The 115,343-nt window shown below is 73.0% G+C and carries 90 protein-coding genes (1 of these 90 running past the window's edge); 45 read left to right on the top strand and 45 right to left on the bottom strand.

The window, feature by feature from the left end; all coding sequences use genetic code 11:
- The 3 genes from ACF08B_RS35475 to ACF08B_RS35465 all read left to right on the top strand — a co-directional run.
- Positions 1-968, top strand: partial view of a ParA family protein gene (locus tag ACF08B_RS35475; protein WP_392321157.1) — the 3' portion only. The gene continues 298 nt to the left of window position 1, outside the view; the window shows 968 of its 1,266 coding nt (coding positions 299-1,266); the start codon falls outside the window, past its left edge; it ends in the stop codon at positions 966-968.
- Positions 965-2,272 (top strand): ParB/RepB/Spo0J family partition protein, encoded by a 1,308-nt coding sequence (locus ACF08B_RS35470; RefSeq protein WP_392321156.1) that lies wholly within the window; start codon positions 965-967, stop codon positions 2,270-2,272. The genes ACF08B_RS35475 and ACF08B_RS35470 overlap by 4 nt, the downstream gene beginning before the upstream one ends.
- 856 nt (positions 2,273-3,128) lie before the next feature.
- Positions 3,129-3,965 carry a DUF6008 family protein gene (locus ACF08B_RS35465; protein WP_392321155.1) on the top strand — a complete coding sequence of 279 codons (837 nt, stop codon included), beginning with the start codon at positions 3,129-3,131 and terminating at the stop codon, positions 3,963-3,965.
- A 2,030-nt stretch (positions 3,966-5,995) separates the two neighbouring features.
- On the opposite strand, the gene ACF08B_RS35460 is transcribed toward ACF08B_RS35465, so the two are convergent.
- A complete protein-coding gene (locus ACF08B_RS35460; RefSeq protein WP_392321154.1) occupies positions 5,996-6,952 on the bottom strand; it encodes a ScbA/BarX family gamma-butyrolactone biosynthesis protein in 957 nt (318 codons plus the stop codon).
- Between the two features lie 109 nt (positions 6,953-7,061).
- Between ACF08B_RS35460 and ACF08B_RS35455 the strand changes: the two genes are divergently transcribed.
- Both ACF08B_RS35455 and ACF08B_RS35450 read left to right on the top strand, forming a co-directional pair.
- Positions 7,062-7,688, top strand: a complete 627-nt coding sequence (locus ACF08B_RS35455; protein WP_392321153.1) for a ScbR family autoregulator-binding transcription factor — start codon at positions 7,062-7,064, stop codon at positions 7,686-7,688.
- Positions 7,685-8,662, top strand: a complete 978-nt coding sequence (locus ACF08B_RS35450) for an NAD-dependent epimerase/dehydratase family protein (protein WP_392321152.1) — start codon at positions 7,685-7,687, stop codon at positions 8,660-8,662. Before ACF08B_RS35455 ends, ACF08B_RS35450 begins: the two co-directional genes overlap by 4 nt.
- On the opposite strand, the gene ACF08B_RS35445 is transcribed toward ACF08B_RS35450, so the two are convergent.
- Positions 8,630-9,313 carry a TetR family transcriptional regulator gene (locus ACF08B_RS35445; protein WP_392321151.1) on the bottom strand — a complete coding sequence of 228 codons (684 nt, stop codon included), beginning with the start codon at positions 9,311-9,313 and terminating at the stop codon, positions 8,630-8,632. The genes ACF08B_RS35450 and ACF08B_RS35445 overlap by 33 nt on opposite strands.
- 412 nt (positions 9,314-9,725) lie before the next feature.
- Here ACF08B_RS35445 and ACF08B_RS35440 point away from each other — a divergent pair, with 412 nt between their 5' ends.
- From ACF08B_RS35440 to ACF08B_RS35395, 10 genes are all read left to right on the top strand, one after another.
- A complete protein-coding gene (locus ACF08B_RS35440; protein ID WP_392321150.1) occupies positions 9,726-10,913 on the top strand; it encodes an IS701 family transposase in 1,188 nt (395 codons plus the stop codon).
- Positions 10,914-10,988: 75 nt separating this feature from the next.
- On the top strand, positions 10,989-11,432 hold the full coding sequence (locus ACF08B_RS35435; protein WP_392321149.1) for a winged helix-turn-helix transcriptional regulator: 444 nt from the start codon (positions 10,989-10,991) through the stop codon (positions 11,430-11,432).
- 104 nt (positions 11,433-11,536) lie between these two features.
- Positions 11,537-12,514 (top strand): DUF1702 family protein, encoded by a 978-nt coding sequence (locus tag ACF08B_RS35430; protein WP_392321148.1) that lies wholly within the window; start codon positions 11,537-11,539, stop codon positions 12,512-12,514.
- Positions 12,515-12,603: 89 nt separating this feature from the next.
- Positions 12,604-13,593 carry a DUF1702 family protein gene (locus ACF08B_RS35425; RefSeq protein WP_392321147.1) on the top strand — a complete coding sequence of 330 codons (990 nt, stop codon included), beginning with the start codon at positions 12,604-12,606 and terminating at the stop codon, positions 13,591-13,593.
- Positions 13,594-13,649: 56 nt separating this feature from the next.
- Positions 13,650-15,500 (top strand): CRTAC1 family protein, encoded by a 1,851-nt coding sequence (locus ACF08B_RS35420; protein WP_392321146.1) that lies wholly within the window; start codon positions 13,650-13,652, stop codon positions 15,498-15,500.
- Positions 15,501-15,502: 2 nt separating this feature from the next.
- Positions 15,503-16,636, top strand: a complete 1,134-nt coding sequence (locus tag ACF08B_RS35415) for an enediyne biosynthesis protein (protein WP_392321145.1) — start codon at positions 15,503-15,505, stop codon at positions 16,634-16,636.
- Positions 16,633-22,524: an SDR family NAD(P)-dependent oxidoreductase gene (locus tag ACF08B_RS35410; protein ID WP_392321144.1), complete on the top strand. Its 5,892-nt coding sequence runs from the start codon at positions 16,633-16,635 to the stop codon at positions 22,522-22,524. Before ACF08B_RS35415 ends, ACF08B_RS35410 begins: the two co-directional genes overlap by 4 nt.
- A 3-nt stretch (positions 22,525-22,527) precedes the next feature.
- The gene (locus tag ACF08B_RS35405; RefSeq protein ID WP_392321143.1) at positions 22,528-22,986 is read left to right on the top strand and encodes an acyl-CoA thioesterase; all 459 of its coding nucleotides are present in this window, start codon (positions 22,528-22,530) and stop codon (positions 22,984-22,986) included.
- Entirely contained in the window at positions 22,983-23,528 is a 546-nt protein-coding gene (locus ACF08B_RS35400) for a flavin reductase family protein (RefSeq protein WP_392321142.1), read from the top strand. The genes ACF08B_RS35405 and ACF08B_RS35400 overlap by 4 nt, the downstream gene beginning before the upstream one ends.
- Positions 23,525-24,874 (top strand): cytochrome P450, encoded by a 1,350-nt coding sequence (locus ACF08B_RS35395; protein ID WP_392321141.1) that lies wholly within the window; start codon positions 23,525-23,527, stop codon positions 24,872-24,874. Before ACF08B_RS35400 ends, ACF08B_RS35395 begins: the two co-directional genes overlap by 4 nt.
- An 89-nt stretch (positions 24,875-24,963) precedes the next feature.
- On the opposite strand, the gene ACF08B_RS35390 is transcribed toward ACF08B_RS35395, so the two are convergent.
- Both ACF08B_RS35390 and ACF08B_RS35385 read right to left on the bottom strand, forming a co-directional pair.
- Positions 24,964-25,731 (bottom strand): helix-turn-helix domain-containing protein, encoded by a 768-nt coding sequence (locus ACF08B_RS35390; RefSeq protein WP_392321140.1) that lies wholly within the window; start codon positions 25,729-25,731, stop codon positions 24,964-24,966.
- A 38-nt stretch (positions 25,732-25,769) separates the two neighbouring features.
- The gene (locus tag ACF08B_RS35385) at positions 25,770-26,639 is read right to left on the bottom strand and encodes a transcriptional regulator (protein WP_392321139.1); all 870 of its coding nucleotides are present in this window, start codon (positions 26,637-26,639) and stop codon (positions 25,770-25,772) included.
- Positions 26,640-27,095: 456 nt separating this feature from the next.
- Here ACF08B_RS35385 and ACF08B_RS35380 point away from each other — a divergent pair, with 456 nt between their 5' ends.
- The 7 genes from ACF08B_RS35380 (at position 27,096) to ACF08B_RS35350 (ending at position 33,778) form a co-directional block, all read left to right on the top strand.
- Positions 27,096-27,692 carry a DUF5987 family protein gene (locus ACF08B_RS35380; RefSeq protein WP_392321138.1) on the top strand — a complete coding sequence of 199 codons (597 nt, stop codon included), beginning with the start codon at positions 27,096-27,098 and terminating at the stop codon, positions 27,690-27,692.
- A complete protein-coding gene (locus tag ACF08B_RS35375; protein ID WP_392321137.1) occupies positions 27,689-29,356 on the top strand; it encodes an FAD-dependent oxidoreductase in 1,668 nt (555 codons plus the stop codon). The genes ACF08B_RS35380 and ACF08B_RS35375 overlap by 4 nt, the downstream gene beginning before the upstream one ends.
- Before the next feature lie 91 nt (positions 29,357-29,447).
- Positions 29,448-30,254, top strand: a complete 807-nt coding sequence (locus ACF08B_RS35370; RefSeq protein ID WP_392321136.1) for a TIGR03084 family metal-binding protein — start codon at positions 29,448-29,450, stop codon at positions 30,252-30,254.
- A gap of 101 nt (positions 30,255-30,355) precedes the next feature.
- Complete coding sequence (locus tag ACF08B_RS35365; protein ID WP_392321135.1) at positions 30,356-31,255, top strand: prephenate dehydrogenase; 900 nt, start codon at positions 30,356-30,358, stop codon at positions 31,253-31,255.
- A 52-nt stretch (positions 31,256-31,307) separates the two neighbouring features.
- The gene (locus tag ACF08B_RS35360; RefSeq protein ID WP_392321134.1) at positions 31,308-31,568 is read left to right on the top strand and encodes an acyl carrier protein; all 261 of its coding nucleotides are present in this window, start codon (positions 31,308-31,310) and stop codon (positions 31,566-31,568) included.
- Positions 31,565-32,419 carry a phytanoyl-CoA dioxygenase family protein gene (locus ACF08B_RS35355; protein ID WP_392321133.1) on the top strand — a complete coding sequence of 285 codons (855 nt, stop codon included), beginning with the start codon at positions 31,565-31,567 and terminating at the stop codon, positions 32,417-32,419. The genes ACF08B_RS35360 and ACF08B_RS35355 overlap by 4 nt, the downstream gene beginning before the upstream one ends.
- Positions 32,420-32,530: 111 nt before the next feature.
- Positions 32,531-33,778 (top strand): cytochrome P450, encoded by a 1,248-nt coding sequence (locus ACF08B_RS35350; protein ID WP_392321132.1) that lies wholly within the window; start codon positions 32,531-32,533, stop codon positions 33,776-33,778.
- Between the two features lie 98 nt (positions 33,779-33,876).
- Here the strand turns inward: ACF08B_RS35350 and ACF08B_RS35345 are convergent, their stop codons facing one another.
- On the bottom strand, positions 33,877-34,305 hold the full coding sequence (locus tag ACF08B_RS35345; RefSeq protein WP_392321131.1) for an SgcJ/EcaC family oxidoreductase: 429 nt from the start codon (positions 34,303-34,305) through the stop codon (positions 33,877-33,879).
- A gap of 62 nt (positions 34,306-34,367) precedes the next feature.
- The gene (locus ACF08B_RS35340; RefSeq protein WP_392321130.1) at positions 34,368-35,558 is read right to left on the bottom strand and encodes an acyl-CoA dehydrogenase family protein; all 1,191 of its coding nucleotides are present in this window, start codon (positions 35,556-35,558) and stop codon (positions 34,368-34,370) included.
- A 232-nt stretch (positions 35,559-35,790) separates the two neighbouring features.
- Here ACF08B_RS35340 and ACF08B_RS35335 point away from each other — a divergent pair, with 232 nt between their 5' ends.
- The gene (locus tag ACF08B_RS35335; RefSeq protein ID WP_392321129.1) at positions 35,791-37,377 is read left to right on the top strand and encodes a 4-hydroxyphenylacetate 3-hydroxylase family protein; all 1,587 of its coding nucleotides are present in this window, start codon (positions 35,791-35,793) and stop codon (positions 37,375-37,377) included.
- A gap of 69 nt (positions 37,378-37,446) precedes the next feature.
- Here ACF08B_RS35335 and ACF08B_RS35330 read toward each other — a convergent pair whose 3' ends face one another.
- The 5 genes from ACF08B_RS35330 to ACF08B_RS35310 form a co-directional block, all read right to left on the bottom strand.
- Positions 37,447-38,784, bottom strand: coding sequence for a condensation domain-containing protein (locus ACF08B_RS35330; protein ID WP_392321128.1), 1,338 nt, complete (start codon positions 38,782-38,784; stop codon positions 37,447-37,449).
- A 92-nt stretch (positions 38,785-38,876) separates the two neighbouring features.
- The gene (gene cmdF / locus ACF08B_RS35325; protein ID WP_392321167.1) at positions 38,877-40,496 is read right to left on the bottom strand and encodes a tyrosine 2,3-aminomutase; all 1,620 of its coding nucleotides are present in this window, start codon (positions 40,494-40,496) and stop codon (positions 38,877-38,879) included.
- A 78-nt stretch (positions 40,497-40,574) separates the two neighbouring features.
- Positions 40,575-43,151 carry an AMP-binding protein gene (locus tag ACF08B_RS35320; RefSeq protein ID WP_392321127.1) on the bottom strand — a complete coding sequence of 859 codons (2,577 nt, stop codon included), beginning with the start codon at positions 43,149-43,151 and terminating at the stop codon, positions 40,575-40,577.
- Between the two features lie 27 nt (positions 43,152-43,178).
- A complete protein-coding gene (locus ACF08B_RS35315) occupies positions 43,179-44,630 on the bottom strand; it encodes an FAD-dependent oxidoreductase (RefSeq protein ID WP_392321126.1) in 1,452 nt (483 codons plus the stop codon).
- A 134-nt stretch (positions 44,631-44,764) separates the two neighbouring features.
- Positions 44,765-46,003 (bottom strand): acyl-CoA dehydrogenase family protein, encoded by a 1,239-nt coding sequence (locus ACF08B_RS35310; protein ID WP_392321125.1) that lies wholly within the window; start codon positions 46,001-46,003, stop codon positions 44,765-44,767.
- A 292-nt stretch (positions 46,004-46,295) separates the two neighbouring features.
- Between ACF08B_RS35310 and ACF08B_RS35305 the strand changes: the two genes are divergently transcribed.
- Together ACF08B_RS35305 and ACF08B_RS35300 are read left to right on the top strand one after the other, a co-directional pair.
- The gene (locus ACF08B_RS35305) at positions 46,296-48,524 is read left to right on the top strand and encodes a molybdopterin-dependent oxidoreductase (RefSeq protein ID WP_392321124.1); all 2,229 of its coding nucleotides are present in this window, start codon (positions 46,296-46,298) and stop codon (positions 48,522-48,524) included.
- A 75-nt stretch (positions 48,525-48,599) separates the two neighbouring features.
- Positions 48,600-49,946: an extracellular solute-binding protein gene (locus ACF08B_RS35300; RefSeq protein ID WP_392321123.1), complete on the top strand. Its 1,347-nt coding sequence runs from the start codon at positions 48,600-48,602 to the stop codon at positions 49,944-49,946.
- 57 nt (positions 49,947-50,003) lie between these two features.
- On the opposite strand, the gene ACF08B_RS35295 is transcribed toward ACF08B_RS35300, so the two are convergent.
- From ACF08B_RS35295 to asnB (ACF08B_RS35280), 4 genes are read right to left on the bottom strand one after another with little or no spacing between them, the layout of a single operon-like run.
- Positions 50,004-50,759, bottom strand: coding sequence for an aspartate/glutamate racemase family protein (locus ACF08B_RS35295; RefSeq protein ID WP_392321122.1), 756 nt, complete (start codon positions 50,757-50,759; stop codon positions 50,004-50,006).
- Positions 50,756-52,873, bottom strand: a complete 2,118-nt coding sequence (locus ACF08B_RS35290) for a condensation domain-containing protein (protein WP_392321121.1) — start codon at positions 52,871-52,873, stop codon at positions 50,756-50,758. Before ACF08B_RS35290 ends, ACF08B_RS35295 begins: the two co-directional genes overlap by 4 nt.
- A 9-nt stretch (positions 52,874-52,882) precedes the next feature.
- Positions 52,883-54,721, bottom strand: a complete 1,839-nt coding sequence (locus tag ACF08B_RS35285) for an amino acid adenylation domain-containing protein (protein WP_392321120.1) — start codon at positions 54,719-54,721, stop codon at positions 52,883-52,885.
- A 52-nt stretch (positions 54,722-54,773) separates the two neighbouring features.
- The gene (asnB, locus tag ACF08B_RS35280) at positions 54,774-56,633 is read right to left on the bottom strand and encodes an asparagine synthase (glutamine-hydrolyzing) (RefSeq protein ID WP_392321119.1); all 1,860 of its coding nucleotides are present in this window, start codon (positions 56,631-56,633) and stop codon (positions 54,774-54,776) included.
- Between the two features lie 374 nt (positions 56,634-57,007).
- Between asnB (ACF08B_RS35280) and ACF08B_RS35275 the strand changes: the two genes are divergently transcribed.
- Positions 57,008-58,453 carry an FAD-binding protein gene (locus ACF08B_RS35275; RefSeq protein ID WP_392321166.1) on the top strand — a complete coding sequence of 482 codons (1,446 nt, stop codon included), beginning with the start codon at positions 57,008-57,010 and terminating at the stop codon, positions 58,451-58,453.
- Between the two features lie 74 nt (positions 58,454-58,527).
- On the opposite strand, the gene ACF08B_RS35270 is transcribed toward ACF08B_RS35275, so the two are convergent.
- Positions 58,528-59,400 carry an LLM class F420-dependent oxidoreductase gene (locus tag ACF08B_RS35270; RefSeq protein ID WP_392321118.1) on the bottom strand — a complete coding sequence of 291 codons (873 nt, stop codon included), beginning with the start codon at positions 59,398-59,400 and terminating at the stop codon, positions 58,528-58,530.
- Between the two features lie 204 nt (positions 59,401-59,604).
- Between ACF08B_RS35270 and ACF08B_RS35265 the strand changes: the two genes are divergently transcribed.
- Positions 59,605-61,296, top strand: a complete 1,692-nt coding sequence (locus ACF08B_RS35265) for an AMP-binding protein (protein ID WP_392321117.1) — start codon at positions 59,605-59,607, stop codon at positions 61,294-61,296.
- Positions 61,297-61,351: 55 nt separating this feature from the next.
- On the opposite strand, the gene ACF08B_RS35260 is transcribed toward ACF08B_RS35265, so the two are convergent.
- Positions 61,352-62,515 (bottom strand): acyl-CoA dehydrogenase family protein, encoded by a 1,164-nt coding sequence (locus ACF08B_RS35260; protein ID WP_392321116.1) that lies wholly within the window; start codon positions 62,513-62,515, stop codon positions 61,352-61,354.
- 64 nt (positions 62,516-62,579) lie between these two features.
- Positions 62,580-63,332, bottom strand: a complete 753-nt coding sequence (locus ACF08B_RS35255) for an SDR family NAD(P)-dependent oxidoreductase (protein WP_392321115.1) — start codon at positions 63,330-63,332, stop codon at positions 62,580-62,582.
- A gap of 239 nt (positions 63,333-63,571) precedes the next feature.
- Between ACF08B_RS35255 and ACF08B_RS35250 the strand changes: the two genes are divergently transcribed.
- From ACF08B_RS35250 to ACF08B_RS35225, 6 genes are all read left to right on the top strand, one after another.
- A complete protein-coding gene (locus ACF08B_RS35250) occupies positions 63,572-63,913 on the top strand; it encodes a YciI family protein (RefSeq protein ID WP_392321114.1) in 342 nt (113 codons plus the stop codon).
- Positions 63,910-64,392: an SRPBCC domain-containing protein gene (locus ACF08B_RS35245; protein WP_392321113.1), complete on the top strand. Its 483-nt coding sequence runs from the start codon at positions 63,910-63,912 to the stop codon at positions 64,390-64,392. The genes ACF08B_RS35250 and ACF08B_RS35245 overlap by 4 nt, the downstream gene beginning before the upstream one ends.
- A 115-nt stretch (positions 64,393-64,507) precedes the next feature.
- Positions 64,508-65,821, top strand: coding sequence for an acyltransferase family protein (locus ACF08B_RS35240; protein WP_392321112.1), 1,314 nt, complete (start codon positions 64,508-64,510; stop codon positions 65,819-65,821).
- Positions 65,818-66,603 (top strand): thioesterase II family protein, encoded by a 786-nt coding sequence (locus ACF08B_RS35235; RefSeq protein ID WP_392321111.1) that lies wholly within the window; start codon positions 65,818-65,820, stop codon positions 66,601-66,603. Before ACF08B_RS35240 ends, ACF08B_RS35235 begins: the two co-directional genes overlap by 4 nt.
- Complete coding sequence (locus ACF08B_RS35230; protein ID WP_392321110.1) at positions 66,600-68,162, top strand: methyltransferase domain-containing protein; 1,563 nt, start codon at positions 66,600-66,602, stop codon at positions 68,160-68,162. Before ACF08B_RS35235 ends, ACF08B_RS35230 begins: the two co-directional genes overlap by 4 nt.
- Before the next feature lie 141 nt (positions 68,163-68,303).
- Entirely contained in the window at positions 68,304-69,686 is a 1,383-nt protein-coding gene (locus ACF08B_RS35225; RefSeq protein WP_392321109.1) for an FAD-binding oxidoreductase, read from the top strand.
- Positions 69,687-69,750: 64 nt separating this feature from the next.
- Here the strand turns inward: ACF08B_RS35225 and ACF08B_RS35220 are convergent, their stop codons facing one another.
- Positions 69,751-70,479 carry a DUF2306 domain-containing protein gene (locus tag ACF08B_RS35220; protein ID WP_392321108.1) on the bottom strand — a complete coding sequence of 243 codons (729 nt, stop codon included), beginning with the start codon at positions 70,477-70,479 and terminating at the stop codon, positions 69,751-69,753.
- Between the two features lie 45 nt (positions 70,480-70,524).
- A complete protein-coding gene (locus ACF08B_RS35215; RefSeq protein WP_392321107.1) occupies positions 70,525-71,595 on the bottom strand; it encodes a DUF2855 family protein in 1,071 nt (356 codons plus the stop codon).
- Positions 71,596-71,827: 232 nt separating this feature from the next.
- Between ACF08B_RS35215 and ACF08B_RS35210 the strand changes: the two genes are divergently transcribed.
- Positions 71,828-73,021, top strand: coding sequence for an acyltransferase family protein (locus ACF08B_RS35210; RefSeq protein ID WP_392321106.1), 1,194 nt, complete (start codon positions 71,828-71,830; stop codon positions 73,019-73,021).
- Positions 73,022-73,091: 70 nt separating this feature from the next.
- Here ACF08B_RS35210 and ACF08B_RS35205 read toward each other — a convergent pair whose 3' ends face one another.
- The 4 genes from ACF08B_RS35205 to ACF08B_RS35190 all read right to left on the bottom strand — a co-directional run bounded on the left by ACF08B_RS35205 (position 73,092) and on the right by ACF08B_RS35190 (position 78,875).
- A complete protein-coding gene (locus tag ACF08B_RS35205) occupies positions 73,092-74,672 on the bottom strand; it encodes an MFS transporter (protein WP_392321165.1) in 1,581 nt (526 codons plus the stop codon).
- A 132-nt stretch (positions 74,673-74,804) separates the two neighbouring features.
- On the bottom strand, positions 74,805-76,373 hold the full coding sequence (locus tag ACF08B_RS35200; RefSeq protein WP_392321164.1) for an MFS transporter: 1,569 nt from the start codon (positions 76,371-76,373) through the stop codon (positions 74,805-74,807).
- 112 nt (positions 76,374-76,485) lie between these two features.
- Entirely contained in the window at positions 76,486-77,880 is a 1,395-nt protein-coding gene (locus ACF08B_RS35195) for an FAD-binding oxidoreductase (RefSeq protein ID WP_392321105.1), read from the bottom strand.
- Between the two features lie 164 nt (positions 77,881-78,044).
- Entirely contained in the window at positions 78,045-78,875 is an 831-nt protein-coding gene (locus tag ACF08B_RS35190; RefSeq protein WP_392321104.1) for a class I SAM-dependent methyltransferase, read from the bottom strand.
- Between the two features lie 248 nt (positions 78,876-79,123).
- Here ACF08B_RS35190 and ACF08B_RS35185 point away from each other — a divergent pair, with 248 nt between their 5' ends.
- Entirely contained in the window at positions 79,124-80,614 is a 1,491-nt protein-coding gene (locus ACF08B_RS35185; RefSeq protein ID WP_392321103.1) for a multicopper oxidase family protein, read from the top strand.
- A gap of 89 nt (positions 80,615-80,703) precedes the next feature.
- Positions 80,704-81,723 carry an alkylhydroperoxidase gene (locus tag ACF08B_RS35180; protein WP_392321102.1) on the top strand — a complete coding sequence of 340 codons (1,020 nt, stop codon included), beginning with the start codon at positions 80,704-80,706 and terminating at the stop codon, positions 81,721-81,723.
- Positions 81,724-81,792: 69 nt separating this feature from the next.
- On the opposite strand, the gene ACF08B_RS35175 is transcribed toward ACF08B_RS35180, so the two are convergent.
- The 8 genes from ACF08B_RS35175 to ACF08B_RS35140 all read right to left on the bottom strand — a co-directional run bounded on the left by ACF08B_RS35175 (position 81,793) and on the right by ACF08B_RS35140 (position 91,601).
- Complete coding sequence (locus ACF08B_RS35175) at positions 81,793-83,025, bottom strand: ATP-grasp domain-containing protein (RefSeq protein WP_392321101.1); 1,233 nt, start codon at positions 83,023-83,025, stop codon at positions 81,793-81,795.
- Positions 83,022-83,984 carry a PLP-dependent cysteine synthase family protein gene (locus tag ACF08B_RS35170; protein WP_392321100.1) on the bottom strand — a complete coding sequence of 321 codons (963 nt, stop codon included), beginning with the start codon at positions 83,982-83,984 and terminating at the stop codon, positions 83,022-83,024. The genes ACF08B_RS35175 and ACF08B_RS35170 overlap by 4 nt, the downstream gene beginning before the upstream one ends.
- Before the next feature lie 41 nt (positions 83,985-84,025).
- Positions 84,026-84,760 (bottom strand): serine O-acetyltransferase EpsC, encoded by a 735-nt coding sequence (epsC, locus tag ACF08B_RS35165; RefSeq protein ID WP_392321099.1) that lies wholly within the window; start codon positions 84,758-84,760, stop codon positions 84,026-84,028.
- Between the two features lie 31 nt (positions 84,761-84,791).
- Positions 84,792-86,060: an ATP-grasp domain-containing protein gene (locus tag ACF08B_RS35160; RefSeq protein ID WP_392321098.1), complete on the bottom strand. Its 1,269-nt coding sequence runs from the start codon at positions 86,058-86,060 to the stop codon at positions 84,792-84,794.
- Entirely contained in the window at positions 86,057-87,310 is a 1,254-nt protein-coding gene (locus ACF08B_RS35155; RefSeq protein WP_392321097.1) for an ATP-grasp domain-containing protein, read from the bottom strand. Before ACF08B_RS35155 ends, ACF08B_RS35160 begins: the two co-directional genes overlap by 4 nt.
- A gap of 244 nt (positions 87,311-87,554) precedes the next feature.
- The gene (locus ACF08B_RS35150) at positions 87,555-88,475 is read right to left on the bottom strand and encodes a GNAT family N-acetyltransferase (protein WP_392321096.1); all 921 of its coding nucleotides are present in this window, start codon (positions 88,473-88,475) and stop codon (positions 87,555-87,557) included.
- Positions 88,423-89,526, bottom strand: a complete 1,104-nt coding sequence (locus ACF08B_RS35145; protein WP_392321163.1) for a UDP-glucuronic acid decarboxylase family protein — start codon at positions 89,524-89,526, stop codon at positions 88,423-88,425. The genes ACF08B_RS35150 and ACF08B_RS35145 overlap by 53 nt, the downstream gene beginning before the upstream one ends.
- Positions 89,527-89,594: 68 nt before the next feature.
- The gene (locus ACF08B_RS35140; RefSeq protein WP_392321095.1) at positions 89,595-91,601 is read right to left on the bottom strand and encodes an HAD-IIIC family phosphatase; all 2,007 of its coding nucleotides are present in this window, start codon (positions 91,599-91,601) and stop codon (positions 89,595-89,597) included.
- Between the two features lie 374 nt (positions 91,602-91,975).
- Between ACF08B_RS35140 and ACF08B_RS35135 the strand changes: the two genes are divergently transcribed.
- From ACF08B_RS35135 to ACF08B_RS35110, 6 genes are read left to right on the top strand one after another with little or no spacing between them, the layout of a single operon-like run.
- The gene (locus ACF08B_RS35135) at positions 91,976-93,247 is read left to right on the top strand and encodes an aldehyde dehydrogenase family protein (RefSeq protein WP_392321094.1); all 1,272 of its coding nucleotides are present in this window, start codon (positions 91,976-91,978) and stop codon (positions 93,245-93,247) included.
- On the top strand, positions 93,244-94,020 hold the full coding sequence (locus ACF08B_RS35130; RefSeq protein WP_392321093.1) for a hypothetical protein: 777 nt from the start codon (positions 93,244-93,246) through the stop codon (positions 94,018-94,020). The genes ACF08B_RS35135 and ACF08B_RS35130 overlap by 4 nt, the downstream gene beginning before the upstream one ends.
- Positions 94,017-95,720: a thiamine pyrophosphate-binding protein gene (locus ACF08B_RS35125; protein ID WP_392321092.1), complete on the top strand. Its 1,704-nt coding sequence runs from the start codon at positions 94,017-94,019 to the stop codon at positions 95,718-95,720. The genes ACF08B_RS35130 and ACF08B_RS35125 overlap by 4 nt, the downstream gene beginning before the upstream one ends.
- Positions 95,717-97,090 (top strand): class I adenylate-forming enzyme family protein, encoded by a 1,374-nt coding sequence (locus ACF08B_RS35120; RefSeq protein ID WP_392321091.1) that lies wholly within the window; start codon positions 95,717-95,719, stop codon positions 97,088-97,090. Before ACF08B_RS35125 ends, ACF08B_RS35120 begins: the two co-directional genes overlap by 4 nt.
- A complete protein-coding gene (locus ACF08B_RS35115; protein WP_392321090.1) occupies positions 97,087-98,256 on the top strand; it encodes a beta-ketoacyl synthase N-terminal-like domain-containing protein in 1,170 nt (389 codons plus the stop codon). Before ACF08B_RS35120 ends, ACF08B_RS35115 begins: the two co-directional genes overlap by 4 nt.
- The gene (locus ACF08B_RS35110) at positions 98,253-99,035 is read left to right on the top strand and encodes a glycosyltransferase family 2 protein (protein WP_392321089.1); all 783 of its coding nucleotides are present in this window, start codon (positions 98,253-98,255) and stop codon (positions 99,033-99,035) included. The genes ACF08B_RS35115 and ACF08B_RS35110 overlap by 4 nt, the downstream gene beginning before the upstream one ends.
- A 10-nt stretch (positions 99,036-99,045) precedes the next feature.
- Here the strand turns inward: ACF08B_RS35110 and ACF08B_RS35105 are convergent, their stop codons facing one another.
- The 13 genes from ACF08B_RS35105 to ACF08B_RS35045 all read right to left on the bottom strand — a co-directional run bounded on the left by ACF08B_RS35105 (position 99,046) and on the right by ACF08B_RS35045 (position 113,175).
- Positions 99,046-100,071, bottom strand: coding sequence for a hypothetical protein (locus ACF08B_RS35105; RefSeq protein WP_392321088.1), 1,026 nt, complete (start codon positions 100,069-100,071; stop codon positions 99,046-99,048).
- On the bottom strand, positions 100,068-101,477 hold the full coding sequence (locus tag ACF08B_RS35100) for an MFS transporter (RefSeq protein WP_392321087.1): 1,410 nt from the start codon (positions 101,475-101,477) through the stop codon (positions 100,068-100,070). The genes ACF08B_RS35105 and ACF08B_RS35100 overlap by 4 nt, the downstream gene beginning before the upstream one ends.
- A gap of 5 nt (positions 101,478-101,482) precedes the next feature.
- The gene (locus tag ACF08B_RS35095; RefSeq protein ID WP_392321086.1) at positions 101,483-102,460 is read right to left on the bottom strand and encodes a ribonucleotide-diphosphate reductase subunit beta; all 978 of its coding nucleotides are present in this window, start codon (positions 102,458-102,460) and stop codon (positions 101,483-101,485) included.
- 132 nt (positions 102,461-102,592) lie between these two features.
- Complete coding sequence (locus ACF08B_RS35090) at positions 102,593-102,778, bottom strand: hypothetical protein (protein ID WP_073901700.1); 186 nt, start codon at positions 102,776-102,778, stop codon at positions 102,593-102,595.
- A gap of 118 nt (positions 102,779-102,896) precedes the next feature.
- Positions 102,897-103,232: a hypothetical protein gene (locus tag ACF08B_RS35085; protein ID WP_392321085.1), complete on the bottom strand. Its 336-nt coding sequence runs from the start codon at positions 103,230-103,232 to the stop codon at positions 102,897-102,899.
- Positions 103,233-103,296: 64 nt separating this feature from the next.
- Positions 103,297-105,120, bottom strand: coding sequence for an NAD(P)H-dependent oxidoreductase (locus tag ACF08B_RS35080; RefSeq protein ID WP_392321084.1), 1,824 nt, complete (start codon positions 105,118-105,120; stop codon positions 103,297-103,299).
- A gap of 1 nt (position 105,121) precedes the next feature.
- Entirely contained in the window at positions 105,122-106,534 is a 1,413-nt protein-coding gene (locus ACF08B_RS35075; RefSeq protein WP_392321083.1) for a dihydroorotase family protein, read from the bottom strand.
- On the bottom strand, positions 106,522-107,622 hold the full coding sequence (locus ACF08B_RS35070) for an acyl-CoA dehydrogenase family protein (protein ID WP_392321162.1): 1,101 nt from the start codon (positions 107,620-107,622) through the stop codon (positions 106,522-106,524). Before ACF08B_RS35070 ends, ACF08B_RS35075 begins: the two co-directional genes overlap by 13 nt.
- Positions 107,619-108,680, bottom strand: a complete 1,062-nt coding sequence (locus ACF08B_RS35065) for a PrpF domain-containing protein (RefSeq protein ID WP_392321082.1) — start codon at positions 108,678-108,680, stop codon at positions 107,619-107,621. The genes ACF08B_RS35070 and ACF08B_RS35065 overlap by 4 nt, the downstream gene beginning before the upstream one ends.
- A complete protein-coding gene (asnB, locus tag ACF08B_RS35060; protein WP_392321081.1) occupies positions 108,677-110,524 on the bottom strand; it encodes an asparagine synthase (glutamine-hydrolyzing) in 1,848 nt (615 codons plus the stop codon). Before asnB (ACF08B_RS35060) ends, ACF08B_RS35065 begins: the two co-directional genes overlap by 4 nt.
- A gap of 33 nt (positions 110,525-110,557) precedes the next feature.
- Complete coding sequence (locus ACF08B_RS35055; RefSeq protein WP_392321080.1) at positions 110,558-111,499, bottom strand: PLP-dependent cysteine synthase family protein; 942 nt, start codon at positions 111,497-111,499, stop codon at positions 110,558-110,560.
- A gap of 21 nt (positions 111,500-111,520) precedes the next feature.
- A complete protein-coding gene (locus ACF08B_RS35050; protein WP_392321079.1) occupies positions 111,521-112,312 on the bottom strand; it encodes an HpcH/HpaI aldolase/citrate lyase family protein in 792 nt (263 codons plus the stop codon).
- 2 nt (positions 112,313-112,314) lie between these two features.
- Positions 112,315-113,175, bottom strand: coding sequence for a TauD/TfdA dioxygenase family protein (locus ACF08B_RS35045; protein WP_392321078.1), 861 nt, complete (start codon positions 113,173-113,175; stop codon positions 112,315-112,317).
- A gap of 306 nt (positions 113,176-113,481) precedes the next feature.
- On the opposite strand from ACF08B_RS35045, the gene ACF08B_RS35040 reads away from it, so the two are divergent.
- From ACF08B_RS35040 to ACF08B_RS35030, 3 genes are all read left to right on the top strand, one after another.
- Positions 113,482-113,688 carry a 4-oxalocrotonate tautomerase family protein gene (locus ACF08B_RS35040; RefSeq protein ID WP_392321077.1) on the top strand — a complete coding sequence of 69 codons (207 nt, stop codon included), beginning with the start codon at positions 113,482-113,484 and terminating at the stop codon, positions 113,686-113,688.
- Entirely contained in the window at positions 113,685-114,947 is a 1,263-nt protein-coding gene (locus tag ACF08B_RS35035; RefSeq protein WP_392321076.1) for an MFS transporter, read from the top strand. The genes ACF08B_RS35040 and ACF08B_RS35035 overlap by 4 nt, the downstream gene beginning before the upstream one ends.
- A gap of 89 nt (positions 114,948-115,036) precedes the next feature.
- Positions 115,037-115,343: S-adenosylmethionine synthetase N-terminal domain-containing protein (locus ACF08B_RS35030; RefSeq protein WP_392321075.1), on the top strand; the 307-nt coding region annotated here is incomplete at its 3' end.

Genomic DNA, 115,343 nt, shown 5'->3' with positions numbered 1-115,343 from the left:
TCGACTCCAACCCCGCGCCGGATGTCGAGCGTCCCGAGGTCACCCGCCGCATCATCGTCTGCAACCAGAAGGGCGGCGTCGGAAAGACCGCGATCACCGCCGGTCTCGGCGAGGCGCTCTCCGAGGACGCCAACAGCCTGCACTCGGTGCGGGTGGCCAAGGCTCTCGCGCAGGCCCTGCGGGCGAGCGACGCCGACGCCGGTGACGAACCTGCCGCCGCCGACCCGCTGGACATCGAGAACCTGCCGGGCCTCGGGCTGCGCGTGCTGCTCGTCGACTTCGATCCGCAGTGCCACCTCACCAACCAGCTCGGCGGGGCTCCCCTGCCCATGAACGGGGACAGCCTCACCAACCACATGGCCGGTGACCCCAAGGGCGACCTCCGCGACCTGATCGTCTCCATCGACGAGGAGACCTTCGGAGGCCGGCTCCACCTCCTTCCGGCCTGCAACGACGCCTTCCTGCTCGACGTCCGGCTGTCCGCCGTACGCGCCAGGGAAGCGGCACTGGAGCGCGCCCTCTCGCCGCTGGAAGCCGACTACGACGTGATCCTCGTCGACTGCCCGCCGAGCCTCGGCCTGAGCATGGACGCCGCCGCGTACTACGGCCGACGCCGCGACGGAGAGAAGCCGGGACAGTCCGGGGCACTCATCGTCGTCCAGGCCGAGGACAGTTCCGCCGACGCCTACGAGCTGCTCACCACACAGATCGACGACCTGCGCGGTGACCTCCAGATCGACATCGACTACCTCGGCATCGTCGTCAACCTCTACGACTCCCGCCGCGGCTTCATCGCCACCTCCTCCCTCCAAGGGTGGATCGACATAAAGGATCCCCGGGTCGTCGGGCTGATCGGCGACCTCAAGGAACAGAAGGAAGCCGTCCGGATGAAGCGGCCCCTGCTGTCCTACGCCCCCAAGTCCCAGCAGGCGATCGGCATGCGCGCACTGGCCCGGGAGATCGCATGAGCAAGGCCGACCAGCTCGGCGCCGGCCGTTTCGGCGGGGGAGTGCGGCCGGTCAGCGCGCGCCGTCAGGCCGTCGCGGCCGTCACCGGCGTGCCCACCGACGGCGTCGCCCCGCCCGGCGAACTCCCGCCGCACCGCATCAGCCTGAACCCGGACAATCCCCGGTCGAGCCTCGGTGACCTCACCGACCTGGCGGGCAGCCTGAAGACCCACGGCCAGAAGCAGGCCATCACGGTGATGAACCGTGACGCCTACATCAAGGTCAACCCCGAGCGCGAAGCCGACCTCGAAGCCGACACCACCTATGTCGTCATCGACGGCAGCAGCCGGCTCGCCGCCGCCCGTGAGGCGCAGCTCCCCGCCATCAAGGTGATGGTCAGCGACGATCAGGGCAGCAACTCCGAGGAGCTGCTCGAATCCGCGCTGGTCGCCAACATCCACCGGCAGGACCTGAACGAGCTGGACGAGGCCCGTGCTCTGGAGCGGCTGCTGACCATCCACGGCAGTCAGACGGCTCTGGCCAAGCGGCTCCACCGGTCCCAGGGTTGGGTGTCGCAGCGGCTCGCCCTGCTCAAGCTCACGCCGGAACTCCAGAGCCGGATCGGGGTGGAGCCCATCGACCTGCTGCGTGCGGTCGCCGGCAAGCCGGTCACCGAGCAGGAGGCGGCACTCCAACACCTGAAGGACGAGCGGGCCCGCAAGGAGGAGGACCGGCGTGAGCCTCCGCGGGCGCAGCCGACGCCGAGCGAGGAGGCCGTCGATTATTACGGCGTAATAGGGGAGGGAGCGTCGAGCGGCTCGGCTTCGGGCGGCCACGGCGCCGCCACCAAGGGGACAGACCCGGGGGTTCCGGAGCGCGAGGGCTATTACGGCGTAATAGAGGAGAGCTCCTCGGCCAGGTCGCCCGCAGGCGACCAGTCGGCCGTCCCGGCGGTGGCGCCAGGGGAGGACGCGGAGGGCGAGGGCTATTACGGCGTAATAGGAGACGGTGCGGCCGACGAGACCGAGCCCTCCGTGCCGACCACGGCAGAGCAGACGCCGAAGCAGGCCGTGCCGGAGCCGCGGACGGACTCGTCCACGGGGAGCTCCGCCGACGAGGCCGCGGCTTCCGGTGACCGCGCGCGTAAGGTGCCGTACGGCGAACCCGGATCGCTCGCCATGCTCCTGGACACGAAGATCGAGTCCGACGAGGTCTTCTTCAGCCTCCTGGAGTTCCTGAACACCAAGGCGCTCGACCGGGATCCCGCACGGCTCGAAGAGCTCGCGCGCTCCGCCGTCGAGCAGGCCGCTGCTCGGGTCGGCTGAACCGAGGACACCGTTCAGAAGGGGCCGGCACTGCTGCCGGCCCCTTCCGGGTTCCCGGGAACTATTACGGCGTAATAGCTGCCCGCCCCGGTGCGGGGACGGTGCGGGTGTGCGGGCGGATCGAGTCGGGGCCCGAGGGCTATTACGGCGTAATAGGGGGTGAGGACTGCGGCAAGCAGGAGCCCCGGTGGACTGGTCGGCGGAGAGGGGGGCGCGGGCGGTGGGGGTCGGGGCTATTACGGCGTAATAGCCGACGGCGCTTCGCTTGGGGGCGGGGGCATCCCCTCGCCATGCTGCGCCGGAGCGCCGACCCGACGCACCGCCGTTTTCGTTGCCCCAGGACAGATGAGCACCCCCGCGTGGGGACGGTGCGGGCATGCGGGCCGCTTGAGTCGGGGGCCCGCGGGCTATTACGGCGTAATAGAGGGGGGGCGACGAGGGCCCGACGAGCGGGAGGCACTCGGTGGGTCCGTCGGTGGGTGCGGAGGGTGGCCGTGCGGAGGGCGGTGGGGGCGGGGGCTATTACGGCGTAATAGCCGGCTGCGCTTCGCGTGGGGGTGGGACAGGTGCCTGGGGGACTGCGCTGGAGTCCGAGGGGGCTTCTCAGCGGGAGCGGGCGGGGGACGGCTGCGCGGGCGCTATTACGGCGTAATAGCCGACGGAGCTGGTCGGACGTCCGGCTTCGGGGCGAGGCCGTGGGTAACGAGTGCCGCTGACGTACCGCCAGAAGGATGCGTGTACGAAGCACTTGAAATTGCGCACCGGTGAAGTAGCCGCACACTTGCCCGAGTTCCTAAGATCACGCAGAGCGTCCTGCAGGTCGCTGCTCGGAGTCGGAGCCAGAGGGGGCATTTTCATGGACCACGCGCACGGAGGACACGGCATGAGCGGGATGGGAGGCATGGGAAGTACCGTTTCTTCCATGGACACCCTGGGTGCCGTCCTCTTCATCGGGTGGGCCGTCGCGATGTGGGCCGCGGTTGTCGTGCTCGCCCTCGGGAACCGGGGCCAGGTCCGGCCGTGGCTGTACAAGACAGCGGTAGGCCTCATCGGGCTCGGTGTGATCGGGCAGATAGGTCACTTCCAGGAGCACGTGGCTCAGGTCGGCTACTGGGTGGCGCACCCGTACTCCCCGGCCTGGATGACTCCCTGGGCGAACGGTCTGTCGCGCGGCATGGGGCAGGTCGACTCGAGCAAGCCCATGCTCGGCATGGAGATCCTCCACCTGACGGGCAACTTCATCTTCCTGGCGGGCCTCGTCGGCATCGCGCAGATCACCCGCCGGGCCGCCGGAGAGCTCAAGTCCCGCAAGTGGGCCAAGATGGGCGTGTGGATGCAGACCATCCACGGCATTGAGCACGTGGTGCTGACCCTCTCCGTCGCGCTCGGCGCCAGCCGTGCCATCGGGCTGTCCACCTGGTTCGGGCTGATCGAACCGGGCCCGGCCCTCGTGACGTACCGGGTGTGGTGGCACTTCGTCGCCAACCTGATCGGCACGGCCATCCTCGCCATCGCGGTCTACCACCTGTGGAAGGAACGGCGCGCGGTCAAGGCCGGATACGGGGCCCCCGTGGCCGAGGTGTCCGAAGCGGGCGTGACGGCGGTCGTCGTCGACTCGGCGGACGCCGACCAGGCGGACGCCGGATCCGAGGAGAGCCCCGTGGCCGAGCCCACCCTGGCCGGGCGTTCCTGAGAGTCCTCGGTCGAGCCGGCCGCCGACGGTACGGCACCGGGTCTTCCATCCGATGGGACACGGCAACGCCAGCACAGACCGTGCGGGGAGGGGCGCCCGCAGGTGCCGTTCCTTCCCGGACAGCGGCCGCCGTCCACCGGTGTGCGGGGGACGCGGCCGGTGTCGGGGACGGCGTCGGGGCGGCAGCCACGGCAGAGCCCGGAGTGCCCCGGGCGGTGCGGGCGTTCGCAGCTCGGGCAGCAGGTCTTCGTGCGATGCGCGGGGGGTGGTGCGGGGGCGGCCACGGTGCGAGGGGTGCTCGGTGTGCCGTTCCCCTCGGCCGTTTCCCGGTGGGGGAGCGGTACGCCGTCCCGGCGGGCGGCCGCCCGCTGCGCGACGACCTCCTGGCAGACGCGGCAGCGTGCGCCGGTGGACCAGAGCACGCCCGTTTCGCAGTCCGGATGCGCACAGCCCCAGCGGGGCAGCGCGACGCCCAGCAGCCAGCGGCCCCCGTCGCGGATGTCGGCGACCACGGTCTGTGCTAGTCGTTGCGTGAGTCTGTCCCGCAGCCGCTCCACGGGTGTGCCGTCGCTGAGTTGGCGCGCGATCTCCTGGCCGATCCGGCGCTGCACGTAGGTGTTCTCCTTGGTGAGCAGGAAGCGGACCGGCTCCAGTACGGCGTGGAGCCTGTCGCTGAACGTCAGTCGGGGTCCGGAGTAGGGCTTTCCGGGGGTGGGGGAGAGGGCGGGTTCGTCATCCGCGCGCAGCGCGAACCCACCCCCTGCCCGGCCGGGGCCAGGTTTTTCGCGCGCGGTGTCGACGGCCTTGTCCACCGGTACCTCGCCTACGGCGGGTGAGACAGGCACAGCGTCGTTCTCGGGTCGGTCAGTCTTCAGGTCTTCCTTGTACGCGAGCGAACGGTCATCAACTTCGGGACCCGATCGGTCATCAAGTACGGGACACGCACAGGCGGGTTGGGCGTTGACGACGAACTCGTGGCGCCCCTGGAGACCGGCTCGCCGCAGTACGTCGATCCAGCCCGAGGCGGCCAGTTCGTCGATGATGCGGCCTGTCGCGTCGATGCTGATGGCCTCGCCGGCGCGGGGGCCGGAATGGTGGCGCAGGAAGCCGGCGAGGACGCCCTCGGTCAGGGGGATCCTCTGCACGACGGCATGGGCGATGAGCGCGTAGGCGCGCAGCAGCCGGGGGCGCAGGTGTTCGCTCGCGGTCACGGGCAGCCAGACGAACCGCTCGGTGGGCTCCAGGGGGCGGACCCGGCGGCGTGCGGTGGTGCCGCGGCCGCCCGGCAGGGAACGGCGTGTGTTCAACGGGAGTTCGACGACGCCGTCGAGCGCGGGGGTACGCAGTTGTGCCAGGCCGCGTTGAACGGTCGACGCCGAAAGACCCAGATACGCGGCGAGGGTGGCGACCCCTGCGGTGCAGCCCTCTTGCCGTAGGCCGAGCGCCTTGACCTTGATGTAGACACTGAGTGCCGCGTCGGAGTAGTGGGGCGATTCGACGAGCCGCATGGGCACCTTCACCCGTCCGCGAGGCAGGGCAGGTGTCCCGCAGCGGTGGGATTCAGCCGGAGATTGGCTGGATGTCGGCAGGTAGTAGCTGGCATCACAGCGGCCTCCCGCCACATAAACGTGGTGAGGGGGCTGGTGCATTACGAAACTCTGGTTCATCATGGAGAGGTCTCTGGCTAGATGGAGAGTTCTCTGGCTAGATGGAGAGTTCTCTAAGGAGAGGTCTCTGGCTTGGAGATGTCTCTGTGTAGGAGGCATGCGGAAGCCGTCGTTCGGCGGCTGACTGGTTTTGGCAGAACCAGTCATCCGTTTCTCGGGCTGGCACCCGGAAACGGGCCTTCGCCCGTCGAGTTGGCTCTCGACGGGCGGGGTGAAGAGACCGCGGACCCCAGTGCTGGCGCACTGGGGATCGGTCGGCGAAGTCCCCCTGGCAGGGCACTACTCGTGCGCGTTCTACATCATCCCCCCCGGCACACCGTCGTGTTTTGCTGCGGTGTGGTGTGGTGTGGTGTCCCTCGTTTCTCAGAGCGTAGCGGCGTCCGCGAGTTCCGCCGTCGCGTTGAAGGCGAAGGAACCTTTCTGCCTGGCATTGACACGCAGAGTGCGTCGTTCACCGGATGAAGAGGACGTCGTGGCTATCTGCTCCGCCTCGATCCAGCAGGGTTCGTCGAACTCGACGTAGCGGTTGAACGAGACGTCGAGCGACACGGGCAGGGCCGCCCCCGCCTGCGCGGGATCCATGGCGTGGCCTGCCTGCCGGACGGCCTCCAGCAGGAGCATGCCCGGCACGTGGTCGACCGGGTGGTCGAACAGCACGGGATGGCTGGTGTCGACGCGCAGTTGCCAGCGAGCGTTCTCCTCGGTCGGCGACAGGACGATGTCCTGCCGGCGCAGGCGGCCCACGGAAGCCCGCGAGACCGGCTCGATCGGCTCCGGGACGGCCGCGAAGATCTCCTCGAGGTTCCGGCCCGCCCGCAGGCGCTGATAGACCGCGGGGGAGTGACTGTTGAACCGGATGCTGGCCATGGCCAGCAGGGAGCCGGCGCGGACGGCCTCCAGGTGCATGACCATGGTGCGCGGCATCTTGCCCTGGTACTTGATGTCCGTGCAGGTCACGTGGAGTTCGATCTCCGCGGGCCGGGGTTCGATGCGCAACGCCTGCGGATTGATGGCGTACTGCAGGCGCGACCAGCTGATCTGGTGCCCGAAGGGCATGTGGTAGCCGACGTGCATGAGCAGCAGACCCGTCTGCCGCACCGTCTCGCTCAGCAGCAGCGGGTCGTACAGGCCGTGCTCGGAGCTGTAGAAGCTGTGGCTGCGCGGCCACTGCGCGGTAACCGTGAAGCTGTCGGGCCCCCCCTTGCTCCAGCCGGTCAGGAACACCTCTGACAGGGCTGCGCGGTGCACGTACTCCCTCGCGACGGTCGTCGTCAGCGCGGGCTCTCTTACCGCCTTGGGCCGTTCCGTGGTGATGAGCATGCCTCTCCCCCTGGCGCTCGGACGCGGTGGCCCCTCCTCTACCGATCGAGGGGGCCGACCTGTAAAATAAGGGTGTTCGTTTTTTTTGTCGAGAGAGTCGAGACCAGCAATGGCCGAGCCGAAGCAGGAGAGGGCAGTTCGGACGCGCGATGCGATCCTGACTGCGGCCGCCGAGATCTTCGACGAGTACGGGTACAGCGGCGCGAGTATCAGCAAGATCATGAATCGCGCCAACGTCACCCAGGGTGGGATGTACTTCCACTTCAAGTCCAAGCGGGAGCTGGCGCAAGCCGTTCTGACGCACCAGCAGGACTTCGTCGCACGTCCGGCCGCGGGGTTCGGCCTTCAGGGACTCGTCGACCTCACGTTCTTCACCGCGCACCAGCTGATGGGCAACGTGCTGTTCCGGGCGAGCGTCCGACTCGCCGTCGAGCAGGGCGAGTTCGGGCCGCGCGACGACACGGCCTACCAGGAGTGGGTCGAGCAGCTGTACGTCCACCTGTGCGCCGCGCGTGAGCATGGCGAGCTGCTTCCCGAGGTCGACGAACGGGAGTTCGCCAACGTGCTGGTGGGCGCGTACACCGGAACGCAGGTCTTCTCCAACATCGCCAGCGCCTACGCGGACCTTCCCGAACGCCTGGTGTCGATGTGGCGGTACTTCCTTCCGGCCATCGCCACCGCGCAGGGCCGGGCCCGGGTGAAGCTGCCCGCGGGCGTCGCGAGACACGCGGCGTGAGACGCACGCGTGTGGTGCTGACCGGCGCCACCGGCTTCATCGGGTCGGCGACCTTACGACGACTGGCCCGGTTGCGGGACGAGACCGGCGCGGCGGCGCCCGTGTTCGTCAGCGTGGTGGGCAGACGACTGCCCGCCAGGGCCGCGGCGTTGGCCGACGACTGGACGCCGGCCGATCTCGAAGAGCCCGGCAGTCTGCGGGGCGTCTGTGAGGGTGCGGACGTGCTGCTGCACCTCGCGGCCTCGCAGAGCTCCGACGAAGCGCACGGCACGGCGGTGAACGTCCACGGGACCGCCGCGCTGATGCGCGAGGCCCACCGGTCCGGGGTGCGGCGGATCGTCCATCTGTCGACGGCGGCCGTCTACGGGCCGGGCCCGCACCGCGGCATAGGCGTGGACGAAGTCGCCCCCGCGCCCCTGTCCGTTCCCAGCCGTACGCGGCTGGCCGGTGAGAAGCACGCCCTGGCGGCCGGGGCCTGCGTCCTGCGACCCGGCCTCGTGCTGGGGCACGGGGACCTGTGGGTCGTTCCCGCCCTCGCCCGACTCGTCACCGCCGTGCCGGCCCTGTGGGACGGTGGGCGCGCCCGCGTCTCCATGGTCGCCGTGGAGGACCTCTCGCGCCTCATCACGCACATCGCGACGGCGTCCCCCCTGCCCGGCCCCGGTGTCTGGCACGCCAGCCATCCCGACCCGGTGACCACCGGCGACCTCCTGGCGGTGCTGTCACGGCATATCGGCCTGCCGGCGGTCTCGGCCGAACTGGCCTGGGACGAGTGCCGCGCTCGCCTGCGGGCATCGGCATGCGGGCTGAGCGAGCGTCAGTTCGCCCTGGTGGCACGCGACCACTGGTACGACAGCCGGGAGATCTGGCGCCGTACGGACTGCGACCCCGGGCCCGGCCCGCTGGCCCGGGTGCCGGAGTCCGCATCCTGGTACCGAGCCCTACTGGCGCTCGCCCCCGGGCACGGCCGCTGACGGCTCGAGGACGACCGGGTTCGTGGCAGCGGCAGGGAAGGGGCCGCCGGGTGCGTTCGGCCCCGCGTCGACCGCCACTCCCGCGATGGCCACGTGCCACAGCCGCTTGAGCTGCGCGACCGCGCTCTCGAACGCCACGTCCGAGCCCATACGGCTGCGCAGATAGGCCTCCGCACCGCTGGTCAGGTACTCGACCAGTGTCGTGACGTCCGCGGGCAGGGCAGCCGCACGAAGCTGACCGGTTTCATGTGCCTCGTCCAGCAGTTTGCGCACCGTCGGCAGCCAGACCTCCGACCACGGGACGGCGTCCGGACGCTCCCGGCTCAGGCGGATGGCGGCACGGACGGACGGCTCCCGCTCCATCAGCTGGGCCAGTATCAGCGTCAGATCGACCACCACGCGCAGCGCCGACCGGGGTTCGGCGAGGACACCCTCCAGCGCCGCACGGGTCACCGAGCGCCCCGACTGCTGGACCGCGTCGGCCAGATCGTTCTTGGACGAGAAGTGGAAGGTGACGGCGCCTATGGACACGCCGACCGCCTTACTGATGCGCGACAGTGACGTGCCTTCGTAGCCGGCGCGGTCGAACTCCGACGCCGCCGCTCTGACCAGGGCCTCGCGCGTACGCATGGCCCTTTCCTGCTTCACCATGCCGTCTCCTGAAGAGGGCTGCCGGCCGCCGGTGTACGCAGGGGTGCCGCCCCCGGGCAGCGCACCGCCGTGCTGTCTGTGGCCGAGTCGAGGAGTGCCTCAGAGGACCACTTTTGCGCCAGCTTTACGTAGGCGGCAACCCGGAGTTGCCCAAGATGCGTGAGTCGGCCACCGTCCTCGCAGCAAGGGCAAGTGTGCAGGTCAGAGCCTCCATACCGGGCAAGTGCGGGGCGCTGTCCTGGTGCTGGCGCGACCACCGTGTCGCAAGGCCCGGCGAGGGCCGACTTGGCGAAGTGCATCCGGCAACTCTCCTTAGTCGCGAAAAAAAGAGGGCGTTCGCTATTATTTTAGCGTGGCCAGCAGTCGCCGGCCGATGTCAGGAAGGGAACTTGCCATGGTCACGCACGCTTTGATGAACTCACAGGCCTCGCTCCCGGCCTTCGCCGAGAGCGTCTTCGAGTGCCTGCCGCGCAGCGACCAGCGGCGCTGGGCGCAGGCCTACGTGCAGGGCCTGCTCGTCACCCCGGGCAAGAAGACGGTCCGACGTCTGGCCGAGGCCGTCGCCGCCTCGCCCGCCGCCTCGCAGTCACTGCACCAGTTCGTCAGCGCCAGCCCCTGGGACCCGATGCCGGTCCGGGCGGAACTCACCCGGTGGGTCGAGCAGCGCGTCACTCCGCGCGCCTGCGTGATCAGCGCGGCGATGCTGCGCAAGCGCGGCGAGCACTCCTGCGGTGTCCACCGCCGCTTCCTCGCCTCCACCGGCCGCTCGGTGACCTGCCAGGTGGGCGTCGGCATGTTCCTTTCCTCCTACGAGCAGGCCGTGCCGGTCGACTGGCGCCTGCTGCTTCCCGGTTCGTGGGTGAAGGACCACGAGCGCCGCGTGCGGACCAAGATCCCCGCCGAGGTGGGCCCCCGCTCCGTCGAGCAGCACGCCCTCGACCTCGTCGACACCCTCGCCGGCAACAGCCGTACCGCGCCCCTGCCGGTCGTCGCCGACCTGGAGGCCGCCGGCGGGACCCACGCGACCTCCCTGATCCACGGACTCACGCTGCGCGGACGGGACTTCGTCGTCGCCGTCCCGGACCGCCTCCAGGTCGCCCTGGGCCGGCGCCTGCGCATGCAGAGCCCGAACGGCGAGGACGGGCAGGGCCTGGTGCTCGCGGCCCGCAGTCTGTTCGAGTTCGATTCCGGCACCCTCACCCGGATGGAGAGCGTGGCCCCGTGGGACGGGCGCGGCCGGCACACCACCGTCATGTCCGGCTTCGTACGGCTGCCCGGAACGGGACAGGGCGGCGAGCGCGCCGAGCGCACGTACCGGCTCTTCGCCATCCGCCCGGAGGGAGGGCGGCGCCCCCTGCAGCTGTGGCTGACCAGCCTGACCCACGCCCGTATGGAGTCGGTCCTGGCGCTGACGCGGACGCTCGCACAGGCCGAGGGGTCCGTGCGCGCGATGTCCGACAACTTCGGCCTGCTCGACTTCGAGGGGCGTTCCTACCCGGGCTGGCACCACCACATGACGCTGGTGTCCGCCGCGTACGCCTACAGCAGCTTCGACCGGCGCCCGACCGGCGGCGGGGAGCGGCTGCTCGTCGCGGCCTGACGGCTCCGGCGAATCCGTGACAGCTTCGCCAAGTCGAGTACCTTCACACAACTCGCCCCGCTCTAGAGTGAACTCATGCTGAGACACACGTACGAGGGACAGGACTGCAACCTCGCGCGGTCCCTGGAGGTGATCGGCGAGCGCTGGACGTTGCTGATCATCCGATCGGCGCTGCTCGGCACCACGCGCTTCGACGGCTTCCTGTCGCACCTGGACATCGCGCGCAACGTACTGACCACCCGGCTGAGCCGGCTGGTCGACCACGGCATCATGGAGCGGGTGCCCTACCAGGACAAGCCGGTGCGGCACGAGTACCGGCTCACCCCGGTGGGCCGCGACCTGACCCGGGCGGTCGTCGCCCTGATGCAGTGGGGGGACCGCAACCTGCCCCACGAACTCGGACCGCCGCGACGCGCCGACCACCTCGGCTGCGACGGCACCGTCGAGGTCGAACTGCGCTGCACACAGTGCGGCCGCGCCGTCCACGACGAAGAGGTCGACGTCCGCCGGATCCGCTGAACAACGCTGACCAGCGCACGGACGAAGATGCTTGTCCGGCACCGGCTCCTCCACGATGACAGCCCCGCCGCCGGAGAGGGAGCGGCGCGTACGAGGAGGCGTCCGTGCCCGCACTGGGAGCACTGCGCAGGCTGATCATGGCTCCGTCCCTGGAGGACGTCGGCTTCGCACGGCGAGGCTTCGACGTGACACCGACCGCGTCGACCCGCCAGCTGGAAGCCGTTCCGCAGGCAGTGGTCACCGGCTTCGAATGGGGCATCGAAGACCGCGACACCGCCACCACCGAGCGCCGGCTGGCGCTCGTCGACCCGCTCAACCGGGGCTTCGCCTACGAGGGCGCCACCATGGCCTGCGCGATCCGCGACACGATGGGCCCCAAGGGCCACCGCACCGCCGATCTGATGCGCGGCGGCGGCAGGCCGCACATCTTCCTCAACTACATCGGCATCGGCTTCGCCATGGCCAAACTGCCCAGGCCGCTGTGGAAGAAGCTCGTCCCGGACCTGGACGAGCCCGACCTGTACCCGGCGATGAGCTGGCTGTGCGTCGACGGCTACGGGTTCGACCGCGCCTACTTCGACACCCCCACCTGGGTGGACGGACAGCGCCTCGACGCCCCCTACGCCTGGGACGGCGCCCCCTCCTACTGGCAGCGCGCCTTCGACCAGGGTGTCGGCCGCGCGCTGTGGTTCATCCACGGCGGCCACGTGGGCAACGTGTCCGCGGCCGTAGGGGCGTTCGCCGGCGACCGCAGGGCCGACCTGTGGAGCGGCGTCGGCCTCGCCTCGACCTTCGCGGGCGGCACGACGGCGGCCGGCCTGAGCGCACTGCACACGGAGGCGGGCGACCTCGCCGGCCACCTCGCGCAGGGCGCGGTGTTCGCCGCCAAGGCCCGCCACCACGCGGGGTACGTTCCCGAGCACAGCAGCGCCGCGGTGCACGCGTTCACCGGGCGCACCGTCGAGGCCGTCGCGCGGCTCGCCGACGACTGCGCGGCCACCGCCCCCGAGGACGGCACCGGACCGGCCTACGAGGTCTGGCGCCGCAATGTGCGCCGGCAACTGAGCGCCGCCGTTGTTTGAGCACATCTGAAGTAGACGCCCCTCCGAGGCCCCTGACTACATTCGATTCGCTGGGGATTCAAGGGATTCGAGAGGGGCGGTTCACTGCTGTGTCCAGTTTCTTTGGCGCTTTCAGGCGCCGATTGCTCACACCTCCGGTTTCCGAGACGACCATGGAGGTGCGCGGTTTTCATGTGAAGAACGCGGAAGCAAAGCAACGCCTCGAGTGCATCGGCGAGGTGTTCCTCAAGGGGTACGCCTACGCGGTGGAGGCGGGCTCGCCCGCCGAGGCCGAGGAACTGCTGGAGACCGTCCCGCGGGACATGCGCGGCTTCGCCTACGAGGGCGCCGGCATGGGCGCGGCGGTGTACGACTCGCTGCCCGGACACGGCGGCCGGCTCCAGGGGCTGCTGGCCGGCCGGGGCCGCGACCACGACTACATGATCTACGTCGGCATCGGCTGGGCGATGGCCCGCCTGCCCAAGCCGCTGTGGCCCGACATCCGCTCCACCGACCCGCTGCTGCGCTGGCTGGCACTGGACGGCTACGGGTTCCACCAGGCGTACTTCAAGACCGGCGCGTACGTGCGCACCCCGCAGGTGCAGCACCCCTTCCGCTGGCGCGGCGGTCACAACCACTACACGGCCAACGCCATCGACCAGGGCATCGGCCGCGCCCTGTGGTTCGTCGGCGGCACCGACCCCGACGTCGTCACCGGCCTGATCCGCGCCTACCCCGAGCACCGGCACTCCGACCTCTACGCGGGCGCCGGCCTCGCCTGCGCCTACGCCGGCAGCGTCGGCGAGGACGAACTCGCCCGCTTCGTCGAGGGCGCGGGCGAGCACCGCTGGGCGCTCGCCCAGGGGTCCGCGTTCGCCACCGAGGCGCGGATCAAGGCCGGCACGGTCATCGACCACACCCACCTCGCGGCCCGCGTGGTGTGCGGCACGACGGCCGAGGGTGCCGCGCAGGTGTGCCGTGACACCCGGCCCCGTACGCCCGAGGCCGCCGGCCCGTTCCCGGCCTACGAGGCATGGCGCCACGACATCGCCGCGCAACTCGCTTCCTCGTCGCTCGTTTCGAAAGGTGCTGACCAGTGACGGTCGCAAAGAACTGGATTCGCAGAAATTCACCGGGAATAGTCGCCCTGGCCCTGATGGTGGGCACTTTCTACGGTGTCCGGCTGCCTGAGTCCTCGGCCGCCGAGGTCGACAGCCTGGCAAAGAATTACTCGTTCGAGCCGATGTCCATCGCCGAGCCCGCCGGATTCAAGAAGCAGGAGATCCGGCAGGTCAACAAGGCGTACAAGCACATCGCCGCGTGGATCTCCTCGGTCGGTGCGGGTATCGCCGTCAACGACATGGACGGGGACGGGCTGTCCAACGACCTGTGCGTCGTCGACCCGCGCATCGACCAGGCCTTCGTCACCCCGGCACCGACGCGCAAGGACGCCTACGCGCCGTTCGCGCTGAACCCGGCGCCGCTCGGCACCAGCAGGACGATGGCGCCCATGGGCTGTGTGCCCGGCGACTACAACGAGGACGGCAGGATCGACCTCCTCGTCTACTACTGGGGCCGCACCCCGGTCATCTTCGAGAACCAGGCCCGCAAGGGGCAGCCGCTGACGGCGCGCTCCTTCCGGCCGACCGAGCTGCTGCCCGGCAAGTCCGGCGCGAAGTACACCGGCCCGATGTGGAACTCCAACGCCGCCGCCGTCGCCGACTACGACGGTGACGGCCACGCCGACATCTTCATCGGCAACTACTTCCCCGACAGCCCCGTCCTGGACCCGACCAAGGACGGCGACGTCACCATGAACGCCTCGCTGTCGCACGCCACCAACGGCGGCGGGGGCCACTTCTTCCGCTGGACGAAGAACGGCTACGAGAAGGTCGACGACGCCATCCCGCAGGGCATCAACCACGGCTGGACGCTCGGCGCCTCCGCGGCCGACCTGGACGGCGACCACCTGCCGGAGATGTTCCTCGCCCACGACTTCGGAACCTCCGCGCTGCTGTACAACGAATCCAAGCCGGGCACGATCAAGTTCGCCCAGGTCAAGGCCGTGCACAGCGGCAGCGTGCCCAAGTCCAAGGAACTGGGCCGCAGCTCGTTCAAGGGCATGGGCGTCGACTTCGGCGACCTGGACCACGACGGCCTGTACGACATGTTCGTCAGCAACATCACGACGTCGTTCGGTATCCAGGAGTCGAACTTCGCCTTCTTCGACCAGGCCAAGAGCAAGGCCGACCTGCGCAAGAGCTTCCAGAAGGGCGAAGCGCCGTTCAAGGACAAGTCCTCCGGTCTCAACCTCGCCTGGTCCGGCTGGGGCTGGGACGTGAAGATGGGCGACTTCGACAACAACGGCGACCTGGAGATCACCCAGGCCAACGGCTTCGTCAAGGGCAAGACCAACCGCTGGCCGCAGCTCCAGGAACTCGCCACCGCCAACGACGCCCTCGTGGCCAACCCGCAGTGGTGGCCCAACGTCCGCCACGGCGACGACCTGGCCGGCAACCAGCGCATGCGCTTCTACGCCAAGAACCCCGCGACCGGCAAGTACGTCAACCTGTCCGAGGCCCTCGGCATCGGCGAGCCGATGCCCACCCGCGGCCTCGCCACCGCCGACGTCGACGGAGACGGCCGTCTGGACCTGGCGGTGGCCCGCCAGTGGGGCGAGCCGGTCTTCTTCCACAACGTCAGCCGGCACACCGGCGCCTACCTGGGCCTGACGCTCACCCACCCCGACGGCGCCCCCGTCGTGGGCGCGGAGGTCTGCGTCCAGCTGCCCGACGGCACCAAGCGCGTCGACCGCATCGACGGCGGCGGCGGCCACTCCGGCAAGCGCAGCACCGACATCCACATCGGCCTCGGCAAGGGGGTCAAGGGCCCGCTGCCCACCCAGATCACCTGGCGGGACCGCAACGGTGACGTCCACGAGCAGGAAATGACGCTGAAGCCGGGCCGGCACAGCATCGAACTCGGCGACCTGGCCAAGGAGAAGTGACCATGTCCCCCCAGACCAACGCACCACGCCACAACCCGAAGGTCGTCACGGCCCTGCGCCGGTTCGCGATCTCCATCTCCGTACTGAACATCTTCGGATACACGGTGCTGGGCTTCGAGCAGCCCTGGACCTGGCCGCTGATCGCCCTGGCCACCGCCTACTCGCTCGAGATCGTCCTGGAGATCATCGGCGCCCGCGCCGAAGGCCGCACGGCACGCTTCCGCGGCAACGGCCCCCGCGGCGTCATGGAGTTCCTCTACCCGGCCCACATCACCGGTCTCGCGGTGAACATGCTGTCGTACGTCAACGACATCGTGTGGGTCATGATGTTCGGCGTCGTCGTCGCCGTCGGCACCAAGTGGGTGCTGCGCGCCCCGGTCAAGGGCCGCATGCGGCACTTCATGAACCCGTCGAACTTCGGCATCGCCGTCATCCTGGTGCTGTTCCCGTGGGCGTCCATCGCGCCGCCGTACCAGTTCACCGAGTACCTGGACGGCGGCTTCGACTGGCTCGTGCCGGCCATCATCCTCTCGCTCGGCACGATGCTGAACGCCAAGCTCACCGAGCGGATGTGGCTGATCCTCGCCTGGGTCGGCGGCTTCGCCCTGCAGGCGATCGTCCGCGGCCTGCTGTTCGACACCTCCATCCCCGCGGGCCTCGCGATGATGACCGGCGTGGCGTTCGTTCTCTTCACGAACTACATGATCACGGACCCGGGCACGACGCCGTCCTCCAAGTGGGGACAGATGGCCTTCGGCGGCGGTGTCGCCGCCCTGTACGGCGTGGTGACCGCGCTGGGCATCGCCTACGGCCTGTTCTTCGCCACCGCGCTCGCCTGCGCCGTCCGGGGCACCTTCCTGTGGACCGCCGACATCGTGGCGCGCAAGCGGGCCGAGGAGGCCCTCGCCCTCGCCGCCGTCACCCGTTCCGTCGAACAGGCCGACGCCGCCCGCAAGGACGCCGCCGAGGCGGCCGCCGACACCGCCGCCGCGTGCGCCTGCCCGGAAGGCGCCTGCTCCTGCCCCGCCCCGGCGAACGCCGAGGCCGAGACCTGCGCGTGCCCGGAAGGCGCCTGCTCCTGCCCCGCCCCGGCGAACGCCGAGGCCGAGACCCTGAGGACACCGGTGGTCGCATGACCAGAATCGCCATCGTCGGCATGGCCTGCCGCTATCCCGACGCAACCGACCCGAAGGAACTGTGGGACAACGCCGTCGCCGGACGGCGTGCGTTCCGCCGCCTGCCCGACGTCCGGATGAACCTGGACGACTACTGGGACGCGGACCCGACCACCCCCGACGCCTTCTACGCCCGCAACGCCGCGGTCATCGAAGGCTACGAGTTCGACCGGATCGCCCACCGCATCGCCGGTAGCACCTTCCGGTCGACCGACCTGACCCACTGGCTCGCCCTGGACACCGCCGGACGCGCCCTCGCCGACGCCGGGTTCCCGGCCGGTGAGGGCCTGCCCCGCGAACGCACCGGCGTCGTCGTCGGCAACACCCTCACCGGCGAGTTCGCCCGCGCCAACGTCATGCGGCTGCGCTGGCCGTACGTACGGCGGGTGATGGCCGCCGCCCTCCAGGGCGAACAGGACTGGGACGAGGACCGCATCGCGCACTTCCTCGACGACGTCGAGGCGGCCTACAAGGAGCCGTTCCCCGCCATCGACGAGGACACCCTCGCCGGGGGACTCGCCAACACCATCGCCGGCCGGATCTGCAACCACTTCGACCTCAACGGCGGCGGATACACCGTCGACGGCGCCTGCTCCTCCTCGCTGCTCTCGGTCACCACCGCGGGCACCGCGCTGGTCAACGGCGACATCGACGTCGCCGTCGCCGGCGGCGTGGACCTGTCGATCGACCCCTTCGAGATCATCGGCTTCGCCAAGACCGGCGCGCTGGCCAAGGGCGAGATGCGCCTGTACGACCGCGGCTCCAACGGCTTCTGGCCGGGCGAGGGCTGCGGCATGATCGTCCTGATGCGGGAGGAGGACGCCCTCGCCGCCGGCCACCGCATCTACGCGACCATCGCGGGCTGGGGCGTGTCCTCCGACGGCCAGGGCGGCATCACCCGCCCCGAAGTCAGCGGATACCAGCTGGCCCTCTCACGGGCCTACGAGCGCGCGGGCTTCGGCATCGAGACGGTCGGGCTCTTCGAGGGCCACGGCACCGGCACCGCCGTCGGCGACGCCACCGAGCTGACCGCCCTGATGGGCGCGCGCCGCCAGGCCGACCCGGACGCACCGCCCGCCGCCATCACCTCCATCAAGGGCATGATCGGCCACACCAAGGCCGCCGCCGGCGTCGCCGGTCTGATCAAGGCGGCCATGGCCGTCAACCACCAGACCCTGCCGCCGGCCATCGGCACCGTCGACCCGCACGAACTGCTCGCCGACGACAAGGCCAACCTCAAGGCCCTGCGCAAGGCCGAGGCATGGTCCGAGGAGGCACCGCACCGGGCCGGCGTCACCGCCATGGGCTTCGGCGGCATCAACACCCACATCGTCCTCGACGAGCCCACCGGCCGGCGCCGTACGGCCCGCAGCCGGCGCTCCGGCACCCTCGCGCACGCCCCGCAGGACTGCGAACTCCTCGTCCTGGACGGCGACTCCCCGAAGGCGCTGCGCGCCCGGCTCGCCGAGGTCGCCGCATTCGTGAGCCGGGTCTCCTACGGCCAGGTCGCCGACCTCGCCGCCACGCTCCAGCGCGAGCTGCGCGGTCTGCCGCACCGCGCGGCCGTCGTCGTCTCCTCACCCGAGGACGCCGAACGCCGCCTGACCCACCTGGCCGACCTGCTGGAGGCCGGGGAGACGGCGTACACCGCGGCCGACGGCCGCGGCTTCCTCGGCCGGGCCACCGGGCGCGCCCGGATCGGCTTCCTCTTCCCGGGCCAGGGGTCCGGCCACGGCGCCGACGGAGGGGCGCTGTGCCGCCGGTTCCCCGAGGCCGCCGAGGTCTACGCCCGGGCCGCGCTGCCCACCACCGGCGACATGGTCGCCACCGACGTGGCGCAGCCGCGCATCGCCACCGGCTCCGCGGCGGGCCTGCGCGTCCTCGACGCGCTGCGTCTGGAGGCGTCGGTCGCCGTCGGGCACAGCCTGGGCGAACTGTCCGCCCTGCACTGGGCGCAGGCCCTCGACGAGGACACCCTCCTGGAGGCGGCACGGGTACGGGGCCGGGCCATGGCCCGGCACGGCGCCCCCGGCACGATGGCCTCGCTCGGCGCGAGTCCCGAGCGGGCCGGGGAGCTCCTCGCGGGCCTCGACGCCGTCGTCTCCGGGTACAACGGCCCGAAGCAGACGGTGATCGCCGGCTCTCCGGCGGACATCGAGGAGGTGCAGCGCCGCGCCGAACTGGCCGAGGTCACCTGCACCCGCCTCAACGTCTCGCACGCCTTCCACTCGCCGCTCGTCGCCGACTCCGCCGAGACCTTCGGCACCTGGCTGGCCACCACCCACCTGGACGCCCCGGCCGGCCGGATCGTCTCCACCGTCACCGGTGAGGCACTGGCACCCGGCACGGACCTGGCCGCCCTGCTCACCGAGCAGATCACCGGCCCCGTCCGCTTCACCCAGGCGGTGAGCGAGGCCGCCCGCACCGTCGACCTGTTCATCGAGGTCGGGCCCGGACGGGTGCTCACCGGCCTCGCCCAGACCACCACCGGTGTGCCCGCCGTCGCCCTCAACACCGACGACGAGTCGTTGCGCAGCCTGCTGGGCGCCATCGGCGCCGCTTTCGTCGCCGGCGCACCCGTGGCCCTGGAGCGGCTCTTCGAGGACCGGCTCATCCGGCCGCTCCAGGTCGGCCAGGAGTTCTCCTTCTTCGCGAGCCCCTGCGAGCAGGCCCCCCGCGCGGAGGCCGCGGCAACGCGCCGCCCGCGGACGGCCGCCCCGCAGGCGCCGACTCCGCGCCAGGAGCAGACGGCTCAGGCACAGGCTCCCGCGTCCGCCGCGACCGCCGAACCGGCGGCGCCCGCCGCCGAGGAGACGGCAGCGGAGGCCGCCGACGCGCTCGAGGTGCTGCGCGCCCTCGTCGCGGAACGCGCCGAACTCCCCGCCGACCTGGTCGACCCCGACAGCCGGCTGCTGGACGACCTGCACATGAGCTCCATCACCGTGGGCCAGATCGTCAACCAGGCGGCGTCCCGCCTCGGGATCGCCGCCGCGCAGGTGCCGACCAACTTCGCCACCGCCACCCTGGCCGAACTGGCCGAGGCGCTGGACACCCTGGTCAGCACCGGCGGCGCCGTGGAGTCCGGCACCCCCGTCGTCGCGGGCGCGGCTCCCTGGGCCCGGCCCTTCGCCGTCGACCTCGACGAGGTCGCCCGGCCGTACGCCGTGGCCGTCGCCGACGGCGGCAACGGCCGCGGCGACTGGGAACTGTTCGCCACCGACGGCCACCCCTACGCCGAACAGCTGCGCGGGAAGCTGGCGGAGTCCGGCGTCGGCGCCGGCGTCCTCGCCGTGCTGGCCAAGGGCTGCGGGCGGCAGGAGGTGGAGCGGGTGCTGGCCGCCGCGCACAGCGCGCTTGCCGGCGACCGCGCACGGCGCTTCGTCCTCGTCCAGGACGGCCGCGGCGCCGCGGGCCTGGCCAAGACCCTGTACCTGGAGGCACCGCACCTGCGCACCACCATCGTCCACACCCCGGCCTCGCCGGACGTGCTGGAACGGGTCGTGGGCGAGGTCGCGGCGACCACCCGGTTCACCGAGGTCCACTACGACGACGCCGGGGCGCGCCGGGTGCCGACCCTGCGGGCGCTGCCCGTGGCGGCGCAGCGCACCGAGTCCCCGCTGGGCGCCTCCGACGTCCTGCTGGTGACCGGCGGCGGCAAGGGCATCTCCGCCGAGTGCGCGCTGGCCGTGGCCCAGCGCACCGGCGCCAAGCTGGCCGTCCTCGGCCGGTCCGACCCGGCCCAGGACCCCGAACTCGCCGAGAACCTGGAGCGGATGCGTGCCGACGGGGTCCGCGTGCACTACGCGCGCGCCGACGTCACCGCCCCCGAGCAGGTCGCCGCCGCCGTGGCCGAACTGACGGAGGAACTGGGCGCGATCACCGGCCTGCTGCACGGCGCCGGACGCAACGAGCCGAACGCGCTGGGGCGGCTCGCCCCGCAGGACTTCGAGCGGACCTTCGCCCCGAAGGTCGACGGACTGCGCACCGTCCTGGACGCCGTGGGCGCCGCCGGCCTGAAGCTGCTGGTCACCTTCGGCAGCATCATCGGCCGGGCCGGTCTGCGCGGTGAGGGCCACTACGCCACCGCCAACGAGTGGCTGGCCGACCTCACCGAGGAGGTCGCCCGCACCCACCCGGGTCTGCGTGCCCGCTGCGTGGAATGGTCGGTGTGGTCGGGCGTCGGCATGGGCGAGAAGCTCTCCGTCGTCGAGTCCCTGTCCCGCGAGGGCATCACCCCGGTCTCCCCGGACCAGGGCGTGGACATCCTGCTGCGCCTGATCGAGGACCCGGACGCGCCCGTCGTCACGGTCGTCAGCGGCCGTACCGAGGGCATCGACACCGTCCGCCGGGACCTGCCCGCCCTGCCGATGCTGCGCTTCACCGGCAACCCGCTGGTGCGCTACCACGGCGTCGAGCTGGTCACCGAGGTCGAGCTGAACGCCGGCACCGACCCCTACCTGTCCGACCACCTGCTCGACGGCAACCTGCTGCTGCCCGCCGTCATCGGCATGGAGGCCATGACCCAGGTCGCCTCCGCGGTGACCGGCAACGCCGGCGCCCCGGTCATCGAGGGCGCGAAGTTCCTGCGGCCCATCGTCGTGCCGCCGAACGGCAGCACCCGGATCCGGATCGCGGCGACCGTCACCGGCCCCGACGCCGTCGACGTCGCCATCCACGCCGAGGACACCGGCTTCGTGGCCGAGCACTTCCGGGCCCGGCTGCTGTTCGACGCGGCGGCGGCGCCCGACGGGCCGCCGCTGCAGGTGCCCGAGGACACTCCGGTCGTCCCCCTGGACCCGGCCGCCGACCTGTACGGCAGCGTCCTGTTCCAGGGCGCCCGCTTCCAGCGGCTGCACCGTTTCCACCGGGCCGCCGCCCGCCACGTGGACGCCGAAGTCACCGTGCAGCAGCGGCCCGAGGGCTGGTTCGCCGGATTCCTGCCCGGTGAGCTGCTGCTCGCCGACCCGGGCATGCGCGACGCGCTCATGCACGGCAACCAGGTGTGCGTCCCGGACGCCACCCTGCTGCCGTCCGGCGTGGAACGGATCCACGCGCTCGGCTCCGGCGACCACGTGCCCGACCGGCTGCGGTACACGGCCGTCGAACGCAGCCGCGACGGCGACACCTACGTGTACGACATCGCGGTGCGCGACGAGCACGGCACCGTCGTCGAACGCTGGGACGGCCTGACCCTGCACGCCGTGCGCAAGACCGACGGCTCCGGGCCGTGGGTCGCCCCGCTGCTCGGCCCGTACCTGGAGCGCTCCCTGGAGGACGTCGTCGGCAGCCGGATCGCCGTCGCCGTCGAGCCGCACGGGGAGACCCCGGCCGGCTCCGTCGCCCAGCGCCGCAGCTTCACCGCGGACGCGGCGGCCCGCGCCCTGGGCAGCCCCGTCGCGGTCCGGCACCGCCCGGACGGGCGGCCGGAACTGGAACCGGAACGGCACATGTCGATGTCGGCGGCCCACGGCCTGGGGGTCACCCTCAGCGCCGTCTGCGACACCGAGGTGGCTTGCGACATCGAGGCGGTCAGCATGCGCTCGGCCGACGAGTGGCGCGGGCTGCTCGGCGAGCACGCCGCCGTCGCCGAACTGGTCGCCCGGGAGACGGGCGAGGCGCCGGACACCGCGGCCACCCGGGTGTGGGGCGCCGTGGAGTGCCTGCGCAAGGCCGGCATCATGGCCGGCGCCCCGCTGACGGTGCTGCCGCGCCGCAAGGACGCCTGGGTGGTCTTCGCCGCCGGCGACCTGCGGATCGCGACCTTCGTCACCGCGCTGCGCGACGCCCTGGAGCCGGCCGTCTTCGCGTTCCTCACGCACGAGACGCACCTCACCGAAGGGAGGTCCTGAGCCATGGCGGACGACTACTTCGAGTACCGGCACACGGTCGGATTCGAGGAGACCAACCTCGTCGGCAACGTGTACTACGTGAACTACCTGCGCTGGCAGGGCCGGTGCCGCGAGCTGTTCCTTCAGCAGAAGGCGCCGACGGTACTGGCCGAGGTGCAGGACGACCTGAAGCTGTTCACGCTGAAGGTGGACTGCGAGTTCTTCGCGGAGATCACCGCCTTCGACGAGCTGTCCATCCGGATGCGGCTGTCCGAACTGGGCCAGACACAGCTGGAGTTCACCTTCGACTACGTCAAGGTGACCGGCGGCGCCGAGGTGCTGATCGCGCGCGGCCGGCAGCGGATCGCGTGCATGCGCGGCCCGAACACCAACACGGTGCCCTCGCTCATCCCCGAGGACCTCGCCCACGCCCTGGAGCCGTACGCCACCCAGGGCCGGGCGCTGACGGGGCGGGCGGCATGAGCACCCTGGCCGCCGCGCCGCCGCGGGACGCCGTCACCGGCGATCCCGCGCGGCTGCGGCGGGCCCTCGGGTCCTTCGCCACCGGGGTGACCGTGGTGACCGTCGGCGGGGCCACCCCGCGCGGCATGACGGCCAACTCCTTCACCTCGGTCTCGCTGGACCCGGCCCTGGTGCTGTTGTGCGTCGGCAACGACGCCGTCATGAACCGGGTCCTCGCCGAGGCCGGCACCTTCGCGGTGTCGGTCCTCGGCGCGGGCCAGGAGGACGTGGCCCGGCACTTCGCCGACCGCTCCCGGCCGCTCGGCGCCGCACAGTTCGACGCCGTGGACTGGCTGCCCGGCCGGGTCGGCGGCGCCCCGCTGATCGCGGGGGCCGCCGCCCACTTCGAGTGCGCCCGGTGGCGGGCGTACGACGGCGGCGACCACACCATCCACCTGGGCCGGGTGCTCGACCTGGACGAGCTGCCCGGCCGGGAGCCGCTGGTCTTCCACAAGGGCCGCTTCCGGCGGCTCGCCGGGCCGGCGGACGGAGACCGCGCATGAGCGTCCACCCGCCCGGCCCGCCCGTGTGGGCGCTGCCCGGACTGCTGCGCAAACTCGCGGTCGACCGGCTCGGCATGATGCGGGACGCGGCCGGCCTCTCCGACGCCGTCCGCGTCTCCATGGGCCCGAAGAAGCTCTACATCTTCAACCGGCCGGACTACGCCAAGCACGTGCTGGCCGACAACGCCGCCAACTACCACAAGGGCATCGGCCTGGTGGAGTCCCGCAAGGTGCTCGGCGACGGCCTGCTCACCAGCGAGGGCGAGCTGTGGCGCGCCCAGCGCCGCAACGTGCAGCCGGCGTTCAAGCCCGGGCGGATCGCCGCCCAGGCCGGGGCCGTCGCCGAGGAGGCCGCCGGCCTGGTGGAACTGCTGCGCCGGCGCGCCGGGGAGGCCCCCGTCGACATCCTGGGCGAGGTCACCGGGCTCACCCTCGGCGTGCTCGGCCGCACCCTCATGGACACCTCCCTGGACGCGCACGGCGGCATCGAGCACGCCTTCGAGGCCGTCCAGGACCAGGCCATGTTCGACATGGTCACCCAAGGCCTGGTGCCGACCTGGGTGCCGTTCGCCACGCAGCGGCGGTTCCGCCGCGCACGCCGTGAACTCACCCGGATCGTCGACGACCTGGTCGCCGACCGCGACTCCCGCCTCGCCGACGGGGAGGCTGCCGACGACGCGTTCGCCCGGATGATCCTCGCCGCCCGCGAGCGCAAGGACGCGGCACAGGGCCGCCGGCTGCTCCAGGAGGAGCTGGTCACGCTACTGCTGGCCGGCCACGAGACGACGGCGAGCACCCTCGGCTGGACCCTGCTGCTCCTCGCCCGCCACCCGCACGTGCGCGACCTGGTGCGTGAGGAGGCGCGTGCCGTGCTGGCCGGCGGCCGTCTGCCGGACGCCGAGGACCTGCACAAGCTGACGTACACCACGCAGGTCGTGCAGGAGGCCATGCGGCTCTACCCGCCGGTGTGGATCCTGCCTCGCATCGCCCAGGGACCCGACCGGGTCGGCGGGTTCGACGTGCCGGCCAAGGCCGACGTGCTGGTGTGCCCGTACACCCTGCACCGCCATCCGGACCTGTGGGAGGACCCCGAGCGGTTCGACCCGGGCCGCTTCGACCCGGCACGCGTCGCGCACCGGCACCGCTACGCGTACATCCCGTTCGGCGCGGGTCCGCGGTTCTGCGTGGGCAGCAACCTCGGAATGATGGAGGCGGTGTTCGTCACCGCGCTCGTCAGCCGGGACCTGGACCTGGCCGTGGTGCCCGGGCACCAGGGCGTCCCGGAGCCCATGATGTCGCTGCGGATGCGGGGCGGTCTGCCGATGACGGTCCGCTCGGCGGACTGAGGACGCCGGACGCGCGTACGCGAGAGGCCGGCTGCGGTGGCGACACCGCAGCCGGCCTCTCGCGTTTCCGGTCCCCGGGGAGGCGGGGATCAGCCGGCGATGCGCTCCAGCGCGTTGGTGCGCAGGTCGAGCAGAGCCATGAGAACCGGCGGGTCCAGGGCCTCCACCGGACGCAGGGTGATCTCCGCGGGCAGCAGCAGGGTGTCCGCGTGCGCGGTGACCGGGCCGTAGCGGCCGACGGAGACGACGTCGCTGCCGGTGCCCGAGGCCAGGTGCTCGTAGCCGTACGGGACCGAATGGACCAGCACGTACCAGGTGCCGGCCGGGATGTCGCGCAGCTCGAAGGAGCCGGGGCCGTTCAGGACGGCGCACCGCACCGGCTGACCCTGCGGCACCGGGGTGGGGAAGAGACCGAGGAAGCAGTTGCCCGGGGCGCGGTCCTCGGGGAAGGTGACGCGGCCGCGCAGGCTGCTGTGCGTCGTGACGTCCTTCTCGTGGGCGCCGGGAGCGATGTCGGAAGCGAATCCGCCGAGGTCGCGGAACATGCTCGGGGAAACGCCCACGCACGATTTGAAACGCGAACTGAACGTACCGACGCTGCTGTATCCGACCTGGCTGCTGATGTCGGCGACGCTGAATCCCGTGTCGATCAGAAGGCGCTTCGCCTCCTGAAGCCGCAGCGCGGACAGAAATCGGCCGGGAGAGGTTCCGGTCACGTCCCGGAAGGCGCGCGTGAAGTGAAACTTGCTGAACATGGCCGTGCGCGCCATGTCGTCGATCGTCAGGTCCTGGCCGAGATTGGCGTGCATATCCTGGATGACCCTGTGGACGGCACGCTCGATGGCGGTGGAGGTCACCGGTTCTCCCTGTCGTTGTCGACGATGCCCTGATCCGGTCAGTGCCGGGATTCCGAGATGGGCCGTGGTGGGGTGGGGGGCGCCATGTCCGTCAGGCGCCTGCTGCTCAGGTCCTCGGCGAACCTGCGCCAGGTCTGGGAGCAGTGCAGGGCGAGCTCCGCCACGGTGGCCGAGCAGTGCGGCGGGATGGCGTCGAGTTGCTGCCGCCACGAGTCGTCCACGAGGAAGTGGGTGTGCAGCCAGCGCAGGAAGTGCCGCCCCGACTCCGAATGGCGCAGCGAGGGGTCGCCGGCGAGTTTGCGCAGGGTCTCCAGCGAGGTCCGGGTCCGTCCCGTTCCCGTGCCCTGCGGGGCCTGCGACGGCGCGAGGTGCGCCGCTTCGGCCGCTGGGGAGACGGGAGCCGCCGCGGCCGGGCCGGGGCGACGGACGGGTACCGGGTCCTCGCCACGCAGCAGCCGCTGCCGTACGTCGTGGGCGGTGCCCAGGGACAGTCCGGTCTCCTGGACTATCGTCCGCAGCGGCAGGTCGGGCCGGCTGGCCATGAGCTGCGCGGCGTGCAGACGTTCGGCGGTGCGGTCGAGCGGGTGCGGCCGGCCGTCACTGCCTATACGTGTGTTCGACCGTGGTGCGTCCGCGGCTGAACGGCGGCGCACCGCGGCGACCGTCTTCGCGTCCAGGCCGGTGTAGCCGGCCACGGCGCGGTCGGACAGGTCGCCGTGCGAGTGGAGGATGCGCGCTGCCGCCGCCTTGCGGTCATCCACCGACAGCGGCAGTCCGTGCGCGGTGTTGGCGGACACCGAGCGCAGGAAGAGGTCCTGCTCGGGGCCGTCGAAGTAGTGCACCTCGATCGTGTCCTCCCCCCTCAGCGCGGCGGCCGCCACACGGTGCGCGCCGTCGATGACGCGCATCGTCGGGCGATGAACGAGGATCGGCGGCAAGGACGCGTGTGTTTCGGCGAGACGCCGCACATGAGACTCGTCGATACCGCTCGTGCGCGGGGAATCCGCCGGAAGAAGCGCGGCGATGCGTATCCGGTGGGTGAAAGTGCTGGGCAGTTTCAGGCGCTTGCTGTCCGTGCTTTCCAACTCCCCCCCCCAGGGTCGGATACGGGCCAACCATGACGTTCCGCTTCCTGCCGCCGGAAGTGCCTGGGACCGCGGAAGGAGGCACGCACCGAAAAATATAACCGGGCGTTCCTTTTTTTCTTAGGGCGAGCGACGGTGATGCTTCGACTTCGCCTGGTTTCTTCGTGCAACTCAGTGTTCGGTGAACGCCACTTCGGTTGGTTGTTTGAAAAAACCATGCAGATCTAAGTTCTTCTCACGCCACCAGGAAGCCCCACCAACCCACCGGAGGAGGACGAGATGCCCGTAGAGCGAAGGGTCAGAAGGATCCCCGAACGCCGGGTCGACATCGGCGCCGACGCCACCATCACGCTGGAGGCCTACGCGGACACCATCGTCCCGGGCGAGAAGCGCTGGCCGGGTGACCGAGCGGTCGCGGGGGTCAGCACCGGCGGCGGCGCGGTCTCCGCCGGAGCCCTCGACCTGCTCCGCTGGGACGCCACCGGCATCCACGACGGACTGGAGGACCTGGCCGCCCGGGTCAACGCGCACGCCGGCGCCCACGCCGAGAAGGCCGGCCTCACCCTCGACCCGACGGTGCCGCCCTTCGTCTCCCTCGACTACGACGACCGGGTCCGCCTCATCCAGGAACTCACCACGCCGGGCCACCCCGAGAAGGACTTCTGGGTACTGCTCTCCCTCTTCTGCAACATGGCCTTCGACTCCGCCGCCCACCTGCACACGGACGAGGCGCTCGCGGACGGTCACCCCGGCCTGACGGCCATGGGCATCACCCAGCCGGACACCGACGGACTGTGGCGCTTCCAGGACTTCGGCTACGGCCGGCAACTCGCGGACATCCACCCCGACACGACCCCCACCGGGAGCCCAGCATGAACACGGCCATCGAGAAGACCGACGTCCTGGTCATCGGCAGCGGGTTCGGCGGAGCGATCGCCGCCTACCATCTGGCCGCCGGCGGCGCCAAGGTCACCGTGCTGGAGCGCGGGCCCTGGCTGAAGAGCAACGAGTTCGAGCACGACTACAAGCTCGGTTCCTCCTACACGCGCATCTTCGACTTCGTCGTCGGCGACGGCATGAGCGTGCTGGGCGGCAACTGTGTCGGCGGCGGCAGCGTCGTCTACTTCGCGGCCATGCCGAGGGCGCCCCGGTTCGTCTTCGAGCGGCACGGCAGCATCGGCCGCCGGATGTGGCCCGGGAAGATCAACCGCGACACCCTCGACCCCTGGTACGACCGCATCGAGGAGTCCCTGTCGGTCACCAAGCCCGAGTGGTCCGAAGCCTCCTACGCCGGCGGCCTGTGGGCGGCGGCCTGCGACCACGCCGGACGCACCGCCAATCCGCTCGCCGCGGCCATCGACAACTCCAAGTGCGTCAACTGCAACTTCATGATGGCCGGCTGCCGCTTCGAGGCGAAGCAGTCGCTCACCGTCAACTACCTCCCGGCCGCCCTCGCCCACGGCGCGGAGATCCGCCCGCTGCACGAGGTGCAGCACCTGTCACGGACCGCGGAGGGCGACTACCGGGTCCACTACAACATCGTCGACGACGAGGACTACCGCCTGCAGACCGGCTCCGGTGTCATCGAGGCCAAGATCGTCGTGATGGCGGCGGGCGCCGGCGCCACACCGGTCATCCTCCAGCGCAGCGAGGCCCACCTCGGCACGATGCCCCACGCGGTCGGCCGCTACTTCTCCGGCAACGGCGAGCGCCTCAACACGGCCATCCTCGACGAGGACAAGGTCGCGGAGATCCTCGGCCTGTCCCGCGGCGACGGCAACCTGCCCTACGGCGCCAACGCGGTCGGCAAGGGCCCGACGGTGGCCAGCTGGGACAAGCTCGACGGCTCCCTGCCCGAGTACTCCCGCTACTCGCTGGAGCAGCTCTACTTCCCGCCGGGGCTCGGCACGATCCTCGCGCAGGCGCCCGACGCCACGGGACCCACCTGGTTCGGCAAGGAGAAGAAGGAGATCCTCAAGAACTGGAAGTCCTGGCTGACCATCTTCTGCATGACCGAGGACGACAACGAAGGGGTCTTCGGGCCGCCGCCGGCCACCGGCAACTCCCACCGCATCTCCCAGCAGCTCCTCGGCCGCGGCAACCTGTCCTACAAGCCGACCAAGAACACGTGGCACGGCTGGAACCAGGCCGACGCGGACGTCAAGGAGATCCTGGAGAAGGACGGCCTCGCCAAGGTGATGCCCTGGACCAACGACCTGGTCGGCGCCTACACCGTCCACCCGCTGGCCTCCTGCCGCATGGGCGACGACCCGGCCACCTCGGCCCTCGACGACACCAACGAACTGCGCGGGCACTCCGGCATCTTCGTCACCGACGGCTCCGCCGTCCCCGGAGCCCTGACCGTCAACCCGGCCATGACCATCGCCGCCGTCGCCGAGCGAGCCGTGCCGCACATCGTGGCCGCCGCCCGGGCCAGGGGAGTGGCCGTCACCTACGGCGCCCCCGCCCCCACCGGTTACAAGAGCGGCCGCAACGCCGTCCTGCCGCTGCTGCGCAAGAAGCAGCTCGCCGGAGTCTGAGCCACTGCGCACGCCCAGTCAGTTGCTTCAAAGGACTCACCAGGTCAGGTGAGTTGCTTCACACAACCTACTTCCTCAGGAGTGAGTGGACATGAACAACCTCAACGACGTGCTGAAGACCCTCGCCGCCGACATCGAGGAGACCGAGAACCTTCTGCGCGGCCTCGACGAGAGCGACTGGAGCAGGCACACCCCCGCCCCGGGCTGGACCGTCACCGATCAGGTCGCCCACCTGACCTTCATCTTCCGCCTCGCCAAGACGGCGGCGGCCGACCCCGACACCTTCCGCGGCATCGCCGCCAAGGCCGCCGAGAACTTCGACGGAGCCGTCAACGCCGCCCTGCAGCAGTTCAACGGACTTCCGCCCGCCGAGCTGCTCGCCCGGTTCCGCAGCGAGGGCGACGCCTCGGTGGAGGCCCTGGCCGCCGTACCGGCGCAGTCGGTGGTGCCGTGGCTGGTCAACCCGCTGCCGCCGGCCGTCCTCGCCTCCGCCGGGATCATGGAGCTCTTCGGGCACGGCCAGGACATCGCCGACGCGCTCGGGGTGCGCCGCGAGCCCGGCGAAAGCCTCCGCCACCTGGCCCAGTTCGCGGTCCTGACCCGTGACTTCGGCTACCTCGCCCGCGGCCTGACCCCGCCCCAGGAGCCGTTCCGGTTCGAACTGACCACGCCCGCCGGAGAGGTGCTCGAGTTCGGTCCCGAGGACGCCGCCCAGAAGATCACCGGTCCCGTGCACGACTTCTGCCTCCTGGTGACCCGCCGCCGTCACCGCGACGACCTCGCGCTGACCGCCACCGGCGAGGAGGCCGACCGCTGGCTCGACATCGCGCAGGCCTACCGCGGCCCGGCCGGCGAGGGCCGGACCCCCGGCCAGTTCGCCGACCCGTGCTGCGACTGACCCGGCGCCGGTGCCCCCCGCGGCCGGCCCGCACCGCCCCGCCGCACCGGCCCGCCCACCACGGCCGCCCGTCCGCCCGAAGCCCACCAGGAGTGCCCGCCATGACCCGCCCCCACCTCCTCCGCCAGGTCACCGTGATCGGCTGCGGGCTGATCGGCACCTCGATCGCCCTGGACCTCACCCGCGCCGGGATCGCCGTACGGCTCACCGACCGTGATCCCGCGGCGGTGGCGCAGGCCGCCGCCAGGGGGGCGGGCACGCCGCTCACCCTCCTCGACCGGGCCGCCGACCTGGTGGTCGTCGCCGTCCCGCCGTCCGCCGTCGCCGACACGGTCTACGAAGCACAGGCCCGCGGACTGGGCCGGGCCTTCACCGATGTGGCCGGCACCAAGGGCCTCATCGCGGAGGAGGCCGAACTGCGCGGCTGCGACCTGCGCGGCTACGTGCCCGGCCACCCGATGGCCGGACGGGAGACATCCGGCCCGGCCGCCGCCGAGCCGGGGATGTTCGCCGGCCGGCCGTGGATCCTGTGCCCCGGCCCCTGCGTCCCCCCGGAGGCCGAGGCCGCCGTACGCGAACTGGTCCGGCTGTGCGGCGCGGAGCCCCGCACCATGAGCCCCGAGGCCCACGACGAGGCCGTCGCCACCGTCTCCCACACTCCGCAGCTGGTGGCCGCCGCGCTCGCCGCACAGCTCGCGGACACCGCCCCGGAAGTCCTCGCCCTCGCGGGCGGCGGACTGCGCGACACCACCCGGATCGCCGCCTCCGACGCCGGCCTGTGGACCGACATCCTCGGCCACAACGCCGAGGCCGTGGCCGCCCGGGTGGACCGCGTCGCCGCCGATCTCGCCCTGCTCGCGGAGGAGTTGAGGAACGGCGGCAGCACCGGCTCCGTCACCGTCGGCGCGCTGCTGCTGCGGGGGAACCTGGGCCGGGCCGCCCTGACCGGGGCAACCGGCTCCCGCAATCCAGGAGATGCCCCCTCACGCGCCCGGGTGTGATGCTGCGACCGCATCGCCCGGTGGGCGACCCGAGCGAGAGGGAGAGCAGCACATGCGCACGGAAGCGACGACGGCCGCGGAGACGGTCACCGCGATCTGGCACGAGATCCTCGGGAACGTCCCCCAGGACCAGCCCGGGATCACCTTCTTCGAGGCCGGTGGCGAGTCCATCTCCGCCACCCGTCTCGTCGTCCGTGTCGAGGAAGAGCTCGGCGTCGAGATCGAGGTCGGCGACATCTTCGAGGAGGACCCGTCCCTCCCGGCCCTCATCCGTATCGTGACGGACAGGTCCGACGCCCGGACGACGTCATGACCGCTGGTCTTCGACGGGTCGCGCCCGACAGCGGCCTCGACGAGGCCGTGGAGATCCTGGAGCGCGACGGAGCGCTCGTCGTCGAGGACCTCGCCGACGCCGGCACCCTCGGGGAACTGTGGGAGGACCTGGGCCCCGCCCTCGACTCCCGGGCCTACAGCGGCGACTGGTACAACGGCACCCGCACCCGGCGGGTCTCCTCCATCTTCGCCCGCACCCGGCGGCTCACCCCGGTGGTCACCCACCCGCTGTTCCTCGGCGCGGCCCGCCGGATCATGCAGCAGCCGGTGCACGTCTGGATCGGCCGGTCCCGCACCGCGCTGGTGCCCACCGTGCAGATCAGCGGAACCCAGGCCATCCAGATCCACCAGGGCCAGGGCAGGCAGCCCCTGCACCGGGACGACGCACTCCATCTGCGGCGCCACCCGGGTCCCACCAGCCGGGTCCAGCTCATGCTGGCCATGAGCGACTTCACCGCGGACAACGGCGGCACCCTCGTCATACCCGGCAGCCACCACTGGGACGACGAGCGCCCGCCGCTCGCCGAGGACGCCGTCCCCACCGAGATGCGGGCCGGCTCCGGGCTGATCTGGCTCGGCGGGGTCTACCACGGCGGCGGGGCCAACACCACCGGCACCCCGCGCACGGGCCTGACCATCGCGCTCGACCTCGGCAACCTGCGCCAGGAGGAGAACCAGTACCTCGCCGTGCCGAGGGAGGCCGTCCTGGCCTACCCCGAGGAGGTGCGCCGGCTGCTCGGCTACGACCGCTGCCCGCCCGGCCTCGGCTGGCACGAGATGGACGACCCCTACGGCCTGCTGGAGAACGACACCCCGGCACCCGCCGCGTAAACCCACCCGGCAACCGCCGGCCGGTCCGAACCGGCCGGCTTTCCCTTTACGCGGCCGGCACCGGAGCACCGTGCGGCCGCCTCACCACCGAACCTCACCGCGGGAGAACCCATGTCGCAGCGCTGCCCCGTCGCACACACCCTCGACACCACGGGCCGGGACATCCATGCAGAGGCCGCGGGCCTGCGTGCCCAGGGACCGGCCGTACCGGTGGAACTCCCGGGCGGGGTGCGCGCGTGGTCCGTCAACGACCACGCGACCGTGCGCCGCATCCTCAGTGACCCGCGGGTCACCAAGAGCGCCCGCAACCACTGGCCCGACTTCATCGAGGGCCGCATCCGCCCGGACTGGGAGATGATCAGCTGGGTCGCGATGGACAACATGGTCACCGCCTACGGCAAGGACCACATCCGGCTGCGCCGCCTGGTCGGCAAGGCCTTCTCGCCCCGCCGCACGCAGGCCGTCAAGCCGCTCATCGAGCAGCTCACCAACGGGCTGCTCGACGCGCTGGAGGCCGCCGGGCCGGGCGAGGTCGTCGACCTGCGCGAGCGGTTCGCCTATCCGCTGCCGGCCATGCTGGTGGCCGAGCTGATCGGCATGGACGAGGAGGCCCGCACCGCGACGGCCAAGGTCATCGACATGATGGTGGACACCACCGTCACTCCCGAACAGGCCCAGGCGGTGCTGCTCAACTGGCGCGGCGCCATGGAGGAACTGGTCGCCCACAAGCGCGCCCACCCCGGAGAGGACATCACCAGCGACCTGATCGCGGCCCGCGACGAGGACGGCTCCCGGCTCTCCGAGGCCGAGCTGTGCGACACCATCTTCGCCATCCTCGGCGCCGGTTCGGAGACCACGATCAACTTCTTCGACAACGCCATCACCGCCCTCCTCACCCACCCCGAACAGCTCGAGCTCGTCCGCACGGGCCGGGCCTCGTGGGACGACGTGATCGACGAGACGCTGCGCGTGGAGTCGCCGCTGGCCCACCTGCCGCTGCGGTACGCCGTCGAGGACATCGAACTGGACGGGGTGACCATTCCCCAGGGCGATCCCATCCTCGTCAACTACAGCGCCGTCGGCCGCGACCCGGAACTGCACGGCGAGACCGCGGACGACTTCGACATCACCCGCTCCGACAAGGAGCACCTGTCGTTCGGCCACGGCCCGCACTACTGCCTGGGCGCCGGTGTCGCCCGGCTCGTCGCCACCGTCGGTCTGTCCACCCTGTTCGCGCGTTTCCCCGACCTCTCCCTGGCGGTGCCGGCCGGGGAGCTGCGGCCGCTGCCGACGTTCATCATGAACGGCCACCAGGGACTGCCGGTGCGCCTGACCGCTCAGGTCCCCGCCGCCGCCTGACCGCGCCGCCCCGCATCAGAAAGGCGCCCCCCGGCTCGAGGAGCCGGGGGGCGCCGCGGCGCCACGGCAGCGCCGGGGGTGTACGCCGCCGTGACGGATCAGGCGCTGTCGCGCGGGCTGTTCTGGTACGCGGCGAGCAGCCACTCGCCGTCCTGCTTGGCGGCCACCCAGGTGGCGCGCACCGCACGCTCGTCGGCGACCGTGCTCTCGCCCGCGGCCAGGACCCCGCCCTGGGTGACGACGATGGCGACGTCCTCGCAGAGGAAGCGCAGGGCCAGGGGCGTACCGGTGACCTGGGTGCCCTTGTAGGGGCCCTGGAACGCGGCGGACATGAAGGCCTCGATGGCCTCGCGTCCGCTGTGGTAGACACCGGGCAGGATCATCGTGCCGTCGGTCGTGAAGACCTGGGCGAAACCGGCGGCGTCGTGCCGGGCCCAGGCCTCGACGACACGTCCGGGCAGCGCGGCGACGGCGGCCCGGTCCGCGTCCGAGACGGCGGCGGTCACGGCCGATGGTGCTGCGGTCATGCTCATTCCCCTTGGTTCCGGTGTCCGGCGCGAACCGGACACGGCGGCTGTCGGTCGGACGGTCAGACGTAGAGGCTGTTGGGCTCCAGGCCGCACAGGACCCGCCCGTACAGCTCGGCATTGGTGTCGGGGTGCATCAGGGCGTGCAGGCTGACCGCCTGGATGTCCCGCGTGATGCGCTGGATCGTGCCCTCGCTGTAGATCGAGGAGCCGCCGCTGGCCGTGGCGAGGATGTCGACGGCCTCCTTGGCGAGCCGGACCACCGCACCCATGTCGGCGCGGGCACGCACCCGCTCCTCCAGGCTCCACTCGGACCCTTCGGCGTTCTTGGAGTCGACGAGGTCCGCCAGACGGTAGGCGTGGAACTCGGCCTGGTCGATCTTGAGGGTGGCGTCGGCCACCTGGAGGTGGGTCAGCGGGGCCTCGGCCTGGCTCGCGTAGTTCGTGTACGTGATCTTGCGTTCGGGCAGACGCGCCAGGAACGCCTCCCGGGCCGCGCGTGCCATGCCGAGCACCGCGCCGACGGAGGACGCGGAGGCGACCGGCAGCAGCGGGGAACGGTACATGGCGGCACCGGCGTTGGCCTGCGAGGCGCCGCCCCCGCCCTGGACGACGGCGCCCAGCGGAAGCACCCGGTCGGCCGGCACGAAGACGTTGTCGGCGACGGTGGAGACACTGCCGGTGCCCTTGAGGCCCGAGGTGTGCCAGTCGTCGACGATCTGCAGGTCGGAGATGGGCACGAGCGCCATGACCGGCATCGGCTCGCTGCCCTCGGCGATCTGGACGGCGACGATCACCTGCCAGTGGGCGTGCAGCGCGCCGCTGATGAAGCCCCACTTGCCGTTGACGACGATGCCGCCCTCGGCCGGCATGGCCATCGCGCTGGGGCTGAGGGTGCCGCAGACGCGGACGTCGGGGGTGGAGAACACCTCGTCCTGGACGTGGTCCGGGAACAGGCCGGCCATCCAGGTGGGGATCCAGTACACCGACGCCGTCCAGCCGGTGGAGCCGTCGGCGCGGCCGATCTCGGCAGCCACCTCGACGAGCGTGCGCGTGTCGGACTCGAAGCCGCCGAAACGGGCGGGCGTGCGCAGCCGGAACACACCCGCGTCGGCGAGGGCCTGGATGGAATCGTCGTGGACACGACGGTTCTCCTCCGCCCAGGCGGCATTACCGCGAAGCTGCGGTACGAGTTCGGACACCCGACGAACAATTTGTTCCCGCGTAGGAACATCGGTCGCCGCAAGCACCATATCCTCCCAAGACGTCCATCCCCGGAGGCCGGAAATTGGCCGTCCGTGATATGTGACGACGACTTTTCCAGCCGGCCGTGACGGCAGGCATCTTCTGGATTGCGGGACCGCCGCCGGGCGCCCGTCCGGGGCCGGTCCCGCACGCCGAGAGAAGCCCGGACCGCCCGGGAGCTGCAAGCATGAAGCCGCAGCATGTCTCCGAAAGCGCCTCGTGGAAGAGGGAAGAAATCCGATGACCGATCGTCAGGATATCCCCGCCGGTCCGGCCGAGAGCCGGCGTAAAACCCGCCCGCTGACGGGTGACGAATACATCGAGAGCCTGCGGGACGGCCGGGAGATATACCTCTACGGCGAGCGCGTCAAGGACGTCACCACACATCCGGCGTTCAGAAATCCGATTCGGATGACGGCGCGGATGTACGAGGCGCTGCACGACCCGGCCCAGCGCGGAATCCTCACCCGCCCCACGGACACCGGAAGCGACGGCTACACCCACAGCTTCTTCACCACCCCCCGCAGTGTCGACGACCTGGTCGCCGACCAGCGGGCGATCGCCGCGTGGGCGCGCCTGGGCTACGGCTGGATGGGGCGCAGCCCGGACTACAAGGCCTCCTTCCTCGGCACGCTCGGCGCCAACGCCGACTACTACGCCCCGTACGAGGACAACGCCCGCCGCTGGTACGCGGAGTCGCAGGAAAAGGTCCTGTTCTGGAACCACGCGATCGTGCACCCGCCGGTCGACCGCGACCGGGCGCCGGACGAGGTCGAGGACGTCTTCATCCACGTGGAGAAGGAGACCGACGCGGGCCTCGTGGTCAGCGGCGCGAAAGTGGTGGCCACCGGTTCGGCGCTGTCCCACTACAACTTCATCGCCCACTTCGGACTTCCGGTCAAGAAGCGCGAGTTCGCACTGGTCGCCACCATTCCCATGGACGCGCCCGGCATGAAGCTGATCTGCCGCCCGTCCTACACCGCCACTGCGGCCGCCATGGGAAGCCCGTTCGACTATCCGCTCTCCTCCCGCCTGGACGAGAACGACACCATCCTGGTCCTGGACAAGGTCCTGATCCCCTGGGAGAACGTCTTCATCTACGGGCATCTGGGCAAGGTGCAGATGTTCCCCGGCCGGTCCGGCTTCGTCGAGCGTTTCACCTTCCACGGCTGCACCCGCCTGGCCGTGAAGCTGGAGTTCATCGCCGGGCTGCTGATCAAGGCGCTGGAGATCACCGGCACGAAGGACTTCCGGGGCGTGCAGACCCGCGTCGGCGAAGTGCTGGCCTGGCGCAACCTGTTCTGGGGCCTGTCCGACGCCGCGGCGCGCAACCCCGTGGAATGGAAGAACGGCGCGCTGCTGCCCAACGCGCAGTACGGCATGGCGTACCGCTGGTTCATGCAGATCGGCTATCCGCGGATCAAGGAGATCATCCAGCAGGACGTCGCCAGCGGCCTGATCTACGTGAACTCCGGCGCGGAGGACTTCAAGAACCCGGAGGTGCGGCCCTACCTCGACAAGTTCCTGCGGGGCTCGGGCGGCAAGGAAGCCGTGGACCGGGTGAAGGTGATGAAGCTGCTGTGGGACGCGGTCGGCACCGAGTTCGGCGGCCGGCACGAGCTGTACGAGCGCAACTACGCGGGCAACCACGAGAACTCCCGGGTGGAGCTGCTGTTCTCGCAGACGGCCTCCGGACAGGTCGACGGCTACAAGGCCTTCGTGGACGAGTGCCTCGACGAGTACGACCTCGACGGCTGGACCGTGCCCGACCTCGCCTCCTTCGACGACCTGCGCTCCCGGGTCCGGGGGGCCCTGCTCGACGGCTGAGCCCGGCCCGACAGCGCTTCGCCCGCGTCCGCGATCGGCGGACGCGGGCGAAGCGCACTGCCCGCGGGGTCAGGACGAGCCGGCGAGCGGGGCGTCGGGGGCCGTGACCGTCCGGCGCAGGACCTCGACGAACCCGGCGGCGAACTCCCGCATCGTGGCCTCGTGGAACAGGTTGGTGTTGTACCCGAGGTGGCCGAGCATCTCTCCGGACAGCGGGTCGATGTCCAGCTGGAACATCACACCGTCCGGGATGTCGGTGGACAGCTCCTGGGACAGCTGGCGACGGCGGATCTCGGAGATCGTCAGGTCGCCGGCCTCCACTCCCTCCAGGGCCGGGAACTGGAAGACCTGGAAGGCGACGACCGCGAGGTCGTCCGCGGCGAACGCGGCCGCCGAGGCCGGCGCCTCGGCCACCACCTGGCCGAACGGCAGGTAGTTCGCGTAGGCCTTCAGGCAGGTGGCGCGGGTGCGTGCCACCACCTCGCCGAAGGTCGCCGCCCCGGTCAGGTCGGTGCGCAGCGGGACGAAGTTGAAGAACGCGCCGACGGTGTTCTCGAACCGGGCGGGGCCGCGCCCCGCGGCCATCGTCGGCACGGCGACATCATCGGTGCCGACCCGCTCGCGCAGGAACACCTTGTAGGCCGCGAGCAGCACCATGAAGGCGGAGCTGCGGGTCTTCCTGGCCAGTGCCAGCGCCGCCGAGGTCAGCTCCTCGCCGACCACGAAGCGGTGCACGGCGGTCGTCTTCGGCACACCCTCCGACTTGCGGTGATCGCTCGGCACACCGGTGATGGCGCCGCCGGCCAGCTGCTCGCGCCAGTAGGAGCGCGCCTTCACCTCGGCGGTCGGCGCGTAGCGCTCCCGCTCCCAGACGGCGAACTCGCTGAACGGTGTGGGCTCGGGCAGGTCCCCGGCCTCCAGCCCGCGGCGACGGGCGTACAGCACGCCGAGATCGCGGATGATGAGCTGCATGGAGACCTCGTCGGCCGCCGTGTGGTGGACGACCAGGACGAGGACGGCGTCGTCCTCGGAGAACCGGCCAAGCACGGCGCGCAGCAGGGGCAGCTCGGTGCCGTACCGGCCGCCCTCCAGCTCGATGAGGAGTTCCTCGGCGCGGCGGTCGCGCAGCGCCGCGTCCGGTTCGGCCATCTCGCGGACGGTCAGGGAGACGGGCGAAGCCGGGGCGATCTCCTGGCGCTGCTCGCCGGGGGTGCGCACGATGGTGGTGCGCAGCGCCTCGTGGCGGGCGACGACGTCGTTCAGCGCCTCCCGCAGCGCGTCGGTGTCGACCTTCCCGCTCAGCCGCCAGCCGGCGACGATGTTGTAGACGGGCCCGAAGGGGCCTTCCTCGTCCCCTTGGTCGAACATGCACAGGAATTCTTGGTTGAAGGAGAGCGGAATACTCATCGGTTCGTCCCAGTCTCGTGGGGTGGTGGCGGTGCTCCCGGCGGGGTCCTGGGGACGGCACCGCCGGGAGCACCGGGTGGGGAGGGAAGGGCTCAGACCAGCGCGGTGCCGGTCTGCTCGGCGGCCTCCAGGAACTCCCCGCGGGAGAGCGCGGCCGCCACCAGCTCGATGTCGTCGGACATGTACCGGTCGCGGTCGAGGGTGGGCACCAGCGAACGGATCCGGTCGTAGGTGGCGCGGCCGGTGGGGCTGAGCTGTTCGTGGCGGCCGGAGAGGTCGACCGCCTGGGCGGCGGCGAGGAACTCGACGGCGAGGATACGGGTGTTGTTCGACAGCACCCGGCGGGCGTTGCGGGCGGCGATCAGGCCCATGCTGACGACGTCCTGGTTGTCGCCGTTGGAAGGCACGGACTGCGTGGAGGCCGGGCCGATGGTGCGGTTCTCGGCGACCAGCGCGGTGGCCGGGTACTGGGCACCGGCGAAGCCGCTGTTGAGGCCGGGCTCGCCCGCGACGAGGAACTCCGGCAGGCCGTCGCTGAGGTGGCGGTTCAGCAGGCGGTTGGTGCGGCGCTCCGAGAAGACGCCGAGCTGGGTCAGGGCGAGGACCACGAAGTCCATGGCGAAGGCGATCGGCTGACCGTGGAAGTTCGCTCCGTGGAAGACCTCCTTGCCGTCGAAGAACAGCGGGTTGTCGTTGGAGGAGTTCAGCTCGGTCTCCAGCTTGTGCACCGCGTGGTACAGGGTGTCGCGGACGGCGCCGACCACCTGCGGGATGGCCCGCAGGGTGTACGCCTTCTGCAGGTAGACCTCGGTGCGCGACACATCGCCGCCGCCGCGCTGTCCGGCGGCCTGCTCACGCAGTTCGGCGTGGTCGAGGACCAGGCCGCTGCCGCGCAGCAGGGCGCGCATGTTCGCGGCGGTGTCGATCTGGCCCTGGTGCGGGCGGGCGATGTCGTGGCCCTCGGCCTGGAACGGGCTGGTCGATCCGCGCAGTACCTCCAGCACCAGCGCCGTGCCGATCTCGGCCTGACGCACCTGGTCCAGGGCACGGCCCACGACCAGGGAACCGAGGCCGGTCATCGCCGAGGTGCCGTTGATGAGGGCGAGGCCCTCCTTGAAGCGCAGCTGCAGCGGCTCGATGCCCTTCTCGCGCAGCACCTGGCCGGTCGGGACCCGCTTGCCGTCCTCCAGGACGTACCCCTCACCGATCAGCGTGCTCGCGATGTGCGAGAGCGGGGCCAGGTCGCCGCTGGCGCCCAGCGAGCCGATCTCCGGGATGGCGGGGGTGATGCCCAGGTTGAGGTAGAGGGCGAGGCGCTCGAGGAGCTCCGGCCTGACCGCCGAATAGCCCTTGGACAGGGCGTTGAGGCGGGCGGCCACGACGGCACGGGCCTCGTCCTGCGCGAAGACGGGGCCGACGCCGGCACTGTGGCTGCGCACCAGGTTGGTCTGGAGCTCCACCTCCTTGGCCGGGTCGACCAGCATGTAGATCATCTCGCCGTAGCCGGTCGTGACACCGTAGACGGGGGCGCCGTCGTGGATGATCTTCTCGAACTGTGCACGGCTCCTCGCCGCCTTGCCCAGCGCCTCGGGAGCCACGGAGACCGGGGCCAGGTCCTCGGCGACCCGGCGGACCGCCGGGATGTCCAGGTTCTCGCCGTCGAAGCTGACGCTCGGCCTGTCGGAGCCGACCGAGAAATCGGTTTCGAGCATGGTCACGGCATTCACCCCATCAATGGATTGGATATGTGTGTCGGTGGTGGCGGATGCACGGCGGGGCCGTGCGAGGCGCTAGCGGGTGGCCGCCGCGAGATCCGCCAGTGCGCGCCGGTCGACCTTTCCGCCCGGGTTGTGGGGGAGTCGGGGAAGCGTCACGAAGGACACCGCGGGCAGTCCCGGCCCGAACCAGCGGCGCAGCGTCGCGCGCCACACGGCCGGTGTGCCGGCCGGTTCCTCGCGCGGCACCACGTACGCCACCAGCCCGTCGACCAGCCCGTCGGCGCGGGTGCGGGCGACCACGGCGCTGGAGAGCACCGACGGATCGGCGGCGAGCGCCGCCTCCACGTCGGTGAGTTCGAGCCGCGTACCGTGGATCTTGACCCGGGCGTCCGCGCGCCCCCGGAACTCCAGCAGGCCGTCGAAGCGTCGACGCCCCAGGTCCCCGCTGCGGTAGCAGCCGGAGCGGGCGATGTCCGGGCCGGCGGAACCGGCCACGGCGCGGAAGGCGTCGTCGGTGAGCCCGGGGCCGAGGTAGCCGGGGGTGACGAACGGGCCGCACACCACGATGCGGCCGGTGACACCCGCCGGACAGGGACGGTCGTGCGCGTCGAGGACGAGCACCTGGCGTCCTGGGATCGGACGCCCGATCGGGACGGCGCCGTCGCCCGTGCCGGGGCCGGCCTCGTGCCAGGTGGCGAGGACGGTCTCGGTGGCGCCGTAGAGATTCACCACCCGCGCCCCGGGGGCCGCGGCGCGCAGGGCGCCGGCCAGTTCGCCCCGCAGGAGCTCGCCGGCCAGCAGGAAACAGCGCAGTTCCGGCAGCCGGGCCCCGGACGACCGCAGGGCGGCCGCCAGTTCCCGGGCGAAGCCCGGCACGGTCTGGAAGTGAGTGATCCGCTCCGACTCCAGCCACGCGGCCAGCTTCTCCGGGTGCGCGCGGATCCGCTCGGGGACCGTGCAGAGCGTGGCACCGGTGCTCAGCGCCGCGAACGCCTCGACCAGACCGGCGTCGTAACCGGGCTGCGCCCACTGGGCGACCCGGGAGCCGGGGCCGATGCCGAACTCGCCGGTGAACCAGTCGACGAGCTGGGCGAAGGTCCGGTGGGTCTGCGGGATGCCCTTGGGCGTACCGGTCGAGCCGGAGGTGTACGTGACATAGGCCCAGCGGCCGGCCTCGTCCGCGGCACGGGACGTATCCGGCGAGGACGGCGAGGGACCGCCCGCGCCGCCGGGCGCACCCACGGCGGCCGGCCGGCCGGCGAGCAGGCCGGGAAGGGACAGGACGGTTCCGCCCCGCTCGGCGCGGAACCAGGTCGCGAGCGGTGCCGTCGCCTGCTCCTCGGTCACGACGAGACAGCGCGGCCGCAGCCCGGCGAGCACCGCCTTGACGCGCTCGCCGGAGTCGTGCGGGGCGAGACCCACCGCGTGGGCGCCCGCTCCGAGGATGCCGAGCAGGACGGCGGCCTGGCCGGGCCCGTTCGGCAGACGCAGCGCCACCGGGGAGCCCTCGCCGGCCCCGAGGGCGCGCAGCGCGTCCGTGACGCGTGCGGCCCGGTCGGCCAGCTCGCGGTACGTCACCGAGCCGCCGGGCCCGTGCAGGGCCGGCGTGTCCGGGAACGCCCGGGCCACCGCCCGCACCCGTTCGTGCACCGGCGGGCCGGCCGGCCCGCCGCTGTCGGTCAGGTCGGCCGCGCGCACCGCGGCGCGCACCTCCTCCTCGGTCTCCAGCGGGAGGGAGCCCGCCGGGGCCGAGGGGTCGTGCAGCGCGGCGTCGAGCAGGGTGCGCAGCTGAGCGCGCAGCCCGGCGGCGGCCGCGGCGTCGAAGGGGGCAGGCCGGTGTTCCAGCAGGCCGGTGAGCGCGGGGCCGCCGGTGCGCACCGTGAGGACCGGGTCGGCCTCCGCGGGCAGCGCACCGCCCGCACGCAGACGCCGTACCCGCGCCCCGGGCAGCCGGAGCACCGGCTCGTCCGCTCCCTCCACGGCGAACGCGGCGTCCGCACGGCCCTCCTGGTCCTTGGCCGGCTGCGCCGCGGCACGGCGCACCAGCTCGTGGAAGGTCGGGGTGCCGGACAGGTCGACGGTGCGGGTCGTACGGTCACCGTCCGGGGTACGGACGGCGAACACCGGCCGGGCCGTGCCGAGCTGCCGCCCGACCAGGCACGCGAACGCGGCCAGCAGGACGTCGGTGGGCGCGGAGCCCGTGCGGTCGGCGAGCTCCCGCAGGGCGGCGGCGGCCGACGTGCCGAAGTCGAAGGGGGCCGTGGCGGGGTCGTCGGCCGCGCCGGTGGCGGCGCGGTACGCCGCCCCCAGGGCGTCGACGAGCGTGGCCATGCGGTGCCCGCCGGCCGCGAACGCCCGGTTCACGGCCAGCAGCAGCAGGTGTCCGCCGGCCGCGGGCCGGGCGACGGCCAGCAGGGCTGCCGGGCCGCTGCCCGCCGGGAAGACCAGGAACTCCGGGTCCGCCCACAGCCGTTCGGCCGCCTCCCACGGGCCGGCGTCCGCGAGGTCTCCGAGATCCGTGAACCAGCGGGCGCTCCCCTCCGGCACCCGGTACCGGGCGGCGGCCTCGTGCCAGGCAGCGCGCAGCGCCGGCACGTCGAGCTCGCCCGTCACGGCGTACGCCCGGATCACCTGGGCCGTCTCGGTCACACCCACTCCCCTCCTCCTCGCGCGGTCCTACTTCAGGGACATGAGCGTGTCGTCGGGGGACGGGGCGGACGCCGCCGGCGCGGACGGGGCCACGGAGGACCGGCCGGCGGTGGTCTGCCGGCCGCCGAGCTTCTCCGCGACGGTGCCGCGCACCGCGTTCCACAGCACCCGGGCGACGAACGCGGGGCGCATCATGGCCTCGGGCTTGTCGACGAGACCGGCACCGCGCATGTAGGCGGCCGTCACCCCGCCGTCGTGGACGGCGGCGGTCTGCACCAGCTTGAGGAACGCCTGCGCGGCCCTGACCTGCGGCGTGCGCTCGCCCTGGACCCCGGGGAAGGTGAGGTCCACGGTGTTGGTCATCTCCCAGGGCGGGTCGATGACGTCGCGGGCCAGGTCCCGGAAGTACTGCGCCGGGATCGGCGTCGTGCCGGTGTGCAGGTGGTCGCGCAGGGTGAGGGCGCCGAGCGCGGCGGCCGTCATGCCCTGGGCGTAGACCGGGTTGAAGGTGGTGACCGCGTCGCCGGTGACCAGCAGACCCAGCGGGAAGCGGTCCATGTCCTCGTAGTGGCGGCGCAGCGTCGTCGGGAACCGGAAGGCGACCGGCTCGTCCAGCGGGACGGCGTGCTGCAGCGCGTCGTAGATGTCCGGGACCGCCAGCGACTTCACCCAGGCGTACAGGCCCTCCTGGTCGGTGGGCGGGTGGTCGCCGAGCAGGCCGTACGTGGTCAGCTCCACGCGGCCGCCGTCGGTCTTGGTGAAGATCGCGCCGCGGGGCAGCTGGGGAGAGGCGACCGGGTTGATGGACAGGTCGCCGTCGTACGGGTCCTCCAGCAGCTGGTAGTGCTGGGTCACGTAGCCGAGGCCGATCTTCTTGCGCTCCTCGACCACCCGCGGGTAGCCGAGCTCCTCCAGCCAGACGGGAGTGCGCGAGCCGCGGCCGGTCGCGTCGACCACGAGGTCGGCGTCGAGGACCTCCTCGCCGTGGTTCTCGGCCAGGTTCTGGACGCGGACGCCGGTGACACGGCTTCGGTCCGCGGTGGTGACGAGGCCCAGGATGTCGTGCTGCTCGCGGAAGGAGACGTTGGGCAGGTCGCCGGTACGGCGGCGGATGTGCTTCTCCAGCATGGGGCGGCTGGCGGCCACACAGGTCAGGCCGGCCACCTGCTGCTTGAGCCGCCTGCCGTTGAAGTACCAGCGCACATTCCCGGCGAGGTCCCCGGTGGGAACGCCGTCGGCGAAGATCTCCTCGGTGATCCCCGGGTACATCTCCTCCATGGCGAGCTGGCCGCGGGCCAGCAGGCCGTTGATGTGCCGGCTCTGGGGGCAGTGCTTGCGCGGGCCCTCCACCCCGACCAGGACGTCGCGGTCCACGATGAGCACGTCGTCGTAGGCGTCGGCGAGCACTCTGGCGGCGAACAGGCCGGCGATGCTTCCGCCGAGTACCACCGCGCGCGTTCCGGTCTTGTCGCCCGACACGGGTACCTCCTCGAATTTCCCGGTATAGGGGTGAAAATCTGGGTCTGCCAGAAAATCTGCTGATCGTTGGGCAGGGGCCGATCGTCGCGCCCCACCGCGGTGGAGCGCATCTCCTGGCGTGCTGCCCGGCGGGATCAGCAGCCGGTGACGCCGAAACGGGCCCGCGCGAGCTCGCGGTTGGCCACCGTGAACAGGAAGACGGAGATCCCCGCGTGACTCTGCTGCATGGACATGTCGCGCCAGACGCGCTCCATGCGCTCGCCGTCGCGCACCGCGCTGGATCCCGCGGTCGGGAAGAGGTACCGCTCGACCGCGCGCCAGCTCATCCGCACCGCCTCACGGCAGATCGTGGCCACGCGCAGTTCCTGCTCCGGAGTGACGTCACCGCGCCCGGCGATGTCGTCCCACTGCCGGACGGCACCCAGCAGGCACGTCTCGGCGGCGTGCACGAGCCCCGCCGCCTCGCCGTACCAGTACTGGAAGTCGGGGTCCTCGAAGCGGTTCACGACCGGTGGGAACAGCGTCTGCCGCGAGAGCATCAGTTCCTCGTAGGCGTCCAGGGCGCCCTTGGCCATGCCCACGGCCAGAGCGGCGTCCTCGAGGATCATGAAGCTGAGCGGCCCGCCGCCGTACATGGGGTTGCCGTGCAGTGCCCGTCCGGGCGTGCCGTCGGTGACGTCGACCTGGCTCAGGTGGGTGTCCAACGTGAAGTGGTCCGGGACCAGCCCGTCCTCGATCCTGAGGCTGTGCGAGCCGCTGCCGCGGAGCCCGAGCTGGGCGCCCCAGTCGTCGAGCCGGGTGAACGCCTCGCGGGGGGCGACGAACAGCAGCGGGCGCGGATCGCCCTCACCGTCGTCGACCAGCGTGTGCCCGAGGAGGTGCGTGGCGTACGGCGATCCCGAGCAGTAGCGCCAGGTGCCGTTGATCCGCCACCGCCCGTCGGCCGTGCGCTCGGCCGTGCCGGTCGGGGCGACGGTGGCCGGGCACAGGAAGTCGCCTCCGGCGAAGATCTCCGCCTGCGCGCGCTCCTCGAACAGGGTCGCCACCGCGTGCGCGTGGGCGGCTCCCAGGCAGTACATCCAGCCCGTCGACGGGCAGCCCCGGGACAGTGCGACCACCACGCGCATGAAGGTCTCGACGCCGAACTCGTAGCCGCCGTAGCGCCTCGGGACGAGGATCCGGTACAGACCCGCCCGGCGGAACTCCTCATGGGTGTCCTCGGCGTAGTAGCCGCGCCGCTCGGTCTCGGCCTGACGGGCGATCAGGCCCCGGGCGAGCTCTTCGGCCCGGGAGACGACCATGTCCGGCGTCAGCCCGGGCTCGGGCACCGGCACGGCGGCGGTCCGTTCGGGAGCACTCGCGGTGACTGTCATTGCTGCGCGGTTTCCTTCGCCTAGGTTGACGCCGCGCCGCGCGGCAGGACGTTGTGCCCTTCGGCCGCCGCTGCACGACCCTGGCCCACGGCCATTGAGCCCGCAGCGTCGCACCCGCCTGCAGACGCGGGCATCTCCTCGATTGCGGAGCGCCGCGCACCGGGCCCGGCCGAGGACAGCACGCGGGGAGATGCAGGTCGGCGCGGGCCGGTGAGATCGTCGGGCGGCGGCCCGGTCAGGCCCGATCCGCCCCACACGACGGATCCCGCTACCCGACGATCCAGGAGTTCCGTTGAGAACCGCGCACCGCTCCTGCCCCATCTGCGATGCCGTCTGCGGCCTGCGCATCGACCTCCACGACGACGGCCGGGTGGCCGGTGTCCGCGGCGACGCCGACGACCCGTTCTCGCGCGGTTACGTCTGCCCCAAGGGCGCCAGTCTCGGCCGGATCGACGAGGACCCCGACCGGCTGCGCGCACCGCTGATCCGCACCGGGGACCAGTGGCGCACGGCCACCTGGGACGAGGCCTTCCGGGCCGTCGAGGAGGGCCTCACCGGCGTCGTGGAACGCCACGGCCGCCAGGCCGTCGCCGCCTACTTCGGCAATCCCACCTTCCACACCATGGGCGGCATCTTCTACCGCGGCCCGCTCTCGCAGTCCCTGGGCACCACCAACCTCTACAGCGCCGGCACCATCGACCAGATGCCCAAGCACGTCTCGTGCGGGCTGATGTTCGGCAACGCCATGGCGATCTCCGTGCCCGACCTGGACCGTACCGACCACCTGCTGGTCATCGGTGCCAATCCGGCCGAGTCGCACGGCTCGCTGTGCGCGGCTCCCGACTTCCCCGGGCGCCTGAAGGCGATCCGGGCGCGCGGCGGCCGGATCGTCGTCGTCGACCCGCGGCGCACCCGGACCGCGGACCTGGCCGACGAGCACGTCTTCGTCCGGCCGGGCACCGACGCCCTGCTGCTGTTCGCGCTCGTCCACACCCTGCTCGCCGAGGACCTCGCCACCGTCCGGGTCGAGACGGAGGGTCTGGCGGAACTCCGCGCGCACGCCGCTCCGTTCACCCCCGAGGCCGTGGCGGGCCCGACCGGTGTCCCCGCCGCGACCATCGTGCGGCTCGCCCGCGACCTCGCCGCCGCCCCCACCGCCGCCGTGTACACCCGGATGGGCACCAGCACCGCCGACTTCGGCACCCTCACCCAGTACCTGGTGGACGTCCTCAACACCCTCACCGGCAACCTCGACCGGCCCGGCGGGGTCATGTTCACCCGGCCCGCCACCCTCGAAGTGCCCTGGGGGCCGAGGCCGTTCACCTCGGGACGCTGGCACAGCCGGGTGCGCGGGCTGCCCGAGACGCTCGGCGAACTCCCCGTCGCCACGCTCGCCGACGAGATCGAGACACCGGGCGAGGGCCAGGTCAGGGCCCTGGTCTGCGTGGCCGGCAACCTCGCCCTGTCCGCGCCCAACGGGCCCCGGCTGGCGCGCGCCCTCGACGAACTGGACTTCATGGTCTGCGTCGACCCCTACCTGAACGAGACCACCCGGCACGCGAACGTCATCCTGCCGCCGCCGCGCATGCTGCAGATGCCCCACTACGACCTGCTCCTGCTCACCGTCACCGTGCGCAACTACACCCGGTTCTCGCCGCCCGTCCTCCCCCTGGAGCCGGGGCAGCTCTCCGAGGCGGAGATCATGGCCCGGCTCTGCCTCATCGCCGCCGGGCAGGGGGCCGACGCCGACCCCTCCCTCGTGGACGAGATGGTCCTCGGCGAACTGCTCGGCGCCGGAGTGCAGATCCCCGGCTCCCCGTTCGAGGGCATGGAGGTCGCCGACGCGCGCGCACTGCTCGACGGCGACAGCGGCCCCGAACTGATGCTCGACGCGATGCTGCGCCTCGGCCCGTACGGGCTGTCGCTGGCCGACCTGCGCGACCACCCTCACGGGATCGACCTCGGCCCGCTCCAGCCGCGCCTGCCCGAGGTGCTCAGCACCGAATCCGGGCTCGTCCGGCTCGCCCCCGCCGAGCTGGACGGCGAGATCGCCCGGCTGCGGGAACGGCTGGCCGCGCCGGCCCCGGCGATGCTGCTCATCGGCCGGCGGCAACTGCGCTCCAACAACAGCTGGCTGCACAACGTCGCGCCGCTGATGGGCGGCAGCAACCGCTGCACCCTGCACATCCACCCCGACGACGTCACGCGCCTGGGACTCGGCACCCATGCCCGGGTCACCTCGGCCACCGGCGACCTGGTCGTCGCCGTGGAACCCAACGACCGCATCATGCCCGGCGTCGTCAGCCTGCCCCACGGCTGGGGACACGCCGGGTCGGCCCAGCGCACCGCCGCGCGGCACCCCGGCGTCAACGCCAACGCCCTCACCGACGACTCCGTGATCGACGCGCCGTCGGGCAACGCCGTCTTCAACGGCGCCTCCGTCGTGGTGGCGCCCGCCCCGGCCCCGCCCGAGGAGGCGGTCGCCCCGCAAAGGGCACTGCTCCCGGTGGTCACGGCCTGACGCGCCCCGCCGCTCTCCGCCCGGCGCCCACCGCCGTACCCCCTGTTCCGTCCCGCTCTTGCGACTGGAGGACCCATGCACCCCGGAACCCCGGACGACGAGGTCGTCATCGAGGCCTGGCTGTCCGAGTTCCCGTTCCCCGACTTCCTGGAGCCGATCCGGGAGCGCGCCCGGGAGTTCGAGAAGGCCCACCCGGGCCACCGGATCGAGATCCGTGGCTTCTCCTACCAGGAGCTGCCCGAGGCGGTCGCCCGTGCCGCCGCCGAGGGCAGGGCGCCCGCGATCGCCACCTACTACGCGGGAGCCTCCCAGCTGGCCCGTGACGCCCGGGACCGGGACGGCAGGCCACTGTTCGTCTCCGTGGAGAAGGCCGTCGCCGGGCGGACGGAGATCCTCGGCGAGCCGGTCGTCCTGGACGACTTCCTCCCCGGTGTCCGCGAGTACTACACCGTCGACGGCGACTTCGCGACCATGCCGCTGACCCTGTCGACGATGCTCCTCTACGCCAACACCTCGCTCCTCGGGCGGGCCGGCGTCACGGCCGCACCCCGCACGTGGCAGGAGACGACGGCCGCGTGCGAGGCCGTCGCCCGGCTCGACGACGGACCCGGCCACGCCATCGCCTGGCCCGTCGACGGCAAGTTCCTCCAGCACGCCGTCGCCCAGCAGGGGGCGCTGCTCACCGACGCCGGCAACGGACGGCACGGGCGGGCCACCACCCTCGACCTCACCTCGGACGCGGTCAAGGCGTACGTGCGGTGGTGGCGCGACCTGCACCGGGCCGGCCACTACCTGCACACCGGCGTCCTCGAGGACTGGGCCGGCACCTTCCGGTCCTTCGCCGCCGAGGAGGTCGCCCTGCGGTTCAGCTCCTCCTTCGACGCCAACTACATGGTGCGGGCGGCGGCCGAGGCCGGCTTCGACATCGAGGTCGGAGTCCTGCCGCGCAACGGGGCCGTGCCGTGCGCCGGAAACTGGATCGGCGGGGACTCGCTGTGGCTCGCCGACGGTCTGGACGACGCGGCCCGCGACGGCGCGCTGGCCTTCATGCAGTACCTCAACAGCCCCCGTGCCGCGGCCGCCTGGCACCGGGCCAGCGGCTCCGCACCGGCGACGTACGGCTGCATCGCCCTGCTGGAGGAGGAGGGCTGGTTCGACCTGCACCCGCACCACCGGGCCACCGGCGAGCAGCTCGAACTGCGCACCGGGCCGCCCGAGGCGCACGGAGCGGTGCTGGGCGCGTTCCACGCCGTCCAGATCCCGTTCATGGAGGCCATGGAGGACATCCTGGCCCGGGAAGCCGACGTGGACACCCGCCTCGCCGAGGCGGCCGCCGTGGCCCAGGGGCACCTCGACGACTACAACGCGTACGCCCTGGGCACCGGCCCGAAGACTCCGGACTGCCTCACCGTCCGCATCTGACGGCCGGTCAAGGGGGGCGTCCGGCCGGGCCCCCGTATGCCCGGGCGGACCGTCCCGCTACGCCGCCGCCAGCAGCTCCGGCCCGGACGCGGCACCCGGCGCCGGCGCAGCGTACAGGCCGTCCACGCAGGCGACGGCCAGGGCGTCCAGGCTGGAGACCATCGCCTCGGCCGGCAGCGCGGCGGCGGCGTAGGCGAGCGGGAGTTCCGTGCAGGCCGCCACCACCGGAAGCTGCTGCCGGCGCCACAGCGGGCGCAGGGCCGAGGCGAGCAGCTGCCCGGCCTGGCCCGTCCGGCCCGCTTTGACGAGCACGGCCGCACGGTGGATCGACGCCTGCGCCGCGGGCCCCGGCACCAGCAGGCGGTAACCGAGTTCGGCCGCCCGCCGCTGATAGAGGCCGCTGGCCACGGTTCCCGTCGTGGCGGCGAGCCACCCTCCCTCGGGGCTGAGGGCCATGGCCGCCCGCAGCGTCGCGTCGACGATGTGGACCAGGGGGACCGGCAGTTCGGCGCGGATCCGGTCGATGTACACGTGCGCGGTGTTGCACGGCACCGCCAGCAGGTCGGCACCCCAGCGGACCAGGGTCGCCAGCCCCTCGCGCAGCGCGGGCAGCGGTGCGTCGCTGCCCGCCGTCAGCGCCGTGGACCGGTCGGGTACCGACGGGTCCGACAGCATCACGATGCGGGGGTGGTGCTGGTCGTCGGCGGCCGGCACCCGGGCGGCGAGCAGGCGCAGGAACTCCGCCGTCGCCGCCGGGCCCATCCCGCCGAGGACACCGAGCGTCCCGCCGGGGGCCGGCGCCGACGCGGTCATGGTGCCGTGAGCCGGCGGGCCACCCGCTCCGGCACACCGGCGGCCAGCAGCCGGCGGTGCCCGGCCGGCGGACACCACCAGTCCAGATACAGCTCTCCGCGGCGCACCACGCCGTGCACGCTCACGACGTCTGCTCCGGTGCCGGGCAGGACGGTGAAGTCGGCCTCCTCGGCATCGACGACCGTGAAGGGGGCGCCGGCGGGCAGCAGGCCGCCGAGGTCGCCGAAGTGCTCGTAGCGGATCAGCACCGGCGCGTCGGACGCGGGCCCCTGAGCCGGGTTCCGGCGCCCCATGCCGGCGGCTTCGTCCCCGGCGGTGTGGTCGAGGACCTCGACGCCGGGCGCGTCGCCGAGGTCCGCGAGGACCGCTGTCAGCGCCTCGGCCACCCGGGATGTCGGCACGGGCGGACCGCAGGCCACGGAGCGGCGCACCGGCGTCCCCTCGGCCGTCCGGCTCGCGGCGGCCAGCCCGGCGGGGGGCACGGGTGCACCGGCCGCGGCCCCCGTGAGGAAGGCACCCGCCGGTGCCAGCGTCGCCTCGCCACCGCCAGCCCACAGGGCGGACAGATCGCGCAGCAGGACCCGCCAGGAGGCGGTGTCGGCCAGCAGTTCGTGGACGACGAGCAGCAGCCGGGCGGGCAGCGGACCGCGTTCGACCAGGGCGAGCTGCCACAGCGGGCCGTCGGTGAGGTCGAGGCGGGAGCGCAGCCGCTCCACGGCCGTGCGCATCAGCTCCGCCTGCGCCGGGGCGTCGCGGCCGGACAGATCCAGGCGCAGCACCGACGGGGCGCCGCCCACGCCGGCGTCGTACTGCTCCCACACGCCGTCGCGTTCGGCGAACCGCAGCCGCAGCGCCTCGTGGTGCAGCATCAGCCGCAGGGCCGACCGGCGGGCGAGGGCGCCGTTCCCGGGTTCCCGCGGCTCCAGCAGCAGGGCCCGGGCGGAGGCGGCGGGGGCGGTGCCGGCACGGTCGAGGGCCTGCCGCTGGGCCGGGGTCAGCGGCACGCGGCGGGCGGTCCGGGCGGCGGGCGCGGGCGTGGTCCGCTCCGCCGTCGGCGACTCGGCCGGCCGACGGGCGGCACCCTCCGCAGGCAGGGGATAGCCGATCTGGAGCAGCATCTTGCGCACGCGCGGTGTCGCGGCCGGAGTGCGCAGCTCGTCGTCGGCCTCTGTCCGCTCCAGGTGCCCCAGGCGTACCTCCCACCGGGTGGGCGCCTCGTAGTTGTGGAAGCCGCGCTCGCGGGTGTGCACCAGGACACCCGCGTCGTTGATCATGCAGTTGGAGCTGCAGAACCCGGTGTCGCCGGGCTGCGCCCACAGGTCGGAGCGGGCGTGCAGCAGTGCGCGGATGCCGTCCTTGGTGACGTCGGAGTACCGGTAGTAGTCGACGACCTCGACGGAGTCGACGACCTCGGCGCCGAGGGTCCCGCCGGACTCGTGGTAGACGCGCCGGCCCTCCTTCAGCCGCGGCTCGATCTCCGCCGGGTCGAAGATGCCGTGCCGGTGGAACCAGGACAGCCGCTCGTCCATGATCTGGCCGCGCGACAGACCCGTCACGATGGTCGGGATCCCGAGGTCGTGGGCGTGCTGGGTGCTCAGGTCCAGCAGTGAGCGGAAGCAGCCGTTGCAGACGCTCTTGTGCTGCTGCAGGCTGCGCAGGAACACCTCGTTCTGGTCGGCGTGCGTCGCGGTCACGTGCTCGATGCCGAGCTCGGCGGTGATCGTCTCCACGTTGCGCAGGGCGGTCCTGGAGATGAAGCCGTTGTCGAAGGTGAAGGTCCGCACCCGCAGGCCGAGTTCGATCAGCCGGTACAGGACGTAGGAGCTGTCCTTGCCACCGCTGTAGAGCAGCAGGCAGTCGTAGGCCGAACCGCGGGCCTCGGCCCGGGAGCGGACGAGTGCCACGAACTGGTCGACGTCGCCGAAGTAGGCGTCGATCTCCGCCCGGTGCCGTGCGTAGGAGGTGCACAGGTCGCAGACCCCGGTGGCGTCGAAGGTGATGCCCGGGTAGCGGCCGCTGATGCCGCAGCGGGCGCAGGCCCGTTCCGCGGCATCGGCGTCGGCGTCGGTGCCGGCAGCGGGGGCGGTGGCCGGCTGGGCGAGGTGCATGGTCATCGGCGGTCCCTAGATCGCGAAGAGGTCGTCGAGCGGGGCGTCGGTCGCCAGCAGTGCCGTCTCGACCGCCGCGGCGAGGGTCGCCACCGTCGGCGACAGCAGGAAGTCCCGCAGCGCCACGGTGACGCCGAACGTCCGGTTCACCCGGCTGAGGAGATCAACCACGAGCAACGAGGTGCCGCCCGTGGCGAAGAAGTCGTCGTCGCGGCCTGCCGCGGAGCCGGGCAGGACCTCCTGCCACAGGCCGGCCACGGTCAGCTCGGTCGCGGTGCGCGGCGGCTCGCCGCCGGTAGGCCGCGCGTTGGACGGGGACGGCGCGGGCAGGGCCCGTCGGTCGGTCTTGCCGCTGAGGGTGCGGGGCAGTTCGGCCAGCGGGACGAACGACGCCGGCACGGCGCTGTCGGGCAACCGCTCGCGCAGGAAGGCGCGCAGCCGCGGCTCCAGACCCTCGGGCAGGGTGCCCTCCCGGTCCGGCTCGCGCAGCTCCAGGAAGGCGTGCAGGCGGGTGGCGCCGTCGCCCTCGCCGACGGCCACGGCCGCGTCGGCGACGTCCGGGTGGGCGCGCAGCACGCTCTCGACGCCCTCCAGTTCGACCCGCACACCACCGATCTTGACCTGGTGGTCCTTGCGGCCGAGGAACTCCAGGCTGCCGTCGTCGAGCAGACGGCCGTAGTCACCGGTGCGGTAGACGGGGTCGGCCGGGTCGCCGGTGACGGGGTGGGGCACGAAGACCCGGGCGGTCTCCTCGGGGCGCCGGTGGTAGCCCAGCGTGCGGTGCGGGGTGCGCAGGTGGATCTCGCCGACCGCGCCGGGCTCCGCGAGGCCGCCCCGCTCGTCGACGAGCAGTACCTCCGCGTCCGGTACCGGCCGGCCGACGGGGATCGACGGGCGGGCCAGGTCGGCGCGCGTGACCACGTGGAACGTCTTGGTCATCGTCGTCTCCGACGGCCCGTACAGGTTGAGCAGCCCGATCCGGTCGCCGTAGTGCCCGAAGAGGGCCTCGGCGTCCGCCGGTGCGAGCCGCTCGCCGGACAGGGCCACCCAGCGCAGCGCCCCGAGGCCGTGGCCGCCGGCGGCCGCGGCGCGGATCAGTCCGCGGAAGAGCGAGGGGACGGTGTGCACCAGGTCGATCCGCTCCTCGTCGGTCCAGCGCGCCAGGGCCGCCGGGTCGAGCAGGGTCCCGGGCGGCGGGACGACGAGCGTGCCGCCCGTGGTCAGCGGGACGAACAGGTCGCGCAGTACGGCGTCGAAGGAGGGCGAGACCAGCTGGCTGACCCGCCAGCCCGGCTCGACGCCCAGCAGCCCGGTCTCCCACCGGATGTACGGGGCGATCGAGCCGAGCCGGCCGACGATGCCCTTGGGGCGGCCCGTGGTGCCGGAGGTGAAGAACACGTAGGCCGGATCGTCAGGGCCGCCGCGGTGCTCCTCCCGCCGTGCGACGGCGGCCGACGGGCCGGCGGTCACGGTCCGGGCGGCGGGCGCCGCTTCGGCCAGCGCCCGGAGCGCGGCCGGATTTGCGGGCGAGCCGACGACGGCCCATTCGGGCGCGATGTCGAGGAGCGCCGCCCGCAGCCGGGACTGCGGCGCGGTGAGGTCCATCGGCACGACCACGCCGCCGGCCCGCAGCACGCCGAGGACGGCCGCGGCCAGGTCGCGGCGGTCCTCGGCCAGGACGGGCACGAAGGCGCCCGGGGCGGCGCCCTCGGCGGTGAGGGCACGGGCCACGTGGGCGGCACGGGCGTCCAGTTCGGCGTAGGTGAGACGGCCTTCGGGGGTCTCGACGGCGACGTGGTCCGGGAACCGCTCGATCGTCCTCCCCACCAGGTCGTGAATGGCTTCGAACGTCATCGTGTTTCCTTTCTCGGTCCCGGCGCTCCCGTCGGGCGGGCCGGACGGCCGGTCATCCGTGGTCCGGCAGGGAGAAGGTGTCCAGGAGGATGCCGAAGGTCAGGACGGTGAGCAGCAGGTCGTCGCCGTAGTGGGGGTGGAGCTCGAAGCCCTCGCCCGTGTAGCGGGTCCGGAGCCGTTCCACGGCCGCCGGGTCGAAGTAGCCCTGCCGCCTGATCCGGGCGGGGGAGAGCATGTCGTCGATCCACTCGATGCCCGCGCGCAGCAGCGCCGGGCTGCCGGGCGCGCGGAACCCGAACTTCTCGCGGTCGATGATCTCCGGCGGCACCAGGCCCTGGGCGGCCTGCCGCACCACGTACTTCTCGCCGAGGGGGTGGACCTTGAGGTGGGCCGGCACACGCGTGGCGAACTCCATCACCGCGCGGTCGAGGAACGGGTAGCGGGCCTCGACGGAATGGGCCATCGCCATCCGGTCGCCGTGGTCGGCGAGCAGGTGGTCGGACAACCGCAGCCGGAAGTCGAGGTAGGAACGCTGGTCGAGGGGGTCGCGGCCGGCCAGCCGGCCGTGGTCCACCGGCGCCCGGCGCAGGCAGTCGACCTCCCGGAAGGTCTCGCGGACCGCCTCCGAGTACAGCCCGAGCTTGGCCTCGTGCCAGGCGTGGTAGGGGCGTTCGTAGAAGATGCCGGGGTCGCCCCACAGCCGCCGCCGCACGTCGTCCTCCAGCGCGTCGGCCAGGGCGTCGCCGGAGCCGCCGCCCCGCCCGAGGCGGTCGAAGCGGTATCCGACGTAGCCGCCGAACAGTTCGTCGGCGCCCTCTCCGGTGAGGACCACGGTGGTTCCGCTCTCGCGGACCCGCCGGGCCAGCGCCAGGGAGCAGGTGTTGTAGGTCTCCTTCACCGGTGTCTCGGCGTGCAGCACCATCCGGCCGAGTCCGTCGACGATGTCGTCGGTGGTGAACCCGATCTCGTGGTGGCGCGAGCCGGCCTTCTGCGCCATCAGGCGCTGGTAGCCGGACTCGTCGATGCGGGCGTCGGGGAAGGTGACGGAGAACGAGTCGGCGGGTGGGGCGAGTTCGCCGACGAGCCCGGCGATCAGCGAGGAGTCGAGCCCGCCGCTGAGATAGAAGCCGACCGGTACGTCGGCGCTCAGCCTGAGCCGTACGGCCTCGGTCAGCAGCTCGCGCAGCTGCTCGGCGTAGGAGTCGTCGGGGCGCGTCTCGCGCTCGCCCGCGGGCGGGTAGTCGAGGTCCCAGTACCTCGTCTCCCGTACGGCGCCGTCCTGGACGATCAGGTAGTGGCCGGGGCGCACGGCGCTGATGCCCCGGAACATGGTGCGCGGACTGACCAGGCCGGGGAAGGTGAGCACCTGGTCGAGGCCGGTCAGGTCCACCGCGCGCCCGACGCCGGGGTGTTCCAGCACCGCCTTGGCCTCGGAGCCGAAGACGAAGTGGTCCCGGGTGGTGGCGTAGTGCAGGGGCAGGATGCCGGCGTGGTCGCGGGCGAGGAACAGGCGGCGCCGCGGCCGGTCGTAGATCGCGAAGGCGAACTGGCCGTTGAGCCGGTCGAGCAGCCCGGTGCCCTCCTCCTCGTAGAGGTGGACGAGCACCTCGACGTCGCAGTCGGTACGGAAACGGTGTCCCTTCGCGACGAGTTCGGCCCGCAGCCGGCGGTGGTTGAAGATCTCGCCGTTGCAGACCATGACGACGGAGCCGTCCTCGCTGGACATCGGCTGGTTCCCGCCGGCGAGATCGTTGATGCCGAGCCGGCGGAAGCCGAGCCCGACCCCGTCGCGCAGGAACGAGCCGGCCGCGTCGGGCCCCCGGTGCAGCAGCGTCGTCGTCATGCGGTCGAGGACGTGGGCGTCGACCTCCGCACCGTCGCGCAGGGCCATGGCCCCGGCTATGCCGCACATGGACGGAACCTCCTTCGTCGGACGGGCCGGGCACGGGACAAAGTGGCGGGAACGGGAAGGAGGGACCGGCCGGCGACCCGCGCCTGCTCACGGACTCTCCGCACCAGGTAACACGCGCCCGAGCGGGAGCCACAAGCCAATCCGGCCCATGCCGGGGCCTTCAGCAATCTGGAAGAACGACGGCCGCCCGGTGAAGCGCACGGCGGGAGAAGACATCCGGATCACGGCTCGTTCAGGCTGGTGCCGGCCCCTGTGCCGACCCGGCCGAGGCGTCGGGTGGCCGCCCGCCCCCCTGGAGGAACGACGTGACCGAGACGGACAACCCCCCCTTCGCCGCTGCCACGATCACCGCGGACGATCCGCGCTACGCGAGCATGGTGCTCGGCACGAACCACCGGTTCCCCGGGCGGCCGGAGTACGTGCGCGTGGTGACCACGACCGAGCAGGTGGTGGCCGCGGTGACCGAGGCCGTGGCAGCGGGCCGACGGATCTCCGTCCGCAGCGGCGGGCACGGCTTCGAGGACCTCAACACCAACGGCGTCGAGGTCCTCCTCGACATGTCCGAGATGACCGACGTCCGGTACGACGCCGGACGGCGCGCCTTCGCCGTCGAGGCGGGCGCCACGCTCGGCCACGTCTACCGGGTGCTGTTCAAGGGCTGGGGCGTGACGATACCCGCCGGCGAGTGCCCGGAGGTCGGAGTCGGGGGGCACATCGTCGGCGGCGGCTACGGGCCGCTCTCGCGCAGCCTCGGTGCCGTCGTCGACTACCTCTACGCCGTGGAGGTCGTCGTCGTGGACGAGGACGGCACGGCCCGCGCGGTCGTCGCCACCCGCGAGGAGGACGACCCGCACCGCGAGCTGTGGTGGGCGCACACCGGCGGCGGAGGCGGCACCTTCGGCGTGGTGACGCGCTACTGGATGCGCTCCCCGGGCGCGGACGGCGACGAGCCGGCCGCACTGCTGCCGAAGGCCCCGACCGGCTGGCGCAGCGGGATGGCGGTGTGGTCCTGGGAGACGATGACACCCGAGGCGTTCGCCGTCCTGCAGCGGAACTTCGGGTCCTGGTTCGAGCGCAACAGCGACCCCGACTCGCCGTACGCGGCGCTGGCCGGCTTCTTCCACGGCACGCACCGCTCCGGCTTCGGGCTGACCGTCGGCGCCCACATGGACGACGCCACCCCGGACGCCGAGAAGCTGATGACCGCCTTCTTCGACGAGATCACGGCGGGCGTGGACGCCGCGCCCCTGTTCGTCTCCCAGCAGGTCCGGCCCTGGCTGTACGTCTCCGCGTACCCGGGCTGGGGAGATCCGGGCGACGCGTTCACCCGCCGGATCAAGATCAAGGCCGCGTACCTGCGCAAGGGCTACTCCGAGGAGCAGACGGCCACGCTGTACCGCCACCTGACGACCGGTGAGCAGAGCCCGGTCCAGCTCATCCTCATCGGCTACGGGGGCCGGGTGAACGCCGTCGCCCCGGACGCCACCGCGGCCGCCCAGCGCGACTCGGTCCTCAAGGCCGCCTACATGGCGGTGTGGGGCTCCGAGACCGAGGACGAGACGAACATCCGGCGGGTGCGCGAGATGTACCGCGACGTGTACGCGGCCACCGGAGGGGTGCCGGTGCCGGACGAGGCCAACGACGGCTCGTACGTCAACTACGCCGACACCGACCTGGCCGACCCCGAGTGGAACACCTCCGGAGTGCCCTGGCACACCCTCTACTTCAAGGACAACTATCCGCGTCTGCAGCAGGTGAAGCGGGCCTACGACCCGCGGGACGTCTTCCGGCACACGCTGTCCGTCCGGCTGCCCGACTGACGGCGGCCGCGTGCGCCGGTGCCCGGTCCGCCGAGGAGCGGGGGACCGGGCACCGGCGTGCGGGTGCGGCCGGGTCAGGCGTCCGCCACGGCGGGCAGCACCCGCTCCCCGATCAGCTCGATCAGGGCCGCCTGGTTCCTGCCCTCCAGGATGCCGATCACCCGCGTGACGCCGGCCCCGGCGATCTGGCGCAGGGTGCCGGCCAGCTCGTCGGCGGAGGCGGCGTCGTGCGGCGTGAACGGCATGATGCAGGTCTTCTCGATCTCCTCGAAGTCCCGGCCCTCCGCCTCGCAGTGGCGGCGCAGGACGTCGAGCTTGTCGCCGAGGTCCGGCCCCGGGTAGAGGTTGCAGGCGTCCGCGTAGCGGGCGACCAGCCGCAATGTCTTCTTCTCACCGCCGCCGCCGACCACGATCCGCGGCCGGGTGAGGTTCTGCGGCACGTTCAGCGGCCGGTCGAGCCGGTAGTGGCGGCCCGTGACGGGCTTCTCGTCGCCGCGCTCGCCGGCCCACATGCCCAGACAGATCCGCAGGGCCTCCTCCAGCCGCTCGAACCGCTCGGACGTCGGCGGGAAGTCGATGCCGAGGCCGCGCGCCTCCTCCTCGTACCAGCCGGCGCCGATACCGAGATCGGTGCGGCCGCCGGAGAGCACGTTGAGCGTGGTCACCGTCTTGGCGAGCAGACCGGGGGCGCGGAAGTGGACACCGGCGACCATCGGCATGAGCCGGATGCGGCGCGTGTGCGCGGCGATCGTCGCCAGCGTGGTGAAGCACTCCAGCATGGGCTGCTCGGGACCGCCCATGTGCGGGCCCTGCCAGACGTGATCGGCTACCCCCAGGACGTCGAACCCGGCGTCGTCGGCGGTACGGGCCATCGTCGCGAGCGTGTCCGCCATGCGCTCCGCTCCGCCCTCCCATGCGTAGTCCGCGAATGCCAGGCCGAGTTTCATGGCAGATCTCCCAACAGAGTCTCGATGACGGGGTGGTGGGGGCGTACGCCCGCGGTGAGGCCGCCGGGCGGGGCAACCGAAGGATAGGGCGGCCGGGCCGCCCGCCCCTTCTTCGAGCGTGCGGGCTTGCCCGGCGGGCCCACCTCGTTGAAGAGGGCAATCACCGAGATGCCCGGAATCCCGGGGCGCGGTCAGCCTGGGCGCATGGACCCTCACGCGCCGGAAGAAGCGACGACCACGACGGACCGGCCGGCGTCCGTCCTGCCGAGCCACACGAAGGGCACTCACCCCCTGCCGCTGCTCGACGAGACCATCGGTGACCACTTCCGGCGGACCGTCGCCTCCTTCGCCCACCGCGACGCCCTGGTCGACTGCGACGGCGACGGACGCCGCTGGAGCTATGCCGAGCTCGACGCGTGCACCGACGCGCTCGCGGCCGGCTTCCTCGGCCTGGGCGTCGAGCCGGGCGACCGGATCGGCCTGTGGTCCCCGAACAACGCGGAATGGGTGGTCACGCAGTACGCGGCGGCGAAGATCGGCGCGGTCCTCGTGAACATCAACCCCGCGTACCGCACCCATGAGCTGGAGTACGTGCTCGGCCACGCGGGCGTGCGGGTCCTGGTGGCCGCGCGGACGCTGCGCACCGCCGACGCCGCGACGATGATCGCCGAGGTGGCGCCGCGCTGCCCGGCCCTGCGGCACACCGTCCTGATCGGCAGCGGGGAGTGGAACGCCCTCCTCGCCGCACCCGACGCGCGGGGCCTGCGGCGCCTCGCCGAGGCGGGGGCCTCGCTCCGTCCCGACGATCCGATCAACATCCAGTACACCTCGGGGACCACCGGCGCGCCCAAGGGCGCCACCCTGACCCACCGCAACATCCTCAACAACGGTTTCTTCACCGGAGAGCTGCTGGAGTACACGCACACCGACCGGGTCTGCCTGCCGGTGCCCTTCTACCACTGCTTCGGCATGGTGATGGGCACGATCGCGGCGCTCAGCCACGGGGCGTGCGTCGTGGTCCCCGGCGGCTTCTTCGACGCCCGCGCGACCCTGGAGGCGGTCGAGGCGGAGCGCTGCACCTCGCTCTACGGCGTCCCGACGATGTTCATCGCCGAGCTCAGCCACCCCGACTTCGCGTCCTTCGACCTCAGATCCCTGCGTACCGGCATCATGTCCGGCACGCCCTGCCCGGTCGAGGTGATGCGGCAGGTCGTCGACCGCATGCACATGACCCGGGTGACGATCTGCTACGGAATGACCGAGACCTCGCCCGTGGCCTGCCAGACGCGCCCCGGCGATTCCCTCGAACGGCGGGTGTCCACCGTCGGCAGGGCCGGACCGCACGTGGAGATCCGCATCGTGGACCCGCGGACCGGACGGACCGTACCGCGCGGCCGCCAGGGCGAGTTCTGCACCCGCGGCTACTCGGTGATGCCCGGCTACTGGAACCAGCCCGACCGGACCGCCGAAGCCATCGACGCGGACGGCTGGATGCACACCGGTGATCTCGCCGTCATGGACGAGGACGGATACGTCAGCATCACCGGCCGGATCAAGGACATGGTCATCAGGGGCGGGGAGAACGTCTACCCGCGCGAGATCGAGGAGTTCCTGCACACCCACCCGGACATCCTCGACGCACAGGTCGTCGGGGTGCCCGACCCGTACTACGGCGAGGAGCTCATCGCCTGGGTGCGGATGCGGGACGGCGCCGAGCCGCTCACCGAGCCCGTGCTGCGGGCGTACTGCACCGGGCGGCTGGCCCACTTCAAGATCCCCCGGTACGTGGCCGTCGTCGACTCGTTCCCGATGACGGCCAGTGGCAAGGTCCGCAAGGTCGAGCTGCGCGAGCAGGCCGTCGCGCTGGTGTCCGAGAGGTTCGGCCGGACGGCCTGAGCGATCCGCGGGGGCCCGGCCGGCGAGGGGCCCCCGGCCGGCCCCCGGGCACGTCCTACGGGGCGGCCGGCAGGCCGAGGCCGCGGGCGATCAGCATGCGCTGGACCTCGCTCGTGCCCTCGCCCACCTCCAGCACCTTGGCGTCGCGGTAGAAGCGCGCCACCGGGTAGTCGTTGATGCAGCCGTAGCCGCCGAAGATCTGCGTGGCGTCCCGGGCGTTGTCCATCGCCGCGCCCGAGGCGACGAGTTTGGCGATCGACGCCTCCTTGCCGAACGGCTCGCCGCGGAGCATCTTCGTCACCGCGTGGTAGTAGGCGAGGCGGGCACTGTGCGCCCGCACCTCCATGTCGGCGATCTTGAACTGGACGGCCTGCTGGGCGCCGATGCTCCGGCCGAAGGCCATCCGCTCCTTGGCATGACGCACACTCTCGTCGACGCAGCCCTGCGCGATGCCCGCGCCCACCGCCGATATGGCGATCCGGCTCTCGTCGAGCACCGACAGGAACTGGGACAGACCACGGCCCTCCTGCCCCAGCAGATTCCCGGCCGGCACCCGCACGTCGGTGAAGGTCAGACCATGGGTGTCCGACGAGTTCCAGCCCGCCTTGGAGTACAGCGGCGCCACCTCGAAGCCCGGCGTGCCCGAGGGCACCACGATGGTCGACGCCTCCTGGCGGCCGTCGGCACGCCTGCCCGTCACGGCCGTGACCGTCACCAGCCGGGTGATGTCCGTACCCGAGTTGGTGATGAACGACTTGGCACCGTTGATCACCCAGGTGTCGCCGTCGCGCACCGCGGTCGTGGCGAGCGAGGCGATGTCCGTGCCGCCGCCGGGCTCGGTCAGACCGAACGCGCTGAGCGCCTCGCCCGCGCAGAGCCCGGGCATCCAGCGCTCCTTCTGCTCGGGCGTGCCGAAGCGGTAGAGAGGCATGGCACCCAGGGAGACACCGGCGGACAGCGTGATCGCGACCGAGGTGTCGACGCGGGCGAGTTCCTCCAGTGCCACGCACAGCGCCAGGAAGTCACGGCCCCCACCGCCGTACCGGACGGAGAACGGCAGTCCGAACAGGCCCATCCGGCCCATCTCGGCCACCAGGTCGTACGGGAACGCGTCCCGCTTGTAGAGGTCGCCGATCACGGGGGCCACGGCGGTGCGCGCGAAGTCCTCCACCGTCTTGCGCAGGACCTCGTACTCGTCGTCGAGCCGGAAGCCGATCACTGATTCTCCTCGTGTGGTCGCACGCCACGCGGGCGCGGGGGAAGGACGCCGGGCCGGTCCGGCGTCAGGCCGGGACGGAGCCGACGAGGCCGCCGTCGACGACGAACTCCTGGCCGGTGATGTACGCCGAGCGCGGCGAGAGGAGGAACAGCACGGTCTCGGCGATGTCCTGCGGAGTGCCGAGGGTGCCCAGCGCGACCTGGCCGCGGAAGAACTCGCGGACCTCCTCCACCGGGGCGACGGCGTCGAACATCTCGGTACGGATGTGGCCCGGGGTGACGGCGTTGACGCGGATGCCGAGCCCGGCCAGGTCAGGAGCGAGAGTCCGCGGCAGGTTCAGGACGGCCGCCTTGCTCGCCGCGTAGACCGAGCCGGGGCCCATACCGCGGTGCACCAGCCAGGAGGCGTTGAGCACCACCGAGGAGCCCTCGGCGAGCAGGGGCAGCGCCTTCTGCACGGTGAAGAACGTGCCCTTGAAGTTGGTGCCCACGACCAGGTCGAAATCCTCCTCGGACACGTCCGGGGTACGGGCGTTGAGGCCGATGCCCGCGTTGGCGAAGACGCCGTCGAGGCCGCCGAAGCGGTCGCGCACCTGCTCGTAGGCGGCCTCCAGCTCCGCCGGGCGGGAAACGTCCACGCCCACCGCGAGGACCCGGTCGCCGCCGTCCAGCTCCTTGACGGCACGGTCGAGACGGGCGGTGTCACGGCCGGCGATCACCACGTTCGCGCCCTCGTCGAGCAGGCGTCGCGCCGTGGCCAGCCCGATCCCGCTGCCGCCGCCGGTGATGAAGTACGTCTTGTTCGTGAAGTCGGTCATGCGATTCAGCGTCGGGGCCCCGCGCCGCCGCGCGCATCTCCCGGATTGCGCACACCTCCCCCTCCTCCGCCGGGCCCGCCAGGGGCGCGAGCCGCCCGGACGCGGGAGCGCAACCTGGAAGATGCGTCCGGCTCCGCCCGCCGGGGAGGCTGGGCGGGTGGACACCACGCCTGCGCGGAACGTCGTCGTCGTGGGGTGCACCGACCACGCAGACAACACGCAGTGAGAAGGAGAGCCCCATGGCTCAGTTCGCGGTTTTCATCTACGAGGCCGAGATCCCCGGCGGCTGGGAGAACGCCCCGAAGGAACTGCTCGAGGCGCATGAGGCCTTCCCCGGCAAGGTCGAGGAGCTGGGTGGCAAGATCCTCAACGGTCTGGCCCTCCAGCCCGCCGGCACCGCCAAGACCGTGCGCGACGGCGCCGTGGGCGACGGCCCGTTCGCCGACACGCGCGAGTCCCTCGGCGGTGCCTTCGTGCTCGAGGCCGAGGACCTGGACCAGGCGCTGAAGATCGCCAAGGTCGTTCCGGTCCACGACGGCGGTGTCGAGGTGCGTCCGCTGTTCGACGCCCCGGAGGCGTGACGGTGGCGGACCCGGCCACCCTGAACGAGATCACGGTCACCCGCGTCTTCGACGCCCCGCGCGCCGCGGTGTACCGGGCGTGGACCGAGCCCGAGCTCTTCGCCCGATGGTGGGGGCCGCGTGGCTTCACCACCGATCCGGGCACGGTCGCCCTCGACGTGCGGGTCGGCGGCACGTGGAAGGCCACCATGGCGGCCGAGGGCGTGGGCGAGTTCCCGTTCACGGGCGTCTACCGCGAGGTCGTGGAGAACGAGCGGCTCGTGTTCACGCTCGTGGACCCCAACGACGAGAACGTCGCGGCGCGTGCCGCGCGCGGTGAGGCGGAGGAGCTGACCACGGTGGGCTTCGCCGACACCGAGGGCGGCACGAGGCTCTCCTTCCAGCAGGTCGGGCAGGTCGACGCGGAGAAGACCGCGGAGGTCGAGGCCGGCTGGAACAGCTTCCTCGACAGCCTGGGCGACCACCTGGCAGGCGCCTGAGCCGAGCCGGACACACCCATCCCGGCGGGGAGCGGCACGGGCCCACGGCCCGTGCCGCTCCCCGCCGCCGTGTTCCCCCGGCGCCGCGGCCCGGGCCAACACCGCAACCAGCAAGATGCGCCCCCGCCGCGGCCACCGCGAGGCTTGCCCCCGTCTCTTCGCTGATCAGGGGGTCGGGCCGGTGGCCATCACCACATCCAGATCTCCCGCGGCCGTCAGCGGCACCCGCACCACCGAGCGGCGGTTCCTGCCGGAGCTCGAAGGCATGCGGGGTCTCGCGGCCCTGGGAGTGCTTTGCACACACGTCGGATTCAGTTCCGGCATGGTCGGATTCATGGACAAGGAACCCGACGGGTTCTTCGGTGTCATGCTCCAGCAGCTCCATGTGAGCCTGCCCATCTTCTTCGTGCTCTCCGGCATGCTGCTCTACCGGCCGTTCGCGCTCGCGACGATCGCCGGGACCCGCAAGCCCGAGATCAAGCCCTACTTCTGGCGCCGTGCCCTGCGCACGCTGCCCGCCTACTGGGTGCTCGTCGCCGTCACGCTGATCACCCTCAACCGCGAGGCCGTGCACAGCGTCTGGCAGGTCCTCCGCCCGCTGCTGCTGCTGCAGGTCTACCAGCTCGACGCCCGCCTCACCGGCAACGGCACGGAGCAGACCTGGACGCTCGCCACGGAGATCGCCTTCTACGCCGCGCTTCCGCTGCTCGCCTGGGCACTGGACAAGTTCGCCGGCCGGGCCGGCGACCCGGGCACGCGGACCCGCCGCGTCCTGTGGGGGCTGACCCCGCTCGTCCTCATCGGATTCGTCTACGCCTGGTACACCTTCCTGCCCTCGATGGGCGACTACCCCGCGCAGAACGAGTGGCCGCCGAAGTGGCTCGGGTTCATCGCCGTCGGCATGGGTCTCGCCGCGCTCTCCGCGTGTGCGGACGTCGCCCCCGACCGCGTCCCGGCGTTCTACCGCTTCGTGCAGAAGAACCCGGTGTGGTGCTGGGCCATCGCCATCGGCATCTATCTCCTCGCCTGCCTCCGCCCGATCGGCCAGCCCGGCCACGCCGACTACCCGTCGATGGCCGGCGGCATGACCGAGCACTTCCTGTACACGCTCTTCGGCCTCTTCCTCGTCGCACCGGTCACGGTGCCGAAGCCCTCCCGCTTCGTCGTCGGCGCGATGAGCAACCCGGTCATGCGGTTCCTCGGCCGCATCTCCTACGGCCTGTACCTGTGGCACATCGCCGTCATCTACTTCTGGCGCGGCGACCTGATGCCGAGGGGCAGCTTCCTGGGGCTGTTCGCCGTCACCCTGACCGGTGCCGTCGTCCTCGCCACGGCCAGCTTCTACCTCATCGAGAGCCCCGCCATGCGGCTGCGCGAGCGACTCGGCAAGGCCTCGGCCCGGCCGAGCGTCGAGACGATCGCCCCGTGAGCTGGATCCGCACGCTGCGGACGGCTCCCGCCGGCGCCGTCCGCCTGGTGTGCCTCCCGCACGCGGGAGGCACCGCCCACGCCTACCGCCCGCTGGCCGAGGCACTCGGCCCGGGCACGCAGGTGCTGGCGGCGCAGTACCCGGGCCGCCACGACCGGCTCGGCGAACCCCCGCTGGGGAACCTGAACATGATGGCCGGTCATCTCGCAGCCGCCCTCTCCACGTCGCGGGACGCCCCGCTGGCCCTGTTCGGCCACAGCTTCGGCGCGCTGCTCGCGTACGAGGTCGCGGCCCGCCTCCAGGCGACCGGACCGGCTCCCGTCCACCTCTTCGTCTCGGCGGCGCCGCCGCCCTCGTCCCCCCGCGACGCCGGTGTCCATCTGCGCGACGACGACGGCGTCATCGCCGAACTCGACCGGATCGCCGGCACCACGGTCCGCTCGGCCGGTGAGGAAGCGGTGCTGCGGCTGCTGCTTCCCGCGATCCGCGCCGACTACCGGGCGTTCGAGACCTACCGCGATCCGGGACACACGCTGACCTGCCCGGTGACCGTCCTCCTCGGCGCCACCGATCCGCTGGTCACCCCGGGCCGGGCCGGCGCATGGGCGCGGCACACCGCAGGCCCCTGCGCGCTGCGCACACTGCCCGGCGGCCACTTCTACCTGACGGAACCGGGGAACACGGCGCGGCTCGCCCGCACGGTGTCCGCGCAGCTCACGGCCTCCGCCCGGACGGCCGGGCACCCGCAGCCCGCCCCACCCCGAGAAAGGACCCGCACATGAGCCACCCGACCACGTCCCCGACGGCGGCCGAACTCCTCGGCGCCTTCACCGCCGCCCCGGACGAGCGGCTGGAAGAGACGTTCCTGAGCCTGGCGGACTCCGTGTGGTCGGCCGACGGCCCGGTGGACGGCGCCGCCCAGCACGTTCCCGCCCTGGTGGCGGCACTCGACGGCGCCGACGCCCGGCACACCGGCCGTCTCGCCGTCCTGCTGGGCCTGCTCGCCGAGTCCGAGTACCGCGACCACCCGGCCGGGGACGGTCCGGTGCGCGCCGCGGTCCGCCAGGGGCTCGACCGCTACCTGGACCTGTTCGGCGGCAGCGGGGCCGGCACGCCCCTCACCACCGCCCTCGTCTACCTGCTGGGGCACTTCCCCGAGGACCGGGAACGCATCCTCGCCGCGGCCGCCGCCGAGGAACTCGCCCTCGGTGAACACGACCTGACCCGTCTCGAGCGCACCCTGCGCCCGCTGAACCCCCTCGACCCCGACCTCGGCCGCTGCTGGCCCTCGCCCGCCGCCTGGAGCCTCAACGACGACGAACGGGGCTTCGACAAGGGGTGGATCAGCACGCTCACGCCCGAGCAGATCCGCGTCAACTGGGACAACGACACCCGCACCGTGCTCGCCTACGCGGGCATGAAGGCCTACTGGGCCGTGCGCCACGGCGCCGCGAACGAGACCTCCTACCCGGCTCCCGCCGTCCCGGACGCCCCGGCCGCGGGCGAGCTGGGGCCCGACGCCTTCGCCCGCCACGCCGACGCCCTGCGCTGCCCCTCCTGCGACGGCCCGCTCGAGTACACCGACGCGGTGCGCTGCACCGCCTGCGCCGCCTCGTTCCCCCTCGCCCAGGGCCTGCTCGACCTCTCCCACGGTGCGACCGGCTCCCAGGCGTCCACGGAGGACGACACCGCCGACCTGCTGCAGAAGCTGGCCGCCATGCCGAGCATGGGCGTCTACTACGAGACCGTGCTGCGTCCGGCGTTCCTGCGGATCGCCGGTCTCAACTGGGACGACGCAGTCACCCCGGCCGACGAGGACGCCTACCTCCTCGCCCACACCCGTCCCGTCGACGGCCCCGTGCTCGACCTGTGCGCAGGCGCCGGCCGCTGGACGGCCGTCGTGGAGCGGGCCGTGGGCACCGACCGGCTGCTCGCCCAGGACCTCGGCCTGCCCATGCTCACGGCCCTGCGCCGTGCCCTGCCCGAGGTGCCCGCCGTCGTCGCCAGCGCCCTCACGCTGCCCTACGCCGACGCCAGCCTCGGCGCGGTCAACTGCTGGAACGCCCTGCAGGCCTTCCCCGAGCAGGCGGACATAGCCATCGCCGAGATGGGCCGCGTCCTGAAGCCGGGCGGCACCCTCACCCTGCTCACCTTCCGCTGGGCCGACGACCCGGTCGACCGGTACTTCCAGGGCGCCCACTTCTTCCCGAGCCGCCCCGCGGGCATGCTGCTGTTCGAGCTCGACGAGCTCCGCCGCTGGTACGCCGACGCCGGCCTGACGATCCGTGAGCAGTCGGGCACCGGCTCCTTCGTCTTCCTCACCGCCGAGCGCACGCTCTGAGGGACCGCCGCCTCCCGCAGCGCCTCCCCCGGCCGGCCCCGCCCGCGTGGCGTGGCCGGCCGTACCCCTTCTCGACGACTTCCCGTGACCGCCCTCGGCCCGCGCCGGAGGCCACCGACCCGGATGCCGGAGGAACCAGCCATGACCACGGTCGACGAACACCCCGCCGAGCTCGCACGGAGCGGGGAGGCGGCCTACGAGGCGGCCACCCGGGTGTTCAACCTCTTCGCCCCCGTGCGCCCCGCGGCCGCCGTGACCGCGCGGTCCGCCGGAGATGTCCGTGCCGCGATCGCCCGGGCCCGGGCCCGCGGGCTCGGCGTGCGGGTCCACGCGACCGGCCACGCCTCCGCGACGGCCCGCCCCATGGACGAAGCCCTGCTCATCCGTACGGAGCTCACCGGCGGCGTCCGGATCGATCCGCACCGGCGCATCGCCCGGATTCCCGCGGGCACCGGCTGGGGTGCCGTCGTCGCGGCCGCCGCGCCGTACGGGCTGGCGGCGCCGCACGGCTCCTCGCCGACCGTCGGCGCCGTCGGCTACCTGCTCGGCGGAGGACTGAGCATGTACGCCCGCCACACCGGCCTCGCCGCCAACAGTGTGCGGGCCGTCGAACTGGTCACCGCCGACGGCGAGGAGCGCCGGGTCGCCGCCGACCTGGACCCCGAGCTGTTCTGGGCGCTGCGCGGCGGCGGCGGTGGCTTCGGCGTCGTCACGGCCGTCGAGGTGGCCCTCTTCCCGGTGGCCGGCGTGGTCACCGGAGCGGCCTTCTGGCCGGCCGGGCAGGCCGGACGGCTGCTGCCGCTGTGGCGCGCCTGGACCGAGCGGGCCCCCCACGAGGCGACCACCTCGGTGCGCGTGATGAACCTGCCGAAGCTTCCCGAGGTGCCCGCCGTCCTCAGCGCCGGTCCCGTGCTGTGCCTGGACGGGACCGTCGTCGCGCCCGGCAGCGAGGACCTGGCGGTCGCCCGCCGGCAGGCCGGGGAACTCCTCGGCCCCCTGCGTGCGGCCGCCGAACCCCTGATGGACACCTGGCACGAGGCAGGCCCGACCGCCGTGCCCGAGACCCACATGGACCCGCCGGAGCCCGTGCCCGTCCTCGGCGACCACATGCTCCTCGACGAGCTCGGCGACGACGGCATCACCGCCTTCCTGCGGGCCACCGTCGACCGGCCCCGCTCCGCGCTCACCGTCGCCGAGCTGCGCCAGCTGGGCGGCGGCCTGGCCGAAGCGGGCCCCCACCACGGCGCGCTCGGACGGCTCGACGCGCGCTTCGCCTACTCCGGCGCGGGTGTGCCGGGCTTCGGCGGCACGGAGGAGGAGATCCGCGCCCACTGCGGCGAGGTCAGGTCCGCCCTGGCCCCCTGGGACACCGGCCGGACCACGCCCACGTTCGTCGCGAGCCTCGAACAGCCCCAGGGGCATCTGACGCCCGACGCGGTCCGCACCGCCGACCGGGTCCGCGCCCGGGTCGATCCCGACGGCCTGTTCCGCGGCGACGTCGCGCCGGGCTGCACCGCGGTGTGACAGGCGGCGGCACGCGGAAGGGGCCGGCGGGATCGACCCGCCGGCCCCTCGCCGTGGTTCCGGCTCAGGAACGCCGGCCCGAGTAGGCCGGGACCTGGCCGCGCCGCGCGGTCCGCTCCAGCCACCAGTGGACGAGCAGGAGGTTGCCGACCCAGCCGACCCAGCGGGCCGCCTCGGAGATGTACGTGACGTCGATGGCGACCGGCAGACTGAACAGCGTCATCCCGATGACGAAGCCCCACACCGTCTGGCCCCACACGATCGCGAAGCTGTACAGCATCCAGCGCCGGTGCTCGGCGTAGCGGCCCTGGCGGGCCCTGACCCAGCCGACGACCGAGGTGACCGCCCACAGGATCCCCGACATCAGCACGGCCACGCTGCCGGGCTTGAAGGCCACCGGGAACATCGCCAGCGCCAGCAGCGCCGAGGGCAGCGCCCCGCCGAACACGTAGAGGTGGCCGCTCCAGCGGTGGATCGCCGGGTGGTTGCGGCGCAGCCACGGCCATAGCTGGAGGACCAGGGTCACCAGCGTCACCGTGCCCGTCAGCACATGGCCGACCAGGATCGTGTAGTGCAGCGGGAACTGCATCTGGATGTCGGACTTGGCGGGATCGAAGGTGAGGTACGGCGGGAGCTGGTAGAGCAGGTAGGCGGCCGCGGCGACGGCCAGCGGAACGATGTAGTTGCGCCCGAACCAGCCGCGGCGGGCCGGGGCGGGGCGGGCGGACGTCCCGGCGGGGCGCGTCTCGCGGGCGGAGGACGGCGGTCTTTCGACGCTGGGGGTCTGAGTCACGGTGCGGCGCTCCCGGTTCGGGGACGAAAGGACGGCAGGGGCGGTTCAGCGGACGGTGAGCACGGTGCCCCTGTCGGCGGGGAGACCGCCGTCCATCAGGGACCGGTAGACACGGACGAGGGCCTGCGGGCCGGTGTGCCGGCTGACGGTGAGCCAGGTCGGCGCCTGGGCGACGAAAGCGTCCTCGGCCCGCAGGTAGCGGGCCCGGTAGTACACCTCGCCCTCCTTCTCGATGAGCCGCTGCTCCTCGGAAGGGGTGAAGAAGATCCACGGCTCGGGGTCGGTCAGCCCCTCGGGGGGCTCGATCTCGGCGCCGGGGTGGGTGTAGCCGACGAGAAGCGCGTCCTTCAGGGCGGGCCCGAAGCGCTCGTACACCGCGAACAGACGCTCGGCCTGCCCGGTGAAGTCGACGAGGACGACGGACCCGGGGACCTCGGCCGTGGCGAGGTCGTCGTAGCCGATCACCGTGTCGTAGAGGCCGAGTTCGCGGACGAAGTCGAGGTGGTCGCCGGCGGTCACCCCGATGGTGGTGACGCCGGCCCGGGGCGCCAGGAGCGCGGCCAGCCCGACGGCCGTCTTGCTGGAGGCGCTGGTGACCAGGACGGTGGCCGAGGGATGCTCGCGCCCGAGGAACTCGGCGAGGTTGAACGAGGCCGAGTACAGCGGCTTGAGCAGCAGACGGTGGTCGTCGAGCGCGTCCCGGTCCTCGACGCGCACGTAGGCCCGGTACCACGGGTGCAGGTAGTCCCGCTCGGGCGCGGTGTCGTCGAAGCCCTGCTCCGTCGGCTCGGCGGCGAGGGTGACGTGCGACGCCAGGGGGAGGAAGCCGAAGTAGCGGGTGCCGACCGCGACGCCGGGATGGCGTGACTCCTCGACCCGGGCGTAGCCCCAGGTCGGGACCCGGCCGTAGCCCTCGGGAGCCGGGAACGCGTCGAAGAAGGGCAGTTCGGACTCGCCGAGGCGCGCGTAGGTGGCGGTGATGGCGGTCAGGGCGAACTTCTCGGCGGCCAGCCGCACCTCGCCCGGCCGCAGCCCGGCCGAGGACGCCTGCCTCACCTCGGCCGCCGAGAGGTCGTCCCGTGCGACCAGCAGATCCCAGGTGTCCACAACAGGCACGTCCGTCTCCCCATCGTCGTCGCGGCGGCGGCCGTGGATCGGCCCGCCCGGGCCATGGTCCGGGCGAGCCCGGAACGGGTGCATCTTCTGGCGTGCTGTCCCGGGGCGCGTTTCAGCCTGCGAGCGGGGTGCGGCGGGGAAGGCGGCAACCTCGAAGTTGCCTGTGCGAAAGGCGAGTTGGCACATTCGCGAGGATTCGAATCCGGCCAGATGCACGGGAGAGCGAGCCTCCATGACCGACCGACCGACAAGATCCCGGGACGGCGCTGCCGGCGCACTCTCCCGGCTGCCCTCGCTGACCGGCATGCGGTTCATCGCCGCCGCCCTGGTCTTCTTCTTCCACGCCAACTACGAGGGCTTCTTCGCCGACCCGGACAGCGCCTCCGTCATGAAGTCGGTGTTCTACGAGGGAGGCTGGGCCGGAGTCGGCTTCTTCTTCGTGCTCAGCGGCTTCGTCCTCGCCTGGTCCGCGCGGCCCGACGACACGGCCCCGGCCTTCTTCCGCCGCCGGTTCTTCAAGATCTACCCCCTGCACCTGCTGACCTTCGCCGTCGCGGCGGTGCTCCTGGTCTGGGTCGACGGCATGCCCTTCGACGGTGAGAACGCCCTGCTCCAGGTCCTGCTGCTGCACTCCTGGTCGCCGGACCTCGCCGTGCGGGCCGGGTTCAACGGCGTCGCCTGGTCGCTCTCGTGCGAGCTGCTCTTCTACGCCCTGTTCCCGGTGCTGTGGCTGCTGATCAAGCGCATCCGTCCGCAGCGCCTGTGGGCTGCCGCCGGCGCGGTGGCCGCCGCCGTGTACGCCGTGCCGTTCCTCGCCCCGCTGCTGGCCGACCAGTCGATGATCCCGATGGTGAACATCAGGGCGTCGGAGATGTGGTTCGTCTACCAGTTCCCGGGGACGCGGCTGCTCGACTTCGTCTTCGGCATCCTCCTCGCGCGCGTGGTCGCGGAGGGCCGCCGGCTGCCGCTCGGCTTCGGCGGCGCGCTGCTCCTCACCGTCGCCGCGTACGTCGCCGCCCCGTACTTCCCGCCCTCGCACCACCTGGTGGCGATCATGCTGGTCCCGCTCGGGCTGCTCATCGCCGCGGCGGCCCGGGACGACGCCGCCGGCCGCCGCCACTGGCTGGGCAGCCGGGTGATGGTCCGGCTGGGCGAGGTGTCGTTCGCCCTGTACATCAGCCACCAACTCGTCCAGAGCTATGGGCACCGCCTCGTGGGCGGCTACACCCGGACCTGGGGAACCTGGCAGGCGACGGGCCTGATCGCACTGCTCTTCGTCGCGACGCTGCTGGTCGCGTGGCTGCTGTTCACGTTCGTCGAGCGCCCGCTGATGCGCCGCTTCGGCACCTCCCGGCGCCGCAGGGCCGCGATGCCGGCGGCCGCGGCGCCCTCACCGGACGGGGAACGGCAGCCGTCCCTGCTGTGATCCGGACACGGCGGCCGGCGCCCGTCCTCGCACGACGGCGAGGGCGGGCGCCGGCCGCAGCCGCCCCGCCTCAGCCCACCGGAGCCGACTCGGGGGCGGCTTCGCACAACTCCGGAGTGCCGTCAGCGGCACCGGCGTCCGCGCCGGCCGCCCCGGAGGCGTCGGGGGACGCGGCGCCGAGCGGGGGCACGTGGCGCAGCACGACCGCGACGAGAACGGCGACGCCCGTCAGCAGTACGGCGGTCAGCCCCACCACCGTGTGCAGGGCACCGGTGAACGCTTCGGCGGCGGCCCGGAGCAGCCGGGCCGCGAGCGGCCCGGACAGCGTGTCGCTCGCCGACACGGCCCCCGCGACGCTCTCCCGGGCGGCGGCGGCCTCCGGGGCGGGCAGCCGGGCGGGCAGGGAGCCGGCGATCTCGTGCCGGTAGACGGCCGTGCCGAGGGTGCCCACGAGGGCGATGCCGAGGCCGTAGCCGAACTCGTTGCCCGTCTGGGAGAGGGACGCGGCGGCCCCGGCCTTCTCCGGCGGCGCGGAGCCGACGACCAGGTTGGTGCCGAGGGAGACGAGGGGCCCGCCGCCGAGTCCGTTGAGGGTCCAGCCGGCCACCAGCCATCCGGTGCCGCCGTCCGCGCCGGCCCGGGACATCAGGGCGAACCCGACGACCACGAGGGCCAGTCCCGCCGCGATGAGGTAGGCGGGGCGGATCCGGCGGGCGAGGACGGGGGAGAGGGTGATGCCGGCGATCGACCCGGCCATGCCGGGCAGCAGTCCGAGGCCCGCCGCCAGCGGAGACATCCCCTGGACCGACTGGAAGTACTCCGTGACGAACAGCATCGCCGTGCCCGTCAGCATGCTGTAGAAGAGCAGGCTGACCAGAGCCGTGCCGAACGACGCGTCGCGGAACAGGCTGAGGTCGAGGAGGGGGTCCTTGAGGGTGCGTTGGCGGCGGATGAAGAGGGTGCCGAGGATGAGGCCGGTGATGAGGGCGGTGAGGGGGAGGGGGTGGAGGCCGTGGCGGGCGGTTTCCTTCAGTCCGTAGATGAAGGGGAGGACGGCGGCGAGGGAGAGGGCGACGCTGGGCAGGTCGAGGCGGCCGCTCTGGGGGGCTTTGTACTCGGGCAGGAGGAGGGGGCCGAGGAGGAGCAGGATCAGCATCACGGGGACGCCGATGAGGAAGACGGAGCCCCACCAGAAGTGGTTGAGGAGTGCGCCGCCGACGATGGGGCCGACGATGGCGCCGACGGAGAAGCTGCCGGCCCAGATGCCGATGGCGGTGCCCATCTGCTTGGGGTCGCGGAACATGTTGCTGATCAGTGCGAGGGTGCTGGGAGCGAGGGTGGCGCCGGAGATGCCGAGCAGGGCGCGGGCGGCGATGAGCATCTCGGGTGTGGTGGAGAAGGCGGCGAGCAGGGAGGCGAGTCCGAAGACGGTGGCGCCGATGAGCAGGAGTTTGCGGCGGCCGATGCGGTCGCCGAGGGTGCCCATGGTGACCAGGAAGCCGCCGACCATGAAGCCGTACATGTCCATGATCCACAGTTGCTGAGTGCTGCTCGCTCCCAGATCCGAGCTGAGCTGCGGCAGCGCCAGCAGCATCGCGAACACGTCGAAGGAGACCAGGAGCGTCGGCAGCGCGAGGATGGCGAGGCCCATCCACTCCCGGCGCCCCGCCCGGGGAGGTGCGTGTGTCGTCACGTTCTGTTCCTCACGATCGGTATTCCTCCAGAGGAACGGGGGAGGCCGGGGCGTGTGCCGCGGTCTCCCCCGATCCGTCGCGGGTACGGGTCAGCCGGCGGCGCTGGCGACCGGGGCCTCCTGGTCGGCGGACAGGGTGTCCGCCGGGCCGTCCTGAGCCGGCTCCCCGCCGCCCTGCGGGGCGCCGAAGGCGGGCACGTGCCGCAGCAGGACCAGGACGGTCACGGCGATGACGCTCATCAGCACGATCGCGGTCACGCCGACGGCGTTCACCCCGTCGGTGAAGGCCGTGCGCGCGGCGGTCAGCAGCGCTCCGCCCGTCTCGCCGGGCAGGTGGGCGGCCTCGGACACCGCGCCCGCCAGGCTCTCCTTGACCGCACCCGCGGAAGCGGCCGGCACACCGGACGGCAGCGCGTCGGAGATCCCGTCGCGGTACACGGCCATGCCCAGGGTCCCGACGACGGCGATGCCGAGACCGGCACCGAACTCGTTGCTGGTCTGCGAGAGCGACGCCGCCGAACCGGCCTTCTCCGGCGGGGCGGAGCCGACGACCAGGTTGGTCCCGAGCGCCACCAGCGGGCCGCCGCCGAGACTCGCCAGGGCGAAGCCGGTGATCAGCAGCGCCGGGCTGGAGCCCGCGTCCGCCACGGCGTAGAGCACATAGCCGGCGATCGACAGCACCAGGCCGCCCGCGATGAGAAGCGCCGGCCTGATGGTGCGTGCCAGAGCGGGTGCGAACGTCATGCCCGCGATCGACACGACCAGCCCCGGGACCAGCGCCAGACCCGCCTGCAGCGGGCTCAACTCCGCGACCAGCTGGAAGAACTGACCCAGGAACAGCAGGCTCGCCCCGCCGACCATGCTGAAGGCCAGCAGGCTGACCAGCGCACCGCTCAGCGCCTTGCTGGAGAACAGGCTGAGGTCGAGGAGGGGGTCCTTGAGGGTGCGTTGGCGGCGGATGAAGAGGGTGCCGAGGATGAGGCCGGTGATGAGGGCGGTGAGGGGGAGGGGGTGGAGGCCGTGGCGGGCGGTTTCCTTCAGTCCGTAGATGAAGGGGAGGACGGCGGCGAGGGAGAGGGCGACGCTGGGCAGGTCGAGGCGGCCGCTCTGGGGGGCTTTGTACTCGGGCAGGAGGAGGGGGCCGAGGAGGAGCAGGATCAGCATCACGGGGACGCCGATGAGGAAGACGGAGCCCCACCAGAAGTGGTTGAGGAGTGCGCCGCCGACGATGGGGCCGACGATGGCGCCGACGGAGAAGCTGCCGGCCCAGATGCCGATGGCGGTGCCCATCTGCTTGGGGTCGCGGAACATGTTGCTGATCAGTGCGAGGGTGCTGGGAGCGAGGGTGGCGCCGGAGATGCCGAGCAGGGCGCGGGCGGCGATGAGCATCTCGGGTGTGGTGGAGAAGGCGGCGAGCAGGGAGGCGAGTCCGAAGACGGTGGCGCCGATGAGCAGGAGTTTGCGGCGGCCGATGCGGTCGCCGAGGGTGCCCATGGTGACCAGGAAGCCGCCGACCATGAAGCCGTACATGTCCATGATCCACAGTTGCTGAGTGCTGCTCGCTCCCAGATCCGAGCTGAGCTGCGGCAGCGCCAGCAACAGCACGAACATGTCGAAGGAGACGAGCGTGGCCGGGAGGGCCAGGATGGCGAGGCCCATCCACTCCCGGCGCCCCGCCCGGGGTGCTGCGTCTGTCGTCACGATCCAGTCCTTTCGTCGTCGGGCTGCCGTCGCCCGGTCTGCGTGCACATGTCGCGCGGGGCCCCGGGGATCAGCGCGCTTCGTCGGCCGGGGGGATGTTGCTGTTCACGCGGAAGACGTTCGTCGGGTCGTAGGCGCGCTTGACCGCGCGCAGCCGCTCCCAGGTGCCCGCCGGGTACGCCTCACGGATGCGGTCCTCGCTGTCGTCCGCGAGGAAGTTGACGTACACCCCCGGTCCGCCCTTCTGGAGGTCGGCCGTCAGCCGGTCCGCCCAGCGGGTGTGCAGTTCCGCCTCGGCGGGCTCGGTGTACATGGCCGCGACGTTGATCATGATCCGGCGGTCGCGGTGCGCGAAGGCGGTCGCGTCCGAGGACACCCGGGCCATGGCGCCGCCGAGCACGCGGATCTGGACGGCCGGCATGGCGGCGGTGGACTCGGCCACCCGCTCCAGGACGAGCCGTGCCTCATCGAGGCCGAAACCGTCCGTGAAGAGGTTGCGGGCGGCGGCCACCGGGTGGAAGCCCTCGTCCTCCGGGGGGTACACACCCGGGTACGGCATCGCCTGCATCATGTCGGCGATCGGCGTGGCCAGGGTGCGGAACGGGGCCAGGGCCTTGTCGGCCTCCTCACCCTCGCCCGCGTAGACCAGGATCGCCATGACGATCGGCGTGCCGTGCAGTTCCTCGGGCACGAACGGCATCGGCGGCGACGGCATGACGTTGGCGATGGTGGACAGCTCCTCCGGGGCGGCGTCGGCCGCCTCGACGAAGCCGGCGACGATCTCGGGAGTGGCCGGCAGCACCAGCAGACCACCGGTGACCGTGGGCAGTTCGTGCAACCGGAACTTCAGCCGGGTGACCACACCGAAGTTGCCGCCGCCGCCGCGGATCGCCCAGAACAGGTCGGGCTCGTGGTCCGCGTCGACGTGGCGCAGCTCGCCGTCGGCGGTGACCACCTCCGCCGCCAGCAGGTCGTCGACGGTGAGGCCGAACTTGCGGACCAGGTAGCCGATCCCGCCGCCGACCGTGATGCCGCCGAGGCCGACGCTGCCGGTGTCACCGAAGCCGGTGACCAGGCCGTGCTCGGCGGCGGCCTGGGTGTACTCGCCGGCGTTCAGGCCGGTGCCCGCCCACGCCGTCCGGGCCTGCGGGTCGATCTCCAGGTCCCGCAACGAGGACGTGTCCAGGACGAGCCCGCCGTCGCTCAGGCAGAACATGCTGTGGCCGCCGCCCTTGACGGCAAGCGGCAGGCCGAGGTCCCGGGCGAGGCCCACGACCCGGGACACGTCCTCGGCGTCGGCGGGCTGCACGATCGCGGCCGGCTGCTGGTCCATGCCGCCCAGATAGACGGTGCGCGCCTTCTCGTAGTCGGCGTCGCCGGGTGCGAGGACCCGGCCACCGACCAGGCCGCGCAGCTGCTCCACCGGCACGGTGTCCCGCTCGATGACCGTGTTGGTGTCCACCATGAAAGGTCTCCTCGTGTCTGCTGTCGCCACGGCAGGGCGAACGGCCGGGCCAGGACGGGCCGGGGCGTTCCGTGCCGGGGGTCAGGGATGTCCACCGGCATCCTTGTGCGCCGCGAAGCGGTGACGCATCTTCCGTATTGCTGTCCCCGAGTTCGAACACCGCCTCAGCGGGGTTTGCGGGCGCAGAGAACGACGTAGCCGATCTGGTTCCTGCGGGGGGCGAAGAAGCCACGGTGCAACCGGGAGAACTCCGCCATGTCCGCCTCACCGAACTTCCCGGCGACCTCGTCGCGCCGCTCCATCGCGGCGCGCAGGTACTTGCCCTTCATCCCGAACACCCGCGGACCGCAGCTGGTGTACTCCTCCACCTCGAAGCCGGCGCCGCGCACCTGTGCCAGCCACTGCGGCAGCGTGGGCAGCACCGGCAGCTTCAGCGTCGTCATGAAGCGCTGTACACGCTCCGGTTCGCCGCCCGCGTCCTCCAGGCTGAAGTCGGAGAACGCGATCCGGCCACCCGGGCGCAGCACCCGGAACAGCTCCCCGAGGACCTGGCCGAGGTCGGGCGCGTTCTGCAGCGATTCCAGGGCGAGCACCGCGTCGAACGAGCCGTCCTCGAACGGAAGGCGCATGTAGTCGCCGTACCGGAAGCCGGCGACGTCGGCGAGGCCCGCGGCGGCGGCACGCTCCCGGGCGGTGTCCAGTTCGTAGTCGCTCACCGTCACCCCCGTCACGCGCACCCCGTGGTGCCGGGCGAGGTACAGCGAGGCCTCACCGGATCCGCAGCCCGCGTCCAGCACGTGCTCGCCGGGACGCAGGCCCAGCACGTCGGTGACCTTTCGGGTGATGCGGTGCACCGCCTCGGGCAACGGGGCGTCGTCGTCGTGGTCGTACCAGTACCACATGTGCAACTGGCCCCCGCGGAGCTCGTCGCCGATGGGCGCCCGCTCGTCGTAGTGCTTTCCGATGTCCGCCGGATCCGTCGTCACATCGCGCATGACCCGTCCACTCCCCTCAGGGCTGCCACACGGCCTTCGAGCGGCACGGCGGCCCATCCTTGGGGCTCTTCGCACGCGGCCGCATCTTTGCGCGTGCTGGTTTGCCCAAGTCGTCGCGAGGGCCGCACACCGCACGATCGAAGAAGTGACCCACGGCTGCCCGGTGCCACCATCGGAGCGGATTCCCGGCCACGGACAGGCAGACGCCCGCGCTGCCCGCGCGCCGGCAGACCGGACGAGGGGAACAGATGCTCAAGCGACGCGTGCTGCTGGGTGCCGGTGGAGCGGTGGCGACCGGCTCGGCCCTGGCCTGGCCCATATGGGTGGCCAACCACCCGCTGCCGACGGCGGCCGCCGACAGCCGGACCGCGGCGGCCTCCGCGCACATCCTGCGCATGGGCAAGGCCGCGATGGCCTCGCCGCGTCAGGCGGCCGAGCCGTTCACGGTGCGCATGCCGGTACCGCCGGTCGCCACCCCCGTACGCCGGACCGCGGACACCGACGTCTACGAGATCGCGCTGAAGGCCGCGCAGGTGGAGATCCTTCCCGGTACCACCACCCCGGCCCTCACCTACGACGGCGGCTTCACCGGTCCCACCATCCGTGCCCGGACGGGCCGCAAGGTCGAGGTCACCTACGTCAACCGGCTCGACTCCGCCGCCAACGTCCACCTGCACGGCGGTCATGTCCCGCCGCAGAGCGACGGCTACCCGATGGACCTCATCGAGCCCGGTGCCTCGCGCACCGTCGACTACCCCAACCGGCAGGCCGCCGCGACCCTCTGGTACCACGACCACACGCACCACCAGGAGGCCGAGCGCGTCTACCGCGGTATGCACGGCTTCTACCTGATCGAGGACCCCGAGGAGCGCCAACTCGGGCTGCCCAGTGGCCGCTACGACGTGCCGATCATGCTCCGCGACGCCCACTTCGACGCCTCCGGCGGCCTCATCCTGGACGTCGAGCACCCCGAGGCCCGGTCCACGCTGCTCGCCAACGGCCGCCCGCTTCCCTACTTCCCGGTCGACGCCGCCAAGTACCGTCTGCGGCTGCTCAACTCCTCCATCCACAAGATCTTCGAGCTCGACCTCGGCGGCGTGGAGATGGTCCAGATCGCCTCCGACGGCGGTCTGCTGCCCGAGCCCGTAGGGCGCACCTCGCTCACCCTGGCCCCGGCCGAACGCGCCGAGATCGTCGTCGACTTCGGGCGTCACCCGGTCGGCAGCAAGCTGGTCCTCTCCGACGGCATCGGCCCCGTCGTCCGCTTCGACGTCACCCGCAAGGTCACCGACACCGCGCGGGTCCCCGGCACACTGCGTCCGCTGCCCATGCTGCCCAGCCCCGCGGCGACCCGCCGTGTCAAGCTCGGTGTGGCCCCCTCCAAGACGGCCTACGCCATCAACGACCTCACCTGGGACGAGAACCGCGTGGACGCCCGGATACCCGAGGGCGCCACGGAGGTCTGGGAGATCTACAACGCCGACACCGTCGACTCCGAGTTCGGCGGCATCGACCACACCTTCCACGTGCACCTGGTGCAGTTCCAGGTCCTCGACCGCGACGGTCGCCCCCCACTGCCCGGCGAGTCCGGCCACAAGGACACCGTGCTCGTACGGCCGGGCGAACGGATCCGCCTCCAGGCCACCTTCAAGGGCTGGCCCGGCCGGTACGTGTACCACTGCCACATGCAGGAGCACAACGTCGCCGGAATGATGGCCCAGTTCGAGATCGTCCCGTAGTCCGCCGGCCGGCCGGCACACCCGAACCCGCGCGCCCGGCCCCACCCACGCCCGGCCGGGCGCGCGCCGTACTCATGGAAGGCGCGACGATGACGACGAGGACGCTTGTCCGGGCCGTGCTGCGCGGTTCGCTGCGGGACATCCGCCATGTCAGGGCCGTCTCCCCGCGCCGCGCACAGGACCTCACCGCGGCCGTGTACAAGCGGGCGGAACGGGAGTTCGGGGTGCTCGCGCCACCGCTGGCGCTGCACTCCGCCGCACCCCTGCCGCTCGCGGCGAGCTGGCTGCTGCTGCGCGAGTCCCTGCTGGTCGACGGGCTCGTCGACCGGGCGGTCAAGGAGGCCGTGGCCACGGAGATCTCCCGGCAGAACGCCTGCTCGTACTGCGTCGACGTCCACCGGGCCACCCTGCAGACACTCCCTCCCGTCGCGTCCGGAGCCCCCGGCGCAACGGCCGCCGACTGGCTCCGCTCCGATGCGGCCGACGGGCGCCGGGCCCCCTTCACGGCCGAGGAGGCGCCCGAGATCCTCGCGGTGGCGTTCACGTTCCACTACCTCAACCGCATGGTCGCCGTCTTCCTCGACGACTCCCCGGTGCCCGCCCAGGCTCCCGCGGCCGTGCGCGGACCCATCCTGCGTACCGTCGCCCGGACCATGCGTCCCGTCGACGGCCCCCTCGCCGCCGGCACCTCACTCGGCCTGCTGCCCGACGCCCCGCTCCCGCCGCCGTTCTCCTGGGCGGCGCCCAACCCTGCCGTGGCAGGCGCACTGGCCCGCGCCGCCGCGGCCGTCGACGACGCCGCGGGCTGGGTGCCGGACCCGGTACGCGACCTGCTGACCGCCCACCTCGGCGCCTGGGACGGCACCCCGCCCGGCATCGGCCGCGCCTGGCTGCGGCCGGCCCTCGCCCGGCTCGCCGTCACCCACCGGCCGACGGCCGCCCTGGCCCTGCTGACGGCCGTGGCACCCCACCAGGTGACCGCCGACGACATCGCCGCCTTCCGCGACCACCACCCGACGGACCGCGCGCTCGTGGAGCTCACCTCCTGGGCGTCGCTGACCACGGCGACCGCGCTGACGTCCCGGCTGGCCGGGCAGCCATGCCCGTGACCACCCTCGCCGCGGCGCCCGTCCGCCAGGCCCTTGGGCCCCCTCCGCGGTCCGGGGGCCGGGGGCGTGTCAGCCGATGTCCAGCCCTGCCGTGAACCAGGCCTCCGCCGCCCGGATCCGGCTTTCCGTCTCGGCCCGGTCCGCGCCGGTGACGACGAACGCGGCGAGGAAGTCCCCGGAGTGCGCCGCGTCCCGGACGGTCTGCCCCACCTCGGCGTACGTCGTGTACTTCACGACGCCCGGCGGCAGGGACGCCGGGTCCGGCAGCGACCGCAGCACACCGGGCCGCTTCGTGAACAGCAGCTGACCGGCGAGGCGTTCGGGGTCCCGGCGCTCGCCGGCCGGAGCGGGCAGGCCGAGCTGGCGGCGGACCGGGTACTCCATCGGGTCGAAGCCGAACAGCACCCGCTGCACGTCCCGCACGCCGGCACCGCCCGCCCGGGAGGCCGCCTCGCACAGCACCAGTTCGCCGTCGGCGGTGTGGAACACCTCGATGTGGAAGGCGAAGTGCTCCGGCCCGCCGAACGCCCGGAGCACCCGCTCGCCGAACGCGACGAGCCGGCGGGCCAGCGGGTCGGCGACGTCGAGGGCGATGTCCACCCGGCCCTTGCGGTCCCGGAAGTCGGCCAGGGCGTACTGGTACTGCGAGGGCCACAGCGTGGCGATCCGGCCGTCCAGGACCGTGCCGTCGATGTGGCACATGGAGCCCTCGACGAACGCCTCGGCCAGCCACTGCGGGCTGCCGTCCGCGTCGAACAGCTCCACCTCCCGCAGTCGCTCGCGCAGTTCCTCCGGGGTGCGCAGCACGGACACGCCGACGGACAGCGCGCCCTTGCGGGGCTTGAGCACGACGGGGAAGCCGTGCCGGTCGGCGAAGGCGTCGAGGTCCCCGGGCGAGCGCAGCAGCGTGTGGTCGGCGACGGGGACGCCCGCCCGCGTCGCCGCCCGCTTCATCTCCCACTTGTCGCGGTACACCCGCGCGGTGTCGGGCCGCTGGCCGGGCAGGCCGTATCGCTCCCGCAGGACGGCCGCCCGCTCGATGTCGAACTCCTGGCAGGCGACGACGTCGGTGACGCCGAACTCCTCGACGAGTTCGGCGGCCCGGGCGAGGACGTGCGGTCCGGTGTCGTAGTCCGCCAGCGCCTCGGCGTGCAGGTACGGCGCCCCGGTGGGCAGTTCCTCGCCGAACAGGGCCAGCTGCTCGGCCGAGCCCAGCAGGACGAGCTTCTCGCCGTGGCCGGCCAGCCACCGCTCGTAGGGGTTGGCGCGCAGCGATCCGCGGTGCAGGACGAGCGTGGTCATGCGGGGGTCCCTTCGTTCCAGATGCTGACGTACCGCTCCCCGGTGTCGGGCAGCACGGTGACGATGGTCCGGCCCGCGTAGGCGGGGTCCCGGGCCAGCAGAGATGCCGCGTGCACGGCGGCACCGGAGGAGAGCCCGGCGAACACGGCCTGCTCCCTTGTGAGCGCGCGGGCGGTGGTGAGGGCCGCCTCGTCGGAGCAGGTCAGCACCCGGTCGATGAGCGCGACGTCGGTGGTGGGGGAGACGAAGCCGCCGTTCAGACCGGGGATGCGGTGGCTGCCGGCATGGCCGCGGGACAGAACGGGCGAGCCCTCCGGCTCCACGGCGACGATCTCCAGCGCGGGATTGCGTTCCTTCAGGAAGCGGCCGGCACCGGTGAGGGTGCCGCCGGTGCCGACGCCCGCGACCAGGACGTCCACCCGGCCGCCGGTGTCCGCCCAGATCTCCGGCCCGGTGCTCTCGTAGTGCGCCCGGACGTTGTCGGGGTTCTCGTGCTGGCGGACGTACCAGGAGCCGGGGGTGACGGCCTGGATCTCCTCGGCCTTGGCGATGGCGCCGGCGAACCCCTCGGCGCTGGGCGTCTGCACGACCTGCGCGCCGAGCGCCGTCAGCAGCCCGATCCGCTCGGGTGTGGCGCTGTCGGGCAGGACGACGACGCAGCGGTAGCCGCGCCGGGCGCTCAGCGCGGCCAGGGCGATACCGGTGTTGCCGGAGGTGGCCTCCACCACGGTGCCGCCGGGGCCGAGGTCGCCGCGCAGTTCGGCGCTGTTGAGCATGGCGAGGGCGGCGCGGTCCTTGCTGCTGGCGAAGGGGTTGGCGGACTCCAGCTTGGCGAGGACCTCGGTGCCGGGGGCGGCGCCGGGGACGGTGAGGCGGACCAGGGGTGTGTGTCCGACGAGTTCTTCGAGGCTGTCGGCGACGCGCCGGGCGGCCGGCGCGAGAGGAAGGACGGCGCTCATGGCCAACTCCTGTTTCGTGAGAAGGGGGGCGGGGCTTGCGGTCACCAGGAGCCCGCCGAGGCGAGCAGGCGCACGGCGTCGGGCACAGGTTCCGCGCCGGTGTGCGGGTGCGCGGGCGCGGGACCGTGGGTCGGGTGTGCGTCCCGGGCGGGAGCGGCGGTGGTGCCGGGCCGCGTGCCGTTCGCCTCCGGGACGCCGGGCGCGGTGTCCGGGACCGGCCGCAGCCCGGGGCCGGGGCGGACGACGGAGCGCGGGGCGTACACCCGCGCCCCGGGCGGCAGATCCTCGGTGACGGTGGCCATCGCGCCGATCAGGGCCCGGTCGCCGATGGTCACGGGACCCAGCACGGTCGCGTTCGCGCCGAGCACCACCCCGTCGCCGACGACCGGGTGCCGGCGGGCGCCCGGCGGGCGGTGGTTGTCGGTCCACCACCCCACCGCGCCCAGCGTCACCTGCTGGTAGATGGTCACGTCGTCGCCGACGACGGCGGTCTGCCCGATCACCACGGACGCGCCGTGGTCGATGAAGACACGGCGGCCCAGGACCGCACCGGGGTGGATCTCGACACCGGTGCGGCGGCGGGCGATCCGCGCGAGCAGACGTGCCGCCGTCCGCAGCCGCCGCCGGTACAGGCGGTGCGCCACCCGGTGCGCCCACACGGCGGACAGCCCGGTGTGGCCGACGGCCTCCAGGCGGCCGGACAGGGACGGGTCGCGGGCGACGACGGCGGCGAGATCCTCGCCGAGGGTGCGCAGCAGGGGCAGTTCTTCGGACATGCGGCCGACTCCTTACGGCGGGGCCCGCCGCTCAGGCGGCCCGGGCCGGCACGGGTGCCGTCGCGGGCTCGACGTGGACACGGATCTCCTCGCGCACCAGGCGCTCGCACAGCTCCACCGCACCGTCGGTGTCGGCGGCGGTGACGACGACGCTGCCGAGCCGGTCCCAGTTGTCGCCCAGCGGCCGTACGGTGTCGCCCGGACGCACGGAGACCTGAGCGGCCAGCACGTCCGGCCGGGCCCGGACCCGCTCCACGCCGCTCACCGCGGTGACGGTGCCCGGCTCGCGGACCACGGCCCGCATGGCGGCGGCCGCCTTCGGCTCCGGTGGCGCGGCGAGCGGCTCGACGAGCCCGAGCGGCCACGCGGCGCCGTAGGCGATCATGTCGATCCCGTACGCCGCCTCGACCAGGTCGACGATGTGACCGCCGCCGAGCCGGTTGTGGGACTCGATGACCACCGGCCCGCGCGAGGACAGCCGGATCTCGGTGTGACTGGGACCGTCGGTGACGCCCATGGCGGTCAGGAACTCCTCCACCGCGCCGGTCAGCCGCTGCCGGTCGGTACCGGACAGCCGGGCGGGCACCGCGTGCCCGAGCTCCGCGAAGTGCTCCTCGGCGGTCAGCTTCTCGGTGACGGCGACGACGACGTGCCGGCCGGCGAAGCTGAGCGCCTCGACGCTGAACTCGGGGCCGTCGATGTAGGACTCCATCAGGAAGCCGTCGACGGTGAACATGGTCGACCCGCGGTCCGTGCGGCCGCCGTCCAGCTCCCGCACGCGTGCCCACACCCGGTCCAGGTCCTGCGGGCTCTCGGCCCGCAGCAGGCCGAACCCGGCCGTGGTGGAGACCGGTTTGACGATGAAGGGATACCCGGCCCGCTCGCCGAAGGCGTCGAGCGAGGCCCGGTCGGACACCTGGGCGGTGTGCGGCACCGGCAGGCCCCGGTCGGCGAGACGGCGGCGCATCAGCCACTTGTCGCGCATCCGGCGGCTCACCTCGTGCCGGTGGCCGTCGGTCAGCCCGAACAGGTCGCCGAGGCGGCTCGCCGGGTTCAGGCCGGGCTCGGTGAGCGAGACCACGGCGTCCACGCCGTGGACGGCGTGCGCCGCCTCGGCGTACGGCCGCACGGTGTCCCAGTCGGTGTAGTCGACGACGAGCAGGACGTCGACGGCGCGCATCTGGTGCTCGGTGACCTTGTCGGGGTGCTGGATCAGGACGATCTTGACGCCGAGCGCGGTGAAGCGGTCCACGTGGGCGTCGACGCCGCCGATCAGCAGCACGGTCTTGCGGGTGCTCATCGAAGGGCTCCCTTCGGGGTGGTGGTGAGGGCGGCTTCGCGGACGTCCGCGCGCAGCAGTCCGCGGACACGGGCGATGCGAGCCCGGGCCTCGGCGGGCGACTCGGCGTCGACGACGACGTAGCCGTGGCGGGTGGCGGAGGTGGTGGTGGGCGGCAGTTCGTCGCCCGGCCGGAAGGGGAAGTGCAGCGCCTGCACGAAGGGCAGCGCGCGGATGGCGTCGAGCCCCGTGACGGACTCCAGCCGGCCGGCGGGCAGGAGGAAGAAGCCGACGGAGGCGGTGTGCCGCGGCGCCGGCGGCTCCACGGGGGCCCCGGCCAGGGTCCGGAAGACCGCGGCCTCGATGTCGTAGTCGGACGCGGTCTCGATGAGCAGCGGGATGCGGTCGCCGCCCAGCCGGGTCTGCGACTCCACGATGCGCGGGCCGTGCGCGGTCAGGACGACCTCGGTGTGGGCGGGCCCGAAGCGGTAGCCGGCCAGGTCGAGCAGCCCGATGACGACCGCGTGCAGGGCGGCCCGCTCCTCAGGGCCGAGCGGGGCGGGGTGGAGGTGCGCGGTCTCGACGAAGAAGGGCGCGCCCGTCGTCTGCTTCGCGGTGATGCCGATGACGTGGTGCTCGCCGTCGGCGGACAGGGTCTCCACGCTGTACTCGGGCCCTTCGAGGTACTCCTCGACCAGGTAGGGGCCGGCGAGGCCGGCCTCGGTGACGCGGGCGGTCCACTCGCCAAGGTCGTCGGCGTCGCGGATCAGCGCGATGCCGCGGCTGCCGGAGGCGCGGGCCGGCTTGACCACGACGGGCAGCGGCAGCCCGGCCACCGCGGCGGCGGCCTCCTCGGCGGTCCCGGCCGTCCTCGAGCGCACCGGCGACAGGCCCTGCGCGGCGAGCAGCGCCCGCATCGCGGCCTTGTCGTTGAGGGCGCAGACCGCGGCGGCCGGGTTGGGGGACACCCCGAGCGCCTCGGCCTCCGCGAGGACCGGCGGCATCGACTCCTCCGCGCCGAGGTGCAGCACGGTGCCGATGCCGTGGGCGCGGACCGTCTCGGCGATCAGGGCGCGCAGGCCGGCCTCGTCACCGAAGTCGGTCAGCAACAACTCCTGTGCGTGTGCGGCGACTTCGTCGAGGTACGCCTGCTCGCGCAGGGAGGGGTCCCAGATGGCCCAGACCTCGAAGCCGGCCTCGGCGGCCTTGCGGACGAACTGGCTGTAGGGCATCACCATCAGCAGGCGCCGGGACGCGGCGGTGCGATTCATCAGGGGCTCCGTTCGGGTACGGGGTGCCGGTGGGACGGGCGGGGCGGGGCTTCACGGAGCCGGATGCGGCGGGGACTTCACGAAGAAGTGCCGAGCGTCCGGCGAGTGCTTCGGGGGCGGGGGCGGATGGGTATCGTTGCGGTCAGACGTCGGGACGGACTCGGTCGGGAGCACCGTCCCCGTCGTGTACGGCCGCGCGCGGTCGTGTGCGGCACGCGGCCCCGTTTCCTGGGCGCGGGCCGGGTCAGTCGCCGAAGCGGTGGAAACGGGTGACGGTACGTGCCGCCTGGACGGTGACGACGCGCCCGAGCGCCTCGGGGTCGTGCAGGTCGCCCGTGTCCAGCAGGACCCGGGCGCGGGCCGCACCGAGAGCGCGCAGTTCGGCGAGCCCCGCGGTCAGCAGGGCGTACCCGATGCCCAGTCCGCGGAAGGCGGGGGCGACCGCGAGCTCCAGGACGCGGCCCTCCTTGCCGTCGGCGGCCTGGGTGAGGACGTAGCCGGTCGGACGGCCGGCGACCTCCATCAGCAGTACCGCGCCGCCCGCCTCCCACAACCGCCGCACGCGGGCGTCGAAGAGGCCGGCGTCGCCGGTCTTGGGTCCCTTGCCCCGGCTGGTCAGGTGGATGGTGTACAGGGCCGCGAGATCGTCCGGGCCAGCCTGCCGGAGGCTTCCTCCGTCGGGGAGCACGGGCGGCAGCGGCGGCACCGTCAGGTCGATCGTGTACTGGCCCGCGGTGGCACCAGGGCTGAAGCCGGCCTCCTGAAGCACCGACGGAACCACCTCGTCGCCGCTCAGCACACCGCCGACGGTGAGGGCGTACCGCACGCCCTGCCGGGCGGTGAGTTCGTCCGCCCGGTCCAGGAGCCGGGCCAGCAGGGTGCGGGCCGCGCTCTCGGCGTGCCGGCCGGGCCGTACGGTCAGCGCGGCGTCCAGGATCTCGCCGCGCGGCGTCAGCGCCGCCCAGGCGAACACCTGGCCGCCGGGGCCGGTCAGGCACCAGCTGTTGTCCTCGTAACCGGGGTGGCCGGTCTCCAGGAGGATGTCCTCCCGGGTGCAGGTGGCCACTCCCGTGGTGTGCTCCTCGTAGGCGCGTACCAGGTCGACCAGGCGGTCAAGCGGTACCTCGCTCGGCCGTCTGACGGTGAAGCGTTCCTGCTGGGTCATGGGTCGTGTCCCCCTTCCTGGGGGAGTCGGGTCCGGCGGTCGGGCCGGAGCTTTCGGGTCGCCGGCGCCGGGTCGGAGGCGCCGGCACGGGCCGGGAGTGGACCAGGTCGGGAAGGGAAAGGGCGCCGGGCGCCGAGGAGTCGCGGAACCAGGCGACGGTGCGCGCGAGGCCGTCCGCGAGCGTGGTCCCGGGCGCCCAGCCCAGATCCCGGCGGGCGGCCGAGATGTCCGGCCGGCGCAGCATCGGGTCGTCCTGCGGCCGCGCGACGAAGGTCACGGGGCTCGACGACCCGCAGATCTCACGGATCGTCAGCGCGAGCCGGCGCATGGTCACCTCCTCGGGGTTGCCGAGGTTGACCGGACCGGGAACGCCCGCCTCCAGGGCCCGCACGAGCCCCGTCACCAGGTCGTCCACGTAGCACAGCGAACGGGTCTGGCTTCCGTCGCCGGTGACCGTCAGCGGCAGTCCGGCCAGCGACTGCGTGACGAAGGCGGGCACGGCCCGGCCGTCGTCGGCGCGCATCCGCGGACCGTAGGTGTTGAAGATCCGCACGATGGTGGTGCGCACCCCGCGGGTGCGCCGGTAGGCCATGGTCAGCGCCTCGCCGAAGCGTTTGGCCTCGTCGTAGACGGAGCGCGGGCCGACCGGGTTGACGTTGCCCCAGTAGCTCTCGGGCTGCGGGTGGACCTGAGGGTCGCCGTACACCTCGGAGGTGGACGTCAGCAGGAACGCGGCGCCGTGACGACGGGCCAGCTCCAGAGCGTTGCGGGTGCCGTACGAGCCCACCAGCAGGGTCTCCACCGGCAGCCGCAGGTAGTCGCGGGGCGAGGCAGGGGAGGCCAGGTGGTACACCGCGTCGACCGGGCCGGAGACCTCCAGACCCTCGGTCACGTCCTGGTGCACGAAGCGGAAACCGGGGTGGTCGAGCAGGTGCGCGACGTTCCCGGCGCGGCCCGTGGACAGGTCGTCCACGCAGACGACGTCGTCGCCCCGCGACAGAAGCCGCTCGCACAGGTGCGATCCGACGAAACCCGCACCCCCGGTGACCACTGCTCGCACGGTTCTCCCCCTCCTGATGGCTGTCTCGGTCCGCTGTCGCCCTGCTCCGCCGGCGCTGCTCACGGCCCGCCCGCCGCGGCCGCGGACAGCACGGCGACGGGCAGGGCGGACAGCTCGGGCAGCCGGCCGGGATCGGCCAGCACATGCAGGCCGTCGTCGCACTGCGCCTCGAACCCGGCGTCCAGGAACAGCTCCCGCGCAGGGGTGTTGCGGTCCGTGACGACGATCCGGCCGGCCAGCCCGGCCAGAGCCGCGCGCCGCCCGTCGGCACCGTCCTCGAGAGCGGCGACCAGGAACGGCACCGCGACGTCGAGGCCGATCACCCGGCAGCTCAGCGCGAACGCCGTCACCGTCCCGCCCCGCACCAGGCAGGCGCCGGTCAGGCCGTAGTCACCGAACCGGTCGCAGACGTGCGCGACATGCAGCCGCGTGCCTGGTTCGGCGAGGACACGCCGCAGTTCCTCCGGGCCGGTGCGCCAGGCCGTCGTCGTGAACTGGTTGGTCCGGTTGAACAGTTCGGCCGCCCGCGCCAGGTGCTCCGGGCCGGCCCGGGCCACCCGCACCCGGACGTCGAGGGAGCGCAGGAAAGCGTCCCGGTCCAGGCCGGAGCGCAGCTCCTCGCGGCGCAGCATCGCCCGTGTGGTGTCGGTGCGCCGCGCCGCCTCCTCGGTGCGCCGGCCCGCCTCCAGGGCGGCGCTGGTCAGCAGCAGCTCGCGGAAGCCGTGCACGGGCCCTTCGGCGATGTGCAGGCCGGGCAGCGCGGCGGCCGCCTCGGCCCGTTCGACGGGGTTGTCGTCCAGGAAGAGGACCTGGTCGGGGGTGAAGCCCAGCCGGGCGCAGAGATCGGCGATGTTCTCCGACTTGGGCCGCCAGTTGATGCGGTGCAGCACGAAGTCGCCGGGTGCGAGCGGCAGCCGGCCGCCCGCCTCCTCCCACACACCCAGGGTGGCGTGCGCGTCGCCCTTGCTGCACGTGGCGAGGAGCACGCCCCGGCTCTTGAGCACGGACAGGGCCTGGTGCAGGCCGAGGTGCAGCCAGCGGCTGGTGGCGTCGCCGTCGACCCAGTCGAAGCCGTCGTCGGCGGCGATGCCCGGCCACAGCGTGCCGTCCAGGTCGGTCACGACCAGCTTGATCCGGCCGGTGCCGCGGTGGGCCCGCAGACAGGCCAGGTACTCGCCGGCCAGGGCACGGCCGAGCGCGGGCAGCTGGTGCGGGCGCTCGTCGCCGGGGTCGACCGAGCCGCCGTGGTGGCCGAAGGGGAACACGAGGTCGTCGAAGAGCGCGGCGGCGCCGTACCGGGCGACGAGCCGTTCCTCGTCGACGACCATCAGGTGGGGGTGGCTGCGCACGCACCGGTCGATGTGCTGGTTCAGCTCGGCGACCAGGCGCCGCAGACCGTACTTCTCGGCGAAGTCGTACCGGCCGAACGGCGACAGCGCCGGCGGGGCGATGTTGTGGACCAGGCCCAGCGAGCCCTCCAGCGCGTCCGCCAGGGCGCGGACGGCCAGGGTCAGCGCGTTCTTCATCAGCGCCAGCCGGTGCGCCCGCTCCTCGTCGTCGCAGGTGTGCGCGCCGTCGAACAGGCCCGTCAGGAACGGCTGGACGCCGGGCTGGTACACCGTGACATCGGGACGCGACCGTCGCACCGCACGGGCGAGACCCGCCGAGGGCCCCGGCCACAGGTGCTCGGTGCGCACGTCGAGGCCGAGTTCGCGGCCCAGGGCGTGCAGCGGCTCCTCGGTGAACTGGGTGACGCAGCCGCCGATCAGCAGCACCCGCACCGCCTCACCGGCTCCCGCGGCTCCCGCGGCGGCGTCGGACAGGCGCGGGGGCAGCCCGTAGCGGGTGGCCGGCCACGACCCGGCAGAGGCCGCCGCCGGGTCGTGGCCGGAGCTCTCCGGCCGGTCGGCGAACGAGGCGCGCAGCGCGGCGTCCTCGTCGCAGCCCGCCGGCACGATCAGGTGCCGCTCCCGCAGCGCCCGGAAGACACCCGGGGCGGCCGCACGGTCGGGTGCGAGATCCGCGAACGCCTCCGGCCCGAACGCCGCGCCGGACAGGGCACGCACGCACCGCTCCCACGACGCGTCCAGCACGATCCGCTGCTGCCGCGGTCCATGAGCGAGCAGAATTCCCGTATCGATAACAACCGTGGAGAGAAAAGCGCTGAAGCGAAATTCATCGGTGGACACAGCGGTTCTCCCTCCTCTTCTCGAAATGCCAACGAGGCTTATGCATAAACGGCGGAATTCGGCGTTGTGGGCCGTGTGCCGGTGCAATCGTGAATGCTAGTGGCCGCTCAGGCGCGTTCGTTCTCCGAGAATGCTCACTGTGTTCGACCTCGGGGAAAGAGAGCACGAACCGAGATGCGCGCGGCCGTCCGGGCGGGAGACGCTTCCTGATCGAGCCCGAAGGTCACGGGCAGGTGCAAGGGGGTACGCGCATGCACAGCAGCGTCATCGAGGCGGGGCGCGACACGTCGTCGACCATGAGAGCGGACGCCCGGCCGGCGGCCCCGCCGAGACCGTTCGCGGCCGTGGCGGACGCGGTCGTCCCTCGAATCGTCGACACACTCCTGCGGCACCGGGACGAATTGCACGGCGTCCTCACCCGTGTGGCCACCGCCCAGGCCGCGAACGACGAACTCTTCCGCTCGTTGCGCGCGCTCTCCGGCGCACCGTGGGAACTGCTGCGCAATGCCCCGCGGCGGCTCGGCCGCCTCGCGACCTTCCTGCCGTCGAACAACCTGCTCTACTCCTACGTCCTGTTCGGCGTCATCCCCTCGCTGTACACCGACGAGGTCCGCATCAGGCCCTCCGCACGGGTCGCGCCGGCGGCCATGGCCGTCCACGAGATCCTCGGCCCGCACCTGCGCGGCACGGGCGCCGGACGGATCGTCATGGAACCGGTCTCGCAGAAGCGGTTCCTCGCCGACTGCGCCCGCTCCGACGCCGTCGTCTTCACCGGGCAGCCGGACAACGGCCGCGCGGTCGCGGCCGAACTGCCCGGCGACGCGCTACTGCTCACCTTCGGCTCCGGCCCCAACCCGCTCGTCGTCGGCCCCGGGGCGGACCCCGACGCGGTCTGCCGTACCGTGCTCGACGCCCGGCTGTACAACTCGGGCCAGGACTGCCTGTGCACCGACATCGTCTTCGTCCACCGCTCGCTCGTCCGCGAGGTCGTACCCCGGCTCACCGGAGCGCTCGCCGCGATCCGCGTGGGCGAGCGCGGCGACCCCGCCACCCGGGTGGCGCCGCTGGTCTATCCGGACGCCGTGCAGGACGCGGCGGAATTCCTCTCCGCGTACCGCGAGTTCACCGTCCACGGCGGCCGGGTCGACCTCACCGGCGGCGTCGTCGAGCCGACCCTGCTGCACCTGCCCTGGCAGGACGCCTTCCACCCGCCCGAGTTCTTCTCCCCCGTCGTGCTCACCATGGAGTACGACGACCCCCGGCAGATCACCCGGTGGCTGCACTCCGCCGAGGAGCGGGCGCGCGGCATGTACGTCTCCGTCTTCGGCGAGCCCGCCCTCACGGGCGCCACACGCATCGCGACCAGCGTGGTCTGCGAGGAGCGCATCACCTTCGACGTGGAGGACGGCAACCGGCCCTTCGGCGGCTACGGCCCCCTCGCCGGCAGCGTGCACCGCAACGGCACGGCCACCGGGCGCCCCCTGCTGCTGTCCGCCGAGGCCGCCGCCGGGACCCGGCGGTGAGCGCGGCCCCGGCCCCGCCGGCGGCCCGGGAACGCGTCGTACCGGCCGCGGTCCGGGAGCCTGCCGCACCCACCGCGTCCGTGACCCGGGGCAGCGCCGTACCGTTCCCGCCGGCCGCCCCGGCGCATGTCGTCGTGGACCCCCCGGTCGTCCGCGGGCGGGCCGCCGGGGATCCGCCTCCGCCACGCGCCACCGGGGTTCGGCGGCTGGCCGCCGATCCGGAGGCCGTCGACGCGGTCGGCGAGGCGCTCGCCGCGCTGCACCAGGGCGCGGCCGCCGGGACGCGGGTGCCGGTCGTCCTCTCCGCCGGGGACTACAGCGTCCACGCCGCCGGCTCCTTCGCCGCCCACTGCGACGACCCCGCCCGCCGCCTGCGCCCCGCCGACTCCGTCGGCCTCGAACCGTCCGGTCTGCTGCGCCGGTTCACCGAACTGACCGGCTGGCGCGGACCCGGCTACGTCATCGGCGAACCCGCCGGCGACGGCACCGCCGCCCTCCGCTTCGCCCGAGCCCTGGCCGCCGGCCGGGTCCCCGCCGTCTACCTCTGCGAAGTCCTGCGGCGCCCCGACACGGGCGCCTTCTGGGCCGTGGCCGCCCGCGTCCGCCGCGCCACCACACAACCCCCGCGACCCGACGGCGCGCCGCCGCCCTTCGGAACTCCCGCACCCGCGGACGCCGCCGCCGGGCTCGATCCGGACACCCGCCGCCGCAGCGCCGTCCTGCGCGCCCACCTCCGTCCGTGCCCCCACGACCCCGCCGAGGAGCAGCAGTGAGCGCGACCCCCGAACAGCACCCCTGGCACGTCGTCGCCGGCACCCTCGCGGACGCCGGATGCGACCTCGTCGTCGGGCTGCCCTCCGACGAACCCGGACTGATGGACGCCGCGCGCACCACCCCCGGACTGCGCGTCCTGGGCGTGCGCGACCAGCGGGCCGGCGCCTGCGCCGCCATCGGCCACGCGGCCGTCTCCGGGCGGCCCGCCGTCCTCGCCGTCAACTCCGGACCGAGCTTCGCCAACGCCCTCACCGGCCTGCTGGAGGCCTCCTCACTGGGCGCCCCCGTCATCGTCGTCACCACCCGCGTACCCGCCCTCGGCATCGGCCGCGGCGGCTTCCAGCACACCGACCAGGCGGCCATGGCCCGGCCGCTGACGAAGTGGGACTTCCTCGTCGAGGACCCGCGGCAGCTGACCTGGGCGCTGCGCCGGGCCGTCCACCTCGCCGTCAACGGCGGCCCCGGCGTGGTCCTGGTGGAGATCGCCGACGAGGTGCTGCGCGCCCCCGCCCCCGAGCGGCGGCCCGCCCCGCCGGTACGCCGCCTGCGCTTCGCCGCCGACACCGAGGAGGTACGCCGCGCCGCCCGGCTGCTCACCGGGGCCCGCCTGCCCGTCGTCGTCGCCGGCGGCGGCTGCAAGCCCGCCGGCGCGGGCCCCGCCGTACGGCGGCTGGCGGAACTGCTGGCCGCGCCGCTGTTCACCACCGCCGCCGGACGCGGCCTCGTCGACGAGGAACACCCGCTGGCCTGCGGCCTGGTGGGCCTGTACACCACACCCCCCGCGGACCGGCTGCTCCGCGAGGCCGACGTCGTCCTCGCGATCGGCTCCCGCCTGGAGGAGACCGCCCGCATGGGCTGGGACGGCCTCGAGGACAAGACACTCATCCACGTCGACGTCGACCCGGCCGTCTTCCACACCGCGACCGAACCCGAGGTGGCCCTGCTCGGCGACGCCGCCCTGGTGGCCGGCCAGCTCGCCGACGCCGTCGTCGCCGAGGCGCCCGCGGTGACCGCCGCCGGCGCCGCCCGCCGGGCCGACACCGCGGCCGTACGCGCCGGGATGCGCGCCCGCCACACCGCCGCGGACGGCCCCGACCTGACCGTGCCCACGGCGCTGCGGCTGCTCCAGGAGTCCGTGACCCGCGGGGCGACCCTCGTGCAGGAGAACGGACTGCACGACATGTGGGGCTACCACCACCCCGTGGTGTCCGTCGGCGACGGCGCCCGGGTCATCACCCCCGGCGAGCAGACGATGGTCGGCTTCGGCCTGCCGGCCGCCGTCGGCGCCGCCCTCGCCGACCGCACCCGGCGCACGGTCCTGGTCTGCGGCGACGGCGCCTTCGAGATGGGCCTCGCCGCCCTGCCGACGGCCACCGAACTGAATCTCGGCCTGACCGTCCTGGTGCTCGACAACCGCGGTTACGGCTGGCCCCGCTTCGTACGCGCCGAGGAAGGCGCACCCGACACCCTCACCCGGTTCACCGCACCCGCGCACACCGACGCCGCCGTCCGCGCCCTCGGCGGTCTCACCGCGCGCTGCACCACCCCCGCCGAACTCGCCGCCGCCCTCGACGACGCGGCCAAGGCCCACACCGAGGGCCGGACGACCGTCATCACCGTCCCGGTCCGCGACGACGACGTCCCCGTCGGCGTCCGCCGGGTGTTCGACGCCGGCCCGCCCGCCGGAGCCGCCGCGTGACCGCCCGCCCCGGCGCGGCCGCGGCCCCGCGCCTGACCGTCGACGGGCAGCACGTCCCGGCCGCGCACCTGGCCCGGCTCGTCGACCGCACCGCCCGCCGGCTCACCGCGGCGGGAGCGGGGCCCGGCCGCGCCGCCGCGCTCGCCTCCGACCACCCGCTCACCGCCGTCGTCACCGCACTCGCCGCCGACGCCGCCGGCGCGCCGCTGCTCCTCGACGGGGCGGCCCCCGCCCGGCGGATCGCCGCGGCCGCGGCCGTCCACGCGACCGCCTCGGGCGAACCCCTCGTCGTGGCGCACACCCGCCCGCTGGCCCTGCTCGAGGACACCGCGGCCGTCTTCTGGACCTCCGGCAGCTCGGGCGACCCCAAGGCGGTCGCCGTCCCGGCCGGCGCCCTCGCCCACCAGGGCCGCGCCACCGCCGCCCGGATGGGCGTCACGGCACAGGACCGGCTGCTCCTCCCGCTGCCGCTGCGGCACGCCTACGGGCACAGCGTGCTGCGGGTGTGGCGCACCACCGGCGCCCATCTGTACGCCGAGTCGGGTTTCCACCTGCGCGGCACGCTGACCCGGCTCGCCACCGAGGGCATCACCTCCCTGGACGGCGTCCCCACCATGTACCGGATGCTCGCCGCCGAGGCCGCCCGGAACGGCGAGTCCGCCCGGCTGCTGGCCGGCCTGCGGATCCGCGGCTGCGGCGGCGACGTGCTGACCCCCGGCCTGTACGACGACTTCCTGGCGGTCACCGGGGCACCGCTGCACGACGGGTACGGACTCAGCGAGGCCGGCCCCAACGTCGCCCTCAACGCCCCGGGCGACCTGCGGCCCGGCACCGTGGGCCGCCTCCTCGACGGAGTCCGGGCCCGCGTCGCGGGGCCGCGGCGCGAGATCGAGATCGCGAGCCCCGGCCTGATGCTGGGCTACCTCGACCCGGCCACCGGCGGCCTCGACCGCGGCGCGTTCACCGCCGACGGCTGGCTGCGCACCGGCGACACCGGCACGGTCACGGCCGACGGCTGGCTGACGGTGGGGGGCCGGATCAAGGAGATCCTCGTGGTGCACGGCGAGACCGTCGCCCCCACCGTCGTCGAGGACGCGGTGCGGGCCGCGGCCGGCGTCGTGGACGCCGCCGTCGTCGGCGTCCGGCGCGGCGACCGCGGCGACGCCGTATGGGCGTTCGTCGAGAGCCCCGACGCCGACCACGCGGCCGTGGCCGGCCGCGTCGCCGAGGCGTGCCGGCGCCACCTGCCCCCGCACGCCCGCCCCCGCACCGTCCGCGTCCTCGACGCACTGCCCCGCACCGGCAGCGGCAAGCACGACCGCACCCGCCTGCGGTCATGGGCCTCGGCCACGACAGCGGTGGCCGCATGACCGCCGTGGCCCTGGCCGGGCTCGGCCTGATCAGCCCGCTGGGCCCCACCCCCGGCGCGTTCTGGCGCGGACTGCTGCACGGACGGCGGGCCTTCGGCGAACACGGCTGCCCGCAGGGCGACTTCCGCAGCCGCGTCGTCGCCGCCGTACCCCCCGGTGACTGCACCGCCCCGGCCGGACGGCGCAAGGAGGCCCTCGCGACGGCCGCCGCCCGCCAGGCCCTCGCCGCCGCCGGGCTCACCGGTCTGCCCGACGGCTCGCTGCTCGTCGTCGTCTCCCAGGCGCCCGCGCTCGGCACCACCGCCGCTGAGCAGGACGACGACTTCGCGGGCCCGCACCCCGAGGCGCTGCTCACCGCCTGCCGCGCCGACGCCCGCCGCACGCACGTCGTCCACCTCTCGCACGCGTGCGCGTCCGCCGCGTACGCCGCCGCCTTCGCCCGCGACTGGCTGCTGTCCGGTCTCGGCAGCACCGCCCTGATCGTCGGAGCCAGCGCGCTCAACCGGTACGAGTACGCCAGCATGGACGTCGTCAGGACGCTCAGCCCGCACGGCGCGCGGCCCTTCGACGCCGACCGCGACGGCATCACCGTCGGAGAGGGCGCAGGCGCGGCCGTGCTGGAGACGGCCGGGTCCGCCCGCGCCCGCGGGCACCGGCCCGAGGCCTGGCTCACCGGAGCCGCCTGCGTGGTCGACACCTCCGAGTCCGTCGCCTCCGCACCCGCCGCGGTCCTCGACTGCATGCGGGCCGCACTCGACGACGCCGGCACCCGCCGCGTCGACTACGTCCACGCGCACGCCACCGGCACGGTGCAGGGAGACGCCGCCGAGGCCGAGGCCGTCGCCGGACTCGCCGCCGCCCTCGGCCACGGCCCGCTGCCGGTGAGTTCCCACAAGGGCGCGATCGGCCACCTCCTGCACGCCTCCGCCTTCCCCGGTCTCGTGGCCGCGGCCGGCTTCCTGCGCGAGGCACGTGTCCCCGGCACGCCGGGGCTGCGCCGTCCGGCGTCCCTGCCCGACGGCGTGCTCGCCCTGGACCGCCCGCGCCGCGCCGCCACCGCCGGACACGTCCTGGTCAACAGCTTCGGCTTCGGCGGCAACAACGCCTCCCTGGTGCTGTCCGCCGCCGGCGGCCGGTCCACGAGCCCGTACGAGGAGACCGCATGACCGTCACCGTCGTCACCCCGACCAAGGGGCGGCCCCGCTCGCTGAGGCGGGCGCTGCGCTCGGTCGCCGCGCAGGAGGGGCTGAGCGCCGCCCAGGTGGTCGTCGGCGACGACTGCCCCCACCTCCGCGACGAGGACCGACGCCGGGCGCTGGAAGAGGAGTTCCCGCACGCCCGGTTCGTCAACGTCGCCCCCGGCGACCATCCGGACATGCCACGCGACTACCTGCCGGCCCGGCTGTCCTACCTGCGCAACCTCGGGGTCGGCCTCGCCCGCACCCCCTACGTCGCCCACCTCGACGACGACAACGCCTACGCCCCCGGCCACCTGCGCTCCCTGGTGGACCTGCTGGAGCGCAACCCGCAGGCCGGCGTCGCCCACAGCTGGCGCCGTCTGCTCACCGAGGACGGCGCCGAGTTCGTGCCGGACGGCGAGGACCCCTGGCACCCGATACCGCGTCAGCGGGCCGCCTCCTACCGGACACTGGCCCGCCACGGCGTCTTCGTCCCGGGCTCGCCCGTCGTCCGCGACATGATGCGGATGACCGGCGACGGCATGCTGAACCGGGTCGACACCAACGAGCTGCTGCTGCGCCGCGAGACCCACGAACTCGTCCCGTTCCCCACCGACTTCACCGTCTGGCAGCGCATCCTCGAGACGACGGAGGACATGGCGCTGTGCGAGCGGCTGCTGCGGGCCGGCGTCGTCGCCGTGTGCAGCGAACAGGACACCGTCGACTACTACATGGGCGGTTTCTCCAACGCCGCCGCCCTGGTCTGACGCCCGGCGCTCACCCGAGGGCGGCCAGCCGCTCCACGGCCCGGGCGTCGAGGTCGTGGATGCGGTCCACCCGGCGGCGGCAAAGGTCGAGCGCCTCGGCGGACCAGGAGCGGCTGAGCAGGAACACCAGCCGGGCCAGGTCGACGAAGGCGGCGGACGAGGCGCGCAGCAGAGCGGCCGCCGCCACGACGGCCGCCCCGTGCGCGCCGCCGCCCTGCTCCGGGACGTCCCGGAGCAGGGCGGCGGCCAGCAGCTGGCGGTCGCCGGCGACCTGCCGCTGCAGCGGCCCCGACACGCGCATGCGCAACACCGACGAGCGGCCGGGGTGCTCCTCCAGCCCGGCCAGCACGTCCGGCAGCGTGCGCAGCCCGGCGAGGCCCTCGTGCGGCGAGTCCGGTTCGGTCAGGTTCCGCACGGAGCGCGCCAGCAGCAGGTGGCGTTCCTCCGCCCAGTCCCCGGCGGGGGCACCGGTGTCCCAGACCAGCACCGGCCGCCCGGCCAGGCCCCGGCGCAGTTCCTCGGCGGGCACGGTGCCGCGGTTGTCCGTGAAGCCGCTGCCGCGGCGGGTGTTGCGGTCGGCGGCCCAGACCGTGTCCCCGTCCAGGCGGTGCACCAGAAAGGTGTGCGGATAGCCGGAGAACGGCACGCGGTAGAACTCGGAGTGGCGCATGCCCCGCAGGTCCGGCGAGACCGGCACGGCATGCCCGCGGGCCAGCTCCCGCTCGACGACGTCGAACGCGTGGTCCTCGTCGTCCGGGCTGGTCTCCCAGCGGGCCCGGACGCCGCGCTGGAAGCGGGGCGCGTGGTAGTCGGTGTCCAGACCGCCGTACAGGGTGAGGAGTTCACCGTCGGCGGTGCGCTCCACGGCGAAGTTGAGCGGCTGGGCCAGCGCCCGGGCGGTGTCCCGGAACCCGGTGGCGTACAGGCTGTCGCGCAGGCAGTGCACCCAGCAGGAGATCCGGGAGTGCGCGAGATCCTCGACGTCGTCCAGCGAGGCACCCAGGTAGGGGAAGGCGTCCGGGAGGCCCCCGCTCATGCCGCCGCGCTCCCGGCCACCGGCGCGGACCGGCCCGTCTGCACGACGGACTCCTCCGTCTCCGCGGCGGACTCCTCCGTCTCCGCGGCCGCCTGCTCCACCGCCGGCGCCGGCCGGTCCGGTACGAGCCGGGTCACCAGCACCAGGACCGGCAGGGCCATCGCGAGGCCCACCAGGACGGCGCCGGCGAAGACGCCCCCCCGGTCGACGAGGACACCGCCCGCGACGGTGCCCGCCACGAGGAAGACGTCCGAGAGCGGCACCAGGGTGGCGTAGTAGCGGCCCTGCAGACCGGCGGGCAGGCGCTTTTGGACCTCGGCGAAGTAGACGACGGAGGCGATGGACTCGAAGACCCCCGCGAACAGCAGCAGGGCGAGCGCCAGGTACCACTCACCCGTCGCGACCAGCGCCACCCAGCACACGCCTTCCAGCACGTTGCCGAGGACGTAGACCCAGCCCTGGTTCCAGGAACGGAAGACCGCCGCCGCCATCCCGCCGAGCGCGCCGCCCAGCCCCATGGCCGCCAGCAGATAGCCGAGCATCCCGGGGACGTGCCCGAAGCCGTGCAGCGAGTACGCGGCGAGGAAGGTGCGGCCCAGGCCCAGCGCCACCATGTACGTGAACGCCGTGGCCGTCAGCGAGGACAGCCGCCCGTCCCCGCGCACCATGCGCACCAGCTCGCGCGCACCGCCCGCCACCGCCCGGGCCCAGCCGGCGAGCCGGCCGCCCACGGCGGAGGCCGTCCGCGCGCCGGACGCGGCCGCTGCCCCTGCGGCGGCACCCGCCGCGGCCGCCGATCCGGCGCCGGCCGTCCGGGGCAGGCGCGTCAGCAGCGCGGCCGCCACCAGCGCGGTCGCGGCCTCGGCGGTGAACAGCCAGTCGACGCCCGCGACGGCGGCGATCGGCCCGGCCACCGCCGGCCCGAGGAGCTTGGGCACCCGCTCCGCCGTCACGATGAGCCCGTTGCCCTCCAGCTCGCTGCCCTCGGGAATCACCTGCGGACGCAGCGCCATGGTCGCCGGGAAGCCGAACATGTAGCCGATGCCGATGGCCAGGGCCAGCAGCTGGATCTGCCACATCGCCGTGGTGAACGGGAACAGGGCGGCGGCCAGACCGCTGCCCAGCGCGGCGAGCGTCGCCACGCGGCGCGGGTCGTGCCGGTCGACGACCTGCCCGGCGAGCGCGCCGAGCAGGATGTTGGGCAGGAACCGGGCGGCGAGGGTGAACCCCACCTCCAGGCCCAGGCCGTACCGCTGCATGACCAGCAGCGGCAGGCCGACCGTCGTCATGGCGGACCCGGTCTCCAGCACGAACAGCGAACCGACCAGGCGCAGCGCGCCGGGGCTGCGCAGCACCCGGGCGAAGCCGCCGCCCTTCGTGGTGGACGTCTGCGTGTCGTCTGTCATGTCCCTCACCTGTTCGCGGCGGCGGTCACCGGAGCGCGCAGGGCGGCGTCCTGGGCCGCCCGGCATCTGCCGAGCACGTGCTCGGCGAAGTCACCGGGAACGTCGAGCTGGCGTAGCCGTACGGCGATCGTCGCGAGCAGGTCGCGTGCCGAGGCGGCGGCCGCCGCCGCGTGTGCGGGCGTCCCGCCGGGGGAGATGCCGACGACGGCGGCCAGCGGCATCCCCGTCTCGATCATCTCGTGGATAGCCTCGGCATGGCCCTCCAGCGCCCCGCGGCGCAGCGCGTGCAGGCCGAAGCTGACGTGCCGGGACTCGTCCCGGGTCATCGCCGTGAACCCGGCCCGCATACCGGGCAGCAGGGGGATGCGCTGCAGGCCGCGCACCAGACCGCGCTGGCCGTGCAGGGCGAGGACGCCCTCGGTGACGAGGTGGAAGAAGGTGACGGCCCGCAGCCAGCGCTCGTGGTCGCGCGGGGCGTCGTACAGCTCCCGCAGGACGGTGTTCTCCAGGGTGTGCACGGCGCGGTTCGCGGGGCTGAGCGTCGACCAGGAGGCGATCAACTGGTCGCGCAGGCAGTCGTCGAGGCCGAGCAGTTCCTCGGCGAGGCGGCTGACGAACACGGTGTGCCGGGCCTCGTCGGCGGCCTGTGTCCCCAGGAACAGCAGGTACTCCTCGTCCGTGCAGCCGGCGAGGATCGGGCTCATCAGGTCCAGGCCCGTGTACTCGCCGACCAGGAAGCTGGTGACGAAGGACGTGAGGGAGTCACGGGCGCCGGGACCGAGCAGGTGGTGCCAGTGATGGCGGTCCCGCTCCAGGTCGATGTCGGAGGCGAGCCACTGCTGCCGCTCCCAGCGGCGGTAGAGGTCACGAGGGTCGAAACGCCGCTCCAGGGTGTCCCCGGCACCGCCCAGCAGGGCCTCGGCGTCGAGCCGGGACAGCTCGTCCAGGCCGGCCTCGTCGAACAGCAGCGTCGTCCAGCGCACCCGCCGGCGTCCTTCCTCTCGTCCCGTGATGCCCGCGCGGGACGGACACCGCCCCACGCGATCCGCCGGCCGGTGTCCCGCGACGGGACGCCGCGGTACCGGCCGGCCGGATCACTGTGCGCGTCGGCCTGGTCAGGCGGCCTTGGTCATCACAGCGGTCTCGATCTCCGCGGCGATGCCGGCGTAGAGCTCCTCGTGGGAGTCCTTGATGCCGTCGAGCCACGCCTCGAACGCGGCGGCGTCGTCGGTGCTCGGAGCGGCGTCGCCGGTCTCCTCGACGATGCGCTGCTGGATCTCGGTGCTCAGTGCGGTGGCCATGTACCCACACCTCTCTGTCGGGCGGGCGGCAGCCCGCTGGAGAAGAAGACGGGGACCGTACGGCCCCGGCTCCCTGGATGCTTTCAGCGCGCCGTGCCACGGCGCATCTTCTGAACTGCTATGACCAGCCGGAGGGTTGACCGGGGGCGGCGACGCCGACGGCGTGCGCCACCAGCCCGGCCACCGCGACGGGTTCGAAGTTGACGGCACTGGACCAGCCGCCGTCCGCGAGCCGGAACCAGAGGGAGCTGGTGATCACCCCGGCCGGGTGCTGGTCCTCCACCACCTCGTCGCCCTCGGACCAGCCCTCGCAGGTGTGGTCGACCGCCGGGTCGGGCAGCACCACCCGGAGCACCGGGCTGTCCAGGGAGGGCCCGGACCGGATGTTGGCGTCACGCCACACGGGCCCGAGCGGGGCCCGCAGAACGTGAATGCCGCCGGTGGACACGGACATGGTTGTCTCCTTCCGCCGCGTGCCCCTCGCACGCGGCCATGGGTTGCGCGGGACGGGACTTCGGTCAGGCGACGGCACCGAGCACGGCCGGCCGGGCGTCCTCGGCCCGCTTGCCGCCCAGCCACACCACCTGGGACACCATCTGCGTCAGGCGCTCCACGTCCGGCGCGGGCTCCCCGCCGTCCGCGGCCGGCTGCTCCGGCGCCCGCGACACGGCCACCCCCACCGGCGTCGGCCAGCCGCGCAGCGCGTGCCCGATGGTGCGCAGTGTGGTCAGCGTCGACACCGCGCCCTGCGCGGCCGAGCCCACCGCGACCGTGCCGATCGACCGCCCCTGGAGGTAGGGCACCGGCCCGCCGATGTCGTTGACGTAGTCCAGGGCGTTCTTCAGCAGCCCGGACACGGTCGCGTGGTACGTCGGCGACACCAGGACCACGCCGTCGGCGGCGCGCAGCTCCTCCAGGAAGCCGGTGACGGCCGCGTGCCGGCCGGCCAGCCCGGGCCGGTACGCCGGGAAGTCGATCTCCGTGCCGGTGAACACACGGGCGGACGCGCCCTGTTCGGCGCACCGCAGGGCGCACCACTCGGCCACCCGGTCGCAGGTCGAACCCGGGCGCAGTGATCCGCTGATCAGGACGATGTGCGGTGCCCCCATGGCGGTGGCCCCTTTCCTCGGACGGACGGTGGTCGTCGCGGCCGGCGCGCGGCCCGGTTCCGGACGGCTGGGCCGGGGCCGCCAGCCGACGACGTCGGCGAGGTCCGCGTCCTTGCGGCCGGCGGACCTCATGTGCGCGTTGCGCCGCTCCTCGCCCGCCCGGTCCGCGCCCTGGTCGAGTGCGCCCTGCCGGCGGGAGGCGAGGACGACGGCCGCGGCACGCTCCATGCGCTCGCGGGCGTACCCGGCGAGCGCGTCCGCCACCGGGGCGGACGAGGCGAGCGCCTCGGCGAGCACGGCGGCGTCCTCCAGCGCCAGGTTGGCCCCCTGGCCGAGGGCCGGGACCATCGGATGCGCGGCGTCGCCCAGCAGCGCCACCCGGTCGTCCACCCAGCGCGGGGCGGGATCGCGGTCGTGGATGTCGGTGACGACGACGTCCTCCGGGTCGGCGGCCCGCACGAGGTCCACGACGGGGGCGTACCAGCCCTCCAGGGCGTCCAGCAGAGCCAGCCGGGCCCCGGCCGGCCCCAGGGCGGGCCACGCCCCGGGCGGCGCGGTGATCTTTGCGGTCCAGTACAGGGTGTCGTCGCCCACCGGGGCGACGAACAGCTGGATGCCGCGTCCGTTGACGACATGGCCGCGCTGCCCCAGCGCCGAACCGGTCGTCCGGCCGCGCACCGAGGTGTAACCCCGGTACGTCGGCGGGCCGTCGTCGAGCATCCGGGCGCGTACCGCCGAGTGGATGCCGTCGGCGCCGACGAGCGCGTCGCAGGTGGTGACGCCGCCGTCCGACAGGTGCACGGCGACCTCGCCGGGGCGCACGGTGTAGCCGGTGACGCCGGTCGCCAGGACCACGGCCGCGCCCGCGGCGAGCGCTTCGTCGAGCAGGGCGCGGTGCAGCGCGGAACGCAGCACGGGAATCTGCGGAAGCCCGCCGGAACCCGCACCGACGGGCTCCTCGGCGAGCACCGTGCCCCGCGCGTCCATCAGGACCCGCACCTCGTCGGGCAGGCCGGGCCGGCCCGACGCCCGGATCCGGGCTCCGATCCGCGCGCCCAGGGCGTCGGCGGCCCGCACCCCGTTGGGCTGGAGCACGAGCCCCGAGCCGCCGGTGCCGATCCGCTCCGCCCGTTCCAGGACGGTCACGTCCAGGCCCCGGGCGGCCATGCCGGCGGCCGCCGCGAGCCCCCCGACACCGCCCCCCGCGACCACCACCGACCGTTTCCTCGCCATGTCATTCCCTCCCGGCGGCGAGCGCCGCCCGCTGCGATCCGTCCCCGGCCGCCGCCAGCAGGCGGCCGTCGTACGCGCCGAAGGTGCCCGAGGCGGCGTCCCAGACGGTGCGGCCCGCCCGCAGGGTGCGTTCGACGCGCCCGGTGAACGTCCAGCCCTCGTACGCCGACCAGCCGCACTTGCTCTCCACGTCGTGCGCCGAGAACATCCACGGCGTGTCCGGCGCGAAGAGGACCAGGTCGGCGTCGGCACCCGGGGCGATCCGCCCCTTGCCGGGCAGCCGGAACAGCTCGGCGGGCCGCTGCGACAGGTGCCGCACCAGACGCGTCACCGCGACGTCCGGGTCCTCCTCGGGCCGTCTGCGGCGCATTCCCGTCCACACGGCGACGGCCAGCTCCTGCACACCGGGCAGCCCCGGCGGCGAGGCCGCCGCCGACCGGGTCTTCTCCGCGACGGTGTGCGGGGCGTGGTCGCTGCCCAGGGTGGCGAGCTGACCCTCCGCCAGGGCCCGCCACAACCGGTCCTGGTCCGCCCGGGAGCGGATCGACGGCGACAGCCGTGTCCGCGCGCCCAGGCGCCGGGTGTCCTCGTCGGTGAACGACAGATGGTGGCCGGTGACCTCGAAGGTGACCGGATGCCCGGCGGCCTGCGCCGCGCACACCAGATCGGCCTCCTCGGCGCTCGACAGGTGCAGGATGTGGGCCCGGGTGCCGTGGCGCCGTGCCAGTTCGACGACCTTGGCGACGGCGACGATGCCGCCGGTGCGCGGCCGGTGCCGCTCGTAGTCGAGATACCCGGACGGCTCCCCCCACCAGGCGTCGAGCAGCGCGAACAGCCCGTCGTCCTCGGCGTGCAGGACGAGCTGGACGCCCGCCTCGGCCGCCGCCGCGAACGCCTGCTCCAGCACCACCGGGTCCCGGACCACCGTCGGGGCCGTGTGGTGGCCCGCCATGAACACCTTCGCACTGGTCGCCACCGCCGGGTCGAGGTCCGCCAGCAGCCGCGGGCGCGCCGGATCGACCCCGATGTGGAAGCGGAAGTCCACCAGCGAACTGCCCCGCACCAGACCGGCCTTGTCGAACAGCGCCTGCGGGTCCAGCGTGGGCGGCACCGTGTTCGGCATGTCCATCACCGTGGTCACGCCGCCGCGCACCGCCGCCCGGCTGCCGTGCTCCCAGTCCTCCTTGTACGTCAGCCCGGGCGTCCGGAAGTGCACATGGGAGTCGATCAGCCCGGGCAGCACGTAGTGGTCGCCGGCGTCCAGGTGCCCCGCCCCGGCGGGCACCGGGCCCGGACCGGTGACGTCGGTGATCCGGCCGCCGCTGATCAGGACGTGCCCGGACCGCACACCGTGCGGCGTCACCAGCCGGCGGCCGCTGACGACGAGTTCGGGCACGGGGCTCAGCCGGTCCATGCCGCCGCCACCAACTCCCGGCACAGGTCGTTCGTCGGACCCATGAAGGCGATGCCGCGCGCGTCGGCGAGCAGCCGGCCGATCGGTGCCCCCTCGCGGTACCCGGCCGAGCCCAGCATCCGGGCGACGTCGAGGCAGATCTCCTCGGCGGCCACGGACGCGTGCAGCTTGCTGTGCAGCGTGGTCATCCCCGGCTGCGCCGAACTGCGGGCACCGGCCCGGGCCACCACGGCCCGTGCCGCCTCCAGACGGGTCGCCAGGTCCACCAGCCGGTGCCGCACGGTCGGCAGCTCCAGCAGCCCCTGCTTCCGCGCGTGCCGCACGGCCAGGTCGAACGCGGCCCGCGCGATGCCCACGGACACCGCTCCCAGGCTGGCGCCCGACTCGCGCACACCCGCGATGACCGACGCGGCCCCGCCCTCCGGCCCCAGCCGGTCGGCGTCCGCCACGACACAGCCCCCGAGGGAGAGGAGCCCGGTCGCCGAGCCGCGCATCCCCGCCAGATCCAGGCCGAGGTCCGCGACCAGCCCCTCGGTGCCCGCCTCCACCAGGAAGAACGTCTGCCCGTCCGACCCGTACCCGTGCGCGGTGCCGCCCGGCCGGCCGGTCTGCACCAGCACCAGGTACACATCGGCGACACCGGCGCCGGTCGTGAACGTCTTCGAGCCGTCCAGCCGCCAGCCGCCGTCCGCGAGACGCTCGCCGCTGCTGGCCAGGTTCCGCTTGGCGGCCCCGGCACCCGTCTCGCTCCACGCCGACGCGGCCAGCCAGGTGCCGTCGGCCAGCAGCGGCAGCCACCGCCGCTGCTGCTCCTGCGTGCCCCACTCGGCGATCCGGGCCGACACGGCGAAGTGCTGGAAGGCGATGATGGCCAGCGACGGATCGACGGCGGCGATCTCCTCGACGACCTGGTTGACCGCGGCCGCGTCCCCGCCCGCGCCGCCGTAGCGGGGCGCGACGGCCGTGCCCAGCAGCCCGCCGGCGCGCAGCGCCGCCAGCGCCTCCCGGCCGGGCACACCGGCCGGAGCGCTGCGTGCGGCGGACTCCGACAACCGGGCGTGCAGCTCGGCCGTCAGCAGCGGTCTCACACCGCTCCGGACAGCGCCAGGCATTGGGCGACCTCCTCGAACTGAAGATGACTCAGGGGTGTCAGGGCGAACGAGCCCTGGAAGCTGACGTGCTTGTGCGCGACGGTCGCCCACAGCAGGGCGCCCTCGTCGCGGGCCGTCCCCGCGGCCGAGGTGACCGCCGTGACCGCCGTACGGCCGCCCGGCGTGATGATGTCCACCAGGCCGTCGTCCGTGCCCTGTTCGCGGGCGATCCGCCAGGGCAGCGTGCCGGGGATCCGCATCGCCGTCCCCAGACAGACCGCGCCGGTCAGGGCGATCGACGGGTGCCAGCCCGGCACCGTCACCGCCCGGGCCGCGACACCGCCGTCCGCGCCCGGCAGCACCGCCGCGATCTTGGGGAAGGCCCCGCCGCGCGGCCAGCCGAGCAGATCGGCCGCCGCGCCCCGCAGCGACTCCAGCCGCTCGAGCAGCCGTCCACCGGCGTCGAAGAGCGCCGCCTGGTCCGCAACGCCGAGCGTGCGGGCGTCGACGAACGCGTAGGTGTTGGAGCTGGCGACGAGGGAGACCTCCACCTGCTCCCCGCCGTCGGCCAGCACGGTGCGCGGCCGCCCGTCCGGCAGCAGGTCCGCGAAGGGCAGCGGCGACGGCTGGACGAAGGTGACCGTGAAACCGGCCATGTCCCGCTCGACGCGCTCGGCCTCGCACACCACGCTGTCGCCGTTGTTGCGCACCCGCACCCGGATCCGGGCTCCCGGCACCAGCCGCGGCAGCATCCCCGAGCGGGAGGCCGCCAGCACCGACGCCAGCACCGAGTGACCGCACGAACCGCGCAGGTCGAACCGGTCCGGGGCGCCGGGCAGCGCCTGCACGAACCGGTAGTCCAGGTCGAACATGGGATGCGCGGACGGCTCGATGAGAGCGATCTTCAGTACGTGCGCGCCGCCCGCCGACGCCAGATAGCTGCGGGCCTGCGTGAGATGGGCCAGCAGCGCCCCGTCCTCGCGCGGCAGCCGGCCGGCGTCCAGCACGAACGTGGGGCAGGGGCTGCCCGCCGCGTACGCCAGGTGCCCGATCACGCCGCCACCGCCAGCGGTCTCGTGCCCCCGGGCGCCTGCGCTGCCGTACCACGCCCGTGCAGGGAACGCCGGAACTGCCCGTCCCACACCTCGTGCACCAGCAGCGTCCACAGCGCCAGCGCCGCGGTGTCGTCGGGCCGTTCGGCCTGCGCGGTGAAGAGGTCGTCGACCGCCCGGCCGTCCAGCCGTCCCGCCGCGGCGGTCCGGTCCGGCGCCAGCAGATCCCGCGCGTACTCCCACAGCGTGGTGCCCGGCCGCAGCATCGCCGTCACCGGCAGGGTGAACGGCTGCTTCGGCCGGGACAGCACCCGGTCGGGCAGCAGCCCGGCCGCCGCCGCGTACAGGGTGCGCTTGACCTGGCCGCCCTGGATGCGCCGGTGGTCGGGCAGCGGGCGGCCGAGGGAGAGGACCGAACGCTGGCAGAACGGCAGCCGCGCCTCCACCGAGGAGGCCATGCTGAGGTGGTCGACCCGGCGCAGATGGTAGGCGGGCAGCCGCTGCTCCAGCTCGAACCGGGTGATGCGGTCCAGGACGGTGCCGGGGCCGTGCAGCAGATCCTGGCGGGCCGCCCCGGGCAGCGCCGGGTCGGCGGCGACATGGGCCCGGTAGGCGTCGGTGTACAGCCGGCCGCGCAGCGCGGCCGGCACGGCGGACAGCGCGTCCAGGTAGGCCGGCGCCCAGTCGGCGCCCGCCGCCGCGCGCTCGGTGGCCAGCCGCATCCGCTCGTACCCGCCGAACACCTCGTCCGCGCCGTCACCGGTGAGCGCCACGGTGAAGCCGGCCTCCCGGATCGCCCGGAACAACGCGTACGTGCTCAGCGCGATCGGATCGGCGTTGGGCTGCCCGAGGTGCCAGACGGTGTCCTCCAGCAGGCCGGGGAAACCGGCCGGGTCGATCTCCACCTCGTGGTGGACCGTACGGGCCCGGTCGGCCACCTCGCGCGCGAAGTGCCGTTCGTCGAACGGCCAGGTGCCCCGGTAGGCGATGGTGAAGGTGTGCTGCGGCCCGTGCTCGGCCGCGAGCGCCGTCACCAGGGAGGAGTCCAGGCCGCCGGAGGTGACCACGGCGACCGGCACGTCCGCCTCCAGCAGCCGGCCCACCTCGTGACGCAGGGTGCGCCGCACCTGCCGGGCCGCGGTGAACCCGTCCCCGGGCCCCGCCGCGCCGTCCGGCACGTGCGCGGCGCGCCGCCGCACCCGCGGTCGGCCGCCCAGCTCGCACACCCAGGTCGTGCCGGGCTCCAGCACCTCCACGTCCTCGTACATCGTCCGCGTGCCGAACGGCGTACGGGTCGTCAGCAGGGCGTCCAGCGCCGACTCGCGCACCCGTCCGCCGATCCCGCCGAACCCCAGCAGCGCGGGCAGCTCCGAGGCGAAGTACAGGGACCGGTCCGCCGGGTCCCAGCGGTGGTACAGAGGCTTCATCCCGATGTGGTCGGTGGCCAGCAGCAGCCGCGGCACCGCGCCCCGCGTGTCCACCAGCGCCAGCGCGTACATGCCGTCGAGGTGCTCGGTGAACTCCTCGCCGTACTCCAGGTACAGCGCGGGCAGCACCGATCCGTCACAGCGGTCGGGGATCACATGGCCGAGCGACTCCAGCCGGCGGCGCAGTTCCTCGTGGTTGTAGATCTCCCCGTTGAAGACCACCTGCACCGGACCGCCCCGCCCGTACGGCTGGCGGCCGCCGTCCAGGCCGACGACGGCGAGCCGGTTGCTGCCCAGCCCCCACCCCGCCCCCTGCGCGACACCCGTCGCGTCCGGGCCGCCGTGCCGCTGGAGGGCGGCCACGGTCCGCATCACGTGCGGCGTCGACGCCGCGTTGAAATAGCCGAAGATCCGGCACATCTCTGTTGCCTGTCTTTCCTCGGGGACGGCGGATCAGCGGGCCGTCGACAGATAGCGCTCCCCGCTGTCGGGGAACACGGTGACGACCGTGGCGCCCGCCCAGCGGGGCTGGGCCGCCACGGCACGACTCGCCCAGGCGGCGGCGCCCGACGAGATACCGACCGGCAGACCGGTCGCGCGGGCCACCTCGTCCGTGGTGGCCGCGGCCGCCTCGTCCGTGACGGCGACCACCTCGTCCACCAGGGTGAGGTCGGTGATCGGGGAGACGTAACCGGCGCCGATGCCGGGAATGCCGTGCGGGCCGGCCTCACCCCCGGACAGCACGGCGCTGCGCGCCGGTTCGACCGCGACGACGTGCACCGCGGTGCGCTCCTTCAGATAGCGGGCGGTGCCCGTCAGCGTTCCGCCGGTGCCGACCCCGCACACCAGCACGTCGACACGGCCCCATGCGGCCTGCCAGATCTCCGGGCCCGTCGTCTCGTAGTGCGCCCGCACGTTGGCGGGATTGCGGTCCTGGTGCGGCACCCACGAGCCGGGCAGGCCGCGCTGCAGCTCCTCGGTGTACGCCCAGGCGGCCTGCAGACCGTCCCCGTGCGGCACGAGGTGCACCTCGGCGCCCAGCCGGCGCAGGATCAGACGGCGTTCCTCGGTGGCGTTGTCGGGCATCACGACGATGCACCGGTGGCCGCGGCGGGCACACAGCGCGGCCAGCGAGATGCCGGTGCTGCCGGAGGAGCACTCGACGACGGTGCCCCCGCTCGCGGGCAGCAGCCCCGCCTCCTCGGCGGCCCGCATCATGAACAGCGCGGCCCGGTCCTTCACGCTGGCCAGCGGGTTGGCCGCCTCCAGCTTCGCCAGCAGCCGCACCGAACCGGCCAGCCCCGGCAGCGGGACCTCCAGCAGCGGTGTGTTCCCGACCAGGTCCTCCAGGGACCCGGCCGCCCCCGCGACGGTGCCGCTCACCTCTGTCGTCATCTCTCCCCCCGTCCGCCGAACTCAGGCCGGTTTCAGGCCGCGCGCCGCGCGCAGATGCGCGGCGGCCGCCTGCTGAAGGTGGGTGATGTCGCTGGAGACGGTGGCGAAGGTGAAGCCCTCCGCGAGCCGCTTCGCGGCGCTCTCGCCGTCCGGCACGTGGATGCCGCAGGCGATGCCGTGACGGCCGGCGGCCTCCGTGATCCTCCGCAGCGCGGCCTCCAGCGCGTCGGCGGCCGCCGGGTCGCCGAACCAGCGCGCACCGAGCGCCGCCGACAGATCGGCCGGCCCCACGTACACCGCGTCCAGGCCCTCCGTGGCGCAGATGGCGTCCAGGTCGTCCAGCGCGGACGCGGTCTCGATCATCACCACGCACGCGACCCGGTCGTCGATCTCGGCGGGTACGGATCCCAGCCGCAGCTCCGCCCGGACCGGACCGGCCAGACTGCGCGTTCCCACGGGATGGTGCCGGCACGCCCGCACGGCGTCCCGCGCCTGCCGGGCGCTCTCCACCATCGGCACGATGACGCCGCGCGCCCCGGTGTCGAGGGCGACCCCGATGGCGACCGGGTCCGGCGAGGGCACCCGGATCACCCCGGCGGAGCGGCCGCGGGCGTCCACGGCCAGCATAGCGGTCTGCCAGCCGGGCTGGTGCGTGACACCGTGCTGGCCGTCCACACCGATGTAGTCGTAGCCGAGCCCGGCGATCCGCTCGGTCGCCACCGGAGCGTCCAGGGAGATCCAGTAGCCCACCAGGTGCTCCCGGCGGCGCAGCCGCGCCGCGAACCCCGGATCCGGACCGGAGACGGACGCCATGGTCACTCCCCTTCCTTCAGCGCGTAGCTCCGCTTGCCGTCGAGGCCGACGGGCACGTCGCCGGTGATGGACACCCGGTGGAGCACCCGCTGGTGGCGCCCGTAGTCGTTCACCGCGAAGTGCTGCGTGCTGCGGTTGTCGAAGATCAGCACGTCGCCCGGGCGCCAGCGCCAGCGCGCGACGTTCTCGGGCCGGCGCACATAGCCCTGGAGCACGTCGAGGATCGGCCGGGACTCACGCGGTGCCACACCGAGCAGCCACTGGGCGAAACCGCCGAGGAACAGGCTCGGCTCACCGGACTCCGGGTGCACGCGCACCACCGGGTGGGCGGCCTCGAACCGGCGGGCCAGGAACGCCGCCCGTACCTCGTCGCCGCGCTCGGTGCCCAGCCGCGGCTGCTCCGCGTGGTTGGTGTGCACGGCCCACAACCGGTCGGCCACGGCCCGCAGTTCGGCCGGCAGGTCCTTGTAGCCGGCGGCCGCGTTCGCGACCAGGGTGTCCCCGCCGTACGGGGGCAGCACCACACTGCGCAGGGTCGTACCCAGCGACGGGGTGGTGGTGAAGCTGATGTCGGTGTGCCAGTGGTCGGCACGCTGGTCCTCCCCGTCGACGGGGATCACCTGCGGGGTGCCGTCGACGGTGCGCATCATCGGGTGCGGCTGGGTCAGCGGGCCGAAACGGCCGGCGAAGGCGAGCTGGTGGCCGTCGGTGATGTCCTGGTCCCGGAAGAAGAGGACCTTGTATTCCAGGAATGCCTCGTGGATCTGCCGGAAAACGGAATCCGACAGCTCGGTGGACAGATCGACGCCCATTACCTCCGCGCCGATCCTGCCACCGATCCGGCGTATGTCGAACGGGGACACCAGCATTCCCTCCGAATATGTCAGGGTCTCGCGAGGCCGAACCGGCGGAGGAGTGCGGGCACGGCACCGCAAGTCCTTCCCGGGTTCGATCACAACACGTGGCTCAATCCGGTGGCAACGGAAGCCGAAAAGGCACGACGACTTCACCAACTCGCACCCCGGCGAGTGCGTAAAACCCGGGAGAAAGAGCCGACTTGTTCAAGTCGTATTCCGTGTGCGGCCTTGGCTTGTCAGCGTCACGGCGCCACGGGGATTCTCTACATGCCGCGCCCTCGAAATCGTTCTCCGGAGCAAAGGACCGCTGACATGCCAGTGATCACCGTCAACTGGTGGCAGGGTAACGACCGGCACGCGCGGAAGGAGTTGGTGGCGGGCATCACCGACGTCGTCACGCGCGTGTCCGGCTGCCCGGACGACGCCGTGACCGTCATCGTGCGGGACGTGGAGCCGGACCACTGGGGCAAGGGCGGTCAGCTCGCCGACGAATCCCGATCCTGGCGAGGCCGGCGATGACCCTGGGCTCCCTGCATCCCAACATCCGGCTGCGGATCGCGGTCGGCTTCGTCCAGCGGCTGCTGTCGGTCATGATGATGCCGCTGCTCGTCATCCACCTGGCGGCCCTCTACGGCGCAGCCGTCGCCGGTGCCCTCACCGTCTGCGTGGCGGCGGCGGGCATCACCGCCAACTTCCTCGGCGGACACCTCGCCGACGTCCACGGCCGGCGCCCCGTGATGGTCGCCGGCGAGCTCGGCACCACCCTCAGCTTCGGCCTGCTCGCCCTGGCCAACTCGCCGTGGTGGACCTCCGGGCCCGTCACGTTCGGCCTGTTCCTGCTCAACACCTGCTGCTCGCAGGTGGCCACGCCGGCGGCCGACGCGATGATGGTCGACGTCTCCACTCCCGAGAACCGCCCCCTCGTCTACACGATCAACTACTGGTCGATCAACCTGGCGTTCACCGTGGGCGCCCTGATCGGCGGCTTCCTCTACGATGGCCACTTCCTGCAGCTGCTGACCGGTGCCGCCGGACTGTGCCTGCTGACCACCTCGGTGATGTGGCGGTGGATCAGCGAGACCGCACCGCGCGACGGCAGGGCACCGGCCGGACCGGCCGCCATGCTGCGCGGCTACCTCGCCGTGGCCCGCGACCGCGTCTTCCTGCGCCAGCTGGCCGCGGCCGCACTGATCGCCGCGGTGGAGATGCAGATCGGCTACTACATCGCCGTACGCCTGTCCCGGCAGTTCCCGCAGCAGACCCTGCTCGCGGTCGGCGGCCGACGGCTGGACATCGACGGCGTCGCCGTCCTCGGCATTCTGCGGGCGGTCAACGCCGCCCTCGTCGTCGCCCTCGTCCTGACCGTCAAGACGCTGCTGGCGCGGGTCCCCGAGCGGGTCCGGCTGTACGGCGGGATCGCCGTCTTCACCGCCGGCTACATGGTCTGGGCCGTCAGCGACGTCGGCTGGGTGCTCATCGCGGCGGCCGTCCTGCTGACCTTCGGGGAGATCGCCAGCGTGCCCGTGCGCCAGGCGCTGCTGGCCGACCTGATCGACCCCGAGGCCCGCACCAAGTACATGGCCGCATACGCCCTCAACGCCCGGATCGGGCTCCTCGTCGCCGCCCTGTGCGTCACCCTCGGCGCGTTCGTCCCCGCCCTCGGCATGAGCCTGCTGTACGGGACGGCCGGCTGCGCGGCGATGCTGCTGTACCGGTCCGTGCTCGGCGTGCGCGCCGCCCGCGCCGCGGACGAGAACAAGGTCCCGGCCGCCGCCTGACCTGCCCAAGCGTCACGCGTCCGCGGTGCCGGCCGTGACTCGGGCAGGTCCGGTTGCGGGCGGCCCGCGGCCACGGATCTCATGCGGCCATGACGAAACGGCTGTTCACCTCGGAGTCGGTCACCGAGGGCCATCCCGACAAGATCGCCGACCAGATCAGCGACGCCCTGCTCGACGCGCTGATCGGCCAGGACCCGGACGCCCGCGTGGCCGTGGAGACCCTGATCACCACCGGCCAGGTCCATGTGGCCGGCGAAGTGACGACCACCGCGTACGTGCCGATCGCCGAGCTGGTCCGCGACAAGATCCTCGAGATCGGCTACGACTCCTCCAAGAAGGGCTTCGACGGCGCCTCCTGCGGCGTGTCGGTGTCCATCGGCGCGCAGTCCCCGGACA

It is taken from the genome of Streptomyces sp. NPDC015139 (assembly GCF_043079785.1).
In the GTDB taxonomy this organism is placed as follows: Bacteria; Actinomycetota; Actinomycetes; order Streptomycetales; family Streptomycetaceae; genus Streptomyces; species Streptomyces albidocamelliae.
The sequence above is the reverse complement of the archived record's forward strand: the minus strand, read 5'-3'. Positions and strand labels throughout refer to the sequence as shown.

Coding starts and splice junctions, on each gene's coding strand:
- ACF08B_RS35470 (WP_392321156.1), top strand. CDS start 965: ATGAGCAAGGCCGACCAGCTCGGCGCCGGCCGTTTCGGCGGGGGAGTG.
- ACF08B_RS35465 (WP_392321155.1), top strand. CDS start 3,129: ATGGACCACGCGCACGGAGGACACGGCATGAGCGGGATGGGAGGCATG.
- ACF08B_RS35460 (WP_392321154.1), bottom strand. CDS start 6,952: ATGCTCATCACCACGGAACGGCCCAAGGCGGTAAGAGAGCCCGCGCTG.
- ACF08B_RS35455 (WP_392321153.1), top strand. CDS start 7,062: ATGGCCGAGCCGAAGCAGGAGAGGGCAGTTCGGACGCGCGATGCGATC.
- ACF08B_RS35445 (WP_392321151.1), bottom strand. CDS start 9,313: ATGGTGAAGCAGGAAAGGGCCATGCGTACGCGCGAGGCCCTGGTCAGA.
- ACF08B_RS35440 (WP_392321150.1), top strand. CDS start 9,726: ATGAACTCACAGGCCTCGCTCCCGGCCTTCGCCGAGAGCGTCTTCGAG.
- ACF08B_RS35435 (WP_392321149.1), top strand. CDS start 10,989: ATGCTGAGACACACGTACGAGGGACAGGACTGCAACCTCGCGCGGTCC.
- ACF08B_RS35420 (WP_392321146.1), top strand. CDS start 13,650: ATGGTGGGCACTTTCTACGGTGTCCGGCTGCCTGAGTCCTCGGCCGCC.
- ACF08B_RS35415 (WP_392321145.1), top strand. CDS start 15,503: ATGTCCCCCCAGACCAACGCACCACGCCACAACCCGAAGGTCGTCACG.
- ACF08B_RS35410 (WP_392321144.1), top strand. CDS start 16,633: ATGACCAGAATCGCCATCGTCGGCATGGCCTGCCGCTATCCCGACGCA.
- ACF08B_RS35405 (WP_392321143.1), top strand. CDS start 22,528: ATGGCGGACGACTACTTCGAGTACCGGCACACGGTCGGATTCGAGGAG.
- ACF08B_RS35400 (WP_392321142.1), top strand. CDS start 22,983: ATGAGCACCCTGGCCGCCGCGCCGCCGCGGGACGCCGTCACCGGCGAT.
- ACF08B_RS35395 (WP_392321141.1), top strand. CDS start 23,525: ATGAGCGTCCACCCGCCCGGCCCGCCCGTGTGGGCGCTGCCCGGACTG.
- ACF08B_RS35385 (WP_392321139.1), bottom strand. CDS start 26,639: ATGCGCGTCATCGACGGCGCGCACCGTGTGGCGGCCGCCGCGCTGAGG.
- ACF08B_RS35380 (WP_392321138.1), top strand. CDS start 27,096: ATGCCCGTAGAGCGAAGGGTCAGAAGGATCCCCGAACGCCGGGTCGAC.
- ACF08B_RS35375 (WP_392321137.1), top strand. CDS start 27,689: ATGAACACGGCCATCGAGAAGACCGACGTCCTGGTCATCGGCAGCGGG.
- ACF08B_RS35370 (WP_392321136.1), top strand. CDS start 29,448: ATGAACAACCTCAACGACGTGCTGAAGACCCTCGCCGCCGACATCGAG.
- ACF08B_RS35365 (WP_392321135.1), top strand. CDS start 30,356: ATGACCCGCCCCCACCTCCTCCGCCAGGTCACCGTGATCGGCTGCGGG.
- ACF08B_RS35360 (WP_392321134.1), top strand. CDS start 31,308: ATGCGCACGGAAGCGACGACGGCCGCGGAGACGGTCACCGCGATCTGG.
- ACF08B_RS35355 (WP_392321133.1), top strand. CDS start 31,565: ATGACCGCTGGTCTTCGACGGGTCGCGCCCGACAGCGGCCTCGACGAG.
- ACF08B_RS35350 (WP_392321132.1), top strand. CDS start 32,531: ATGTCGCAGCGCTGCCCCGTCGCACACACCCTCGACACCACGGGCCGG.
- ACF08B_RS35345 (WP_392321131.1), bottom strand. CDS start 34,305: ATGACCGCAGCACCATCGGCCGTGACCGCCGCCGTCTCGGACGCGGAC.
- ACF08B_RS35340 (WP_392321130.1), bottom strand. CDS start 35,558: ATGGTGCTTGCGGCGACCGATGTTCCTACGCGGGAACAAATTGTTCGT.
- ACF08B_RS35335 (WP_392321129.1), top strand. CDS start 35,791: ATGACCGATCGTCAGGATATCCCCGCCGGTCCGGCCGAGAGCCGGCGT.
- ACF08B_RS35330 (WP_392321128.1), bottom strand. CDS start 38,784: ATGAGTATTCCGCTCTCCTTCAACCAAGAATTCCTGTGCATGTTCGAC.
- cmdF (WP_392321167.1), bottom strand. CDS start 40,496: ATGCTCGAAACCGATTTCTCGGTCGGCTCCGACAGGCCGAGCGTCAGC.
- ACF08B_RS35310 (WP_392321125.1), bottom strand. CDS start 46,003: ATGACAGTCACCGCGAGTGCTCCCGAACGGACCGCCGCCGTGCCGGTG.
- ACF08B_RS35300 (WP_392321123.1), top strand. CDS start 48,600: ATGCACCCCGGAACCCCGGACGACGAGGTCGTCATCGAGGCCTGGCTG.
- ACF08B_RS35295 (WP_392321122.1), bottom strand. CDS start 50,759: ATGACCGCGTCGGCGCCGGCCCCCGGCGGGACGCTCGGTGTCCTCGGC.
- ACF08B_RS35290 (WP_392321121.1), bottom strand. CDS start 52,873: ATGACCATGCACCTCGCCCAGCCGGCCACCGCCCCCGCTGCCGGCACC.
- ACF08B_RS35285 (WP_392321120.1), bottom strand. CDS start 54,721: ATGACGTTCGAAGCCATTCACGACCTGGTGGGGAGGACGATCGAGCGG.
- asnB (WP_392321119.1), bottom strand. CDS start 56,633: ATGTGCGGCATAGCCGGGGCCATGGCCCTGCGCGACGGTGCGGAGGTC.
- ACF08B_RS35275 (WP_392321166.1), top strand. CDS start 57,008: ATGGTGCTCGGCACGAACCACCGGTTCCCCGGGCGGCCGGAGTACGTG.
- ACF08B_RS35270 (WP_392321118.1), bottom strand. CDS start 59,400: ATGAAACTCGGCCTGGCATTCGCGGACTACGCATGGGAGGGCGGAGCG.
- ACF08B_RS35265 (WP_392321117.1), top strand. CDS start 59,605: ATGGACCCTCACGCGCCGGAAGAAGCGACGACCACGACGGACCGGCCG.
- ACF08B_RS35255 (WP_392321115.1), bottom strand. CDS start 63,332: ATGACCGACTTCACGAACAAGACGTACTTCATCACCGGCGGCGGCAGC.
- ACF08B_RS35250 (WP_392321114.1), top strand. CDS start 63,572: ATGGCTCAGTTCGCGGTTTTCATCTACGAGGCCGAGATCCCCGGCGGC.
- ACF08B_RS35240 (WP_392321112.1), top strand. CDS start 64,508: ATGCGCCCCCGCCGCGGCCACCGCGAGGCTTGCCCCCGTCTCTTCGCT.
- ACF08B_RS35230 (WP_392321110.1), top strand. CDS start 66,600: ATGAGCCACCCGACCACGTCCCCGACGGCGGCCGAACTCCTCGGCGCC.
- ACF08B_RS35225 (WP_392321109.1), top strand. CDS start 68,304: ATGACCACGGTCGACGAACACCCCGCCGAGCTCGCACGGAGCGGGGAG.
- ACF08B_RS35210 (WP_392321106.1), top strand. CDS start 71,828: ATGACCGACCGACCGACAAGATCCCGGGACGGCGCTGCCGGCGCACTC.
- ACF08B_RS35205 (WP_392321165.1), bottom strand. CDS start 74,672: ATGGGCCTCGCCATCCTCGCGCTGCCGACGCTCCTGGTCTCCTTCGAC.
- ACF08B_RS35200 (WP_392321164.1), bottom strand. CDS start 76,373: ATGGGCCTCGCCATCCTGGCCCTCCCGGCCACGCTCGTCTCCTTCGAC.
- ACF08B_RS35195 (WP_392321105.1), bottom strand. CDS start 77,880: ATGGTGGACACCAACACGGTCATCGAGCGGGACACCGTGCCGGTGGAG.
- ACF08B_RS35190 (WP_392321104.1), bottom strand. CDS start 78,875: ATGCGCGATGTGACGACGGATCCGGCGGACATCGGAAAGCACTACGAC.
- ACF08B_RS35185 (WP_392321103.1), top strand. CDS start 79,124: ATGCTCAAGCGACGCGTGCTGCTGGGTGCCGGTGGAGCGGTGGCGACC.
- ACF08B_RS35180 (WP_392321102.1), top strand. CDS start 80,704: ATGACGACGAGGACGCTTGTCCGGGCCGTGCTGCGCGGTTCGCTGCGG.
- ACF08B_RS35175 (WP_392321101.1), bottom strand. CDS start 83,025: ATGACCACGCTCGTCCTGCACCGCGGATCGCTGCGCGCCAACCCCTAC.
- ACF08B_RS35170 (WP_392321100.1), bottom strand. CDS start 83,984: ATGAGCGCCGTCCTTCCTCTCGCGCCGGCCGCCCGGCGCGTCGCCGAC.
- epsC (WP_392321099.1), bottom strand. CDS start 84,760: ATGTCCGAAGAACTGCCCCTGCTGCGCACCCTCGGCGAGGATCTCGCC.
- ACF08B_RS35160 (WP_392321098.1), bottom strand. CDS start 86,060: ATGAGCACCCGCAAGACCGTGCTGCTGATCGGCGGCGTCGACGCCCAC.
- ACF08B_RS35155 (WP_392321097.1), bottom strand. CDS start 87,310: ATGAATCGCACCGCCGCGTCCCGGCGCCTGCTGATGGTGATGCCCTAC.
- ACF08B_RS35150 (WP_392321096.1), bottom strand. CDS start 88,475: ATGACCCAGCAGGAACGCTTCACCGTCAGACGGCCGAGCGAGGTACCG.
- ACF08B_RS35135 (WP_392321094.1), top strand. CDS start 91,976: ATGCACAGCAGCGTCATCGAGGCGGGGCGCGACACGTCGTCGACCATG.
- ACF08B_RS35115 (WP_392321090.1), top strand. CDS start 97,087: ATGACCGCCGTGGCCCTGGCCGGGCTCGGCCTGATCAGCCCGCTGGGC.
- ACF08B_RS35110 (WP_392321089.1), top strand. CDS start 98,253: ATGACCGTCACCGTCGTCACCCCGACCAAGGGGCGGCCCCGCTCGCTG.
- ACF08B_RS35105 (WP_392321088.1), bottom strand. CDS start 100,071: ATGAGCGGGGGCCTCCCGGACGCCTTCCCCTACCTGGGTGCCTCGCTG.
- ACF08B_RS35100 (WP_392321087.1), bottom strand. CDS start 101,477: ATGACAGACGACACGCAGACGTCCACCACGAAGGGCGGCGGCTTCGCC.
- ACF08B_RS35090 (WP_073901700.1), bottom strand. CDS start 102,778: ATGGCCACCGCACTGAGCACCGAGATCCAGCAGCGCATCGTCGAGGAG.
- ACF08B_RS35085 (WP_392321085.1), bottom strand. CDS start 103,232: ATGTCCGTGTCCACCGGCGGCATTCACGTTCTGCGGGCCCCGCTCGGG.
- ACF08B_RS35080 (WP_392321084.1), bottom strand. CDS start 105,120: ATGGCGAGGAAACGGTCGGTGGTGGTCGCGGGGGGCGGTGTCGGGGGG.
- ACF08B_RS35075 (WP_392321083.1), bottom strand. CDS start 106,534: ATGGACCGGCTGAGCCCCGTGCCCGAACTCGTCGTCAGCGGCCGCCGG.
- asnB (WP_392321081.1), bottom strand. CDS start 110,524: ATGTGCCGGATCTTCGGCTATTTCAACGCGGCGTCGACGCCGCACGTG.
- ACF08B_RS35055 (WP_392321080.1), bottom strand. CDS start 111,499: ATGACGACAGAGGTGAGCGGCACCGTCGCGGGGGCGGCCGGGTCCCTG.
- ACF08B_RS35050 (WP_392321079.1), bottom strand. CDS start 112,312: ATGGCGTCCGTCTCCGGTCCGGATCCGGGGTTCGCGGCGCGGCTGCGC.
- ACF08B_RS35040 (WP_392321077.1), top strand. CDS start 113,482: ATGCCAGTGATCACCGTCAACTGGTGGCAGGGTAACGACCGGCACGCG.
- ACF08B_RS35035 (WP_392321076.1), top strand. CDS start 113,685: ATGACCCTGGGCTCCCTGCATCCCAACATCCGGCTGCGGATCGCGGTC.